Source organism: Actinokineospora lacus (genome assembly GCF_053813445.1).
Genome location: NZ_JBQERA010000003.1, coordinates 457,728 through 570,386, shown reverse-complemented (window position 1 = coordinate 570,386; position 112,659 = coordinate 457,728). Strand labels below are relative to the sequence as shown.

At 72.5% G+C, this 112,659-nt stretch carries 104 protein-coding genes and 3 pseudogenes (1 of these 107 cut by a window edge); 57 read left to right on the top strand and 50 right to left on the bottom strand.

Going from position 1 to position 112,659, the window contains the following annotated elements:
* Window positions 1-432, bottom strand: partial view of a molybdopterin molybdotransferase MoeA gene (gene moeA, locus ACTG9Q_RS10760; RefSeq protein WP_455572732.1) — the 5' portion only. 750 nt of this gene lie to the left of the window's left edge; the window shows 432 of its 1,182 coding nt (coding positions 1-432); the start codon lies at window positions 430-432; the stop codon falls past the left edge of the window.
* 72 nt (window positions 433-504) lie between these two features.
* Between moeA and ACTG9Q_RS10755 the strand changes: the two genes are divergently transcribed.
* The 5 genes from ACTG9Q_RS10755 to ACTG9Q_RS10735 all read left to right on the top strand — a co-directional run bounded on the left by ACTG9Q_RS10755 (window position 505) and on the right by ACTG9Q_RS10735 (window position 5,305).
* Complete coding sequence (locus ACTG9Q_RS10755) at window positions 505-1,119, top strand: AIM24 family protein (RefSeq protein WP_455572521.1); 615 nt, start codon at window positions 505-507, stop codon at window positions 1,117-1,119.
* A 17-nt stretch (window positions 1,120-1,136) separates the two neighbouring features.
* Window positions 1,137-2,375, top strand: coding sequence for a serine/threonine-protein kinase (locus ACTG9Q_RS10750; protein ID WP_455572520.1), 1,239 nt, complete (start codon window positions 1,137-1,139; stop codon window positions 2,373-2,375).
* Between the two features lie 167 nt (window positions 2,376-2,542).
* Window positions 2,543-4,168 carry a chaperonin GroEL gene (groL, locus tag ACTG9Q_RS10745; protein ID WP_455572519.1) on the top strand — a complete coding sequence of 542 codons (1,626 nt, stop codon included), beginning with the start codon at window positions 2,543-2,545 and terminating at the stop codon, window positions 4,166-4,168.
* Between the two features lie 76 nt (window positions 4,169-4,244).
* Window positions 4,245-4,445 (top strand): hypothetical protein, encoded by a 201-nt coding sequence (locus tag ACTG9Q_RS10740; protein ID WP_455572518.1) that lies wholly within the window; start codon window positions 4,245-4,247, stop codon window positions 4,443-4,445.
* A gap of 47 nt (window positions 4,446-4,492) precedes the next feature.
* On the top strand, window positions 4,493-5,305 hold the full coding sequence (locus tag ACTG9Q_RS10735) for a serine hydrolase domain-containing protein (RefSeq protein WP_455572517.1): 813 nt from the start codon (window positions 4,493-4,495) through the stop codon (window positions 5,303-5,305).
* Here the strand turns inward: ACTG9Q_RS10735 and ACTG9Q_RS10730 are convergent.
* A complete protein-coding gene (locus ACTG9Q_RS10730; protein WP_455572516.1) occupies window positions 5,288-6,946 on the bottom strand; it encodes a DNA repair helicase XPB in 1,659 nt (552 codons plus the stop codon). The genes ACTG9Q_RS10735 and ACTG9Q_RS10730 overlap by 18 nt on opposite strands.
* Window positions 6,947-7,011: 65 nt before the next feature.
* Here ACTG9Q_RS10730 and ACTG9Q_RS10725 point away from each other — a divergent pair, with 65 nt between their 5' ends.
* On the top strand, window positions 7,012-7,530 hold the full coding sequence (locus ACTG9Q_RS10725; protein WP_455572515.1) for an LppU/SCO3897 family protein: 519 nt from the start codon (window positions 7,012-7,014) through the stop codon (window positions 7,528-7,530).
* A gap of 111 nt (window positions 7,531-7,641) precedes the next feature.
* Window positions 7,642-8,583: an LppU/SCO3897 family protein gene (locus ACTG9Q_RS10720; RefSeq protein ID WP_455572514.1), complete on the top strand. Its 942-nt coding sequence runs from the start codon at window positions 7,642-7,644 to the stop codon at window positions 8,581-8,583.
* Window positions 8,584-8,662: 79 nt separating this feature from the next.
* On the opposite strand, the gene ACTG9Q_RS10715 is transcribed toward ACTG9Q_RS10720, so the two are convergent.
* The 4 genes from ACTG9Q_RS10715 to ACTG9Q_RS10700 all read right to left on the bottom strand — a co-directional run bounded on the left by ACTG9Q_RS10715 (window position 8,663) and on the right by ACTG9Q_RS10700 (window position 12,066).
* Window positions 8,663-9,439: an ABC transporter ATP-binding protein gene (locus ACTG9Q_RS10715; protein ID WP_455572513.1), complete on the bottom strand. Its 777-nt coding sequence runs from the start codon at window positions 9,437-9,439 to the stop codon at window positions 8,663-8,665.
* A gap of 1 nt (window position 9,440) precedes the next feature.
* Window positions 9,441-10,223: an ABC transporter permease gene (locus ACTG9Q_RS10710; RefSeq protein ID WP_455572512.1), complete on the bottom strand. Its 783-nt coding sequence runs from the start codon at window positions 10,221-10,223 to the stop codon at window positions 9,441-9,443.
* The gene (locus tag ACTG9Q_RS10705; RefSeq protein WP_455572511.1) at window positions 10,220-10,930 is read right to left on the bottom strand and encodes an ABC transporter permease; all 711 of its coding nucleotides are present in this window, start codon (window positions 10,928-10,930) and stop codon (window positions 10,220-10,222) included. The genes ACTG9Q_RS10710 and ACTG9Q_RS10705 overlap by 4 nt, the downstream gene beginning before the upstream one ends.
* A gap of 107 nt (window positions 10,931-11,037) precedes the next feature.
* Window positions 11,038-12,066: an ABC transporter substrate-binding protein gene (locus tag ACTG9Q_RS10700; protein WP_455572510.1), complete on the bottom strand. Its 1,029-nt coding sequence runs from the start codon at window positions 12,064-12,066 to the stop codon at window positions 11,038-11,040.
* A 635-nt stretch (window positions 12,067-12,701) separates the two neighbouring features.
* Here ACTG9Q_RS10700 and ACTG9Q_RS10695 point away from each other — a divergent pair.
* The 4 genes from ACTG9Q_RS10695 to ACTG9Q_RS10680 are packed head-to-tail and all read left to right on the top strand — an operon-like array spanning window position 12,702 to window position 17,396.
* Complete coding sequence (locus ACTG9Q_RS10695) at window positions 12,702-15,698, top strand: nitrate- and nitrite sensing domain-containing protein (protein ID WP_455572509.1); 2,997 nt, start codon at window positions 12,702-12,704, stop codon at window positions 15,696-15,698.
* The gene (locus ACTG9Q_RS10690; protein ID WP_455572508.1) at window positions 15,695-16,117 is read left to right on the top strand and encodes a roadblock/LC7 domain-containing protein; all 423 of its coding nucleotides are present in this window, start codon (window positions 15,695-15,697) and stop codon (window positions 16,115-16,117) included. Before ACTG9Q_RS10695 ends, ACTG9Q_RS10690 begins: the two co-directional genes overlap by 4 nt.
* A 15-nt stretch (window positions 16,118-16,132) precedes the next feature.
* Window positions 16,133-16,810, top strand: a complete 678-nt coding sequence (locus ACTG9Q_RS10685) for a DUF742 domain-containing protein (protein WP_455572507.1) — start codon at window positions 16,133-16,135, stop codon at window positions 16,808-16,810.
* The gene (locus tag ACTG9Q_RS10680; RefSeq protein WP_455572506.1) at window positions 16,791-17,396 is read left to right on the top strand and encodes a GTP-binding protein; all 606 of its coding nucleotides are present in this window, start codon (window positions 16,791-16,793) and stop codon (window positions 17,394-17,396) included. Before ACTG9Q_RS10685 ends, ACTG9Q_RS10680 begins: the two co-directional genes overlap by 20 nt.
* 46 nt (window positions 17,397-17,442) lie before the next feature.
* Here the strand turns inward: ACTG9Q_RS10680 and ACTG9Q_RS10675 are convergent, their stop codons facing one another.
* Window positions 17,443-19,659: a helicase-associated domain-containing protein gene (locus ACTG9Q_RS10675; RefSeq protein WP_455572505.1), complete on the bottom strand. Its 2,217-nt coding sequence runs from the start codon at window positions 19,657-19,659 to the stop codon at window positions 17,443-17,445.
* A 61-nt stretch (window positions 19,660-19,720) separates the two neighbouring features.
* Here ACTG9Q_RS10675 and ACTG9Q_RS10670 point away from each other — a divergent pair, with 61 nt between their 5' ends.
* Genes ACTG9Q_RS10670 through ACTG9Q_RS10655 form a run of 4 tightly spaced genes read left to right on the top strand, consistent with a single transcriptional unit; the run spans window position 19,721 to window position 22,759 of the window.
* The gene (locus ACTG9Q_RS10670) at window positions 19,721-19,903 is read left to right on the top strand and encodes a hypothetical protein (RefSeq protein WP_455572504.1); all 183 of its coding nucleotides are present in this window, start codon (window positions 19,721-19,723) and stop codon (window positions 19,901-19,903) included.
* Window positions 19,904-19,953: 50 nt separating this feature from the next.
* Window positions 19,954-21,339: a malic enzyme-like NAD(P)-binding protein gene (locus ACTG9Q_RS10665; protein ID WP_455572503.1), complete on the top strand. Its 1,386-nt coding sequence runs from the start codon at window positions 19,954-19,956 to the stop codon at window positions 21,337-21,339.
* Window positions 21,340-21,380: 41 nt separating this feature from the next.
* A complete protein-coding gene (moaC, locus tag ACTG9Q_RS10660) occupies window positions 21,381-21,848 on the top strand; it encodes a cyclic pyranopterin monophosphate synthase MoaC (RefSeq protein ID WP_455572502.1) in 468 nt (155 codons plus the stop codon).
* Entirely contained in the window at window positions 21,845-22,759 is a 915-nt protein-coding gene (locus ACTG9Q_RS10655; RefSeq protein WP_455572501.1) for a molybdenum cofactor biosynthesis protein MoaE, read from the top strand. Before moaC ends, ACTG9Q_RS10655 begins: the two co-directional genes overlap by 4 nt.
* Window positions 22,760-22,825: 66 nt before the next feature.
* On the opposite strand, the gene ACTG9Q_RS10650 is transcribed toward ACTG9Q_RS10655, so the two are convergent.
* From ACTG9Q_RS10650 to moaA, 3 genes are all read right to left on the bottom strand, one after another.
* A complete protein-coding gene (locus ACTG9Q_RS10650; protein WP_455572500.1) occupies window positions 22,826-23,491 on the bottom strand; it encodes a transglycosylase family protein in 666 nt (221 codons plus the stop codon).
* A 444-nt stretch (window positions 23,492-23,935) separates the two neighbouring features.
* Window positions 23,936-24,187, bottom strand: coding sequence for a MoaD/ThiS family protein (locus ACTG9Q_RS10645; RefSeq protein WP_455572731.1), 252 nt, complete (start codon window positions 24,185-24,187; stop codon window positions 23,936-23,938).
* Window positions 24,188-24,192: 5 nt separating this feature from the next.
* Entirely contained in the window at window positions 24,193-25,245 is a 1,053-nt protein-coding gene (gene moaA, locus ACTG9Q_RS10640) for a GTP 3',8-cyclase MoaA (RefSeq protein ID WP_455572499.1), read from the bottom strand.
* A gap of 117 nt (window positions 25,246-25,362) precedes the next feature.
* Here moaA and ACTG9Q_RS10635 point away from each other — a divergent pair, with 117 nt between their 5' ends.
* From ACTG9Q_RS10635 to ACTG9Q_RS10605, 7 genes and pseudogenes are all read left to right on the top strand, one after another.
* On the top strand, window positions 25,363-25,755 hold the full coding sequence (locus ACTG9Q_RS10635; protein ID WP_455572498.1) for a TOBE domain-containing protein: 393 nt from the start codon (window positions 25,363-25,365) through the stop codon (window positions 25,753-25,755).
* Between the two features lie 49 nt (window positions 25,756-25,804).
* Window positions 25,805-26,554 carry a molybdate ABC transporter substrate-binding protein gene (gene modA, locus ACTG9Q_RS10630; protein ID WP_455572730.1) on the top strand — a complete coding sequence of 250 codons (750 nt, stop codon included), beginning with the start codon at window positions 25,805-25,807 and terminating at the stop codon, window positions 26,552-26,554.
* Between the two features lie 292 nt (window positions 26,555-26,846).
* Window positions 26,847-27,620: an ABC transporter permease gene (locus ACTG9Q_RS10625; protein ID WP_455572729.1), complete on the top strand. Its 774-nt coding sequence runs from the start codon at window positions 26,847-26,849 to the stop codon at window positions 27,618-27,620.
* 65 nt (window positions 27,621-27,685) lie between these two features.
* A pseudogene (locus ACTG9Q_RS10620) lies at window positions 27,686-28,078 on the top strand (ATP-binding cassette domain-containing protein); the annotation flags it as partial.
* A gap of 129 nt (window positions 28,079-28,207) precedes the next feature.
* Window positions 28,208-28,648 (top strand): TOBE domain-containing protein, encoded by a 441-nt coding sequence (locus tag ACTG9Q_RS10615; RefSeq protein ID WP_455572728.1) that lies wholly within the window; start codon window positions 28,208-28,210, stop codon window positions 28,646-28,648.
* Window positions 28,649-28,657: 9 nt separating this feature from the next.
* Window positions 28,658-29,452: an HAD-IIA family hydrolase gene (locus ACTG9Q_RS10610; protein ID WP_455572497.1), complete on the top strand. Its 795-nt coding sequence runs from the start codon at window positions 28,658-28,660 to the stop codon at window positions 29,450-29,452.
* 26 nt (window positions 29,453-29,478) lie between these two features.
* Window positions 29,479-30,276 (top strand): annotated as a pseudogene (locus ACTG9Q_RS10605) (metallophosphoesterase); the annotation flags it as partial.
* On the opposite strand, the gene ACTG9Q_RS10600 reads toward ACTG9Q_RS10605, so the two are convergent.
* Window positions 30,271-30,642, bottom strand: a complete 372-nt coding sequence (locus ACTG9Q_RS10600; RefSeq protein ID WP_455572496.1) for a YccF domain-containing protein — start codon at window positions 30,640-30,642, stop codon at window positions 30,271-30,273. The pseudogene ACTG9Q_RS10605 and the gene ACTG9Q_RS10600 overlap by 6 nt on opposite strands.
* 84 nt (window positions 30,643-30,726) lie before the next feature.
* Between ACTG9Q_RS10600 and ACTG9Q_RS10595 the strand changes: the two genes are divergently transcribed.
* The gene (locus ACTG9Q_RS10595; RefSeq protein ID WP_455572495.1) at window positions 30,727-32,322 is read left to right on the top strand and encodes an AMP-binding protein; all 1,596 of its coding nucleotides are present in this window, start codon (window positions 30,727-30,729) and stop codon (window positions 32,320-32,322) included.
* 87 nt (window positions 32,323-32,409) lie between these two features.
* On the opposite strand, the gene ACTG9Q_RS10590 is transcribed toward ACTG9Q_RS10595, so the two are convergent.
* The 4 genes from ACTG9Q_RS10590 to ACTG9Q_RS10575 form a co-directional block, all read right to left on the bottom strand.
* Window positions 32,410-32,832, bottom strand: coding sequence for an Imm1 family immunity protein (locus tag ACTG9Q_RS10590; RefSeq protein ID WP_455572494.1), 423 nt, complete (start codon window positions 32,830-32,832; stop codon window positions 32,410-32,412).
* A complete protein-coding gene (locus ACTG9Q_RS10585) occupies window positions 32,829-34,016 on the bottom strand; it encodes a methyltransferase domain-containing protein (RefSeq protein WP_455572493.1) in 1,188 nt (395 codons plus the stop codon). Before ACTG9Q_RS10585 ends, ACTG9Q_RS10590 begins: the two co-directional genes overlap by 4 nt.
* A 149-nt stretch (window positions 34,017-34,165) precedes the next feature.
* Window positions 34,166-34,588: an Imm1 family immunity protein gene (locus tag ACTG9Q_RS10580; protein ID WP_455572492.1), complete on the bottom strand. Its 423-nt coding sequence runs from the start codon at window positions 34,586-34,588 to the stop codon at window positions 34,166-34,168.
* Window positions 34,585-34,944, bottom strand: a complete 360-nt coding sequence (locus ACTG9Q_RS10575) for a DddA-like double-stranded DNA deaminase toxin (RefSeq protein WP_455572491.1) — start codon at window positions 34,942-34,944, stop codon at window positions 34,585-34,587. Before ACTG9Q_RS10575 ends, ACTG9Q_RS10580 begins: the two co-directional genes overlap by 4 nt.
* 535 nt (window positions 34,945-35,479) lie before the next feature.
* Between ACTG9Q_RS10575 and ACTG9Q_RS10570 the strand changes: the two genes are divergently transcribed.
* Window positions 35,480-36,082: an HAD family hydrolase gene (locus tag ACTG9Q_RS10570; protein ID WP_455572490.1), complete on the top strand. Its 603-nt coding sequence runs from the start codon at window positions 35,480-35,482 to the stop codon at window positions 36,080-36,082.
* Here ACTG9Q_RS10570 and ACTG9Q_RS10565 read toward each other — a convergent pair.
* On the bottom strand, window positions 36,079-36,258 hold the full coding sequence (locus ACTG9Q_RS10565) for a hypothetical protein (protein WP_455572489.1): 180 nt from the start codon (window positions 36,256-36,258) through the stop codon (window positions 36,079-36,081). The two genes, ACTG9Q_RS10570 and ACTG9Q_RS10565, sit on opposite strands and share 4 nt — an antisense overlap.
* A 182-nt stretch (window positions 36,259-36,440) precedes the next feature.
* Between ACTG9Q_RS10565 and ACTG9Q_RS10560 the strand changes: the two genes are divergently transcribed.
* A complete protein-coding gene (locus tag ACTG9Q_RS10560) occupies window positions 36,441-36,827 on the top strand; it encodes a cold-shock protein (RefSeq protein ID WP_455572488.1) in 387 nt (128 codons plus the stop codon).
* Here the strand turns inward: ACTG9Q_RS10560 and ACTG9Q_RS10555 are convergent.
* From ACTG9Q_RS10555 to ACTG9Q_RS10545, 3 genes are read right to left on the bottom strand one after another with little or no spacing between them, the layout of a single operon-like run.
* A complete protein-coding gene (locus tag ACTG9Q_RS10555; RefSeq protein WP_455572487.1) occupies window positions 36,796-37,275 on the bottom strand; it encodes a DUF2771 family protein in 480 nt (159 codons plus the stop codon). The two genes, ACTG9Q_RS10560 and ACTG9Q_RS10555, sit on opposite strands and share 32 nt — an antisense overlap.
* Window positions 37,276-37,285: 10 nt before the next feature.
* On the bottom strand, window positions 37,286-39,655 hold the full coding sequence (locus ACTG9Q_RS10550) for an MFS transporter (RefSeq protein ID WP_455572486.1): 2,370 nt from the start codon (window positions 39,653-39,655) through the stop codon (window positions 37,286-37,288).
* Between the two features lie 57 nt (window positions 39,656-39,712).
* The gene (locus ACTG9Q_RS10545) at window positions 39,713-40,477 is read right to left on the bottom strand and encodes a glutaminyl-peptide cyclotransferase (RefSeq protein ID WP_455572485.1); all 765 of its coding nucleotides are present in this window, start codon (window positions 40,475-40,477) and stop codon (window positions 39,713-39,715) included.
* A 58-nt stretch (window positions 40,478-40,535) separates the two neighbouring features.
* Here ACTG9Q_RS10545 and ACTG9Q_RS10540 point away from each other — a divergent pair, with 58 nt between their 5' ends.
* Together ACTG9Q_RS10540 and ACTG9Q_RS10535 are read left to right on the top strand one after the other, a co-directional pair.
* Window positions 40,536-41,504, top strand: a complete 969-nt coding sequence (locus ACTG9Q_RS10540) for a DUF3027 domain-containing protein (RefSeq protein ID WP_455572484.1) — start codon at window positions 40,536-40,538, stop codon at window positions 41,502-41,504.
* Window positions 41,501-44,425 carry a sacsin N-terminal ATP-binding-like domain-containing protein gene (locus ACTG9Q_RS10535; RefSeq protein ID WP_455572483.1) on the top strand — a complete coding sequence of 975 codons (2,925 nt, stop codon included), beginning with the start codon at window positions 41,501-41,503 and terminating at the stop codon, window positions 44,423-44,425. The genes ACTG9Q_RS10540 and ACTG9Q_RS10535 overlap by 4 nt, the downstream gene beginning before the upstream one ends.
* A 769-nt stretch (window positions 44,426-45,194) precedes the next feature.
* Here ACTG9Q_RS10535 and ACTG9Q_RS10530 read toward each other — a convergent pair.
* Window positions 45,195-45,473, bottom strand: coding sequence for a DUF2530 domain-containing protein (locus tag ACTG9Q_RS10530; RefSeq protein WP_455572482.1), 279 nt, complete (start codon window positions 45,471-45,473; stop codon window positions 45,195-45,197).
* Window positions 45,474-45,491: 18 nt separating this feature from the next.
* On the opposite strand from ACTG9Q_RS10530, the gene ACTG9Q_RS10525 reads away from it, so the two are divergent.
* The 3 genes from ACTG9Q_RS10525 (at window position 45,492) to ACTG9Q_RS10515 (ending at window position 48,811) form a co-directional block, all read left to right on the top strand.
* Window positions 45,492-46,967 carry an NCS2 family permease gene (locus ACTG9Q_RS10525; RefSeq protein WP_455572481.1) on the top strand — a complete coding sequence of 492 codons (1,476 nt, stop codon included), beginning with the start codon at window positions 45,492-45,494 and terminating at the stop codon, window positions 46,965-46,967.
* Window positions 46,968-47,015: 48 nt separating this feature from the next.
* A complete protein-coding gene (locus tag ACTG9Q_RS10520; protein WP_455572480.1) occupies window positions 47,016-47,447 on the top strand; it encodes a MarR family winged helix-turn-helix transcriptional regulator in 432 nt (143 codons plus the stop codon).
* A gap of 95 nt (window positions 47,448-47,542) precedes the next feature.
* On the top strand, window positions 47,543-48,811 hold the full coding sequence (locus tag ACTG9Q_RS10515) for an MFS transporter (RefSeq protein ID WP_455572479.1): 1,269 nt from the start codon (window positions 47,543-47,545) through the stop codon (window positions 48,809-48,811).
* 160 nt (window positions 48,812-48,971) lie between these two features.
* On the opposite strand, the gene ACTG9Q_RS10510 is transcribed toward ACTG9Q_RS10515, so the two are convergent.
* Window positions 48,972-50,465 (bottom strand): glutamate--cysteine ligase, encoded by a 1,494-nt coding sequence (locus ACTG9Q_RS10510; RefSeq protein ID WP_455572478.1) that lies wholly within the window; start codon window positions 50,463-50,465, stop codon window positions 48,972-48,974.
* Window positions 50,466-50,618: 153 nt separating this feature from the next.
* Between ACTG9Q_RS10510 and ACTG9Q_RS10505 the strand changes: the two genes are divergently transcribed.
* The 4 genes from ACTG9Q_RS10505 (at window position 50,619) to ACTG9Q_RS10490 (ending at window position 55,801) form a co-directional block, all read left to right on the top strand.
* Complete coding sequence (locus tag ACTG9Q_RS10505) at window positions 50,619-51,470, top strand: TrmH family RNA methyltransferase (protein WP_455572477.1); 852 nt, start codon at window positions 50,619-50,621, stop codon at window positions 51,468-51,470.
* Window positions 51,448-52,113, top strand: coding sequence for a DUF2537 domain-containing protein (locus ACTG9Q_RS10500; RefSeq protein ID WP_455572476.1), 666 nt, complete (start codon window positions 51,448-51,450; stop codon window positions 52,111-52,113). Before ACTG9Q_RS10505 ends, ACTG9Q_RS10500 begins: the two co-directional genes overlap by 23 nt.
* Before the next feature lie 95 nt (window positions 52,114-52,208).
* Window positions 52,209-53,969 carry an ABC transporter ATP-binding protein gene (locus tag ACTG9Q_RS10495; RefSeq protein WP_455572475.1) on the top strand — a complete coding sequence of 587 codons (1,761 nt, stop codon included), beginning with the start codon at window positions 52,209-52,211 and terminating at the stop codon, window positions 53,967-53,969.
* The gene (locus ACTG9Q_RS10490) at window positions 53,966-55,801 is read left to right on the top strand and encodes an ABC transporter ATP-binding protein (protein ID WP_455572474.1); all 1,836 of its coding nucleotides are present in this window, start codon (window positions 53,966-53,968) and stop codon (window positions 55,799-55,801) included. The genes ACTG9Q_RS10495 and ACTG9Q_RS10490 overlap by 4 nt, the downstream gene beginning before the upstream one ends.
* Before the next feature lie 63 nt (window positions 55,802-55,864).
* Here ACTG9Q_RS10490 and ACTG9Q_RS10485 read toward each other — a convergent pair whose 3' ends face one another.
* Window positions 55,865-57,136: an MFS transporter gene (locus ACTG9Q_RS10485; RefSeq protein ID WP_455572473.1), complete on the bottom strand. Its 1,272-nt coding sequence runs from the start codon at window positions 57,134-57,136 to the stop codon at window positions 55,865-55,867.
* A gap of 57 nt (window positions 57,137-57,193) precedes the next feature.
* Window positions 57,194-57,856, bottom strand: a complete 663-nt coding sequence (gene pdxH / locus ACTG9Q_RS10480) for a pyridoxamine 5'-phosphate oxidase (RefSeq protein WP_455572472.1) — start codon at window positions 57,854-57,856, stop codon at window positions 57,194-57,196.
* Window positions 57,857-58,126: 270 nt separating this feature from the next.
* On the opposite strand from pdxH, the gene ACTG9Q_RS10475 reads away from it, so the two are divergent.
* The 5 genes from ACTG9Q_RS10475 (at window position 58,127) to sepH (ending at window position 63,969) form a co-directional block, all read left to right on the top strand.
* Window positions 58,127-59,263 (top strand): citrate synthase 2, encoded by a 1,137-nt coding sequence (locus ACTG9Q_RS10475; RefSeq protein ID WP_455572471.1) that lies wholly within the window; start codon window positions 58,127-58,129, stop codon window positions 59,261-59,263.
* 95 nt (window positions 59,264-59,358) lie between these two features.
* Entirely contained in the window at window positions 59,359-59,889 is a 531-nt protein-coding gene (locus ACTG9Q_RS10470; protein ID WP_455572470.1) for a hypothetical protein, read from the top strand.
* Between the two features lie 53 nt (window positions 59,890-59,942).
* Window positions 59,943-61,304: a serine hydrolase domain-containing protein gene (locus ACTG9Q_RS10465; RefSeq protein ID WP_455572469.1), complete on the top strand. Its 1,362-nt coding sequence runs from the start codon at window positions 59,943-59,945 to the stop codon at window positions 61,302-61,304.
* 73 nt (window positions 61,305-61,377) lie between these two features.
* On the top strand, window positions 61,378-62,514 hold the full coding sequence (gene serC / locus ACTG9Q_RS10460; RefSeq protein WP_455572468.1) for a phosphoserine transaminase: 1,137 nt from the start codon (window positions 61,378-61,380) through the stop codon (window positions 62,512-62,514).
* A 150-nt stretch (window positions 62,515-62,664) separates the two neighbouring features.
* Window positions 62,665-63,969 (top strand): septation protein SepH, encoded by a 1,305-nt coding sequence (gene sepH / locus ACTG9Q_RS10455; RefSeq protein WP_455572467.1) that lies wholly within the window; start codon window positions 62,665-62,667, stop codon window positions 63,967-63,969.
* Between the two features lie 22 nt (window positions 63,970-63,991).
* On the opposite strand, the gene ACTG9Q_RS10450 is transcribed toward sepH, so the two are convergent.
* Window positions 63,992-64,228, bottom strand: coding sequence for a hypothetical protein (locus tag ACTG9Q_RS10450; protein ID WP_455572466.1), 237 nt, complete (start codon window positions 64,226-64,228; stop codon window positions 63,992-63,994).
* A gap of 115 nt (window positions 64,229-64,343) precedes the next feature.
* Between ACTG9Q_RS10450 and ACTG9Q_RS10445 the strand changes: the two genes are divergently transcribed.
* The gene (locus ACTG9Q_RS10445; protein WP_455572465.1) at window positions 64,344-65,246 is read left to right on the top strand and encodes an aldose 1-epimerase family protein; all 903 of its coding nucleotides are present in this window, start codon (window positions 64,344-64,346) and stop codon (window positions 65,244-65,246) included.
* On the top strand, window positions 65,243-66,454 hold the full coding sequence (locus ACTG9Q_RS10440) for an amidohydrolase (protein ID WP_455572464.1): 1,212 nt from the start codon (window positions 65,243-65,245) through the stop codon (window positions 66,452-66,454). Before ACTG9Q_RS10445 ends, ACTG9Q_RS10440 begins: the two co-directional genes overlap by 4 nt.
* 4 nt (window positions 66,455-66,458) lie before the next feature.
* Here the strand turns inward: ACTG9Q_RS10440 and ACTG9Q_RS10435 are convergent, their stop codons facing one another.
* The 4 genes from ACTG9Q_RS10435 to ACTG9Q_RS10420 all read right to left on the bottom strand — a co-directional run bounded on the left by ACTG9Q_RS10435 (window position 66,459) and on the right by ACTG9Q_RS10420 (window position 68,923).
* Window positions 66,459-67,094: a cation diffusion facilitator family transporter gene (locus ACTG9Q_RS10435; RefSeq protein ID WP_455572463.1), complete on the bottom strand. Its 636-nt coding sequence runs from the start codon at window positions 67,092-67,094 to the stop codon at window positions 66,459-66,461.
* A complete protein-coding gene (gene cmtR / locus ACTG9Q_RS10430; protein ID WP_455572462.1) occupies window positions 67,091-67,399 on the bottom strand; it encodes a Cd(II)/Pb(II)-sensing metalloregulatory transcriptional regulator CmtR in 309 nt (102 codons plus the stop codon). The genes ACTG9Q_RS10435 and cmtR overlap by 4 nt, the downstream gene beginning before the upstream one ends.
* A gap of 286 nt (window positions 67,400-67,685) precedes the next feature.
* Entirely contained in the window at window positions 67,686-68,129 is a 444-nt protein-coding gene (locus ACTG9Q_RS10425; protein WP_455572461.1) for an Imm1 family immunity protein, read from the bottom strand.
* Window positions 68,129-68,923, bottom strand: a complete 795-nt coding sequence (locus tag ACTG9Q_RS10420; RefSeq protein ID WP_455572460.1) for a DddA-like double-stranded DNA deaminase toxin — start codon at window positions 68,921-68,923, stop codon at window positions 68,129-68,131. Before ACTG9Q_RS10420 ends, ACTG9Q_RS10425 begins: the two co-directional genes overlap by 1 nt.
* A 211-nt stretch (window positions 68,924-69,134) precedes the next feature.
* Between ACTG9Q_RS10420 and ACTG9Q_RS10415 the strand changes: the two genes are divergently transcribed.
* Complete coding sequence (locus ACTG9Q_RS10415) at window positions 69,135-69,392, top strand: hypothetical protein (RefSeq protein ID WP_455572459.1); 258 nt, start codon at window positions 69,135-69,137, stop codon at window positions 69,390-69,392.
* An 11-nt stretch (window positions 69,393-69,403) separates the two neighbouring features.
* Here the strand turns inward: ACTG9Q_RS10415 and ACTG9Q_RS10410 are convergent, their stop codons facing one another.
* Window positions 69,404-70,549, bottom strand: coding sequence for an acyl-CoA dehydrogenase family protein (locus ACTG9Q_RS10410; RefSeq protein WP_455572458.1), 1,146 nt, complete (start codon window positions 70,547-70,549; stop codon window positions 69,404-69,406).
* Between the two features lie 73 nt (window positions 70,550-70,622).
* Here ACTG9Q_RS10410 and ACTG9Q_RS10405 point away from each other — a divergent pair, with 73 nt between their 5' ends.
* The 3 genes from ACTG9Q_RS10405 to ACTG9Q_RS10395 all read left to right on the top strand — a co-directional run bounded on the left by ACTG9Q_RS10405 (window position 70,623) and on the right by ACTG9Q_RS10395 (window position 74,150).
* On the top strand, window positions 70,623-71,219 hold the full coding sequence (locus tag ACTG9Q_RS10405) for a TetR/AcrR family transcriptional regulator (RefSeq protein ID WP_455572457.1): 597 nt from the start codon (window positions 70,623-70,625) through the stop codon (window positions 71,217-71,219).
* Between the two features lie 206 nt (window positions 71,220-71,425).
* On the top strand, window positions 71,426-72,742 hold the full coding sequence (locus tag ACTG9Q_RS10400) for a citrate synthase (protein WP_455572456.1): 1,317 nt from the start codon (window positions 71,426-71,428) through the stop codon (window positions 72,740-72,742).
* A gap of 94 nt (window positions 72,743-72,836) precedes the next feature.
* Window positions 72,837-74,150, top strand: a complete 1,314-nt coding sequence (locus ACTG9Q_RS10395) for a cryptochrome/photolyase family protein (RefSeq protein WP_455572455.1) — start codon at window positions 72,837-72,839, stop codon at window positions 74,148-74,150.
* On the opposite strand, the gene ACTG9Q_RS10390 is transcribed toward ACTG9Q_RS10395, so the two are convergent.
* Window positions 74,140-75,330 carry an ABC transporter permease gene (locus ACTG9Q_RS10390; RefSeq protein WP_455572454.1) on the bottom strand — a complete coding sequence of 397 codons (1,191 nt, stop codon included), beginning with the start codon at window positions 75,328-75,330 and terminating at the stop codon, window positions 74,140-74,142. The genes ACTG9Q_RS10395 and ACTG9Q_RS10390 overlap by 11 nt on opposite strands.
* Window positions 75,331-75,506: 176 nt before the next feature.
* Between ACTG9Q_RS10390 and ACTG9Q_RS10385 the strand changes: the two genes are divergently transcribed.
* The 3 genes from ACTG9Q_RS10385 to ACTG9Q_RS10375 are packed head-to-tail and all read left to right on the top strand — an operon-like array spanning window position 75,507 to window position 77,632.
* Window positions 75,507-75,932: a YbaB/EbfC family nucleoid-associated protein gene (locus ACTG9Q_RS10385; protein ID WP_455572453.1), complete on the top strand. Its 426-nt coding sequence runs from the start codon at window positions 75,507-75,509 to the stop codon at window positions 75,930-75,932.
* Between the two features lie 15 nt (window positions 75,933-75,947).
* Window positions 75,948-76,247: a type VII secretion target gene (locus ACTG9Q_RS10380; RefSeq protein WP_455572452.1), complete on the top strand. Its 300-nt coding sequence runs from the start codon at window positions 75,948-75,950 to the stop codon at window positions 76,245-76,247.
* Complete coding sequence (locus tag ACTG9Q_RS10375; protein ID WP_455572451.1) at window positions 76,244-77,632, top strand: WXG100-like domain-containing protein; 1,389 nt, start codon at window positions 76,244-76,246, stop codon at window positions 77,630-77,632. Before ACTG9Q_RS10380 ends, ACTG9Q_RS10375 begins: the two co-directional genes overlap by 4 nt.
* Here ACTG9Q_RS10375 and ACTG9Q_RS10370 read toward each other — a convergent pair.
* Both ACTG9Q_RS10370 and ACTG9Q_RS10365 read right to left on the bottom strand, forming a co-directional pair.
* Window positions 77,621-79,144: a glycerol-3-phosphate dehydrogenase/oxidase gene (locus tag ACTG9Q_RS10370; RefSeq protein ID WP_455572450.1), complete on the bottom strand. Its 1,524-nt coding sequence runs from the start codon at window positions 79,142-79,144 to the stop codon at window positions 77,621-77,623. The genes ACTG9Q_RS10375 and ACTG9Q_RS10370 overlap by 12 nt on opposite strands.
* A complete protein-coding gene (locus ACTG9Q_RS10365; protein WP_455572449.1) occupies window positions 79,141-79,749 on the bottom strand; it encodes a TetR/AcrR family transcriptional regulator in 609 nt (202 codons plus the stop codon). The genes ACTG9Q_RS10370 and ACTG9Q_RS10365 overlap by 4 nt, the downstream gene beginning before the upstream one ends.
* 17 nt (window positions 79,750-79,766) lie before the next feature.
* Between ACTG9Q_RS10365 and ACTG9Q_RS10360 the strand changes: the two genes are divergently transcribed.
* Entirely contained in the window at window positions 79,767-81,407 is a 1,641-nt protein-coding gene (locus tag ACTG9Q_RS10360) for an FAD-binding oxidoreductase (protein ID WP_455572448.1), read from the top strand.
* Window positions 81,408-81,463: 56 nt separating this feature from the next.
* On the opposite strand, the gene ACTG9Q_RS10355 is transcribed toward ACTG9Q_RS10360, so the two are convergent.
* Window positions 81,464-82,024: a carboxymuconolactone decarboxylase family protein gene (locus ACTG9Q_RS10355; RefSeq protein WP_455572727.1), complete on the bottom strand. Its 561-nt coding sequence runs from the start codon at window positions 82,022-82,024 to the stop codon at window positions 81,464-81,466.
* A 104-nt stretch (window positions 82,025-82,128) separates the two neighbouring features.
* Between ACTG9Q_RS10355 and ACTG9Q_RS10350 the strand changes: the two genes are divergently transcribed.
* Window positions 82,129-82,569: a PRC-barrel domain-containing protein gene (locus tag ACTG9Q_RS10350; RefSeq protein ID WP_455572447.1), complete on the top strand. Its 441-nt coding sequence runs from the start codon at window positions 82,129-82,131 to the stop codon at window positions 82,567-82,569.
* Between the two features lie 184 nt (window positions 82,570-82,753).
* Here ACTG9Q_RS10350 and ACTG9Q_RS10345 read toward each other — a convergent pair whose 3' ends face one another.
* From ACTG9Q_RS10345 to ACTG9Q_RS10330, 4 genes are all read right to left on the bottom strand, one after another.
* A complete protein-coding gene (locus tag ACTG9Q_RS10345) occupies window positions 82,754-83,806 on the bottom strand; it encodes a gamma-glutamylcyclotransferase family protein (protein WP_455572446.1) in 1,053 nt (350 codons plus the stop codon).
* 17 nt (window positions 83,807-83,823) lie between these two features.
* Window positions 83,824-85,026 (bottom strand): C39 family peptidase, encoded by a 1,203-nt coding sequence (locus tag ACTG9Q_RS10340; protein WP_455572445.1) that lies wholly within the window; start codon window positions 85,024-85,026, stop codon window positions 83,824-83,826.
* A gap of 43 nt (window positions 85,027-85,069) precedes the next feature.
* Window positions 85,070-85,561 carry a PadR family transcriptional regulator gene (locus ACTG9Q_RS10335; protein ID WP_455572444.1) on the bottom strand — a complete coding sequence of 164 codons (492 nt, stop codon included), beginning with the start codon at window positions 85,559-85,561 and terminating at the stop codon, window positions 85,070-85,072.
* A gap of 158 nt (window positions 85,562-85,719) precedes the next feature.
* Entirely contained in the window at window positions 85,720-87,357 is a 1,638-nt protein-coding gene (locus tag ACTG9Q_RS10330) for a long-chain fatty acid--CoA ligase (RefSeq protein ID WP_455572443.1), read from the bottom strand.
* A gap of 347 nt (window positions 87,358-87,704) precedes the next feature.
* On the opposite strand from ACTG9Q_RS10330, the gene mihF reads away from it, so the two are divergent.
* The 3 genes from mihF to ACTG9Q_RS10315 all read left to right on the top strand — a co-directional run bounded on the left by mihF (window position 87,705) and on the right by ACTG9Q_RS10315 (window position 90,502).
* Window positions 87,705-88,016 carry an integration host factor, actinobacterial type gene (gene mihF, locus ACTG9Q_RS10325; protein ID WP_455572442.1) on the top strand — a complete coding sequence of 104 codons (312 nt, stop codon included), beginning with the start codon at window positions 87,705-87,707 and terminating at the stop codon, window positions 88,014-88,016.
* Window positions 88,017-88,138: 122 nt separating this feature from the next.
* Window positions 88,139-89,269 (top strand): isochorismate synthase, encoded by a 1,131-nt coding sequence (locus ACTG9Q_RS10320; protein ID WP_455572441.1) that lies wholly within the window; start codon window positions 88,139-88,141, stop codon window positions 89,267-89,269.
* A gap of 57 nt (window positions 89,270-89,326) precedes the next feature.
* Window positions 89,327-90,502: a PucR family transcriptional regulator gene (locus tag ACTG9Q_RS10315; protein ID WP_455572440.1), complete on the top strand. Its 1,176-nt coding sequence runs from the start codon at window positions 89,327-89,329 to the stop codon at window positions 90,500-90,502.
* On the opposite strand, the gene ACTG9Q_RS10310 is transcribed toward ACTG9Q_RS10315, so the two are convergent.
* Together ACTG9Q_RS10310 and ACTG9Q_RS10305 are read right to left on the bottom strand one after the other, a co-directional pair.
* Window positions 90,487-91,269 carry an FkbM family methyltransferase gene (locus ACTG9Q_RS10310; RefSeq protein ID WP_455572439.1) on the bottom strand — a complete coding sequence of 261 codons (783 nt, stop codon included), beginning with the start codon at window positions 91,267-91,269 and terminating at the stop codon, window positions 90,487-90,489. The genes ACTG9Q_RS10315 and ACTG9Q_RS10310 overlap by 16 nt on opposite strands.
* Window positions 91,270-91,288: 19 nt before the next feature.
* On the bottom strand, window positions 91,289-91,663 hold the full coding sequence (locus tag ACTG9Q_RS10305; protein ID WP_455572438.1) for a hypothetical protein: 375 nt from the start codon (window positions 91,661-91,663) through the stop codon (window positions 91,289-91,291).
* 247 nt (window positions 91,664-91,910) lie between these two features.
* Between ACTG9Q_RS10305 and ACTG9Q_RS10300 the strand changes: the two genes are divergently transcribed.
* Window positions 91,911-92,933: a DUF3068 domain-containing protein gene (locus ACTG9Q_RS10300; protein ID WP_455572437.1), complete on the top strand. Its 1,023-nt coding sequence runs from the start codon at window positions 91,911-91,913 to the stop codon at window positions 92,931-92,933.
* 8 nt (window positions 92,934-92,941) lie between these two features.
* Here the strand turns inward: ACTG9Q_RS10300 and ACTG9Q_RS10295 are convergent, their stop codons facing one another.
* A complete protein-coding gene (locus ACTG9Q_RS10295; RefSeq protein WP_455572436.1) occupies window positions 92,942-93,697 on the bottom strand; it encodes a methyltransferase domain-containing protein in 756 nt (251 codons plus the stop codon).
* A gap of 84 nt (window positions 93,698-93,781) precedes the next feature.
* On the opposite strand from ACTG9Q_RS10295, the gene ACTG9Q_RS10290 reads away from it, so the two are divergent.
* Entirely contained in the window at window positions 93,782-94,921 is a 1,140-nt protein-coding gene (locus ACTG9Q_RS10290; RefSeq protein WP_455572435.1) for a glycosyltransferase family 4 protein, read from the top strand.
* 6 nt (window positions 94,922-94,927) lie between these two features.
* Here the strand turns inward: ACTG9Q_RS10290 and ACTG9Q_RS10285 are convergent, their stop codons facing one another.
* Window positions 94,928-95,095, bottom strand: a complete 168-nt coding sequence (locus ACTG9Q_RS10285) for a hypothetical protein (protein ID WP_455572434.1) — start codon at window positions 95,093-95,095, stop codon at window positions 94,928-94,930.
* Window positions 95,096-95,098: 3 nt separating this feature from the next.
* The gene (locus tag ACTG9Q_RS10280; protein WP_455572433.1) at window positions 95,099-96,793 is read right to left on the bottom strand and encodes a hypothetical protein; all 1,695 of its coding nucleotides are present in this window, start codon (window positions 96,791-96,793) and stop codon (window positions 95,099-95,101) included.
* 87 nt (window positions 96,794-96,880) lie between these two features.
* Here ACTG9Q_RS10280 and ACTG9Q_RS10275 point away from each other — a divergent pair, with 87 nt between their 5' ends.
* Window positions 96,881-98,146 (top strand): polysaccharide biosynthesis protein, encoded by a 1,266-nt coding sequence (locus ACTG9Q_RS10275; RefSeq protein ID WP_455572432.1) that lies wholly within the window; start codon window positions 96,881-96,883, stop codon window positions 98,144-98,146.
* On the opposite strand, the gene ACTG9Q_RS10270 is transcribed toward ACTG9Q_RS10275, so the two are convergent.
* Complete coding sequence (locus tag ACTG9Q_RS10270) at window positions 98,132-102,118, bottom strand: alpha-(1->3)-arabinofuranosyltransferase domain-containing protein (protein WP_455572431.1); 3,987 nt, start codon at window positions 102,116-102,118, stop codon at window positions 98,132-98,134. The two genes, ACTG9Q_RS10275 and ACTG9Q_RS10270, sit on opposite strands and share 15 nt — an antisense overlap.
* Complete coding sequence (locus ACTG9Q_RS10265; RefSeq protein WP_455572430.1) at window positions 102,115-103,899, bottom strand: hypothetical protein; 1,785 nt, start codon at window positions 103,897-103,899, stop codon at window positions 102,115-102,117. Before ACTG9Q_RS10265 ends, ACTG9Q_RS10270 begins: the two co-directional genes overlap by 4 nt.
* A 94-nt stretch (window positions 103,900-103,993) precedes the next feature.
* Here ACTG9Q_RS10265 and ACTG9Q_RS10260 point away from each other — a divergent pair, with 94 nt between their 5' ends.
* The gene (locus ACTG9Q_RS10260; protein ID WP_455572429.1) at window positions 103,994-104,710 is read left to right on the top strand and encodes a class I SAM-dependent methyltransferase; all 717 of its coding nucleotides are present in this window, start codon (window positions 103,994-103,996) and stop codon (window positions 104,708-104,710) included.
* Between the two features lie 26 nt (window positions 104,711-104,736).
* Here ACTG9Q_RS10260 and ACTG9Q_RS10255 read toward each other — a convergent pair whose 3' ends face one another.
* The 6 genes and pseudogenes from ACTG9Q_RS10255 to ACTG9Q_RS10230 all read right to left on the bottom strand — a co-directional run bounded on the left by ACTG9Q_RS10255 (window position 104,737) and on the right by ACTG9Q_RS10230 (window position 112,147).
* Window positions 104,737-105,468 carry a class I SAM-dependent methyltransferase gene (locus ACTG9Q_RS10255; RefSeq protein WP_455572428.1) on the bottom strand — a complete coding sequence of 244 codons (732 nt, stop codon included), beginning with the start codon at window positions 105,466-105,468 and terminating at the stop codon, window positions 104,737-104,739.
* A gap of 70 nt (window positions 105,469-105,538) precedes the next feature.
* Window positions 105,539-107,173 (bottom strand): substrate-binding and VWA domain-containing protein, encoded by a 1,635-nt coding sequence (locus tag ACTG9Q_RS10250; protein ID WP_455572427.1) that lies wholly within the window; start codon window positions 107,171-107,173, stop codon window positions 105,539-105,541.
* On the bottom strand, window positions 107,174-108,967 hold the full coding sequence (locus ACTG9Q_RS10245) for an AMP-dependent synthetase/ligase (protein ID WP_455572426.1): 1,794 nt from the start codon (window positions 108,965-108,967) through the stop codon (window positions 107,174-107,176).
* A 204-nt stretch (window positions 108,968-109,171) separates the two neighbouring features.
* Window positions 109,172-109,465, bottom strand: coding sequence for a proprotein convertase P-domain-containing protein (locus ACTG9Q_RS10240; RefSeq protein WP_455572726.1), 294 nt, complete (start codon window positions 109,463-109,465; stop codon window positions 109,172-109,174).
* 90 nt (window positions 109,466-109,555) lie between these two features.
* Window positions 109,556-110,362, bottom strand: a pseudogene (locus ACTG9Q_RS10235) (S1 family peptidase); the annotation flags it as partial.
* 117 nt (window positions 110,363-110,479) lie between these two features.
* On the bottom strand, window positions 110,480-112,147 hold the full coding sequence (locus tag ACTG9Q_RS10230) for a M14 family zinc carboxypeptidase (RefSeq protein WP_455572425.1): 1,668 nt from the start codon (window positions 112,145-112,147) through the stop codon (window positions 110,480-110,482).
* Window positions 112,148-112,659 lie beyond the last annotated feature (512 nt).

Below are 112,659 nucleotides of genomic sequence, written 5' to 3'. Positions count from 1 at the left end.
CAGCACCACCGTGCCCGCCACCACGTCCTCACCGGCGCGCCGCACGTGCTTGCCCACCGGCGGCCGGGCGGTCAGCGTGACCGACTCCATCCCCCCGTCGGTCAGCTCCACCGGCACCACCGCGTCGGCCCCCGGCGGCATCGGCGCGCCGGTCATGATCCGGTGGGTCGTCCCCGGCACGAGCGGCTGCACGTCAGTGCGGCCCGCCGGGATGTCGTCGGCCACGGGCAGCACGGTCGACTCCCCGGCCAGGTCGGCGGCCCGCACGGCGTAGCCGTCCATCGCCGAGTTGTCGAACGGCGGCAGCGACACCCCGGCCACGACGTCCTCGGCCAGCACCAGCCCGAGGCACTCGGCCAGCGGCAGGGACAGCACCGGCATGGTCGGCACCAGCGCGGCCACCTGCGCGCGGTACTCGTCGGCTCGCAGCATCGGCTTGGTCACGGACCCATCCTGCCCCCGTGGAAGACTGCGCGGCGGATTCGGTGGGGAAGGGACGAGGCTGTGCAGGTCCGCACGCGGCACACACCCACGTTCGCCGTGGCGCGCCTGGTGCTCGCCCCGGGCGAGGCGGTTCAGGCCGAGTACACCGCGATGATCGCCACCAGCTACGGCGTCCTGGTCGACTCCGGCCGCGGGCGGGGGCGGAGCCGCCCCGCGGTGTTCACCGCGCCCGCCGAGGGCGGCTGGGTCGACATCGCCCCGGCGCTGCCCGGCGAGACCCACGTGCTCGAACTCGACGCCGCCACCGCGTGGTGCGTCGCCCGCGGCGCGCGCCTGGCCCTGCCCGCCACGCTGCGCGTCGACGCGGGCTGGGTGGGCTTCCACCCGCTGTTCGGCGTGGAGCACGGCTTCCTGGAGCACATCTCCGGCGTCGGCGTGACCGTGCTGGCCTGCAGCGGAGCGCTGGACACGACCACGCTGGAGCCTGGCGAGGCGATCACCGTCGAGCCCGCGCACCTGCTGGCCTACACCGACACCACCCAGGTCCGGCTGCGCGCGGTCGACCCGTCCGGACCGCAGTCGCTGCGCACGGGCGCCGGGCTGCTGTTGGACCTGGCGGGACCAGGGCAGGTATTGGTGCAAACCCGCAGGCCGCGCCCAGCCACCGGCCATTGAACGTTACGCTGCCGAGCGTGTCGGAGGATCTCACCGGGCGGCGTCTAGGCCACTACCGCATCGACGGCGTGCTCGGTAAGGGCGGGATGAGCGTCATGTACCGCGCCACCGACGTCCGCCTCGGCCGCAAAGTGGCGCTCAAAGTCATCGCCGAGCACCTGACCGCCGACCCGGAGTTCCGCGAGCGCTTCGTCGACGAGGCCCGCAACACCTCCGCCATCGACCACGCCAACGTGGTGCCGCTCTACGACTTCGGCGAGGTCGACGGCCTGCTCTACATCGCCATGCGGCTGGTCGACGGCCAGGACATGGCCGGGCACATCGCCGACGGCCCGATGTCGCCGAAGCGGACCCTGGCCCTGCTCGCCCAGGTCGCCGAGGCCCTGGACAACCTGCACGAGCGCGGCCTGGTCCACCTCGACGTCAAGCCGGCCAACGTGCTGGTCACCGCGCGCGAGTCCACCGCCGAGCACGTCTACCTCGCCGACTTCGGCCTGACCCGCCGCGGCGCCACCGGCCACCGCACCCGGGGCGGGGACTTCCTCGGCTCCCCGACCTACGCCGCCCCCGAGCACCTGCGCGGCGAGCCGGTCGACGGCCGCACCGACGCGTACTCGCTGGCCTGCGTGCTCTTCGCCTGCCTGACCGGGCGCCCGCCGTTCACCGGGCAGGTCTCCGACGTCATCCAGGGCCACCTGCACCGCGAGGTGCCGCCGGTGACCGACCAGGTCGTGCTGCCCCCGTCCATCGACGACGTGGTGCGCCGCGGCATGGCGAAGAACCCCGGCCAGCGCTTCGGCAACTGCCGCGAGCTGGTCGCGGTGGCCCGCCAGGCCCTCGGCGGCGCGGCGCAGTCGCCGGTGCCGCCCTCGCGCCGCCCGGCCGGTCCGCGCCCGCAGCAGGCGCGCCCGCCCCAGCAGCCGCAGCGCCACCCCCAGCCCCTGCCGCCGCCGCGCCAGAGCGACCCGGTGCGACTGCGCCCGCCGACGCCGATCGGCGCATCGGCGTTCCGGGAGGAGCGCAACCGCCCCCGCTGGCTGGCCCCGGTGGCCGTCGGCACGGTCGCGATCGGCGTGATCGTCGCCGTCGTGCTGGTCCTGAACTCCACCGGCGACAGCGGTGGGGAGACCCCGGGTCCGGCGCCGACGACAGCGCCGTCCATCCAGGTGGGACCGGGTGGCGGGTCGGTGGCGCCGACCACCCCGACCACCCGCAGGACACTGCCGTCCATCTCGATCGTGTCACCGCCGCCCTGACCTGTTTTCTTGCACTCGCGTGCCGAGAGTGCTAAACAGATATTGGCACTCGGGTCTGCCGAGTGCCAATGAGGTCGGGACGGTGAGGTCGGCGTAATGCCGGTCGTCCGTCGCGGGCACCGCCTGGCCACGCTTAGTGTTTCCACCCGACGGAGGACTACACCGCAATGGCCAAGTTGATCGCGTTTGACGAGGAAGCTCGCCGCGGCCTCGAGCGCGGCTTGAACGTTCTCGCCGACGCCGTCAAGGTGACGCTGGGCCCGCGTGGCCGCAACGTCGTGCTCGAGAAGAAGTGGGGCGCGCCGACCATCACCAATGATGGCGTGTCGATCGCCAAGGAGATCGAGCTCGAGGACCCGTGGGAGAAGATCGGGGCCGAGCTGGTCAAAGAGGTCGCCAAGAAGACCGATGACGTCGCTGGTGACGGCACCACCACCGCCACCGTGCTGGCCCAGGCGCTGGTCCGCGAGGGCCTGCGCAACGTGGCCGCCGGTGCCGACCCGCTGTCGCTGAAGCGCGGCATCGAGCAGGCCGTCGAGGCCGTGATCGAGCAGCTGCACAAGAACGCCAGCGAGGTCGAGACCAAGGAGCAGATCGCGGCCACCGCGTCCATCTCCGCGGGCGACACCACCATCGGCGAGCTGATCGCCGAGGCGCTGGACAAGGTGGGCAAGGAAGGCGTCATCACCGTCGAGGAGAGCAACGCCCTCGGCATGGAGCTCGAGCTCACCGAGGGCATGCGCTTCGACAAGGGGTACATCTCCGGTTACTTCGTGACCGACCCCGAGCGCCAGGAAGCGGTCCTGGAGGACCCCTACATCCTGCTGTTCGGCGGCAAGATCTCCTCGGTCAAGGACCTGCTCCCGCTGCTGGAGAAGGTCATGCAGTCCGGCAAGCCGCTGCTGATCATCTCCGAGGACGTCGAGGGCGAGGCCCTGGCGACCCTGGTGGTCAACAAGATCCGCGGGACCTTCAAGTCCGTCGCCGTCAAGGCGCCCGGCTTCGGCGACCGCCGCAAGGCGATGCTGCAGGACATGGCGATCCTCACCGGTGGCCAGGTCATCAGCGAGGACGTGGGCCTCAAGCTGGACAACGCCGACATCTCCCTGCTGGGCAAGGCCCGCAAGGTCGTCGTGACCAAGGACGAGACCACCATCGTCGAGGGCTCCGGCGACGCCGAGCAGATCGAGGGCCGGGTCAACCAGATCCGCGCCGAGATCGACAAGTCGGACTCCGACTACGACCGTGAGAAGCTGCAGGAGCGCCTGGCCAAGCTGGCCGGTGGCGTCGCGGTGATCAAGGCCGGTGCGGCGACCGAGGTCGAGCTCAAGGAGCGCAAGCACCGCATCGAGGACGCGGTGCGCAACGCCAAGGCCGCCGTCGAGGAGGGCATCGTCGCCGGTGGTGGCGTCGCGCTGCTGCAGGCGTCGAAGACCGCCTTCGAGGGCCTGAAGCTGACCGGCGACGAGGCCACTGGCGCCAACATCGTCCGGGTCGCCGTCGAGGCCCCGCTCAAGCAGATCGCCATCAACAGCGGTCTCGAGGGCGGCGTCGTGGTGGAGAAGGTCAAGGGCCTGCCCCCGGGCCACGGCCTCAACGCCGCCACCGGCGAGTACGAGGACCTGGTGAAGGCCGGCGTCCTCGACCCGACCAAGGTGACCCGCTCGGCGCTGCAGAACGCCGCCTCGATCGCGGCGCTGTTCCTCACCACCGAGGCCGTCGTCGCCGAGAAGCCGGAGAAGGGCTCGTCCGCTGCCGGCGGTGGCGACCCGACCGGCGGCATGGACTTCTGATCCACGCCTCCTGGCTGCCCGCGAAGGCCCGGTCCCTGGTGGACCGGGCCTTCGCCCTGCCGTTGCCGAGGACCAGATGACCGACCCCGTTCCCGACGAGGTCGGCGGCATCCCGCCGACCCTGCAGACCATCTGCCACCACTGCGGGGGCTCCGGCACCGTCGCCGACCCCCTGCTCGCCGTCATCGGCGGCGTCCCCCGCCTGGTCGACAACGGCGTCCCCTGCGCGTTGTGCGACAAGGAAGGCCACTTCTCCGGCATCCACCCGCCGGTCTGAGCCTCGCGGGCGCGGGGCGGGCCGCCGCGAGGTCGTAGGGTTCACCCATGCAGAGTCTGCGCCTTCTGGGCGAGTGGCCCGTCGACAACGCCGCTGCCGCGGTGGTCGCCGCGGACGGGACCGTCCTCGGCACCCACGGGGAGACCGGGCGGGAGTTCCTGCTCGCCTCGGTGACCAAGCCGCTCACGGCCTACGGCGTGCTGCTCGCCGTCGAGGAGGGCGCGGTCGACTGGGACGAGCCCGCCGGGCCGCCCGGGGCGACGGTGCGGCACCTGATCGCCCACACCGCCGGGCTGGCGTTCGACTCCGACGCGGTGCAGGCGGAGCCGGGGACGCGGCGGATCTACTCCAACACCGGGTTCTCGGTGCTCGCCGACCACATCCACAAGGCGACCGGGATCTCCTTCGCCGAGTACCTCGCCGAAGGGGTGTTCGCCCCGCTGGGCATGACCTCCACCCGGCTGGCAGGCCCCGCGGGGTCCGGCGCTTTGTCTACAGTGGATGACCTGGCCAGGTTCGCCGCCGAGTTGCAGAAACCCACCCTGATCGCGCCGGAGTCGCTGGCGCAGGCCACGGCGACGGTGTTCCCCGGGCTCAACGGCGTGGTTCCCGGCTACGGGATGCAGAAGCCCAACGACTGGGGGCTCGGGTTCGAGATCCGCGCGGGCAAGAGCCCGCACTGGACCGGCCAGGCGAACTCACCCAGGACCTACGGCCACTTCGGACAGTCCGGCACCTTCATCTGGGTGGACCCGGACGCCGGGGTCGCCTGCGTCGCGCTGGCGGACCGGGTGTTCGGGCGGTGGGCGGTCAGCGCCTGGCCGAAGTTCGCCGACGCCGTGCTAGCCGACCTCCGGTAGCGGCCCCAGCAGGTCGTCGGCGTCGCAGATCCGGTACGCGTAGCCCTGTTCGGCGAGGAACCGCTGGCGGTGGGCGGCGTAGTCGGTGTCCAAGGTGTCCCGCGAGACCACCGAGTAGAAGTGCGCCTGGCGGCCGTCGCCCTTGGGGCGCAGCAGGCGGCCGAGGCGCTGGGCTTCCTCCTGGCGGGACCCGAAGGTCCCCGACACCTGGATGGCCACCGACGCCTCGGGCAGGTCGATCGAGAAGTTGGCCACTTTGGACACCACGAGCCTGCCGACGGCCCCGGTGCGGAAGGCCTCGAACAGCTTCTCGCGCTCGGCGTTGCGGGTCGAGCCCTGGATGACCGGGCAGTCCAGGGCCAGGCCCAGCTCCTCGAGCTGGTCGAGGTAGGCCCCGATCACCAGGGTCGGCTCGTCGGGGTGGCGGTCCAGGATGGACTGCACGACCGGGATCTTGGTGCGCGCGGTGGCGCACAGCTTGTAGCGCTCCTCCGGCTCGGCGGTGGCGTACTGCAGGCGCTCGTTGTCCGTCAGGGTCACCCGGACCTCGGTGCACTCCGCGGGCGCGATCCAGCCCTGGTTCTCGATGTCGCGCCACGGCACGTCGTAGCGCTTGGGGCCGATCAGGGAGAACACGTCGCCCTCGCGGCCGTCCTCGCGCACCAGGGTGGCGGTCAGGCCGAGGCGCCTGCGCGACTGCAGGTCCGCGGTCATCCGGAAGACCGGCGCGGGCAGCAGGTGCACCTCGTCGTAGATCACCAGGCCCCAGTCGCGGGAGTCGAACAGCTCGAGGTGGCGGTACTCGCCCTTGGACTTGCGGGTGATCACCTGGTACGTGGCGATGGTGACCGGGCGGATCTCCTTGCGCTCGCCGGAGTACTCCCCGATCTCGTCCTCGGTCAGCGACGTGCGCGCCACCAGCTCGCGCTTCCACTGCCTGCCCGCCACGGTGTTGGTGACCAGGATCAGGGTCGTCGCCTGGGCGTGGGCCATGGCCGCGGCGCCCACCAGCGTCTTGCCCGCCCCGCACGGCAGCACCACCACGCCGGAGCCGCCCGCCCAGAACGCCGCGGCGGCGTGCCGCTGGTAGTCGCGCAGTGACCAGCCGTCCTCGGCCAGGTCGATCTGGTGCGCCTCGCCGTCGACGTAGCCCGCCTGGTCCTCCGCGGGCCAGCCCACTTTCAGCAGCACCTGCTTGAGCCGACCGCGCTCGCTGGGGTGCACGACGACGGTGTCGGGGTCGATCCTGGCGCCCATCATCGGCGAGATCTTCTTGTGCCGCAGCACCTCCTCCAGCACCGCGCGGTCGGTGCTGGACATCACCAGGCCGTGCGCGGGGTGGTTGTGCAGCGTCAGCCTGCCGAAGCGGGCCATCGTGTCGACGACGTCGATGAGCAGCGGCTGCGGCACCGGGTAGCGCGAGTACGTGGTCAGCGCGTGCACCACCTGCTCGGCGTCGTGCCCGGCCGCCCTGGCGTTCCACAGGGCCAGCGGGGTCACCCGGTAGGTGTGCACGTGCTCGGGCGCGCGCTCCAACTCGGCGAACGGCGCGATGGCCGTGCGCGCGTCGTCGGCGCTGGCGTGCCCGACCTCCAGCAGCAGCGTCTTGTCCGACTGCACGATCAGCGGTCCGTCGGTCATATCAGACAGTGTCCCAGACCTCGGGTACCGTCCCACCCGGTCCGTACCACCCCCGCGGAGGCGACATGAGTGAGCAGGAGACAGAAGGCACGCCCAGGCGGCTTTTGGGGATGCCGGTGTGGGCCGTGGCGGTGCTCGCGGCGGTGCTGGTCGCCGGGGTCGGGTTCGGCGCCTACCAGCTCCTCACACCCGCGCGGACCAGCGCCTCGGGCGAGTGCGTCGCGGTGACCGGCGCCGACGACGCCGCCGAGGTGCGGACCGTCGACTGCGCCGACGACGCCGCCGCCTTCAAGCTCGCCTCCACCCGCGGCCTCGACGACCTCGGCTGCCCGGAAGGGGCCTACCGGGAGGTGCGCACCGGCTCGGACCTGCTGTGCCTGATGCCCAACTTCGTGGCCGACACCTGCTACGAGGCCGACGACGCCAACAACGGCTTCAAGGTCGCCGACTGCTCCTCCCAAGAGGCCATCCGCGTCTCCGAGGTCATCGAGGGGACCACCGACCCCTCCGGCTGCCCCGACGGCAGCGGCCTCGGCTACCCGGAGCCGTCCGTCGTCTTCTGCATCGAGACGCCCGGGGTGTGATCCGCGAGGGGTTTGTCCAAACGCCACTTCCCTGTGCGCTGGTGTGCGTTAGATTGCACCGCCGCCCACGCCGATGGTGAGCGTTCGCCCCGGGATTCCACAGAGGTGCACATGTCCAGCCCCCAGCCGCCATACGGCCAGCAGCCGCCGCCACAGGGCCAGCCCTACGGCCAGCCCCAGGGCCAGCCGTACCCCCAGCAGGGCCAGCCCTACGGCCAGGGCGGCGGTCCCCAGCAGCCGGGCCACCCCCAGGACCCGTACGGCCAGCCCGGCCAGCCCCACGGCCAGCAGGGCGACCCGTACGGCCAGCCCGGACAGCCCGGTCAGCAGGCCGGCCAGCAGGGCCAGCCGTACGGCCAGCCCGGTCAGCAGGGCCAGCCGGGCGACCCGTATGCCCAGCAGGGCCAGCAGCCGCCGTTCGGTCAGCCAGGCCAGCCAGGGCAGCCCGGCCAACCCGGCCAGCAGCCCCCGTTCGGGCAGCCGGGCCAGCAGCCGCCGCCGCCGTTCGGCCAGCAGCCCTACCCGGCCGACGGCACGCCGCCGAAGAAGTCCAACTCCAAGATCATCCGGGCGGTCGCGGCGATCGTCGCGCTGATCGTCGTCGGCGGCGTCGGCTTCTACTTCTTCAACCAGTCCGCGGCCAGCGCCGAGGTGGGCGACTGCATCAAGGTCAAGAGCGCCAGCGCCACCGACGCCGACGTGGAGAAGATCGGCTGCGAGAGCCCGGAGGCGGTGTTCAAGGTCGCCTCGAAGCTCGACAGCACCACCGCCGACTGCCCGACCGAGGACTACCTGCAGTACACCCAGTCCGGCCGCGGCTCGGACTTCTCGCTGTGCCTGATCCTCAACGCGAAGACCGGTGAGTGCTTCTCCGGCATCGACAGCCCCGACACCGCCAAGAAGGTCGCCTGCGGCGGCGGCGACGTCGACCTCGAGGTGCTGCAGGTCATCGACGGCAAGACCGACGGCCAGGAGTGCGCCGACGTGGAGAACGCCACCATGGGCATCGGCTACACCGAGCCCGCAATGATCATCTGTGGCAAGACTTCCTGAAGGATTTCCCGGGAAACTTCCTGAAGAATTTCCTGGGGACGCATGAAGAAGGGGGCCCGGTGGAGACCGGGCCCCCTTCTCATGCGTCCACCGGTTCCTTGGCCTGCAGGAGCCCGGCCACCCGGGAGCGCAGCTCCACGAACTCCTCCGAGGCCCGCGTGGTGATCTGGTTCCGCACCGGGCCCAGCGGCACGTCCAGCGCCGCCACGACCGTCGCGGGCGACTTCGACAGCACCAGCACCCGGTCGCCCAGGTAGACGCTCTCGTCGATGTCGTGGGTGACCAGCAGGACCGTCGTCTCCAGCTCGCGGCGCACCCGCAGCAGCAGGTCCTCCAGCTCGAAGCGGGTCTGCGCGTCCACCGAGGCGAACGGCTCGTCCATCAGCAGCAGGGCGGGCTGGTAGGCCAGCGCGCGGGCGATGGCCACCCGCTGCTGCATGCCGCCGGAGAGCTCCCACGGGTGCTTGCGGGCCGCGGCGGCCAGCCCGACCGCCTCCAGCGCGTCCGCCGCCCGCCGGGTCCGCTCGACGCGCCCCAGCGCCCGCAGCGGGAACTCGACGTTGCGCTGCACCGACAGCCACGGGAACAGCGAGCGGCTGTAGTCCTGGAAGACCACGGCCAGGTCGGACGGCACGCCGTCGACCCGGGTGCCGTGCAGGCTGACCGTGCCCTCCGTGGGCCGGATCAGCCCGGAGATCGTCCGCAGCAGCGTGGACTTGCCGCAGCCGGAGGGGCCCACGACACAGACCAGCTCCCCGGCCTCGACGGTGAACGACAGGCCGGCGATGGCGGCGTGCGCGCCGTCCTTGGCCGGGTAGGTGTGGCCGAGGTCGGTGACATCGAGCATCGAGCTCATATCATCCTCCGGTTGCCAGCGTGTGGGCTTCAAGGGAGTGCCGCGGCTGCCAGGCCAGGGCCCGGCGCTCTGCGGCGAGCAGCGCGGTGTTGAACAGGTAGCCGAGTACTCCGAGGGTGACGATCCACGCCCACATCGCGGGCAGGTCGTAGTCGCGCTGGGCGGCGATGAGCTGGTTGCCGATGCCGTTGACCGAGCCGACCAGCTCGGAGATGACCATGAGGATCAGGGCGATCGACAGGCTCAGCCGCAGCCCGGCGAACACCTTCGGCAGCGCCGCGGGAAGCACGACGCCCAGCGTCCACTGGGTGTGGGAGAGCCGGAACACCCTGGCGGTCTCCACCTTGGTGGCGTCGACGCCGCGGGCGCCGTCGACGGTGTTGAGCAGCACCGGCCACAGCGCGCCGAAGACGATGGTGGGCAGCTGCATGCTGGTGACGCCGATGGTGGCGACGAAGAACGGCACCAGCAGCGGCGGCGGGACCGAGCGCAGGAACGTGAACAGCGGCCCGAGGTAGGCCATCGCCGTGCCGGAGCGCCCGAGCAGGATGCCCAGCGCCACGCCGACGGCCGCGGCCAGCGCCCAGCCCAGCAGCATCCGCCCGACGCCGGGCACCATGTGGTCGGCGAAGGCGTCGGAGAACCACAGGCCGAGCATGGTGGGGCCGATCTCCGACGGCGGCGGGAAGAACGGGTCGCCCGCCAGCCGGGTCGCCAGCTCCCAGAACGCCACGGCCGCCAGGAACACCGCCCAGCGCTGGGTCAGCCGGGTGAGCAGGCTCACTGGTCGGCTCCCTTCGGCGCGCTCCAGAAGAACAGCCGCCGGTGCAGCCGCTCCAGGCCCGCGTTGGCGGCGTACCCGATCAGGCCCGCGAGGACGGTCCCGGCCAGCACCTGGTCCATGTTGGTGCCGCCGCTGCCCGCAATCATGATGAATTGCCCGATGCCGGGTGTGCCACCTGCGAACAGCTCGGCGCTGATGACCACGGCCAGCGCCATCGCCACCGACAGCCGCAGCCCGGTGAGCACGAACGGCGCGGCGCTCGGCAGCGCCACCCTGGTCAGCACCCCGAGCCTGCCCGTCCCGAAGGCGCGCGCGGTGTCCACGTGCAGCGGGTCGAGCTCGTCGAGGGCGTAGATGGTGTTGAACAGGATCGGCCAGAGCGCCCCGTAGACCGCCAGGGTGATCTTGGTGTCCGGGCCGGTGCCGATGGTCAGCAGGGCGAGGGGGATCAGCGCGACCGAGGGGATCGGCCGCAGGAACTCCACCAGGGTCATGGCTGCCCGGCGCACGGTCGCGACGCTGCCCAGCACCAGCCCGGCGGGCACGGCGATGAACAGCGCGATCCCGACCGCGATGAGGGTGGCGAGCACGGTGGCGATCACCGCGCGCAGGAACTCCTCGTCCCCCAGCAGGAAGACCATGGTGGGCAGGACGGTGCTCGGTGGCACCAGGTAGTCGCTCGACACGAGCTCGGTCTGGCTGGCCACTTCCCAGATGGCGAAGAGGCCGGCCAGACCGACGAGGCTCGCGGGAACGCGGGGGTTTCCGCTCACGATGCGTGGCCCCGGGCTGGCCCGGGGCCCACCTCCAGACCTCAGCCGCTCGACCCGGTGTTGACGAGCATCGGCTGCACGTCCAGGTGTCCCTTGATGGCGCCGAACTCCTCGAGCAGGTTGGCCACCCGCTGGATTCGGTTGGCTTCCAGGGAGGTCGAGTAGGTCGAGATCGTGACCAGCTTCGCGGTCTCTTCGTCGATCTTGGCGTACTTGACGAACATCGGCTCCATCTTGGACCGGTCGGTGGACTCGGCCGCGGCCCGTGCGAGGGCCCGCTGGAAGGCGGCGATGGTGTTGGGGCTGCTGGTGGCGAACTTGCCCTCGCCGCCGACGGCCATGTAGCCCGACATCGGCAGCTCGGCGGTGGGGCCGGAGGCGGCGTCGAGCACCGGTACCGCGCCGATCTTCTTCATGGAGTTGGTGACGAACGGCTCGACGAGCACGGCGGCGTCGACGGTGCCCTTCTCCATGGACTCGATCATCTGCGGCAGCGGCATCTCGATCCACTCGACGGTCGAGTAATCGATGCCCTGGACCTTCATCACCGCCATCGGGGCGAGGTCGGTGAAGGTGTTCTTCGCGGTGATCGCGATCTTCTTGCCGGAGAGGTCGGCGGCCTTCTTGACCGAGGAGTTCGGCGCGGCCATGACCATCAGGTGGTTGGCCTTGGCGGCCAGCCCGTCGGCGACGATGCGGAAATCACCGACCCTGCGGCTCTGGGCGATGAAGGTCGCCGCGTAGGTGGAGAAGGTGATGTCCAGGCTGCCGTTCATGATGCCGTTGATGGCGGCTTGGCCGTTGGGCACGGCGACGGCCTCGACCTCCAGGCCCTCGTCCTTGAAGTAGCCCTTCTCGATGGCGTAGTGCAGCGGGGCCACGTCGACGACGGGGATGGTGCCGACCTTGATCTTGGGCTTCTCCACCCCTCCAGCGCCGGTGGAGCCGCTGGGCGACTCGTCTTCGCCGCCGAGCAGGCCGCAGCCGCTCAGTGTCGCGGCGAGGGCAACGGCCAGGGCCGCGATCGGCAGACGGACGCGGGCAGTCCGTCCGGTAACGCTTCGGAGCATGAAGCTCTCCTCGTAGGAGGTTGATATTTGTCGAGGTTGTGGGCCCCCCTGGCACCAGGTGGCACTCTAGAGACTCAGTACTGCTTGTCACAATGAGTGCGCACCACTCTCCACGCGGTGAACTCTCTCACTGAATCGGGCGACGTCATTGCCCCACTTGGCGCAATTACGGCGAGCGGCTGACCAGCGTTTACGTACCGTCACCGATTCGGTGAACAGCTGTTCACATTGATCATCATTTGGCGTAACCTGACCCCTGAATATCGTAATTGGGTCACGCACGGGCATTGTTGCGGACGCTAACTACCTGGAACGGCATGTGACGATGCCCTGGAAGGGTTACATCGTGGCGTAGAGTTCGCTACCTTCTGTGCCCACAGGCCCGGTGCAGACCCCGTCTGCGGCGGTAGGGAGCGGTATCAGGATGCGCGTGAGCACGGGGGGCCCGAGCGGGTCCCGGCCATGCGGCATCATGGACCGCCGGGGGCGTCCGTCGGTAACGACTGGGATTGTTGTCCGTTCGAGCTGGACACCGAGAAACGGGCACTGGCTCAGATGCAGGGAGTAGTGCGCATGCAGTGCCCGACCACCCCGGTGGGGTCGACGCAGGCCAAGGGAAAGTCGGTGGTGCCGCCGTGTCCGAGGTAGAGACGGGCGCTTCGCCGCCCCGGTCGCCCGCCCGCAAGACGGTCGAGGGCGGTTCGCGCTGGCGGCTGCGCAACTGGCGTCTGCGGACCAAGCTGATCGGCGTCCTGATGGTCCCGGTCATCACCGCGATCGCCCTGGGCGTGCTCCGCGCGTCCAACGAGCTCGACCGCGCCCAGACCTTCGACGACGCCGCCATCAGCGTCACCGCCACGCTCGACGTCGTCGCCCTCGTGCACGACCTGCAGAGCGAGCGGAACCTGGTGGTGGCCTACGTCGCGGGCGGTCGGTCCGGTGACACCGGCCCCATGCAGGGCCAGATCCAGCGGACCAACGCCGCCCTGGCCCGGCTCAACCAGGCCGTGGAGAACGTCCGGACCACGCGCGGGGACCTGCTCGTCAGCCTGCGCGACCGCCTCGGCGCGATCGAGTCGGTGCGCAACGCCGCGCAGACCAGCCGCTACCCCGACGTCGGCGTCTACCGCTCCTACACCGGTCTGCTGGAGACGGTGCTCTCCGCCGGTGCGGAATTCACGTCCTCGCTGGTGCAGTCGGAGATCTCCCGCCTTGGCGCGGCCTCGCTGGCCATCGTCGAGGCCAAGGAGTTCCTGGGCAGGCAGAACGCGACCCTGACCGTCGCCGCGCAGCGCGACGCGTTCCCGCCGGGCTTCCTCGACCAGACCCGCGCCGCCGACGCCAGCTTCAGCGCCTCGGTCGCCAACTTCCGGGCCAACGCCTCCAGCGCCGAGGCGCAGTTCTTCTCCGACACCTACACCGGCGCCGAGGTCGACTCCCGTGAGCGGCTCAAGCTGACCGCGATCAGCAGGGCCGAGCGGGGCCTGCCCCTCGGCGTGAACATCAACGAGCTCAACGCCAGCGCCCGCGCCGCGAGCGAGGCGATGCGCAAGGTCGAGATCAGCCTGCTGGAGAAGCTGCGCGGCCGGGCGAGCGACGCGGCCGACCAGGCGCTGGCCAACGCCTGGCGCGACGCGGCGATCGTGCTGCTGGCCATCCTGGCCGCGATGATCGTGACCTTCGTCGTGGCCCGCTCGCTGCTGGTGCCGCTGCGCGTGCTGCGCCGCGACGCCCTGGACGTGGCCAACCGGCGGCTGCCGGAGACGGTGCAGCGCATCCTCGCCGACCCGGACCCGGTGGAGGCGGCGAAGAACGCCGTCGAACCGGTGCCGGTGTTCACCCGCGAGGAGACCGGCCAGCTGGCCCGCTCCTTCGACGCCGTGCACGACCAGGCGGTCCGGATGGCGACCGAGCAGGCGCTGCTGCGCGACAACATCAACTCGATCTTCGTCAACCTCTCCCGCCGCTCGCAGACCCTCGTCGAGCGCCAGCTGGCCCTCATCGACCGCCTCGAGCAGGACGAGCAGGACCCCGACCAGCTGGCCAGCCTGTTCGAGCTCGACCACCTCGCCACCCGGATGCGGCGCAACTCCGAGTCGCTGCTGGTGCTCTCCGGCTCCGGCCTGTCCCGCCAGCTCTCCCGCCCGGTGCCCGCCGTCGAGGTCGTCGGCGCCGCGGTCTCCGAGGTCGAGCAGTACGCCCGCATCGAGGTGCTCTCCGCCCCGGAGATCGCCGTGCAGGGCCGCGCGGTCTCCGACCTGGTGCACCTGATCGCCGAGCTGCTGGACAACGCCACGTCGTTCTCCGAGCCGGACAAGAACGTCTACGTGCGCATGGCCATCACCCGCAAGAAGGAGTTGGCGATCCAGATCACCGACTCCGGTGTCGGCATGTCCGCCGACGAGATCGACTCGGCCAACACCCGCCTCGCCGACCCGCCGGACCTCGACGTCGCGGTGACGCGGCGGATGGGCCTCTACGTGGTCGCCCGGCTGGCCAAGCGCCACGACATCAAGGTCCGGCTGCGGGAGAACGAGGACATCGAGGGCGGCCTGATCGCCCGGATCACCGTCCCCGCCGCGCTGGTCCACACCACCCCCGGCGCGTCCGCGCAGCCGACCATGACCTCGCTGTCGATGCCGTCGCTGCCCGCACTGCCCTCAGCGCCCGCCACCCCCTCGGGCGGCATGTCGATGCGCGGCGAGGCGGGCGACACCGCGGTGAAGGCCAGCGGCATCGCGGGCGCGTTCACCAGCAGCATGCCCCGCGTGCGGACCGAGGGCGGCTTCCTCAGCGAGTCCCAGGTCGACCGCCCCGCCGAGGAGGTGGCGGGCTTCCCGCCGTTCCGCCTCGGCCACGACGACCCCGAGGACACCGGCGGCTGGGGCCCGCCCGCCTCCCCCGAGGAGATCCGGGCCCGCCTCAACGGCCACCTGGTCGACGACGAGGGCGTCAACGCCCTGTTCGGCGCCCCGATGTCCGGCGACTCCCCGGAACCGGAGCCGGAGCCGCTGCCCGAGCCGCAGGCCCCGCCCAACGGCCTGGCCACCGCGTTCATGCAGCGGCCCGCCCAGGACCGGGCCATCGACCCGCCGACCGAGCGGCTGCCCATCTACGAGGCCGTGCTGTCGCAGTGGTTCGAGGCGGGCGACACCGGGGCGGGCGCGCAGGCGCCGGTCACCGGGAACGAGCCCCCCGCCAAGGAGCCGGTCGCCCCCAGCGCCCCCACCGCGGCGGAGACGACCCAGGCCGCGGAGACCCAGGCCGCCGAGATCCAGGCCGAGGACGACCGCGCCGCGGCGTGGACCTCGCCGGGTGACGACGGCTGGCGCAGGGCGCGGGCGCTGCTGGACACCCCGCCGGAGAACACCAGCACCACCGCGGGCCTGCCCAAGCGCGTGCCCAAGCAGCACCTGGTGCCCGGCTCGGCGGCGCCGAGGGAGTCGACGGCGTCCAGCACCGACGAGCACCCGCTGATCCCCGCCCTGCCGCCACGCACGGCCGATGCGATCCGCGGCCGCATGTCCAGCTTCCAGCAGGGGGTGCGCCGGGGTCGACACGCCCTCATCGACGCCTACGCTGGTGATCAGAACGGTTCCGACGAGAGCCGCCGAGACGAGGAGCAGGAGTGACCGCGTCCGCACAGCAGCCCGGTAGTTTCGGGTGGCTCATTACCGATTTCGTCCGCCAGGTGCCTGGCGTGGCCCACGCAGTGGTGGTTTCCGCGGACGGGTTGCTCTTGGCCAGCTCGCAGGGCCTGCCACGGGACCGCGCCGAGCAGCTCTCCGCCGTGGCCTCCGGGCTGGTCAGCCTCACCCAGGGCGCGGCGCGCTGCTTCGAGGCGGGCGGGGTCAACCAGACCGTGGTCGAGATGGACCGCGGCTACCTGTTCCTGATGTCCATCTCCGACGGCTCGTGCCTGGCGGTGCTGGCCGCGCCGAACTGTGACATCGGCCTGGTCGCTTACGAGATGACACTGCTCGTCGAGCGGGTCGGCCAGCAGATGACGCCGGAGCTGCGCGCGCAGCTCCAGGGCGCCCAGCGCAGGTAGACGGCGGAGGAAGCGATGAGCACCGGCCGCAGAGCCACTGGCAGGCGAGCTGAGGAGGACTATCCCTATCGGGACCTGTTCGACTCCAACAGCGCCTTCCGCGGCATGGACGACGACGTCGAGCGGAGGCAGACGGACATGTCGGAGCGGGGTTGGGAGGACTTGCCCGAGCACGGCGAGCCGCCGAACAGGTTCGACATCAACGGCTTCCAGGCGCGTCTGTTCGGCGGACCGGGCGCCACGCTGTACGGCGACTCGGGCATCCCGGCGCAGTCGGACTGGGACTCCAAGGAGATCCCCGCCGTCAGCGAGCCCGACCCCGTCCCCGACCCGGTCGAGCCCGCCCCGCACGAGACCGGCTCGCTGGTCCGCCCGTACACCAAGACCGGTGGCCGCACGCGCTCGGACTACGACCTCGCCATCGAGGCGCTGGTCTCGACCAGCGACCGGGGCAAGTTCCCCGACCCGACGGTGCGCGCGGAGCACCGGACGATCTGCGGCCTGTGCCTGGACACCCGCTCGGTCGCCGAGGTCGCCGCCCACCTGCGCCTGCCGCTGGGGGTGGCCAAGGTGCTCATCGGCGACATGGCGGGCCTGGGTCTGGTCTCCATCCACCAGAGCGGCATGGTCGTTGGTGACCGGCCTTCGATCGAATTCATGGAAAGGGTGCTCAGTGGGCTCCGCAGGCTCTAGTCCCCTCAGCGCGCGCGGCGCGACGCCGCAGCCCACCACCTCGGCCAAGATCGTGGTAGCAGGCGGGTTCCGCGTCGGGAAGACGACACTGGTCGGCTCGGTCTCCGAGATCGTCCCGCTGACCACCGAGGCCGTCATGACCGAGGCCAGCGTGGACGTCGACGACCTGTCGTCGACCCCGAACAAGGTCACCACGACCGTGGCCATGGACTTCGGCCGCGTGTCCCTGGACTCGGACCTGATCCTCTACCTGTTCGGCACCCCGGGCCAGCACCGCTTCTGGTTCATGTGGGACGACCTGGTGCGCGGCGCGATCGGCGCGGTCGTGCTGGTCGACACCCGCCGCCTGGCGGACGCCTTCGCCTCGATCGACTTCTTCGAGGACCGCGGGCTGCCGTACATCATCGCCCTGAACTGCTTCGACCGCGTGCTGCACCACCGGATCGACGACGTGCGGGAAGCCCTGACCATCGACGTCGGCGTGCCGATCGTGACCACCGACGCGCGGGACCGCGAGTCGACCAAGGAAGTCCTGATCACCTTGGTGGAGCACGCCATGCAGCAGCGGATGTCGCGCGCGGTGTGAGCCGCGGGAGGCCATCGGCAGCGGTGGCCTCCGCCAGGGGCGTGGTTCAGTCCTCCACGAGCGCGACGCCCGCGATGCGGTGCAGCGGCAGCCGGTGGGTCTGCTCGCCCGCGGTTCCCTCCACCACGCCCGCGCCCACCCGCACGGGCGTGATCACGTGCCTGCTCGCCACCCCGTTGCCGTCCACGAGCGAGACCACGACCCGTCGCCGCTCGCGCAGGGCCGCGCTCAGCACCGCCACCGTTTCCGCGGAGTTGCCGCCGAGGCCCGCGCCCGGGGTGACGGTGCGGCCGTGGCGGGTGGCGGCGGCCTGGTCGCCCAGCCGCATGCCGCTCACCAGTTCCCGCAGGGTGTCCGGGTCGACCCGGCGCGGGGCGGCCGGGCGGCGCGGTGAGCGGGCGGGTGCGGCGATGCGCCGTCCGGGCGGACGCAGGTCCACGACCTGCCCGTCGACGCCCTCGGCCGCGGGGGCGAACCCGGCGGCGCGCAGTTCCTCCAGCACCTCCAGCAGCGGCACCGGGCTGACCAGCACGGTCGGGGCGATCCGGCGCAGCCGCAGACCTGCCGCGAGCGAACTGGCGGCGACCTCGGCCACCAGCGCCGGGTCGTCGCAGCGCAGGAAGCACGCCGCCGAGCCGCCGCGCAGGCGCCCGTGCCTGCGGGCCACGTCATCGATGAGGTACGTCAGCCCTTGGGGCACCGGCGTGCGGGAGTGCCGGGTGAACAGCTCGTGCAGGTCCTCGGCGGTGCGCCCGGCGTCGAGGGCGCGGCGCAGCGAGGACTCGGTGACCCGGTAGACGGTGGCGCCGCCCGCGGACTCCAGGTCGGCGGCCTCGGCCACCCGCGCCGCCAGGTGCGGCTCCAGCGGGCCGGGCGCGACGACGGTCAGGTCGGCCTGCACCAGCACGTGGTCGACCGGCTCGGGCATCGCCGCGGCCATCCGCTTGCCCGCGGCGGAGGCGTCCTCGTCCAGCAGCGCGCGGCCGGGGCCGCTCAGCGCGCCGAGGGCGACCACGCCCAGCGCGGTGGCCTCGGCGAGCGTCCAGCGGACGACCTCGTCGCGCAGCCTGCCGCCGCGGCGGGGCGCCCGCCAGGCCAGCACCGCGGCCAGCTCGTCGGCGGACACGACGCCCGCGCCGTCGGGCAGCTCGGCCAGCGCGCGCAGCACCCGGGTGCGCTCCAGCGGCGCGGTGGGGCGGCGCAGGTCCTCCGACAGCGGGGCGAGCAGCTTGTCGCGGGCGTCCTTGCGGCCCGCGAGACCGGGCAGGCGGGGCAGGTCGACCCAGCCGGTGGCCAGCGCGGCCCAGCGGTGCGCCGGTCCGGCGGCCAGCCAGGCGTCGGCCAGGGTGGTCGGGGCCCACTCCGGATCGGTCTCGCCGCTGTCGGCGACCAGGCCGGCCCCCGCGGCGATCTCCACCAGCAGGCTCGCCCGCGCCTCGGTGACGTCGACGGCCTTGGCCAGCCTGCGCAGCTCCCGCACGCCCAGCCCGCCCGCCTTGCGGACCGGGGCGGGCTCGGCCGACCACAGCCGCAGCAGTGATTCGAGGTGCCGCACCAGTTCCATCGCCTCGCCCGCGGCCGTGCCGTCGACGGTGGCGCGCTGGTGCGGGGTCGTGCGCAGGGAGGGCTCGGTGAGCGCGGTCGGGGCGCCGCGCAGGACGGCGGCGACCTGGCCGGGCAGCATCACCGTCTCCGCGTCGCGGCGCACGAGCAGGCCGCGGGCGAGCAGGCGCTGGATCGGCGTGACGGACTGCGCGAGGGTGGCGGTGGACCCGGCGTCCTTGGTCTGGCCGACGCCGGTGCCGGTGGCCAGGGCGTGCAGCACCTGCCGCTCGTCGCCGTCGAGCTGGGCGAGCAGGCCGGGGACCTCGGCGGGGGCGGGCGCGGGCGTCGACGGGGGCAGGTTGCCGACCTCGCGGGCGGCGGGCACCAGGGCGACGGCGTCGTCGCCGCCCCAGGCCAGGGCCAGCTCGCGCAGGACCGACACCGCGGCGCGGACGCGGGTCTTCGCCAGCCCGATGTCGACGGCGGAGACCGGGACCGGCGCGCTGTCGGCCCCGGCCACCAGCAGCGCGTCCAGGACGGCCAGCGTGGCGGTGTCCAGGCTCTCCGCCGCGCGGGCCACCGAGGCGCGGCTGGCGGCCCTGGCGGCGAGCACGCCGGTGTCCGGCGGGCGCGGGGTGGCGAGGTCGGGCCGGGCGGCCAGCAGGGCGACCACCGCGGCCTCGTCCGCGTCGCGCAGCCAATCGGTGAGCGTGGACACCCCGACCACGGTATACGGCGTCCGGTAACCTCACCTTCGCCGGATCAGTCGAGGAGGAGCCGTGGGCAAGGTTGCCAAGTCCGATCGCGTCGACCCGCACTGGAAGGTTGACGACGAGACCGGCGCGCACCCGGTCTCGGAGCTGACCGCCGACCGCCAGGGGGCCCTGTCGCCGTACGGGGACATCACGTTCCCGCTGGAGGCCGTGCCGTACGTCCACCCGGTGACGAAGATCAACAAGTAGGGCTAGGCTCGGCTGCCTCATTTCCGTCCACTTCGGAAAGGCCAGCAGCCATGCCCGTGCCCGGTCCCGGTTACTCCATCACGATCCGCGTCGAGGCTCCGCCGTCGACCGGAGTGGCCGGGGACCTGACCAGCGCCGTCGGCCGGGCGGGCGGGGTGATCACCGCCTTCGACGTCGTCGACTCGCACAGCGACAGCGTGGTCATCGACATCACCTGCAACGCCCTGTCCGCCGACCACGCCCGCGACATCACCGAGGCGCTGCGCGCGCTGCCCGGGGTGGATGTCCGCAAGGTCTCCGACCGCACCTTCCTGGTCCACCTCGGCGGCAAGATCGAGGTCACCGCCAAGGTCGCCCTGCGCAACCGCGACGACCTCTCCCGCGCCTACACCCCGGGGGTGGCCCGCATCTGCCAGGCCATCGCCGAGAACCCCGACGACGCGCGGGCGCTGACCATCAAGCGCAACACCGTCGCCGTGGTCACCGACGGCTCCGCGGTGCTCGGCCTGGGCAACCTCGGGCCCGCCGCGGCGCTGCCGGTGATGGAGGGCAAGGCGGCGCTGTTCAAGAAGTTCGCGGGCGTCGACGCCTGGCCGGTGTGCCTGGACACCCAGGACACCGAGGAGATCATCCGGACCGTCGAGCTGATCGCCCCGGTCTACGGGGGCATCAACCTGGAGGACATCGCCGCGCCGCGCTGCTTCGAGATCGAGCGCAGGCTGCGCGACAAGCTCGACATCCCGGTCTTCCACGACGACCAGCACGGCACCGCGATCGTCGTCGTCGCCGCCCTGCGCAACGCGCTGCGCTGCGTCGGCAAGGACATCACCGACACCAAGATCGTGGTGTGCGGGGTCGGCGCGGCGGGCTCGGCGATCATCCGCCTGCTGCTGCGCCGGAGCCCGGCCGACATCATCGCCGTCGACGTCGACGGCATCGTCCACCGCGAGCGCGGCGACACCGACGCCAACCTGTGCTGGGTCGCCTCGAACACCAACCGCGAGGGCATGACCGGCCGCCTGCACGACGCCCTGGTCGGCGCGGACGTCTTCATCGGCGTCTCGGCCCCGAACCTGTTCGGCGCCGACCAGGTGGCGACGATGGCGAAGGACCCGGTGGTGTTCGCCCTGGCCAACCCGGACCCGGAGATCGACCCGCTGGAGGCGCAGAAGCACGCCGCCGTGGTCGCCACCGGCCGCTCGGACTACCCGAACCAGATCAACAACGTGCTGGCCTTCCCCGGGGTGTTCCGGGGGCTGCTGGACGCCCAGGCCCGCGGGATCACCGACACGATGCTGATGGCCGCCGCCGACGCCATCGCCGACGTGGTCGACGGCGAGAGCCTCAACGCCTCGTTCATCGTGCCCTCGGTGTTCGACGCGGCCGTGGCGCCCGCCGTCGCCGAGGCGGTCCGCAAGGCGGCCGGGGGCCACTAGTGGCTCGTTAGTGGTCGCGGGCGCGGCACTAGCATTGGTTCGTGGGAGAACTCAGTCATGTCGACGCCTCCGGCGCGGCCCGGATGGTCGACGTCTCCGGCAAGTCCGTGACCGCGCGCTCGGCGGTGGCCACCGGGGTCGTCCGCACGACCGCCGAGGTCGTCGCCCTGCTCCGCCGGGACGGCCTGCCCAAGGGCGACGCCGTGGCCACCGCCCGCATCGCCGGGATCATGGCGGCGAAGCGGACGCCGGACCTGGTGCCGCTGTGCCACCCGATCGCGCTGTCCGGGGTGCGGGTGGAGCTGGAGCTGGCGGAGACCGAGGTGCGGATCACCGCCGAGGTGCGCACCAACGACCGCACGGGCGTGGAGATGGAGGCCCTGACGGCCGTCGCCGTCTGCGGGCTGACCCTGCACGACATGATCAAGGCCGTCGACCCGAGGGCGGTGCTGGACGCGGTGCGCGTCGAGCACAAGGACGGCGGCAAGAGCGGGACGTGGGACCGGTGAGCCGCACGGCGCGGGTGGTGACGGCGTCCAACCGGGCGGCGTCGGGGGTGTACGCGGACAAGACCGGGCCGGTGATCGTGGCCTGGCTGCGCGGGCGCGGGTACGCGGTGCCCGACGCGGCCGTGGTCCCGGACGGCGCGCCGGTCGAGGCGGCGCTGCGCGCGGCGGTGGCCGCCGGGGTGGACGTCGTGGTGACCACGGGCGGCACCGGCGTCACGCCGACCGACCGCACCCCGGAGGCGACGCGCGCGGTGCTGGACTACGAGGTCCCCGGCCTGGCCGACGCCATCCGGGCCGCTGGGCTGCCCGCCGTGCCCACCGCGGTGCTCTCGCGCGGGCTGGCAGGCGTGGCCGGGCGGACGCTGGTGGTGAACCTGCCGGGGTCCGGCGGGGGCGTGAAGGACGGGCTGGCGGTGTTGGAGCCGGTGCTCGACCACGCCGTCGACCAGCTGCGCGGCGGCGACCACGGGCCCGCCGCCGAGTCGGGCGCGCGGGTGCTGCGCGCGGAGGTCGCCGACTCCCCGATCGATGTGGCCTCGCACGCCTCGCTGGTGGAGGACGCCGCGGCCGGGGCCGTGGTGACCTTCGCCGGGGTCGTGCGCGACCACGACAACGGTCGCGGGGTGCGCAACCTGGACTACGAAGGCCACCCGTCGGCCAAGGACGTCATGACCGAGGTGGCCGCCGACGTCGCCGCCCGGCACCCCGGCGTGCACGCGCTGGCCGTCTCCCACCGCGTCGGCGCGCTGGTGATCGGCGACGTCGCCCTGGCCTGCGCCGTCTCGGCGGCCCACCGCCGCGCGGCCTTCGCCGCGTGCGCCGACCTGGTGGACGAGGTCAAGGCCCGCCTGCCCATCTGGAAGCACCAGGTCTTCACCGACGGCGCCGACGAGTGGGTCAACTGCCCGTAGGACAAGCCGGACCCCACCCGCCGGGGGAACGCGGGTGGGGTCGGGGGCCTGCCTGATGCCGGGTGACTACTTGGTGGCGATCTTCTGACCCACCAGGATCAGGTTCGGGTCGCCGATGTAGCTCTTGTTCTTCTCGTGCAGGCCCTGCCAGCCGCCCTCCACCTTCATGGTGTCGGCGATCTTGGACAGCGTGTCGCCCGCGACGACGGTGTAGTCGCCCTTGGGGTTGCTCTTGGCCAGCACGGGCACGGTCACCCGCACGGGGGCAGGGGCGGGCGCCGACTGCTGCGCGTACTTCTTGGTGGCCTTGGGGGTGGCCTTCGCCTTCTTGCCGGTCGGCTGGGTGTTCGTGGCCTTGTAGCTCTTGGCCGGGGCGGCCGAGCCGCCGCGCTTGCCGCAGGTCGGCCACGCGCCGATGCCCTGGCTGCGCAGCACGTTCTCGGCGACGCGGATCTGCTCTGACCGGGATGCCTGGTGCGGCATCCCTGAGCCGCCGTTGGCCCGCCAGGTGCTCGGGAGGAACTGCAGTCCGCCGTAGTAGCCGTTGCCGGTGTTGATGCTCCAGTTACCGCCGCTCTCACACTGCGCGACGGCGTCCCAGTTGACGCTGTCGGCGGAAGCGGGGGTGGCCGCCATGGCGACCGGTCCCGCCACCGCGACGCCCGCCACGACGACGCGAGCGAGGGTGCGCTTGGCGATGGACGACTTGCGGTGCTTGCCTCGATAACCCATTGCCATCTCTCCTTCCGCGCCTGCGAGCTGGCGGGCGGGCCCACACTCCTGGCCCGTCCGGGACCGCCGTCCCGGCTGCCACTCCGCGCGGCCGGATCGGCCCGCTCGTCGTGGTCCCTCGTCACCCTGTCCGGAAGTTCGCTTTCGCTCGGGGTTGGTTCCCGGGAGGCCGCCGGACAGGGGCTCGGCGCTACGGACTCCCGGGTGGTGCGCGGCTGGTTCGGGGCCAGCCATGGGCGACGGTACGTAACCGGGAACCGATACGGAAACGGAAGTAGATGTGACCGTAGTCACGGTAACGGGGGACAGCTTGCCGCGATCTTCGCTGAATCCGCAGGTCAAGCGTCTGAACCTGGCCGTAATCTGGCCGTGTCCGGGCCGAGATAATTCACTCTAAGTGAGGTCTGAGTCACGTCGGCCGAGCCCGTTAGGCCAATTCAGCGTTTAACCGCCCGCGAAGGGTGGTAGGACATCGAGGCCATCGCCCTCACCCAGCGGGGTCGACTTGTCGCGCACGGCGACGGAATTGAGGAGGAAGCTCGACGCCGCCAGCACGCGGTTCAGGTCCGTGCCGTGGAGGTCGGACACCGCCGTGATGGCCTGCTCGACGGTCGCCGACGGTGGCAGCGCCACGTCCTCTTCCGCGACGCCCGCGGCCGCGCGCGCACCCGCGAAATACCGCACCCGCACCGTGATCAAAATCAGCCCCCGATCGCGCTCATCGGCCGGATCGGCTGGGCGAAGCCCTCGTCGTTGATCCGGTGGCCCGCCAGTTTGGCCCACATCGCCGCCCGCCACGTCCCGGCCAGCTCGTCGTCGGAGGCGCCCGCGCGCAGCGGGCCGCGCAGGTCGGTCTCGCGCTCGCTGAACAGGCATGAGCGCAGGGCGCCGTCGGCGGTGAGCCGGGTGCGGTCGCAGTCGGCGCAGAACGGCCGGGTGACCGAGGCGATGACGCCCACCTCGGCCGGGCCGCCGTCGACCTGCCAGCGCTCGGCGGGCGCGCCGCCGCGCGGGCTCGGGCTCTCGGTCAGGGTGAACTCCGAGCGCAGCGTGTCCAGGATGTCCGCGGCGGTGACCATGTTCGCCCGGTCCCAGCCGTGCTGGGGGTCCAGCGGCATCTGCTCGATGAACCGCAGGTGGTAGCCGTGCTCCAGGCAGTACCTCAGCAGCGGCACGGCCTCGTCGTCGTTGATCCCGGGCAGCAGCACGGCGTTGACCTTCACCGGCGTCAGCCCGGCGTCGCGGGCCGCGGCCATGCCCTCGAGCACGTCGGCGAGCCGGTCGCGGCGGGTGATGCTGGTGAACCGCGCGGGGTCGAGGGTGTCGAGGGAGACGTTGACCCGGTCCAGGCCGGCCCCGGCCAGCGCGGCGGCCCTGCGGGTCAGCCCGATCCCGTTGGTGGTCATGGAGATCCTCGGCCGCGGGCGCAGCGCGGCGGTCGCGGCGACGACGTCGGCGATGCCCTTGCGCAGGGTCGGCTCCCCGCCGGTGAACCGGACGTTGGTGACGCCCAGCAGCTCGACGGCGACCCGGATGAGCCTGCCGAGCTCGGCGTCGGTGAGCAGGTCGCCGCCGGGCAGCCAGTCCAGGCCCTCGGCGGGCATGCAGTAGGTGCAGCGCAGGTTGCACCGGTCGGTCAGCGAGACCCGCAGGTCGGTGGCCACCCTGCCGAAGGAGTCCACCAGCCCGGGGGTGTCCGGCCGGGCTGGGCTCCGCCCGGCCACGCCGGGAAACCCGAGGTCAACGGGGGTCACCCGATCAAGCGTAGACCGCGTTCCCCCCGCCGAGTCCGGTGTGGAAACCGCTTTGGGCCGGATCTGAGGAGATAAATGCAGCTTTGTTACCGCAGGCGCGGACGTAGAGTGGGTTTCATGCCGCAATATCGGTTCGCCGAGGTCGCCCGCCTGCTGGGCGTGAGTGACGACACAGTGCGCCGATGGGCGGACGCGGGCCACCTGCCCGCCGAGACCGACCACGCGGGCCGCAAGGTCGTCGACGGCGCGGTCCTCGCCGACTTCGCCCGCGACGCCGCCGCGCAGGTGCCGGACCCGACCGCGGTGGGCCGCTCGGCGCGCAACCGGTTCGTCGGGCTGGTCACGCGGGTGATCACCGACACCGTGATGGCGCAGGTGGAGATGCAGTGCGGCCCGCACAGGGTGGTCTCGCTGATGAGCGCGGAGGCGGTGGTCGAGATGGGCCTGGAACCCGGGGTGCTCGCGGTGGCCCTGGTCAAGGCGACCCAGGTCGTGGTGGAGACCCCATGAGGGCGGAGGCGCCCCGAGTGGGGGTGACCGCGTGCGGGTGAGGGCTTTGATGAAGGCGGCCCGGGTCGCGGTGAAGGCCGCGGCGCTGGTGCTCGCCCTCTTGGCCGCGGGGTGCGCGGGCGCGCCGGGCAAGACCGTGGTGACCGTCTTCGCCGCCGCGTCGCTGACCGAGACCTTCTCCGCGATGGAGAAGGTGTTCGAGGCCCGCCACCCCGACGTCGACCTCCGGCTGAACTTCGCGGCGTCCTCCGCGCTGGCCCAGCAGATCGCCAACGGCGCGCGGGCTGACGTCTTCGCCTCCGCCGACGAGGCCACCATGGCCAGGGTCGAGGCCGACCTCGCCGAGCCCGCCCGGGTCTTCGCCACCAACCGGCTCACCATCGCCGTGCCCTCGGGCAACCCGGCGGCCGTCACCGGCTTGGCGGACCTGGCCCGCGACGGCGTCGTCACGGTCGTGTGCGCCCCCCAAGTGCCGTGCGGGCGGGCGACCGCCACCGTGCTGTCCGCCGCCGGGGTCCGCCTCTCACCCGCCAGCGAGGAACAAGACGTCAAGGCCGTCCTCACCAAAGTCGCCGCCAACGAGGCCGACGCGGGCCTGGTCTACGTCACCGACATCCCGTCGGCCGCAGGGAAGGCGGTCGCGGTCGACTTCCCCGAATCCACCCGCGCCGTCAACCGATACCCCATCGCCCTGCTGACCGACGCCTCCCAGCCCACCGCGGCCCGCCAGTTCATCGACCTGGTGCTCACCGAGCCCGGCCAGGCCGAACTGGTCCGAGCAGGCTTCGGCACCCCATGACCAGGCGGCTTACCGGCCCACCGGGGCATGGAGGATTCAGGCTGCGACAGCCCACGGACAGGTTGGGGAGTCGGGCTGTGGAGGTCCGTGGGCAGGCGGTCCAGCGGTTTGGTCGGGCATGGCGGGCTGCGGCAGCCTGCGGGCGGGTGGTTCGGCGGTTTGGTGGGTACCGAGGAGTCAGGCCGCGGCGGTCATGAGTGGGCGAGCTGACGGCACGGTCGGGCGGGGGCGCCTGCGTCGGGCGGCCGGAGGCGGGCGGGTCGACGATGTCGCGGGCAGGCAGGCGGTGGCGTTGCCCGTGCTGCTGTGGGTGCCTGCCGTGTTCGGGCTCGCGCTGGTGGTGCTTCCGCTCGCCGGACTGGTCGTGCGGACCGATCTGGCCGACTTCCCGGCCCAGGTGAGCAGTCCGAGTGCGCTCGCCGCGCTGTCGCTGTCGCTGCGGACGGCCGCGGTGTCCACGTTCTTGTGCCTGCTGCTCGGCGGGCCCCTTGCCGTCGTCCTCGCCCGCGCCCGCGTTCCCGGCCTGCGAGTGGTGCGGGCGCTGGTGTTGCTGCCGCTGGTCCTGCCCCCGGTCGTCGGCGGCCTGGCGCTGCTCTACCTGCTCGGCCGCACCGGGTTGGCCGGGCAGGCGCTGGACACGGTCTTCGGTGTCCGCGTGCCCTACACGACCGCCGCCGTTGTCCTCGCGCAGACCTTCGTCGCCATGCCGTTCCTCGTGGTCGGTCTCGAAGGCGCGCTCCGCACCGCCGGGCAGCGCTACGAGGTCGTCGCGGCGACCCTGGGGGCCCGGCCGTGGACGGTGTTCCGCCGGGTCACCGTGCCCCTGGTGCTGCCCGCTCTCGGCTCCGGCCTGGTGCTCTGCTTCGCCCGCGCGCTCGGCGAGTTCGGCGCCACCATCACCTTCGCGGGCAGCCTGGAAGGCGTCACCCGAACCCTGCCCCTGCAGGTCTACCTCCTCGGCGAGACCGATGTGGACGGTGCGGTCGCGGTGTCGCTGCTGCTGGTCGTCGTCGCCGTCGCGGTCGTCGCCCTGGCGCGCCCGCGGGGCATGGAGCGGACCCCGTGACCCTGGACGCCGACGTCGTCGCCACCCGGGGCGCGTTCCGCCTCGCCGCCGCCCTCCGCGCCGCGCCCGGCGAGGTGGTGGCCGTGCTCGGCCCCAACGGGTCGGGCAAGTCGACGCTGCTCGACGTCCTCGCCGGGCTGCTCAAGCCGAGCAGCGGGCGGATCACCCTGGCCGGGCGCGACGTCACGGCGCTGCCCCCGCACCAGCGCCGGATCGGCCTGCTCGCCCAAGAATCCCTGCTGTTCCCGCACCTCACCGCCCTGGCCAATGTCGCGTTCGGACCCCGCTCCGCGGGCCGCCCCCGCGCCGAGGCGGCCGCAACCGCCCGCCGCTGGCTGGCCGAAGTGGACGCCACCGACCTCGCCGACCGCAGACCCCGCGCCCTGTCCGGCGGGCAGGCCCAGCGCGTCGCCGTCGCCAGGGCGCTGGCCGCCGAACCCGACCTGCTCCTGCTCGACGAGCCCTTCGCCGCCCTCGACGTCGACGCCGCCCCCGCCCTGCGCGGCCTGCTGCGCCGGGTCCTGCGCGAGCGCGCCGCCGTCCTGGTCACCCACGACCCCCTCGACGCCCTCGCCCTCGCCGACCGCGTGATCGTCCTGGACCGGGGCGCCGTCGTGGAGCAGGGCGAGACCCGCACCGTCCTCAGCCGACCCCGCACCGCGTTCACCGCCCGCGTCGCCGGTCTGAACCTCATCACGGGCACCGCCACCCCCACCGGGCTGCGCACCGAGGACGGCGCCGCCATCGCGGGCCGCGTCGACGCCCCGCCCGGCGACCCCGCCGTCGCCGTCTTCCGCCCCGCCGACGTCGCCGTCTACACCGAGCGCGTCCACGGCAGCCCGCGCAACGTCTTCCCCGGCACGGTCGCGGGCCTGGAACCGCACGGCGACGTGATCCGCGTGCGGGTCGGCGCGCTGGCCGCCGACCTCACCCCCGCCGCCGTCGCCGACCTGCGCCTGGAGCCCGGCAGCGGGGTGTTCCTCAGCGTGAAGGCGACAGAAATCACCGTGCACCCCGCCACTGGGTAGCCTGCGCACATGAGCGGCCCCTGGGCGTACCTGATGGACATGGACGGCGTGCTCGTGCACGAGGAGCACCTCGTCCCGGGCGCGGACACGCTGATCGCCGAGCTGACCGCGAACGGCACGCCGTTCCTGGTGCTCACCAACAACTCGATCTACACCCAGCGCGACCTGCGGGCCAGACTCCTGCGCACCGGCCTCGACGTGCCGGAGAAGTCCATTTGGACCTCGGCGCTGGCCACCGCCCGGTTCCTGGACACCCAGCGCCCCGGCGGGTCGGCGTTCGTCATCGGCGAGGCCGGGCTGACCACCGCGCTGCACGAGATCGGCTACGTCCTCACCGACCGCGACCCGGACTACGTCGTCCTCGGCGAGACCCGCACCTACAGCTTCACCGCGATCACCCGGGCGATCCGGCTGGTCGAGGAGGGCGCCCGGTTCATCGCCACCAACCCCGACGCCACCGGTCCCAGCCGGGAGGGCTCGCTGCCCGCCACCGGCTCGGTCGCCGCGCTGATCGAGCGGGCCACCGGCCGCGCGCCGTACTTCGTCGGCAAGCCCAACCCGCTGATGATGCGCTCGGGCCTGAACTCCCTCGGCGCGCACTCGGAGAACACGCTGATGATCGGCGACCGGATGGACACCGACGTGCGCAGCGGCCTGGAGGCGGGCCTGCAGACGATCCTGGTGCTGACCGGCATCTCCACCCGCGAGACCGCCGAGCTCTACCCGTACCGCCCGACGCGGGTCATCGACTCGGTGGCCGACCTGGTGGGCCGCAGCCACGACCCGTTCGGCGAGCGCGGGTGAGCCCCGGCTCGCCTATCGTCGACGGCGTGGACGCACCGGTGACGTACGTGGTCGGCGACGTGCACGGCCACCGCGCCGAGCTCGCCGCGGCCCTGCGCGCCGCCGGTCTGCTCGACGCCGACGACGCCTGGGCGGGCGGCACGGCGCACCTGTGGTTCCTCGGCGACTTCGTCGACCGCGGCCCCGACGGCATCGGCGTGATCGACCTCGTGCGCGAGCTGGCGGCCCAGGCGCGGGAGGCGGGCGGGTGCGTGGAGACCCTGCTGGGCAACCACGAGATCCTGCTGCTGGGGATGCACCGCTTCGGCGAGACCGAGGTGCCCTCGGACTTCGGCCCGCGCAGCTTCGCCCGCAGCTGGGAGATGAACGGCGGGCTGGTCTCCGACCAGCAGGGCCTGACCGAGGCCCACGTCGCCTGGCTGGTCGAGCGCCCGGTGCTGGCGCTGGTCGGCGAGCACCTGCTGATGCACTCCGACACCCGCGAGTACCTGGGCTGGGGCGCGGACATCGAGGAGATCAACGCCGCGGTGCGGGCGGTGCTGCGCTCCTCGGACATCGTCGAGTGGTGGGAGGTCTGGCGGCGGATGACCACCCGCTACGCCTTCCGCGGCCCCGACGGCGAGGCCGCGGCCGCCGAACTGCTGGCCGCGCTGGGCGGCGCGCGGGTCGTGCACGGCCACAGCGTCATCGCCGACCAGCTCGGCGTCCTGCCCGCGGACATCGACGGCCCGCACGAGTACGCGGGCGGCAAGGCGCTGGGCATCGACGCGGGCCTGTTCGTCGGCGGCCCGTGCCTGGTCGTGCGCCTGCCGTGGAACTCAGACGTCCACGATCCGGGAGCCGAGGGGGACGAGGGAGACCGGGACCATCTTGAAGTTCGCGATCCCCAAGGGAATGCCGATGATGGTGACGCAGAGCAGGAACCCGGTGACGACGTGCCCGACCGCCAGCCACCACCCGGCGACGACGATCCAGATCACGTTCCCGACCAGTGACGCCGCCCCGGCCTCCCGCCGGGTCTCGATCGTCCGCCCAAAAGGCCACAACGCATAGTTCGCGATCCGGAACGACGCCAACCCGAACGGGATGGTGATGATCAGCACGCAGCAGATCACCCCGGCGATGACGTAGCCCACCGCCAGCCAGAACCCCGACAGGAACAGCCAGATCACGTTCAGCAGCAGGCGCATGCCCCCATTGTCCCGTACAGCCCCTATGCCGGTGCGGGCGCGCCGGGTGAGGATGATCTCCAGCCCGTCGGACAGGAGACCCCGATGACCAGCTACGCCTGCGGCACCTCCACCGTCCCCCTGCTCGGCGACACCATCGGCGCGAACCTCGCCGCCACCGCGGCCCGCTTCGGCGACCGCGACGCCTTGGTCGACCGCGCCTCGGGCAGGCGGTGGACCTACGCCGAACTCACCACCGACGTCGACCGCGTCGCCCACGGCCTGCGCGCGCTGGGCGTCGCCAAAGGCGACCGAGTCGGCATCTGGTCCCCTAATTGTCCTGAGTGGACACTCGTGCAGTACGCCACCGCGCGCATCGGCGCGATCCTGGTCACCATCAACCCCGCCTACCGCCTCAGCGAGCTGCGCCACGTCCTCGCCCAGGCGGGCATCCGCACCCTCGTCGCCGCCGAGTCCTTCAGGACCTCCGACTACGCCGCCATGATCACCGAAGCCCGCCCCGACTGCCCCGACCTGCGCGACGTCATCCTCATCGGCACGGACTCGTGGGACGCACTGCCCACTGACGGAGACCCTGCGGCACTGGACGCGATCGAGCTGTCCGCCGACGACCCCATCAACATCCAGTACACCTCCGGCACCACCGGGTTCCCCAAGGGCGCGACCCTGTCGCACCACAACATCCTCAACAACGGTTTCTTCGTCGGCGAACTCTGCGACTACACCGAGGCCGACCGGATCTGCGTCCCGGTGCCGTTTTATCACTGCTTCGGCATGGTCATGGGCAACCTCGCGGCCACCACCCACGGCGCCTGCGTGGTCATCCCCTCACCCGCCTTCGACCCCGCCGCCAGCCTCGCGGCGTGCGCGGAGGAGAGGTGCACGTCCCTCTACGGCGTCCCGACCATGTTCATCGCCATGCTCGCCGACCCTTCGCTGGACGGCTTGGACCTGTCGTCCCTGCGCACCGGCATCATGGCGGGCTCGCCGTGTCCCGCGGAGGTCATGAAGCAGGTGATCGAGCGGCTGGGGATGACCGAGGTGACCATCTGCTACGGCATGACCGAGACCTCCCCGGTCTCCACCCAGACCCGCGCCGACGACTCGATCGACCGCCGCGTCGGCACCGTCGGCCGCGTCCACCCGCACCTGGAAGTCAAGGTCGTCAACCCCGAGGGCAACACCGTCCCGCGCGGCGAGCCCGGCGAGTTCTGCACCCGCGGCTATTCGGTCATGCTCGGCTACTGGGACCAGCCCGACAAGACCGCCGAGGCCATCGACGGCGCCCGCTGGATGCACACCGGCGACCTGGCCGTGATGGACGAGGACGGCTACGTCCAGATCACCGGCCGCATCAAGGACATGGTCATCCGCGGCGGCGAGAACGTCTCCCCCCGCGAAATCGAGGAATTCCTCCACACCCACCCCGACGTCCTGGATGCCCAGGTCATCGGCGTCCCCGACGCCCACTACGGCGAAGAACTCATGGCCTGGCTCCGCATGCGTCCCGGCACAACCCCCCTAACCCCCGAAACACTCCGCGAGTTCTGCGCGGGAAAACTCGCCCACTACAAAATCCCCCGCTACGTCCACATCGTCGACGAATACCCCATGACCGTCACCGGCAAAGTCCGAAAAACAGAAATGCGCGCCGCCGCCGCCAAAATCCTGGGCCTCTGACCGCTCCGGTCAGGGCGGTCCACTGCCAAATCTGGCCGGACGGTCGCGACAGCTTCACCCCGAGGCGGGGTCGTCGTGGGCGAGGCGTCAGGCATTGTCCGACTCGCGCGGTGGTGTCCAGTCTTGCCACTGGATACTGGTTGGTCGGGTGCCTGTGCGGAAGTACTCGTGTACGGCGGCCCTGACGTCGGCGATGGGGATTTCCGCGTCGGGCGGGAATTGCATGACGTTCCATTGGTGGTCGTATGAGAGTGCGTCGGCGTCGGCGGTCTTGGTGCCCTGGCTGTAGGTGCTGGCTCCGTTGCCGACGTAGTGGAGGGTTCCGACGTTGCCGTTGAATCCCGCGTAGAGGCCATCCGTTTCGACGTCTTGGCGCGTGATCTCGGCGATGACTGGGACGTTGGGGGTGAGGTTGGCTACGTGGTCCAAGGTCGCGTCGATCTCGACGGAGGTCGAAGCTACGTGGTCGCCTCCCTGGTCGGGTGAGTACCAGACGATCAGGGGTGTCACTTCGGCTCTCCGGTGAAGGTGACGTCCGAAGAAATGCGCGCCGACGTGGACTGAGCGCTGCGGTCAGGAAACCGCCATTGCGGTCCGTCTGCCGGGTCGTCCAGCCACACTCGCTGGCCGCCTTCGGCTGTGACGGTCATGCCGAAGCGGTCCCAGGCTGGTTTGCCGAGAGCGTCCCACGCCTGGTGGGCGGCTTCGAAGGCGTCCCAGATCCTGGTCGGCCCGTGTTGGCGCACCTCGCGTTCGCCAGGTCCGGTCTGGACGGCTGCCCGGGAACCGTCGTGGGCGGTGAATACCGCTGAGGTGCCGTGGTAGCCGAAAGCGAGGTCGCCGGGCAGGTGGGCGTGGGCGAGGAACCAGGGGATCTGCGCCGACCACGGCAGGGGGTCGAGCTGCGTCACCGACCGTTCCCCGCTTGCCACCTCGGCGACCGCGACCCCAGACTCGGGTGCCTGGTCTACGTCACGCATCGCCATGAAACCGGCCCACCGCGCCAGGAACCGGCCTTCGAGCCGGTCGGGGTGACGCCTCAGCAGGACGAGGTTGCCCGCGTGCCCGCTCCGTTTGACGTCGACCAGCACCAGTCCGCCCTCGCGCACCTGCTCAGCCCATGCCCACGGCACCGAAGGCACCGAGCAGGTCGCGATGATCCGGTCGAACGGCGCGTGCCCAGGCATCCCGTCCGCGCCATGGGCGGCGGACAGCACTGGCGTGAACCCCAACCCGGCCAGCCTGCCGCGCGCCGCCGCGACCAACCCCGCCCCGATGTCGACCGAGAACACCCGGTCATCGCCGAGCCGGTGCGACAGCAGCCCGGCGTTGTACCCGGTGCCCGTGCCGATCTCGAGCACCCGCTGCCCGTCGCGCACGTCGAGCGCCTCCAGCGTCCGCACCATCAAGCCAGGCTTGGTCGACGAGGAAACCGTGACCCGGTTACCGCGCGAATCCACCGCGAGATCGGTGACCAAGGGCTGATTCCGGTACACCGCCGGAAGCCACCCGGGATCGTCGGCGCCCGTCTCCACCCACTCGCCATCCGGTTGCTGCGTATAGAACCTCGACACGAAGACGTGCCGGGGAACTGCCTCAACAGCCTCCCGCCACGCGTCGCTCCGCAACACACCCTCGTCAGCGAGTTCACCGGCGAGCCCACGCGCCAGCACAGACCAGTTGGCTGTGTTCACGCGGCGACTCCATCCACCAGGAGATCGGCGATCGTGGCGGTGATCGGCGCCCCGATCGCGTCCTCGATCCAGCCATACTGACTTAGTCGACCGTGTTGGCCGGACGGCGCGACAATTTCATGCCGAGGCGGGTCGTCGTGGGCGAGGTGTCAGGCGTTGTCCGACTCGCGCGGTGGTGTCCAGTCTTGCCACTGGACACCGGTTGGTCGGGTGCCTGTGCGGAAGTACTCGTGTACGGCGGCCCTGACGTCGGCGATGGGGATTTCCGCGTCGGGCGAGAACTGCATGACGTTCCATTGGTGGTCGTACGAGAGTGCGTCGGCGTCGGCGATCGTGGTGCCCTGGCTGTAGGTGCCGGTTCCGTTGCCGACGTAGTGGAGGGTTCCGACGTTGCCGTTGAATCCCGCGTAGAGGCCATCCGTTTCGACGTCTTGGCGCGTGATCTCGGCGACGGTTGAGACGTTGGGGGCGAGGTTGGCTACGTGGTCCAGGGCCGCGTCGATCTCGTCGGAAGTTGTGGCCACGTGGTCGTCTTCCTGGTCGGGCGAGTACCAGAAGATCAGGGGTGTCACTTCGTTTCTCCGGTGAAGGTGTGACGGGTCTTCGGTGTGACCACGGTAATGGAACATCCGGGTGGGAGTAGGCGGGGCAGGTACGTACGACAGGACATGCGGCCGGGGCATATCTCGTGGTTGATCACGATGGTTGCGCTGGAGGTCTCGCCGGTTGTCTGCCAGTGGTGCCGGATGAGCGCGGCGAGCTTCGCCTCGGCGTGGGTGCGGATCGTGGGGATGCGCGGGCCGAGCATGGCGAGGTAACGCCCAGCAAGGTCGGCATCCTCGTCTTCGCCGCTGACGATCGGTTGTGCGGGCTGGTCGCCGCTGAACCACCGGCCGTGTGTCTTACGACCGGTGCCTGGCCCTTCCAATGGTGGGGGCAGTTCCTGTCGTAGCCGTTCGACGCGCTCGGACGTCGGGGGTTGGTTGAACGGGGATACCGAGGGCGTTTGGCGCGGTGTAGGCGATGGCAGTGCTGGTGTCGTTGACGGCCGGCAACGTCGGCGAGGTACTTCTCCACCAGGTTTGTTGCTCCGTCCTGCTGGTTGAGGACGTCGCCAAGTTGTATTAGTGCCGCGCTGAGCAGTGCGATTGCTTGAGCGGCTTCGGGCCTCGCGGTGCCGCTACTGACGTTGTGGATGATCGTCCGCGCCTCATCGAGGGCAGTCGCCGCGCCGAGCAGCGCCGTCCGCTCGCGGGAGAGCTTGCCCAACCCCGCTCGCATGCTCGCCGCTGCCTTTTCGATCGACACGGCTCATCTTCCGCCAGCAGGGGCGACGTTCAGAGCGGTTCGTCGGCCCCTGATCGTCGGACCACCCGATCGGATGAGGATCCATGTCGCGGTACAGGGACCTTGACCCTCCGCACGCCCATGTTCGAGGGTCTGAAGCCAGTACCGTCGGGTTGGTGCGCGATGACCTGGTGGTCGGCTTCGACCTGGACATGACCCTGATCGACCCGAGGCCGGGGATGGTCTTGGCCATGAACGCCCTGGCCGCCGAGAGTGGGCTGGCGTTGGACGGGGAGCGGTTCGCGGCCAGTCTTGGGCCGCCGTTGGAGGCCGTCCTGCGGGGGTTCGAGGCGCCCGAGGAGCGGATTCCCGGGTTGGTCGCCCGCTTCCGCGCCCTTTACCCCGACGTCGTCGTCCCCGCCACCGTCCCGATGCCGGGGGCGGCGGAGGCCCTCCAGGCGGTACGGGACCTCGGGGGGCGGACGCTGGTCGTGACCGGCAAGTTCGAGCCCAACGCGCGGCTGCACGTCGAGGCGTTCGGGTGGGAGGTGGACGTCGTCGCGGGTGGGCTCTGGGCCGAGGCCAAGGGGGTCGTGCTGGCCGAGGAGGGGGCCCAGATCTTCGTCGGCGACCACGAGGGCGACATCGCGGGGGCCAGGGCGGGCAACGCCACCGCCGTGGCCGTCCCCACCGGGCCCTGCACCAAGGAGATGCTGCGCGAAGCCGACGTCGTGCTCAACGACCTGACCGAGTTCCCCGCCTGGCTGGCCGGCTACTAGCGCCGCCGGACCGCGTGGGCGACGGCCACCCCGAGGCCCACCGGCAGCCCCATCGCGACCGCCCACAGCCAACTGGCTTGCCGGTCGAGCGCGCCGAGCACGAAGATGGTGATCACCGCGAGGAGGCCGACGCTGAACAGCGCCACGGCGGCGATCATGGTCCGGGGGACGGTCATACGGGCAGGATACGTTCGCCGCGGGCGTAGTCCTTCCTTCGGTGACACCCGGAGGGGGACGAGCCGAGGCGACCTCCGCCGGCCTAGGCTGGACAGACGCGTCCAGGGTGGTGCCCCAGGGCGCGTTCGTCTTGCGGAGTCCGCGCAATGGCGGCAGAGACGACGAGGGAATGGTGAGTGCGGTGCCGACCGGCAAGGTCAAGTGGTACGACACGGCGAAGGGTTTCGGGTTCGTCACCCAGGAGGACGGTGAGGACGTCTACGTCCGCGCCTCCGCCCTCCCCGCGGGGGTGCCCGGCCTCAAAGCCGGGCAGCGCATCGAGTTCGGGGTGGCCGACGGGCGCCGCGGGCCGCAGGCGCTCTCGGTGCGGCTGATCGACGCGCCGCCGTCGGTGGTCGAGGCGCGGCGTCGGCCTGCAGAGGAGCTGCACGGCCTGGTCGAGGACATGATCAAGATGCTGGAGTCGACCATCCAGCCCGACCTGGCGCGCGGGCGCTACCCGGACCGCAAGGTGGTCAAGCGGGTCGCCGAGGTGGTCAGGGCTGTCGCTCGGGAGCTGGACCCGTAGCCTCCAGGACCCAGTAGCCGGTGGGCACCGGCGTCTCGCCCTGCACGATGGCCAGGCGCTGCACGGCGGCGAACAGCAGGCGGTCCTGCGGCGTGGGCAGCTCCAGCGTGTACGCGTGCCGCTTCTCGGCGGTGGGCACGAAGATCCGGCTGCTGCCGTCCACCCGCTTGCCGTCGCCGTCGAGGTAGGAGAACACCACCCCCCACGGCTCGCGGGCCAGGGCGGCGGGCACCGAGATCTGCACCGGCATGCCGCGGCGCATCGACAGGGTGACCACGGCGTCCTCGTCCTGCGCGCAGGTCAGCGACGCCAGGTCGCACAGGATCTGCGGCGCGGCGGCCACCGCGTTCCCGTCGGCGTAGAACGTCACCTCTGGCGGCGGGGGCGCCCCGCAGCCCACGGCGGCGAGGGCTGCGGCGATGACGGCGGCGGTCTTGGCTGGTCGCACGCGCCCGACCCTACGGGGAGCCGGGCGGCGGGCCTTCGTGCAGGGTCGCGGGCCGCCACCCTCGCGGGTCGGGCAGGGGGTGGTCGGCGGTCGGGTCCGGCCTTATCGGCCGGTCCCCGCCCAGCCCGGGGATGAGCGACCCCCCGCGCCGGGTCATCAGCGTCTGGGCGAGGCCGACGGCCAGCACGACCGAGACCACCAGGAAACCGATCCACCAGGTCGGCGGCAGTAAGACACCCATGGCGCCGCCGAACACCCAGGCCAGCTGCAGCACCGTCTCCGAGCGGCCGAACGCCGAGGCGCGCGACTGCTCGGGCAGGTCGTCCTGGATCACCGCGTCGAGGCTGTTCTTGGCCAGCGCGCTGGACACCGCGCCCACCAGCCCGACGATCGCCGCGGTGGTGATCCCGGCGGCGAAGGTGGCCACGACCGTCGAGACCAGCGCCCCGGTCGCGCACCCGATCACCACCTGCTCGGGCTTGCCGACGTGCACCCGCGCGCCGATGGCGTTGCCCGCGAAGCTGCCGATCCCGGCCGCCGCCGCGATCACGCCCAGCAGCAGGATCTGCTGGAACGCGTCGGTCTCGTACTCCGCGCGCACGGCGAACGCGGCGAACATCATCAGGAACCCGGTCAGCACCCGGATGGTGCCGTTGCCCCACAGCGCGACCACTATCTGCCTGCCGACCGGCTGTCTGTGCGCCTTGCCGGGGTGCGCCTTGATCGAGGCGGGCACCTCGCCCTCGGTGACCTCGACCCGCGCCGGGATGCGCAGCGCCTGCACCGCCCCGGCCAGGGAGATCACCACGGTGAACCACAGCGCGCCCGCCGAGCCGAACACGTTGGCGAACCCGACCGCCACCCCGCCCAGCACCGCGCCCGCGGCCAGCCCGAACACCGTCAGCCGGGCGTTGGTCTTGGCCAGCGTGATCTCCGGTGGCAGCACCCTCGGGGTGACCGCCGCCTTGAGCACGGTGAACGACTTGGACAGCACCATCTTGCCCAGCGCCGCCGGGTACAGCATCCAGTTGTCGAAGTTCAGCGCCATGATCACGCACATCAGCGCCTGACCGGCCGAGACAGCGCACATGGCCAGCCGCCTGCCGCGCTGGATGCGGTCGAGCGCGGGCCCGATCACCGGGGCCAGCAGCGCGAACGGGGCCACGGTGATCAGCAGGTACAGCGCGACCTTGCCCTTGCTCTCCCCGGCCGCCGCGGAGAAGAACAGCGTGTTGGCGAGGGCGACGGCCATCGCCGCGTCACTGGCGTAGTTGAACATCGTGGCGTAGGTGAGCGCGGTCAGGCCGGACTTCTCCGCGCCGTCGGCGCCCGCGGCCCTGCGGAAGGCGGACACCGCCCGCGTGGTCAGCTGCCTGCTGCGCAGCGCGGCCACCCGGGTGACGGTGAGCTTCTTGGGGAAGCGGGGGGAGCCGGGCACCTCGTCGGTGGCGCGCTCGGACGGGTCGCCGTCGGTGCCCCCGCGGTGAGGGCCGTCGCCGCGGGGATTGTCGCGGTAAGGGCCGTCGCGGAACCGGTCGTCGCGGTCGCGCGTGCCGTCCCGGTACCCGTCGTCGCGGTACCCGTCGTCCGGGTGGCGGCCGTCGGCGTATCGCTCGTCGGTATGACGGCCGTCCCCGTATCGCTCGTCAGGATGACGCCTGTCCGCGTACCGCTCGTCCGAACGACGGCTGTCCGGGTGACGGCCGCTGGTTTGACGGCTGTCGGGATGACGGCTGTCGGGGTACCGGTCGCTCGGGTGGCGGCTGCCGGCGTCGCGGCCGTCTGCGTGGCGCTCGTCCGGGCGGCTGCCTGAGTACCGGTCGTCCGGATGGCGGCTGTCTGGGTGGCGGCTGTCCGGGTGACCGCCTGGGTAGCGGTCGTCGGGGTGGCGGTCGTCCGGGTACCGGTCGTCCGGATGGCGGCTGTCTGGGTGGCGGCTGTCCGGGTGACCGCCTGGGTAGCGGTCGTCGGGGTGGCGGTCGTCCGGGTGGCGGTCGTCCGGGTGGCGCGGGCGCGGCTCGGACGGGTGGCCCGGGTGGCGGTCGTCGTGGCGGGGCGCGGCGCCCCAGCGCCGGGTGTCGCGCGGCGCGGGTCCGCGGTCGTAGCGGTCGGCGAAGTCGTCGTCGCGCCAGGGTGGGCGAGGCCGCTGCGACCCGCCCGCGGACGGCTCGCCGTGGGGACCACCCTGCGGGTAGTCGTGCGGGTAGCGGTCCCCGAAGGTCTCCAGGTCCGGCTCGTCCGGGCGCTCGTAGGGGCGGGTCGGACGCCTGCGCGGCGGGGGCTCCGCCGCCCGCCAGTCCGGCTGCGGCGCGTCGGTCCAGCCCTTGCGGCCGCGCTTGGGGCGCCGCTCGGGCTGGTCGGGCGAACCGGAGCGAATCACGTCCCCCATCCTGCCGCATTCGGCGGCTTGACACCGACGGCGCGTGTGCGGGATGGGTCAGGCCGGCGCGAACCTGACCCGGAACATCGTCGGCCACAGCTTCCCGGTGATCAGGAACTCGTCGGTCCCGGGCACGTGGGCGATGCCGTTGAGGACGTCGGTGGCCGCGCGCTCCTCCGCCGACAGCAGCCCGGAGAGGTCGGCGACCCCGGTCACCGCGCCGGACCCCGGGTCGATGCGCACGATGCGGTCGGTCTGCCAGACGTTGGCGTACACCGCCCCGTCCACGCACTCCAGCTCGTTGAGCCGCAGCACCGGCTCGCCCCCCTCGCGCACGTCGACCTCGCCGACCGGGTCGAAGGTCGTCGGGTCGCGGAAGGTGAGGGTGTCGGTGCCGTCGCTCATCACGAGCCGCCCGCCGTCGTGGCACAGGCCCCAGCCTTCACCCGAGTAGGTGACCCTGCGCAGCTCGGCCAGGCTCTCCCGGTCGCGCTCGATGGCCACCTCGTGCTGCCAGGTGAGCTGCCAGATCCGGTCGCCGACGACGGTGATGCCCTCGCCGAAGAGGTCGCCGGGCAGCGTCGTGCGCGCTTGGACCTCGCCGGTGGCCGGGTCGGTTATCCGCAGCTCGGAGCGCCCGACGAGGCCGGTGCCCTCGTAGAGGACGCCGTCGACCAGCTCCAGGCCCTGGGTGAAGGCGGTGGGGTCGTGGGGCACTTCGGCCAGCACGTCGACCCGCAGACGGGCGGGTTCGGCGGCCGGTGTTTCGGCTGCGCAGCTCACGGTGAGTAGCGCGGACAGGAGCAGGGAGAGCGCGCGCACGGGCCAAGCCTGGCACGGCTGCGCGGGCGGGCACAGGCGTGCGGCACAATCAGGCGTGATGACCTCGACGCCCGCACCCCAGGATGTGACCGACCCCGCGCTGCTCGCGGCGGTCGACATCGCCCGTTCCGCCGCTCAGACCGAGGCGGGGGACGAGGTCGGCGCGCACGTCGCCGTCACCGCCGAAGACGAGCACGCCGCCACCCACCTCTTCGAGGCCGACAAGGTCGGCTACCGCGGCTGGCGCTGGGCGGTGACCGTCGCGCGGGTGGAAGGCCACGATGTCACCGTCAGCGAGGTCGTGCTGCTGCCCGGCCCGGACGCCATGGTCGCCCCGCCGTGGGTGCCCTGGCAGGACCGGGTCCGCGCGGGCGACCTCGGCGTCGGCGACCTGCTGCCCACCGACCCGGACGACTTCCGCCTCGTGCCCGGGTACGCCGCCAGCGAGGACCCGGCGGTGGAGGACCTGGCCATGGAGGTCGGCCTCGGCCGCCCCAGGGTGATGTCCCGCGAGGGCAGGCTCGACGCCGCCGACCGCTGGCAGTCCGGCGAGTTCGGCCCTGGCTCGGACATGGCCCGCGGCGCCCCGGCCCACTGCGGCACCTGCGGCTTCTACCTGCCCGTCGCGGGCCTGCTCGGCGCGGCCTTCGGGGTCTGCGGCAACGAGATCGCCCCGGCGGACGCCCGCGTCGTCCACGCCGAGTACGGCTGCGGCGCCCACTCCGAAGCCGAGGTCGAGCAGATCTCCCCGGTCCTCGTCGCCGACCTGATCTACGACGACGCCCTGTTGGAAGTGGAAGCGGCGGTAGCCGCTTCCAAGCCCCATACCCACGCACCGCACCCCGAGGACCCCAACCCGGCTGACGCGGTCCTGAAGCCCGAACCCATCCCCCAGGCAGTCGAGGCCGCCACCCCGGACACCGCTCCTGATGGTGAAACGGCCCCACCGCCCCAAACCACCGTCTCCGCCTCCAATGAGGCCACCCCCAGCACCGCTGCTGACCGCGAGCCCGGCGACGAAGGGTGAGCGCCGACAACTTCGGCACGGCCGCCTTACGCGCGTCCGTGCTCGGCGCGTGGACGTCCTCGCCGACCCGCTTCCGCGAGGACGCCAACGCCGAGGAGGACCTCTACCTCGGCGGCTACCGCGACCGCCTGCTCGTTGAGCTCGCCCAGAACGCCGCCGACGCCGCGGGCGCCAACGGCACCCTGCGCGTGGACGTCGTCGACGGTGAACTGCGCGCCGCCAACACCGGCAGGCCCCTGGACGCCGCGGGCGTCGCGGCCCTGTCGTCGCTGCGCGCCTCGGCCAAGCAGCGCGGCGTCGGCCAGTTCGGCCTCGGCTTCTCCGCCGTGCTCGCCGTCACCGACGCCCCGCGCGTGGTCTCCGTCGACGGCGGCGTGGCCTTCTCCGCGGCCAAGACGACCGACGCGATCGCCGAGCACCCCGAGCTGGCCGCCCGCGCCGCCGAGCGCGACGGCCGGGTGCCGGTGCTGCGCCTGGTCTGGCCGACCGACGAGGCGCCGCCGCCCGCGGGCTTCGTCACCGAGGTCCGGCTGCCGCTGCGCGCCGACGTCGACGGCCACGCGCTGATCTCCGCGCTCGCCGCCGAGGCCGCCGACCTCCTGCTGGCCCTGCCCGCCCTGACCCGCCTGGAGATCGGCGGCACCACCTGGACCCGCACCGACGAGGACGACCGCCTCACCATCCACGGCCCTGGCGACCCGCTGTCCTGGCTGGTGCACCGGGTGACCGGCGAGCTGTCCGCCGACGTCCTCGCCACCCTGGGCGTCGAGGCCCGTGAGCGTCCCCAGTGGACGGTGACGTGGGCGCTGCGCCTGGACCCGGACGGCGCCCCGCACCCGCTCGCCGAAGACGTCCTGCACGCCCCGACGCCGACCGACGAGCGGCTCTCGCTGCCCGCCCGCCTGGTCGCGACGGTTCCGATCGAGCCGAGCCGCCGCCGCGCCCGCCCCGGGCCCGCCGCCGACGAGGTCTTGGCCGCAGCCGCTCGGGCCTACCCCGGCCTGGTCGCCAAGCTGCCCGCCAAGCGCCGCACGGGACTGGTGCCCCGCACCGGTTTCCCGCTGTCCGAAGTGGACGACCGGCTGCGCGAGCTGATCCGCGCCGCGCTGCGCAGGGCCGAGTGGCTGCCCGCCGCGGGCACCGCCGAGCCGCGCTGGCTGACCCCGGTGCGCGCCCGCGTCATCGACGCCGCGGCCCCCGGCCTCGCCGACCTGCTCTCCGAGGTCATCCCCGACCTGGTCGACGGCGCGCTGTCCGAGCCCGCCCACACCGGCGCGCTGAACGCCCTCGAGGTGCCCAGGATGCGCCTGGCCGAGGTGGTCGCCGCGATCACCGGCGCGGCCAAGCCGATCGACTGGTGGCACCGGCTGTACACCGCGCTGGCCCCGGTCGTGGAGACCGACTCCACCGCCCGCGGCGAGCTGGGCGGCCTGCCCGTCCCGCTGGCCGACGGCCGCACCCTGCCCGGCCCGCGCGGCGCGCTGCGCTACGACGGCGACCCCGACCTGCTCGACCTGCTCACCCACACCGACGTCGGCGCCCTGCGCGTGGTGCACCCCGGCGCCGCCCACCCGATCCTGGACCGCCTCGGCGCCGACCACGGCACCGCCGCTGACCTGCTGGAGAGCCTGCGCGACGCCGTCGAGCGGAGCATGGACGAGGCCGAGTCCGGCGTCGACACCACGGCCCTCGCCGCGGTCGTGCTGCGCCTGGTCCGCGAGGCCGGCGCCGTCTCGGCGCCGTGGCTGGGCGCGCTGGCCCTGCCCGACTCGGTGGGCGACTGGCGCCGCGCCGACGAGCTGGCCCTGCCCGGCTCGCCGCTGCTCGACGTGCTGGACCCGGACTCCCCGATCGGCGTGCTGTCGTCCACGCTGGCCGAGGAGTGGCCCGCCCACGTCCTCACCGCCGTCGGCGTCCTCGACGCCTTCGCCCTGGTGGTCGACGACTCCCCGACCGGCCCCGACCACGACCTGGCCGACGAGGCGCGCTGGTGGGACTCCCTGCCGGTGCCGCCGTCGCGCGTCGTCGGCGTGCGCGACCTCGACCTCGTCGCCCCCGACGCCTGGCCCCGCGCCCTGCGCCTGCTCGCCGCGTCCCCGGAGACCTGGCGCGCCCTGATCGACCCCGACGGCTACCCGGCCTGGTGGATCGGCAGGCACGCGTCCCTGGCGGGCGCCTCGCCGACGTCGTGGCGCATGCCCGGCGCCGCGGCGCTGACCGGCCTCTACGACCCGCTGCCCGACGTGGACGTCGACCCCCGCGTCCTCGCCGCGGTCGGCGTCCGCACCGAGCTGGCCGTGCACACCGCCGACGACGCCGAGGACCTGCTCACCCGCCTCGCCGACGCCGACCGCGAGATCCCGCCCGGCATCGTCCTGCGCGCCCACACCGCGCTGGCCGAGGCCGTGCACGACGAGGACATCGACCCCGAGGACATCACCCCGCCCGAGGACGCCCGCACCCTGGCGGGCACGGTCTCCGACGACTGCGCGGTCCTCGACGGCCCCTGGCTGCTGGCCGTCCTCCCGGAATCCGCGGTGGTCTCCGCGGGCCCCGACTTCGCCCTCGCCGAACCCCTGGCCGACCTGCTCGACCTCCCACTGGCAGGCGAAGACGTCGACGGCACCCCGGTCTCGACCGGCGAGTACGTCCCCTGGTCCGACCTCGGCGCCGTCGCCGCCGCCTGCGACCTCCTCGGCGAACCCGTCCCCCTGGGCGGCCCGGTCGTCCACGACAAACTCACCGTCCGCACGAACGACGGCGAACACCTGGTCTCGTGGTGGGTCACCCAGGACGGCACCGCCCACTGCGAAGACACCCCGGAAGCCCTGGCCCGCACCCTGGCCTGGACGACCGACCGCTGGCCAGAACGCCACACCTTCACCGCCTTGATCGAAGACCCCACCCTCTACTTGAGCTGACACCACCCCAACACCAACGCAACGCCAACGCCAACAATGGCGACGCAACGCTGACGCCAACGCAAACGCCGCCGCGCCCTTCCCCAAATCCACACTATTCAGCCGGACCACAGCGGAACGCAACGCGCGCGCCTGAATGTCCGATGGGGTGGATTTGTTTTTGTGGGGAGGAATGCGGTGCTAAACTTTATGGTCGTGGACGGCTCCGCCGCTCCACGCTTTTCCACGACCGCGCCGCATTCCTTAGGGGCCCCGCGAAAACGAATCCACCCCATCGGACACCTCTTAGCAAGTCGCGTACCTGCATCCGGTCCCAACCGCCGGCCGCCAACGTGAAGTGACCCGCACTGGTCATACGCGAAGAGGAGCACCCGCACTGGTCGGCCGCACGGGGGTCAAGCGGCGTGCACCCGCGCGAGTCCCGAGTCGGACTGCTGGTCCGTCAGCGATCTCGTCCGCCGTCGACATGGCAACGCGACTTTTCAGGCTGTCCGATGGGGTGGATCTGTTTTCGCGGGGCCCCTAAGGAATGCGGCGCGGTCGTGAAAAGCGTGGAGCGGCGGAGCCGTCCACGACCCGCAAGGTTCGCACCGCATTCCTCCCCACGAAAACAAATCCACCCCATCGGACATTCGGGCGCGCGTGTTGCGTTCCGTTGTGGTCGGCTGAATAGTGTGGAAATGGAATGGGGGGTGCGTGAGGGTGCGTGCGGTGGTCGATGCTTTTTTTGGTGCGAATAGTTGACTGTGGGTGTGTGTGGTGTGGTGGGTCAGTCGACCTTTTGGGCGCCGCGTCTGCCGGACTTCGCGGCGCGGCGCTGCCAGGTCATGAGGGCCGCGCCTAGGATGCCCAGGGCTGTGCCCGCGAGGGCTGTCCACAGCCAGATCGGCGGCGTTCGGTCGAAGCCCAGGCGGGCCACGGCAAGGGCGAGCGCTGTCACCAGCCACAGGCCGGTGCCGATGTACACGATGGGCCCCAAGTCCAGCAGCCGCTGAGGAAGCGGCGGCGGGGGGCGTAGCGGGGCGTCCGCCGGTCGAGGTCCAGCCACACCCGGGAGGCTACGGCAATGGCAAGCGAGGCAACGGCACCGTCGGCCGAGGAGGCGAAGCCTTCCGGCGTCGACCGGTTCTTCAAGATCAGCGAGCGGGGGTCGACGGTTTCCCGCGAGGTGCGGGGCGGGCTGGTCACCTTCGTGACGATGGCCTACATCGTCGTCCTCAACCCGCTGATCATCGGCAGTTTCGCCGCTGACGACGCGGGCGCGCACCGGGACGTCCTCGGCGGCATCCTGCCGGTGGACCAGGTCGCCGCGGTCACCGCGCTGGTGGCGGGGGTCATCACCATCCTCTTCGGCCTCGTCGCCAACTACCCGTTCGCCCTGGCGACGGGGCTGGGCATCAACACCCTCGTCGCGGTGACGATCGCCCCGCAGATGACCTGGCCCGAGGCGATGGGCCTGGTGGTCGTCAACGGCCTGGTGGTCATGCTGCTGGTCGTCACCGGCGTGCGCACGGCGGTGTTCAACGCCGTCCCCGGTCCGCTCAAGTCCGCGATCGCGGTCGGGATCGGGCTGTTCATCGCGCTGATCGGCCTGGTGGACGCCGGGTTCGTGCGTAGGCTGCCGGACGCGGCGGGCACGACCGTGCCGGTGGGCTTGGGCATCAACGGCTCGATCGCCTCCTGGCCGACGCTGGTGTTCGTCGTCGGCCTGGTCCTCACCGCGATCCTGGTGGCGAAGCGGGTCAAGGGGGCCATCCTGATCGGGGTGCTCGCCGGGACCGTGCTGGCCATCGTGATCGAGGCGGTCGTGGACGCCGGGCCGTCGATGGGCACCAACCCGAAGGGCTGGAACCTGGGCTACCCAGCGCTTCCCGAGCAGGTCTTCGGCATCCCCGACCTGTCCCTGCTCGGCGAGGTCTCCTTCGGCGCGTGGTGGCGGGTGCCCGCGCTGACCGCGGCCCTGCTCGTGTTCACCCTGGTGCTGACCGACTTCTTCGACACCATCGGCACGATGACCGGCCTGGGCAAGGAAGCCGGGCTCATCGACGAGGACGGCAAGCTGCCCGATACCGGCAAGGCGCTGTTCGTCGACAGCCTCGGCGCGGTCGCGGGCGGTGCGGCGTCGACGAGCTCCAACACCGTCTACATCGAGTCGGCGGCCGGGGTCGCCGAGGGCGCGCGGACCGGGCTGGCCAACATCGTGACCGGGCTGCTGTTCCTGGCCGCGATGTTCCTGACGCCGCTGTACCAGGTCGTGCCGATCGAGGCGGCGGCCCCGGCGCTGGTGATCGTCGGCGCGCTGATGATGGCCCAGATCACCCAGATCGACTTCACCGACTTCACCGTCGCGCTGCCCGCGTTCCTGACCATCGTGGTGATGCCGTTCACCTACTCCATCGCCAACGGCATCGGCGCGGGCTTCGTCAGTTACGTGGTGCTGCGCCTGGTGACCGGGCGGGCGCGGGGCGTGCACCCGCTGATGTGGGTCGTGGCCGCGGCGTTCGTCGTCTACTTCGCGATGGGGCCGATTCAGGCGCTGTGACGCAGACGACCGTGGTCTCGGCGCGGATAGTAAGGTATGCTAACGATCGTGTCCCCGGAGCACGCGACCCTGACGAGCAGGCTGCGCCTTGCCGTCGTTCGGCTCAACCGCAGGCTTCGGGCCCAGCGCACCACGGCCGCGGTCACCCTGACCCAGATCTCGGCGCTGTCCTGCCTGCACAAGTGCGGACCGCTGACCCCGGGCGAGCTGGCGGGCAAGGAGGGCGTGCAGCCCCCCTCGATGACCAGGGTGATCGCCGCGCTGGAGGACATGGGCTACGTCAGCCGCCGTCCGCACCCCAGCGACGGCAGGCAGGCGATCGTCGCCCTCACCGAGACCGGACTGGTCTACATCAAGGGCGAGATCACCGCGCGCGAGGCGTGGCTGGACGAACGGCTGGCAGAGCTCGACGACGAGGAACGGGTGATCCTGGACCGCGCCGCCGAGATCATCGACAGGATGGCAGGTAAAGCGGACTAGTGCGGACACAGGCGGAGACCCCAGGGCAACTGGACAGGACTTCCGCATCGCCGCACAGCCCGCCACCTCCGGCACCCCGGTCCACTTCGGACGGGATGTTCTCCTCCCTGCGCATCCGCAACTACCGCCTGTTCGCGGGCGGTGCGCTGCTGTCCAACACCGGCACGTGGATGCAGCGCATCGCCCAGGACTGGCTCGTGCTGGTGCTGACCGACAACAGCCCGGTCGCCCTGGGCATCGCCGCGGCCCTGCAGTTCCTGCCGACGCTGGTGCTCTCGCTGTGGGCGGGCGTGCTCGCCGACCGCATGGACAAGCGCAAGCTGCTGATCGCGCTGCAGATGGGCATGGCGCTGAGCGCGGTCGTGCTCGGCGTGCTGGACGTGACCGGCGTGGTGCAGGTGTGGCACGTGTACGTGCTGTGCGTGGTCCTGGGGGCGTTCTCCGCCGTCGAGGTGCCGGTGCGCCAGTCCTTCGTCGCCGAGATCGTCGGGCGCGACCAGCTGGCCAACGCCGTCGCCCTGAACTCCACGAACTTCAACCTGGCCAGGATCGTCGGCCCGGCCATCGCGGGCGTGCTGATCACGCTGATCGGCACCGGCTGGCTGTTCCTGGCCAACGCCGTGCTGACCGGCGCGGTGGTCGGCGGCCTGCTGCTGATGCGCGTCGGCGAGCTGCGCCCGTCGCCGCGGATGAAGGCGCGGCGGGGGCAGCTGGTCGAGGGCCTGCGGTACGTGCGGGGCAGGCCGGACATCCTGACCGTGATGGTGATGGTGTTCTTCGTCAGCACCTTCGGCATGACGTTCTTCGTGACCCTCGCGGTGGCGGCCGCAAACGTTTTCCACCAGGACGCGGCCGGGTACGGGCTGCTCTCGACGATGCTCGCGGCAGGCACTCTCGGCGGCGCCCTGCTGGCGGCGCGGCGCAGCTCGCGCGGCAGGCCGAGGACCCGGCTGCTGCTCGGGGCGGCGTTCGTGTTCGGGGTCTCGCAGGTGGGCCTCGGGCTGATGCCGACCTACGGGCTGTTCGCCGTCGCCTTGGTCCCCGTCGGGCTCGCCCTGATGACCTTCATGACCGCGGCGAACTCGACGGTGCAGCTGGCCGCGGTCCCGGAGATGCGCGGCCGGGTGATGGGCCTGTACATGCTGGTCTTCGTGGGCGGCAACCCCATCGGCGCGCCGATGACCGGCTGGCTGGCCGATCAGTTCGGCGGGCGCTCGCCGTTCCTGGTCGGCGGCGCCGTGGCCGCGCTGACCGCCGTCGTCTGCGGCCTGGTCCTGCTGCGCCGCGGCGGCGTCCGCGTCTCCCCGGCTCACTGGACCCGCCTGCGCGTCCTGCGCCGCGACCGCCCCCGCCGGGTCCGCTGACCCCATAAGCCACGTCACTCGGATGAGGGTTGCGGCTCTTCTCAAGTAAGGCTAACCTAAGTCTTGTCCGCTTCGTGGTGGGAGCGGTAGTCAGTTCGGGAACTGAGTGGGCCCCCGCTTCCAAGCGTCCGGAAGCGGGGGCCCACTCGCGTCGGTGGCGCTACACCGAGGGCCAGGTGTGGACCGGGTCACCGGCCTCGCTGAGCTCGATGTAGCGCCGCAGCATCGCCGCCAGCGCCGCCTCCCGGTCCAGCCCGCGCGCCTCCAGGGTCGACACCGTCTCCCGCTGCCAGCTCGACCCGGTCCGCCGCGCCAGGCAGCGCGCCTCGATGACGCCCAGGAACCGCTCGCGCGCGGTGTCGGCGACCCCGCAGTCGGCCAAGCCCTCGTGCGCCATCGGCAGCAGCTTGCGCAGCACCAGCTCGTCCGGCGGCACCCAGCCGATCCCCGGCCAGTACAGCTGGCTGCCGAACGCGTGCCGCGCGCCCGCGTGCAGGTTCTCCTCGGCGGCCTGGAACGACATCTGAGTCCACAGCGGACGGTCCTGTGTGGCCAGTGCCCGCTGTGCGCCGTAGAAGAACGCGGCGTTGGCCACCATGTCGATCACGGTCGGCCCGGCGGGCAGCACCCGGTTCTCCACCCGCAGGTGCGGCACGTCGTCGCTGATGTCGTACACCGGGCGGTTCCACCGCCAGATCGTGCCGTTGTGCAGGCGCAGCTCGCTCAGGCGGGGCGGGTGGCCGCGGTCGAGCGCCTCCAGCGGGTCCTCGTCGTCCAGCTCCGGCAGCAAACCGGGGAAGTAGCGCACGTTCTCCTCGAACAGGTCGAAGATCGAGGTGATCCACCGCTCGCCGAACCACACCCTCGGGCGCACGCCCTGGTTCTTCAGCTCCTCCGGGCGGGTGTCGGTGGCCTGCAGGAACAGCGGGATGCGCGTCTCGTGCCAGAGCGCCTTGCGCAGCAGGAAGGGCGAGTTGGCCGCGATGGCGACCTGCACGCCGGCCAGGCACTGCGCGGCGTTCCAGTTGGCGGCGAACTGCTCGGGCGGCACCTGCAGGTGCAGCTGGGTGGAGGTGCACGCGGCCTCGGCCAGGATCGAGTCCTGCATCTTTCGCAACTTCTCGGCCCGGCGCCCCGGCATCGGGGTGCCCTCCATGTTCAGCACCATCTCCTCGCCGCGCGCGGCGAAGATCTGCTCGTTGAGCCTGTGGTAGCGGCCTTTCTGGGTCAGCCAGCGCGCTTCCAGGTGCTCGGCGCGCAGCGTGGGCAGGGTGCCGATGACCACGAGGCGCGCGCCCGCGTCCTGGGCCTTGAGCGAGGCCCCGGCCAGCGACTGGCGCAGCTCGGACTCCAGCTCCAGCGACTGCGTGCCGCTCAGCGGTCTCGGCGGCACGTTGAGTTCGAGGTTGTGCTGGGCGAGTTCGAGGGTGTAGCAGGGATCGCCGATCTTCTCCAGCACGGTGGTGTTGAGCATCGCGGGCCGCAGGTCGTCGTCGACCAGGTTCAGCTCGATCTCCATGCCCATCTGCGGTGGCGCGGCGTCGAAACCGCCCTCGGTCAGCATCCGCCCCAGCGCGTCCAGACAGCGCCGCATCTTCGCCCGATAGCGCTGTCGGTCGAGCCCGCCCGCTTCGGTCGCTACGTCCTGGCCCATGCCGCCCTCCCGTCTGCCCGGCTCGTCAGCCGGAACCTGCGCGGGAGGCCAACGTTCGCATAGGGCGGACTTGCTTGCTAGCGGCCAAATTGGTGCAGTGCGTTATCTCGATGTCACGCTGCGCGAACGAAGGCGCGCCTGGGCCCGTCGGCTATGGCGTGCGACACTTCGCGGGTGGCGCAGGTGATCGAGGTGGCGGACCCCGCCGACCCGCGGCTTGACGACTTCCGCGACCTCACCACGGCCGACCGCAGGCCGGACCGCCCAGGCGGGCGCGGCCTGGTGATCGCCGAGGGCGTCGTCGTCGTGCAGCGCCTGCTCGCCTCCCGCTACCCCGTGCGCGCGCTGCTGGGCGTGTCCCGGCGCATCGAGGCGCTGGCCGGTGACCTGGCGGGCCACGACGTCCCGGCGTACGCGACCACCGCCGAGGTGATGGCCGAGGCCGTCGGCTTCCACCTCAACCGCGGCGTGCTCGCCGCCGCCGACCGCGCGACGCCGGTCCCGGTGCCCGACCTGATCGCCACCGCGCGCACCGTCACGGTGCTGGAGGGCGTCGGCGACCACGAGAACCTGGGCGCGCTGTTCCGCAACGCCGCCGCCCTCGGCGTCGACGCCGTGCTGCTCGCCCCCGGCTGCAGCGACCCGCTCTACCGCCGCAGCGTGCGCGTGTCGATGGGGCACGTGCTCGCGGTGCCCTTCGCCCAGCTGGAGCCGTGGCCCAATGGGCTGGAGCTGCTGCGGGACAACGGTTTCCGGGTCCTGGCCCTGACCCCGCGCGCCGACGCCGTCCCGCTGTCCACCGCTGTGCGGCCGGGGGAGCGGGTGGCGCTGCTGCTCGGCTCGGAAGGCCCCGGGCTCAGCGAGGCGGCGCTGGCCGCCGCCGACGCCACCGTGCGCATCCCGATGTCGCGCGCCGTCGACTCGCTCAACGTCGCGACCGCGGGCGCGGTCGCGTTCTACGCACTCACCGAAGGAGCAGCGGGTGGAACTGCGCGCCAGGGATGAGCGGGCCGTGCTCGTCGGTCGGGACGCCGCCGGTCAGAACAGCGCCAGCCATGACAGCGTCAGTCAGGGCAGCGCCGGTCAGAGCAGCGCCGGTCATGAGAAGGCCGGTCATGAGAGGGAGATCGACCTCGACACCCTGTCGCTGGACGCGGACCTGGTCGCCGACCTGCACGAGTGGGCGAAGGTCGCCGCCGCGGTCGGCGACGCCGACCCGGACTCGGCCGGGTCGGTGGTCTCCCGCCGCGGCCTGCGGCTGGTGGGCCAGGTCGCCGACGCGCTGGGCACGCCGGTCGGCTACGTCGACCCGGTGACCGGGGAGGTCTCGGTGGTGGACCCGGGGGCGACCGTGCCGGCCCCGCCCGCCCCGGTGAGCGCGGAGCCGACGCCGTGGGGGACCGGGCTGCTGGTCTCGGCGTTCGCGCTGGTGCTGGTGGTGTTCGCCGTGGTGACCCTGGCGTCCACGCTGAACGAGACCTCGCCGCTGCTGGCCCTGGGCGCCAACGTCGTGGTGACCGCCGGGCTGCTGCCCTCGGTCTGGCTGACCCGCGCGGTGCCGGTCTGGCGGTGGGTCGCCTTCGGTGTCGTGGCCGGGATCTTCGCGGGGTGGGTGGCGCTGCCGTTCATCATCTTCGGCGGGCCTTGACCTCCACCGCGGACGAGGTCGCACGATCGAAACTCGGATGACGGGCCTGCCGGGTCCGGCGTACGGTCGAGCGTCGACCTGCCTTGGGGGAGTGCGTGGAGAGCGAACCGAAACGCGGCGGCCTGGCCGCGATCGCGCGGCTGGGCCCGTACCTGCGGCCCGTTCGCGGCAGGCTCATCGGCTCGGGTTCGGCGGTGCTGGTCTCGATGGTGTGCGGCCTGGCCATCCCGCTGGTCATCCAGCGCATCCTCGACGGCCCGGTCGCCCAGGGCGACACCGGCGACCTGCTGTGGATGGTGGCCGTGGTCGCGCTGCTGGGCGCCACCGAGGCGGTGCTGTTCTTCACCCGCCGCAAGCTCATCGCCGGGCCGAGCACCAGGGTCGAGGCCGAGCTGCGCGCCGACCTGTACTCGCACCTGCACCGGCTGCCCATCTCCTTCCACGACCAGTGGCAGTCCGGGCAGCTGCTCTCCCGGGCGGTGTCGGACCTCTCGACCATCCGCCGGTTCATCGCCTTCGCCGGGATCTTCCTGGTGGTCAACACCCTGACCATGGTCATCGGCCTGGGCGTGCTGTTCTACCTGCACCCGCTGCTGGGCCTGATCACCCTGGTCTGCTCGGCGCCGCTGGTCCTCATCTCCACGCTGTTCGAGTCGAAGTACGCGGTGCTCTCGCGGCGGTCCCAGGACCAGGAGGGCGACCTGGCCACCACGGTCGAGGAGTCCGTGCTGGGCATCCGGGTGCTCAAGGCGTTCGGCCGCGGCCCCGAGCTGGCCAAGCGCTTCGCCGCGCAGGCCCGTGAGCTGCGCGGCACCGAGCTGGCCAAGATGAGGGTGCTGGCGCTGCTGTGGGCGTCGATCATCGTGCTGCCCGAGCTGGGGATCGCCGCGCAGCTGCTGGTGGGCTCGCTGGGCATCGCCAACGGCTCGATGACCGTGGGCACGCTGATCGCGGGCATCACCGTGGCCGTGTACCTGCGCTGGCCGGTGGACTCGATCGGCTGGCTGCTGGCCGAGACCAACCAGACCGCCACCGCGGCCGAGCGGTACTGGGAGGTCCGCGACGCCGAGGTCACCATCACCGACCCGGCCGAGCCCAGGCACCTGCCCGCCGACGGCGCGGGCACGCTGCGCTTCGAGGACGTCCACTTCGCCTACGCGGGCGCCGACGTGCTCGCCGGGGTGAACCTGGAGGTCCGGCCCGGCGAGACCGTCGCCCTGGTCGGGCCGACCGGGTCGGGCAAGACGACGCTGACCGCGCTGGTCGCCCGGCTGGCCGACGTCACCGGCGGGCGGGTCACCGTCGACGGGGTCGACGTGCGCGACGTGCCGCTGGAGGAGCTGCGCACCGCCGTGGCCACCGCGTTCGAGGAGGCCGTGCTGTTCTCGGCCAGCGTCGCGGAGAACGTGCGCCTCGGGGCGCCGGGCGCCTGCGACGACGACGTGCGCACCGCGCTGCGGGTCGCGCAGGCGGAGAAGTTCGTCGGCGAGCTGCCCTGGGGCCTGGACACCCGCATCGGCGAGCAGGGCCTGTCGCTGTCCGGCGGGCAGCGACAGCGCCTCGCCCTGGCCCGCGCCGTGGTGGGCAGGCCCAGGGTGCTGGTGCTCGACGACCCGCTCTCCGCGCTGGACGTGCAGACCGAGGCCGAGGTCGAGCACGCCCTGCGCACCGTGCTCAGCGGGGTCACCGCGCTGGTCGTGGCCCACCGGCCGAGCACCGTGCAGCTGGCCGACCGGGTCGCGCTGCTCGACGGGGGCCGGATCACCGCCGTCGGCACCCACACCGAGCTGCTGGCGACCAACGCCGCCTACCGCAGCCTGCTGTCCACAATGGACAACGAACGGACGACAGTATGAGCGCCGACGAGGAGTCCTGGCGCGGCGTGGCCGCCGAGGACACCGAGAACCCGACCCAGCGCACGACGCTGCGCCTGCAGGCGCGCTCGCGGGCCCTGCTGGGCACCCTGCTGCGCCCGCACCTGGCCGCCGCCCTGCTGGCGCTGCTGCTCATCATCATCGACAACGCCCTCGCCCTGGCCGGTCCGCTGCTCATCGCCGTGGCCATCGACTCGGGCATCCCGCAGGCCGTCGGCGGTGACACCACCGTGCTGGCGTGGTGCGTCGGCGGCTACCTCGTCACCGGCGTCGGCTCGGCGGGGGCGCGCTACACGTTCCTGCGGCTGTCCGGGCGCATCGGCCAGGACCTGCTGCTCGACCTGCGCAAGCGGATCTTCCGGCACGCCCAGCGGCTGTCGCTGTCCTTCCACGAGTCCTACACCTCCGGCAAGGTCATCTCCCGGCTGACCAGCGATGTCGACACCCTCGACGAGCTGCTGGAGAACGGCATCGACGGCCTGCTGTCGGCGGGACTGTCCATCGTGGGCATCGCGGTGCTGCTGCTGGTGCTCGACGTGCCGCTGGCGCTGTTCGTCCTGGCCGGGTTCATCCCGCTGCTGCTGGCCGCGCGCTGGTTCTTCCGCAACTCCAACGCCGCGTACCGGCACACCCGCGGCGCCATCGCCAAGATCATCGTCCAGTTCGTGGAGACGATGAACGGGATGCGCGCGGTCCAGGCGTTCCGCAGGGCCGAGCGCAACGAGTCGATCATGGGCGTGCTCAACGGCAGCTTCCGCGACGCCAACCGCGAGGCCCTCGGCGTGGTCGCGTGGTTCACCATGAGCGTGCGGCTGGTCGGCAACCTCAGCCTGGCGGTGGTGCTGGCCTTCGGCGCGTGGCGGGTGGTCGGCGGCGGCCTGGAGCTGGGCGTGCTCACGGCGTTCCTGCTGTACCTGCGCCGCTTCTACGACCCGCTCGACGAGATGGCGATGTTCGCCAACGCCTACTCCGCGGCCACCGCCGCGCTGGAGAAGATCTCCGGCCTGCTGCAGGAGGAGCCCGACGTCCGCGAGCCCGCCGACCCGCGCCCGCTGCCCGAGCGCCCCGGCACCCCCGGGCGCGCCGTCGCCTTCGAGCGCACGGCGTTCCGGTACTCGGCGGAGGGCCCGGTCGTGCTGCCGGAGTTCGACCTGGCGATCCCGGCGGGGCAGACCGTGGCGCTGGTCGGCCCGACCGGCGCGGGCAAGTCGACGCTGGCCAAGCTCATGGCCCGCTTCTACGACCCGACCTCGGGCGCGGTGCGCCTGGACGGCGTGCCCCTCGCCGAGCTGGCCGACGCCGAGCTGCGCGCCGCGGTGGTCATGGTGACCCAGGAGAACTTCCTGTTCGCGGGCTCGGTCGCCGACAACATCGCCCTGGGTCGGCCGGGCGCGACCCGCGCGCAGATCGAGTCGGCGGCGGGCGCGGTGGGCGCCCACGCGTTCATCTCCCGCCTGCCCGAGGGCTACGACACCGACGTCCGCAAGCGCGGCGGGCGGCTGTCCGCGGGCCAGCGCCAGCTGGTCGCCTTCGCCCGCGCGTTCCTGGCCGACCCCGCGGTGCTGGTGCTGGACGAGGCCACCTCCAGCCTGGACATCCCGACCGAGCGGGCGGTGCAGGCGGCCCTGGAGTCGGTGCTGGCCGAGCGCACCGCGCTGATCATCGCCCACCGCCTGTCGACGGTCCTGATCGCCGACCGGGTGCTGGTCATCGATGACGGCCGGGTGGTCGAGGACGGCACACCGGCGGACCTGATCGCCGACTCGGGCCGCTTCGCCGCCCTGCACTCCCGCTGGCGCGAATCCCTCGTCTAGGCCGTGCTCCACATCTGAAACACGGCCTGGCGCGGCCTGACCGGCGTGGGCAGGCCGCGCCGGTCAGTGCTCTTTCGGGGCGAACCGGAAGCGCCAGAACGCCGGGACCGCGGCGACGGTCACCAGGGTCAGCACCACGACCAGCAGCCCGCCCACCGTGGCGGCCATCGCCGGGCCGATCGCCGCGCCGCCCCAGCCGTGCAGGATGTCGGCGACGCGCGGCCCGCCCGCGACCACGACGGTGAACACGCCCTGCATCCGGCCGCGCATCTCGTCGGTGGCCTCGGTCTGCAGCATCGAGCTGCGGTGCACGGCGCTCACCAGGTCGGCGCCGCCGCCGATGGCCAGGAAGACCGCGGCCAGCCACAGCGAGGACGTCAGGCCGAACGCGGCCATCGCCAGCCCCCACACGATGACCGACACGGTGATCACCGCGCCCTGCCGCGTCATCCTGGCGAACCAGCCGGAGAACACCCCGAACAGCGCCGAGCCGATCGGGATGGCGGCGAACAGCCAGCCCAGGGCGATGCCGCCGCCGGGCGGGTCGCCGAAGGTGCGCTCGGCCATCTCCGGGAACAGCGCGCGCGGCATCCCCGCGACCATCGCGATGATGTCGACCAGGAAGCTGACCAGCAGCAGCTTGCGGGCGCTGAGGTAGCGGAACCCGTCGACGATGTCGCGCAGCCCGGCCCGGCTCGTCGCGTTCGCCCCCGGCCGGATCGGCGGGAGCAGGAACACCAGGCCCAGCGCCAGGACCAGGGCGACGGTGTCGATCAAGTACAAAGTGGACAGGCCGAGGACGGGGATCAGCGCGCCCGCGGCCAGCGGCCCGAAGACCATGCCGAAGGTGAAGGTGGTGAAGTTGAGCGCGTTCGCCGGTGGCAGCAGCTCCAGGGGCACCAGCCGGGCCACCGCGGCGCTGCGGGTGGGCATGTTGACCGCGACGAAGGCCTGTTGCAGCCCCAGGAGCACGAGGACGACCCAGACCGAGTCGACGGCCGCGAACGCCTGCAGCCACAGCAGCCCCGAGGTCACCGCGACCCCGGTGTTGCTGATGATGAGCACCACGCGCCGGTCGAACGCGTCGGCGATGGCCCCGCCCCAGAGCCCGAAGACCAGCAGCGGCACCAGCCCGACCGCGCCGGTCAGCCCGACCCACGCCGACGAGCCGGTGAGGTCGTAGACCTGCTTGGGCACGGCGACGGCGGTGAGCTGGCTGCCCACGGCGGTGATCGCCGTGGACAGCCAAAGCCTGCGGTAGTCCCGGATCTTGAGCGGGCGGATATCGATCAGCGCCCGGCTCAGCAGTCCGCGCGGGCGCTCCTCAACGGTCACGGCTCATGAGCTTAGGACAGCTAACGAATCGGCACCCGGTGATTTTCGCGGTGGCCGTCACGGCCCGAGGCGCTCGACCTTCCAGCCGTCGCGGGAGAGCTTGAAGCGCAGCCGGTCGTGCATCCGGTCGCGGCGGCCCTGCCAGAACTCGACCACCTCGGGCTGGATGCGCCAGCCGCCCCAGTGCGGCGGCACCGGCACGGCCCGGCCGTCGGCGAAGCGGCGCTCCACATTGGCCAGCGCGGATTCCAGCGATCCTCGACCGCTGACCACCATCGACTGCGGGGACGCCCAGGCGCCCAGCTGCGAGCCGCGGGGGCGCTTGGCCCAGTACGCGGCCGTCTCGGCGGGGCTGACCTTCTCCACGGTCCCGCGCACGGTCGCCTGGCGGTGCAGGCCGTACCAGGGGAAGGTCGCCGACGCGTAGCGGGCGGCCATCAGGTCGTGGCTCTTGGCGGAGGTGTAGTTGGTGAAGAACACCAGGCCGCGGGCGTCGAGGCCCTTGGCGAGCACGGTGCGGGAGGAGGGCATGCCGTCGGCGCCCGCGGTCGCCAGCACCATGGCGTTCGGCTCGGCCAGCCCGGCGTTGCGGGCGTCGTCGAGCCAGTTCTGCAGCTGGGTGTGCCACGTGTCGGCCAACTCCGCCTCGCTGAGGGCGCCTGTCTCATAGGAGACCCGCATGCTCGGCAGTTCCAGCGTGATGTCAGGGCCGTCCGCCATCGGGCTCTCCATCCAGGTGGGGGTCACCGCACGTGTCAGCGACGGTACGGGTATTCCAGATGAACGGGAACCGCCCAGACGGTGACACCAGCCACCCCACCCCGCTCAGGGGTCGCTGGATCGTTCCACTGGATCGTGACCGAAGACACCGGCGTGAACGATTGCTAACCTCGCGCGCGGGGAGCATGGTTGTCATCCGGCCGCGCGGAACCGCCTCGGTGACCTCGGATTGGTGGCGCCGCGCGTGGGCATGGCGGGAAAGGCGGACCGATGCACAACGCGGTGCAGGAACTCACCACCGACGACGGCTTCCGTCCCGGGCTGGAGGGCGTCGTCGCCTTCCGCACCGAGATCGCCGAGCCCGACCGCGACGGCGGCGCGCTGCGCTACCGGGGTGTGGACATCGAGGACCTGGCGGGCCGGGTCACCTTCGGCGATGTGTGGGCCCTGCTCGTCGACGGCCGCTTCGGCTCCGGCCTGCCGCCCGCCGAGCCCTTCCCGATCCCGGTCCACTCCGGCGATGTGCGCGTGGACGTGCAGGCGGGCCTGGCGATGCTCGCCCCGATCTGGGGCTACGAGCCGCTGCTGGACATCACCGACGACGACGCCCGCGACCAGCTCGCCCGCGCCTCGGTCATGGCGCTGTCCTATGTGGCGCAGTCCGCGCGCGGCATCCACCAGCCCGCGGTCTCCCAGCGCCGGGTCGACCTGTGCACCACCATCACCGAGCGCTTCATGACCCGCTGGCGCGGCGAGCCCGACCCGGCCCACGTGAAGGCCGTCGACGCCTACTGGGTCTCCGCCGCCGAGCACGGCCTCAACGCCTCCACCTTCACCGCCCGCGTCATCGCCTCCACCGGGGCCGACGTGGCCGCGGCGATGTCCGGCGCCATCGGCGCCATGTCCGGCCCGCTGCACGGCGGCGCCCCTGCCCGCGTCCTGCCGATGATCGCCGAGGCCGAGCGCACCGGCGACGCCCGCGCCGTGGTCCGCGGCATCCTCGACCGCCGCGAGCGCCTGATGGGCTTCGGCCACCGCGTGTACCGCGCCGAGGACCCCCGCGCCCGCGTGCTCCGCCGCACCTGCCAGGAACTGGGCGCCGAGCGCTACGAGGTCGCCGCCGCCCTGGAGCAGGCCGCCCTGGCCGAACTCCGCGAGCGCCGCCCCGACCGCGCCATCGAGACCAACGTCGAGTTCTGGGCCGCGGTCATCCTCGACTTCGCCGAGGTCCCCCCGCACATGATGCCCGCCATGTTCACCTGCGCCCGCACCGCGGGCTGGTGCGCGCACATCATGGAGCAGAAGCGCACCGGCCGCCTCGTCCGCCCCGCCGCCTCCTACATCGGCCCCGCCCCCCGCACCCCGGACGAGGTCGAGGGCTGGTCCACGGTCACCCCGCTGCGCTAGGAGTTGCCTGAAACAGCTTGTTGCCTGGTTCGGTAAAACCCGGGATTCAGGCAAAAATCTTAACGCACTGTACTTGATAGTGACAGTGTGTAGCGGTGGATGATGGCTGGTCGTCTCAGGAGCGGTTGGTTGACGCTGGTGTCAGCCAACTGACCCGACTGCTCGGAGCCGACTGGGAGATCACTGCGGACGACGGTGTTCTCACCCTGCGACCGTCGCACGGCGAACCGGCGAGGCGGCTTCTCACGGCACTCGACGTGGAGGACCAGCGGGCCGTCGACGTCAACGTGGCAGGCCCCTCCGCGCTGCTGACGGCCAAGAGCTTCAAGATCCACGAACGGCTCGGGAGCCCGGAGCGGCTTTCCGGCAAGGACGCGGGCGACGTGCTCCGGCTGATGATGACGTCGACCCCGACTGCGGTGGCGGGTGTGTTCGAGGCGCTGCTGTCCCATGAGCGGGTGGGCGAAGTCGCATCGCAAGGGCTCGCTTATCTCCGCGACCTCTTCGGCGGGGCCAGGACGCCCGGTGTGGAGATGGCGGTTCGTGCGCTCGCTGGAAGCGTCCCGGAGCAGCGGGTGCGGGCCTTGGCGCCCGCGTTCGTGGGCCGGCTGCCGCGACCTCGATGACGCTCGTGGGGGCTGGGGCTTATGCGGTTGTTTTATGACCGACAATTCTCCCCATGCTGCAGACCACTGAACTCGCCCTGCTGCGTCGCGTCGCCGCGGAGCAGGCTGACAGTCGTGCTCCCTCGGTGACCGCGGGTGTGGTGCGCGACGGCGACCTGGCCTGGTTCGGCGCGCGGGGGACGGTGGGCGGGCGGGCGCCGACGGTGGACACCCAGTACCGGATCGGGTCGATCACCAAGACGTTCGTGGCGGTGCTGGTCATGCGGCTGCGGGATGAGGGCAGGCTCGACCTCAACGACCCGCTGGACGCCCACGTGCCGGGGACGTCCTTCGGCGGGGTCACCATCGCCCAGCTGCTCGCGCACACCGGCGGGCTCACCAGCGAGTCCCCCGGCGACTGGTGGGAGCGCGCGCCCGGCGGGGACTGGGCGGCGCTGGAGAAGAGCCTCGCCGAGAACGCGCTCAGGCACCGCAGCGGCGCGCGGTTCCACTACACGAACGTGGGGTACGGCGTGCTCGGCGAGCTGGTCGCCCGCCAGCGGGGGATGTCCTGGCTCGACGCGCTCAACGCCGAGGTCCTCCAGCCCCTCGGCATGACCCGCACGACCCCGCACCCGCAGGCGCCCGCCGCCGACGGCTGGGCAGTGCACCCCTTCGCCGACGTGCTGCTGCCCGAGCCCGCCCCGGACGCGGGCGCGATGGCCCCGGCGGGCCAGCTCTGGTCGACGCCCACCGACCTGGCCAGGTGGACCCGGCTGATCGCGGGCGACACCGGCGGGGTGCTGCACCCGGACACCGTCGCGGAGATGCGCGAGCCCGCCCACGTCGACGACGCCGACGAGTGGACCGCGGGCTACGGCCTGGGCCTGCAGACCATGCGGGTCGGCGGGCGGCGCCTGGCCGGGCACGGCGGGTCGATGCCCGGCTTCCTGGCCATGGTGCTGGTCGACGAGCGCACCGGCACCGGCGCGTTCGTCGCCACGAACACCACCTCCGGGGTCGCCGCCGGCGGGATGGCCGCCGAGCTGATCAACCTCGTCGAGCAGCACGAGCCCGCGCTGCCCCGGGAGTGGGCGCCGCTGGCCGAGCACGACCCGGCCCTGCTGGAGCTGACCGGGCTGTGGCACTGGGGCCCGACTCCATACCTGCTCAAGCTGCTCCCCGACCGCTGGCTCAACCTCGCCCCGGTCGCCGGGCGCGGTCGCGCCTCGCGCTTCCGCCCGGCCGGTCCCGACAGGTGGACCGGGCTGGACGGCTACTACGCAGGGGAGACGCTGGAACTGCGCCGCGACGCCGAGGGCCGCCCGAGCCACTTCGACCTGGCGACCTTCGTCTTCACCAGGCAGCCGTACGGCACTCCGGAGGCCGTTCCCGGCGGCGTGGACGCGCAGGGGTGGCGTTCCGGTATCAGCTAGAGGTGTAAGACTGGGCGGGCCACGCCAACGCAGTCGGGGCTCGCCCAGTACACGCACGCGAAAGGCGCCATCGATGACCCAGACCGTCGACCCGAGCACCCTGGAGCTGCCCGCCGACCTGCGGCCCTCCGACGGCCGTTTCGGCTGCGGGCCGTCGAAGGTCCGGCCGGAGCAGCTGGCCGCGCTGGCCGCCCAGGGCGCGGCGCTGATGGGCACCTCGCACCGCCAGAAGCCGGTGAAGTCCCTGGTCGGGCGCGTGCGCTCGGGTCTGCGCGAGCTGTTCGGGCTGCCCGAGGGCTACGAGGTCGTGCTGGGCAACGGCGGCACCACGGCGTTCTGGGACGCCGCCGCATTCGGCCTGGTGCGCGAGCGCTCGCAGCACTTCACCTACGGCGAGTTCTCCTCGAAGTTCGCCAAGGTCACCAAGGGCGCGCCGTTCCTGGCCGACCCGATCGTGGTCTCCGCCGACCCCGGCGGCGCGCCCGCGATCACCTACGCCGAGGGCGCCGACCTCGTCGGCTGGGCGCACAACGAGACCTCCACCGGTGTCGCGGTGCCGGTGTCGCGGCCCACGGGGTCCGAGGGCGCGCTGGTCGCCATCGACGCCACCTCCGGCGCGGGCGGCCTGCCGGTCAACGCCGCCGACTTCGACGTCTACTACTTCGCCCCGCAGAAGTCCTTCGCCTCCGACGGCGGCCTGTGGCTGGCGCTGATGAGCCCGGCCGCGCTGGAGCGGGTCGCCGAGATCGGCGCGTCGGACCGCTGGGTGCCGGAGTTCCTGTCGCTGCCGGTGGCGCTGGAGAACTCGCTGAAGGACCAGACCTACAACACCCCGGCCGTCGCCACGCTGTTCCTGCTGGCCGAGCAGATCGACTGGATGCTGGCCAACGGCGGGCTCGACTGGACCGTCGCGCGCACCAAGGACTCCTCCGACCGCCTCTACGGCTGGGCCGAGAAGACCGGCTACACCTCGCCGTACGTGGCCGACCCGGCGCACCGCTCCCAGGTCGTGGGCACCATCGACTTCGCCGACTCGGTCGACGCGGCGGTCGTGGCCAAGGTCCTCAGGGCCAACGGCATCGTGGACGTGGAGCCGTACCGCAAGCTGGGCCGCAACCAGCTGCGGGTGGCGATGTTCCCGGCCATCGAGCCCGCGGATGTGACCACCCTCACTCGCGCGGTCGACTGGGTGGTCGAGCGCCTGGCCTGACTTTGGGGATGCGGGCAGGGGTACGGATACGGCAAGATCACGAGAGGATGTCACGGGGATCGCGGCGCGCCTAGCGCGTCAAGGCTAATCGCCGATTTACCGTGGGACGCTGGCGAGTGATGTCTGCTCACGTCGTACGGGAGGGTCGCGATGCGCGCGCTGCGGGTCGTCGGACTCGCTGATGGCGGCAAGACCGTCATCTGCGAGGACCCGGCGCGCGGTGAGCGCTTCTCGCTCCCGGCCGATGAGCGACTGAGGGCTGCCGCCCGCGGGGACGTCACCCGACTCGGCCAGATCGAGATTGAGCTGGAGAGCCAGATGCGTCCTCGTGAGATCCAGGCCCGCATCCGTGCGGGTGAATCCGTCGATCAGGTCGCCGAGGTCGCGGGCATCCCCAGCGCCAAGGTGGAGCGCTTCGCGTACCCGGTCCTGCTGGAGCGCGCGCGCACGGCCGACCTGGCCCAGCGCGCCCACCCCGTCCGCGAGGACGGCCCCGACCTGCAGACCCTGGGCGAGGTCTGCCTGCACGCGTTCACCCTGCGCGGGCAGGACTATACCGCCGCGACCTGGGACTCCTGGCGCGGTGACGACGGCAAGTGGATCGTCGAGCTGTGCTGGCAGGCGGGCCGCTCGGTCAACCGCGCGCACTGGGGCTTCCACCCCGGCGCCCACGGCGGCACCGTGAGCCCGCTGGACGATCACGCCCATGACCTGCTCGACCCGCAGCCGACCCGTCAGCTGCGCACCGTGCGCCCGGTGACCGAGCTGGCCCAGGCGGCGCTGAACCTGGACCCCACGCTGCTGCCGTCGCGCCCCGAGCCCGCGGCGCTGGAGGCGTCGTCGCTGGAGGTTAGCGCCGTCGACGTCGCCGTGCCCGACGAGCGCCCGGTCTACGAGCCGCCCGCGGAGCGCCCGGTCGCCTACCAGACCGCGCCGGTGGTGTACCAGCCCGTGTCCGTGGAGCCGTCGACCGCCCACGAGCCGCCGCCGGTCCACGAGCCCGCCGAGCCCTTCGAACTCGCCGAGCCCGCCGCCGTGCCGGTCGCCGAGTCCGCGTCAACCGAGTCCGCACCGGGCGAGTCCGCACCGGGCGAGCCCGCGCCCATCGAGTCCGGGCCAGTCGAGCCTGCACAAATCGAGCCTGCACAAATCGAGCCCGCGCAGCCCGTGCCCGCCCCGGTGTACGAGCACGCCCCGGCCCGGGAGCCTGCCCCCATCTCGGCCTCGATCTCGGCATCGGGCGAGCCGGACCCGACCGAGGCCACGGCGCGCTCCCAGCAGGACTTCGTCGAGGACTTCGAGCTGGCCCCGCCGACCGAGCCCGACCAGGAAGCCCTGATCGAGGAGCCCGCCCGCAAGGCCGAACCGCCGCGCCGGGCCAAGTCCAAGAAGAACCGCCCGATCGTGCCGTCCTGGGAGGACGTCCTGCTGGGCACCCGCTCCAACCGCGGCTAGCGCCCCACATCCGAAACGCGGCCTAGTCGCCGGGAACGGCGTCGAGGAGTGCGGGGTCCCACCCTTCGCGCTCCAGCCAGTCCTCGGCTTCCTCGCGGCTGACCCACCGCGCCCCCGCGGGCCGCCCCCGGCCCAGCCGGTCCCAGCCGTCGGGCGCCAGCACGTGCAGCCGCGCCTCGCGCAGCGCGAGCAGCCGCCCCTCGGGGAACGCCATCGTGGCCTCGGTGCGCAAAAACCGCACCGCATCCGGTCGGCTCATCCATCCATGATGCCCGATCCGCGCGCGCCGAAACACTTGCGGATTCGTCCGCGGAAATGGGATTCCCCGGTGCGCCCGGTGCCCGCGCGCGGTGATCACCGTAGGCTTTGGGCACATGAGCGCACCATCGGGCGAGCACCTCGAGATCACCCTCGGCGACGCGCGGGCCGTCGTCACGACGAACGGGGCGACGCTGCGGGAATTCTCCGTCGCGGGCACCCACTACACCGAGACGTTTCCCGAGGACGAGGCGCCGCCCATGGGGTCGGGGTCGGTCCTGGTGCCCTGGCCCAACCGGGTCGCGGGCGCGGTGTGGCCCGGCGGCGAGCTGGAGATGACCGAGCCCGCCCGCGGCAACGCCATCCACGGGCTGGTGCGCACCGAGCTGTGGACCGTCGCCGAGCACGCCCCCGCGACGCTGCGCCTGGAGGTCTCCGTCGGTGAGCGCCCCGGCTGGCCGCACCCGTTCCGCACCGCCATCACCTACGCCCTCGACGGCCGCGGCCTGACCGTCACCCACGAGGTGGCCAACGAGGGGTCGCGGACCATGCCCTTCGGGGTCGGCACGCACCCGTACCCGCGCGCGGGCAAGGCCGACGCCGACGAGTGCCGCCTGCGCCTGGCCGCCACCACCCACCTGCCCCTCGACCCCGAGCGCATGGTCCCGACCAACGGCCAGGTGGCCATCGACCCGGCCTTCAACACCGGCGCCCCGGTGCGCCCGCTCAAGCTCGACGACGCCTTCGGCGGCTGCGTCCCCGACGCCGACGGCCTCATCCGGCACTGGCTGCGCGGCGACGGCGGCGGCGTCGAGGTGTGGGCCGAGCCGGACTTCCGCTGGGTGCAGGTCTTCACCCCGCCGTCCTGGCCCGGACGCTCCGAGGGGCGCGCGATGGCCATCGAGCCGATGACCTGCCCGCCGGACGCGCTCAACTCCGGTGTGGACCTGCTCCACCTCGAGCCCGGCGCGGTGTGGAGCGGCTCGTGGGGGATCGCCCCACTAGTGTCGGACGCGTGACTCTTGCTGTAACTGGTGGATATGTGGTCCCCGTCATCGGAAAGCCGGTGCACGGGGGGACGGTGCTCATCGAGGGCGACAAGATCGTCGCCGTCGGCACGGCGGAGGACGTCGAGATCCCCGACGGCGCCGAGATCGTCGACGCCTCCGGCTCGTGGGTGCTGCCCGGCTTCGTCGAGGCGCACGCGCACCTCGGCGTGCACGAGGAGGCCGAGGGCTGGGCGGGGCAGGACACCAACGAGATGACCGACCCGGTCACCGCGAAGGTGCGGGCCCTGGACGCGGTCAACCCCGCCGACGAGGGCTTCCGCGACGCGCTCGCGGGCGGGGTGACCACCGTCGTCGTCAAGCCCGGCTCGGGCAACGTCATCGGCGGGCACACCGTCGCCCTCAAGACCTGGGGCCGCACGGTCGACGAGATGCTGATTCGCGACGCGGTCAGCATGAAGAGCGCCCTCGGGGAGAACCCCAAGCGCGTGTACGGCGAGAAGAAGACCATGCCGTCCACGCGCCTCGGCGTCGCCGCGGTGATCCGCGAGCAGCTGACGAAGGCCCAGGACTACGTCGCCCGGCGCGCGCACGCCGCCGAGGAGGGCAAGCCCTTCGACCGCGACCTCACCCTGGAGGCCCTGGCGGGCGTCCTGGACGGGACGACCCCGTGGTGCCAGCACGCGCACCGCGCCGACGACATCGCCACCGCGATGCGCCTGGCCGCGGAGTTCGGCTACCGCCTGGTCCTCAACCACGGCACCGAGGCCCACCTGATCGCCGACACCATCGCCGAGCGCGACATCCCGGTGATCATCGGCCCGCTGTTCACCACGCGGTCCAAAGTAGAGCTGCGCAACCGGCACCTGCGCAACCCCGGCATCCTGGCCCGCGCGGGCATCCGCGTGGCGATCACGACCGACGCCCCGGTGGTGCCGATCGACTTCCTGGTCCACCAGGTGACCCTGGCGGTCAAGGAGGGCCTCGACCCGGCCGAGGGCCTGCGCACGATCACCAGCAACCCCGCGGAGATCCTGGGCCTCGACGACCGGGTGGGCTCGCTGACCCCGGGCCTCGACGCCGACCTGGTCCTGTGGTCCGGCGACCCGCTGGACGTGATGAGCCGCGCCATGCGCGTCTTCGTCTCCGGCCGCGAGGTCTACCACTACGACGAGACCGCGGGCCGCGGCGTCACCGCGGACCCCTACTACCGGCCCTGACCGCTCAGCAGCAGTGCTCGCCTCGCCACGCAAGCCACCCTTCCCGGGCGGCGACCGCGGCGATGGCGAGCGCCGCGAGCGGGTCGACCCAGTGCCAGCCGTAGAGGCTGGTGAGCACGAGGCCGACCAGCAGGACCGCGGACAGGTACGTGCACAGCAGCGTCTGCTTGGAGTCGGCCACCGCGCTGGCCGACCCGAGTTCGCGGCCCGCCCGCCGCTGGGCGTAGGACAGCACCGGCATGACGACCAGCGACACCGCCGCGAGCCCGATCCCCACCGAGGAGTGCCGCGCCACCTCGCCGGTCACCAGCGCCCGCACGGACTCCACGCCCACGAAGGCGGCCAGCGCGAAGAACGACACCGCGATCACCTTGAGCGCGGCCCGCTCGCGCTTCTCCGGCTCCGCGCTGGAGAACTGCCACGCCACCGCCACCGCGGACGCGACCTCGATCACCGAGTCCAGCCCGAACCCGACCAGCGCCGTCGAGTTCGCCACCGTCCCCGCCGCGATCGCGATGACGGCCTCGACGACGTTGTAGGCGATCGTCGCCCCCACCAGCAGCCGAACCCGCCGGGTGAGCACCACCCGCCGGGCGTCGACGAGCACCGGCCCCGAACAGCACGAGCACCCGGCGCTCATGACGCGCACTCCGGGTCGACCGCGAGGACCACCCGGACCAGTTCGCGCAGCGCCAGGGCGAGGTGTGGGTCGGCGATGGCGTACCGCACCTGCCTGCCCTCATAGGTCGCCACGACGAGCCCGCACCCGCGCAGGCACGACAGGTGGTTGGACACGTTGGACCGAGTGAGCCCCAGGCAGGCGGCCAGCTTGCCGGGGTAGCTCACACCGTCGAGCAGCGCGACGAGAATCCGGCAGCGCGTCGGGTCGGCCAGCGCCCGCCCGAGTCGGGCGAGCGCGGCCTCCCGGGTCTCACAGGTCAGCACACGTCGAACAGTACAGTGAAGGCTGACGCTTTGTCGGCCGGTCTTGAACGCTCTGGCGATGACCACCCGCGTGCAGAGCCTCTAGCAGGGCGGCTTGCGTCCTGGTCGAGCTTGACCAGGACAAACTCCGCTGGGCACGGATTGGTCAGGGTTGGGCGCTGATTGGCCCACGAGCCCTAACAGCCACGACAGTCGAACCACCCTGGCTTGGAACACGGCCAAGGACCTCAGCGAAGGGGCCGCTCGTGGACCTCGACGACTCCAGCATCGGTCGGCGCGTGCGCTCCTACGGCGCGTCGCTTTCGGAGGCCGAGCGCAGAGAGGTGATGTCCGCGCTGTCGGTCCATTCGATGCAGGTTGGCCGGGACCGGGTTCGGAGAAACTCGGCGAGCACGGCGTAAACGGTGTCGGCGGGAACTTCCGCATGGGGCGGGATCGGTGCGTCGTGCATCCCGGCAAGGTGGTAGACGGTCCACTCGGTGTTCGTGCCGTCTCGGGGGACAAGCCGAGTGTCTCCTTCGGCCCAGTCGAGAGCGCCGATGGTGTTGTTGATCCCGAAGCCGAGTGCTTTCTGGTCAGGTGATCTCGGGGCGGTCGACCCCGTCGCGATCGCCCACAGCCACGGTATCTCGACTCCTTGATCGTTCAGTGCTTTGACTTCGGCGACGAGATCGAGGTCGTCGGGAAGTTCGTCAACATGCAGAAACGCGTTCTCCAGTATCTCGTGCATTACTCGCTGGCCTTCCCTGTGTAGTCGCGACGGAATGGATTGCCGTTGCGGTCTGTGCCCAGAACGGTCAGAGTGCTTCCGGCGGGAATGAATTCGGGCAGGTAGGCATCACAGCCTTTTCCGGCCCTGGGTTCGGACCCACATGGCGCGTGGTTGATCACGATGCGGGCATGAGTTGCCCCGGATCGGATCATCATTGCGACGGTTTTCATCTCGACGTGATTGTAGAGTACGCGGACGGTCGGATCGGTGAGGCCGAGCCTTTGGGTGCGGCGAGCGACCTCTTCGGTCCAAATGTCGGTGGTGGTGGCCGAGATTTCACCCAAGAAGCGTCCGCCGACCTCGACAATTCCGGTCATCGGCGAGTTGCGCTGACCTCGCCGCACCCGCGCCGGTAGGTCATCGCTATAGGGAAGCGCGTCCTCGGGGTACCGGTCGCCGTGGCGGTTGACCACTGTTGGTGAAGGCACAGGATTTAGTGGTGGCGTGGAAGTCGTGGGTGGCGTCATTGCCGCTGTAGACGGTGAGCCGCCTCCTGCCAGGTGTACGCGGTAGGCGTGGGCGCTGTCTTTCGCCGATCGCGCCGTTTGCAGGATGCTCGCCAGGTTTTGTCGGGCTTGGGTCAACAGGGCCAGTGCTTGGACGATTTCCGGCTGGGAGCTGCCTGCGGTGGCGGCAGCGGCCACGGAGATCGCTTCGTCCCAGGCCGCGACCACGCGCGACAAGATCGCTGTGCCTGCGTCAATCATGTCGGCCGCCGCGTCGAGGTCGGCGGCGACATCGCTGATCGACATGGCGTCATCGTAGGTTCGCGGTCGGCTTTGGCGGTGTGCGTGACCCCCTTTGCCTCGGGGTTCTTCCGCGGTCGCCGACACGATCGAGGCGGACGTCAGCCCGTGGCCCGCTGGGCTCATGCCGGCCGGGCGGGCCAACGTCGCCATCTGGCGCGTGGCCATCGGGGTCGAGACCGGCCAATGCGCGTAGGTCCACGACACCGCCAAGTCCGTGCACCTCGACGACATGCCCGCCACCCGCCGCGGCGCGTTCTGGGCCGACTACAGCCGGGCGCTGCTCGTCGAACGCGGGACACGACAGCAGGGCATCGCCGCCCTCGTTCGCGCCGAGCAGGTCGCGCCTCAGCAGCTCCGCGCCACCGTCTACGCCCGTGAGGCGGTGGCGGGCGTCCTCGCATCCGCCCGCCGGGACGCCGGGGGCCGGGAGCTGCGCGGGCTCGCGTGGCGCTTGGGGATTGCCCCGCTCTGAGGTGGCTGGGGCTAGCCGTTCTTCAGGGCTCGGGCGATGACCACGCGCTGGATCTGGTTGGTGCCCTCGAAGATCTGGGGGACCTTGGCCTCGCGCATGTACCGCTCCACCGGGAAGTCGCGGGTGTACCCGGCCCCGCCCAGGACCTGGACCGCGTCGGTGGTGACCTTCATGGCGGCGTCGGTGGCCACCAGTTTGGCGATGGACGCCTGGCGGACGAAGGGCAGCCCGCGGTCCCGCCGCCGGGCCGCCTCCAGGTACGTGGCCCGCGCCGACTCGACCGCGGCTGCCATGTCGGCCAGCAGGAACTCCATCCCCTGGAAGTCGATGACCCGCTGCCCGAACTGCTGCCGCCCGGACGCGTAGGCCACCGCCTCGTCCAGGGCCGCCTGGGCCAGGCCCACCGCGCACGCCGCGATGCCCAGCCTGCCCGAGTTCAGCGCCGTCAGCGCGATCTTGAACCCGGAGCCCTCCTCGCCCAGCAGCCGGTCGGCGGGCACCCGGGCCCCGTCGAAGATCATCTGGGTGGTGGTGGAGCCGGTCAGGCCCATCTTGCGCTCCGGGGCGGCCGCCGTGAGCCCGGGAGTGGCGGCGTCCACCAGCAGGCAGCTGATGCCCTTGCCGCCGGTGTCGGCCGTGCGGACCATCGTCGTGTAGAAGTCCGCCTGGCCGCCGTGGGTGATCCACGCCTTGGTCCCGGTCACCACGTACGCGTCCCCGTCGCGCACCGCCCGGGTCGACAGGGCCGACGCGTCGGAGCCCGCGTGGGACTCCGAGAGCGCGTACGCCCCCAGCAGGTCGCCGTCCAGCATGTCCGGCAGGAACCGGTCGCGCTGCTCGTCGGTGCCGTGGTCGGCCAGGGCGTAGCAGGACATAGTGTGCACCGACAGGCCGACGCCCACCGACATCCACGCCGCCGCGATCTCCTCCAGCACCTGCAGGTAGACCTCGTAGGACAGCGCCGCCCCACCCCAGCGCTCGGCGTAGGGCAGGCCCAGCAGACCGCTGCGCCCCAGGAGCCGGAACTGCTCCCGGGGGAACCGCCCCTCCTCCTCGTACGACGAGGCCAGCGGGGCCAGCTCGTCGCGGGCGATCTCACGGGTCAGCTTGAGCAGGTCCTCGGCCTCGGTGCTGGGCAGGAGACGCTCGGCAGGCACGGCATGACTCCATTCGGCGATACGGCGCGCAGTACTGCAGGACACTTCACAGTACTGCAATACGCTGGCGGAGATGCCGAACCAGCGCGCGCTCACCGCCCGCCAGGCCACCGTCCTGGCGGAGCTGCACGCGCTGTTCCTCCGCGAGGGCTTCGCCCAGTTCACCCTCGACGACCTCGCCGCCCGCCTGCGCTGCTCCAAGTCCACCCTCTACGCCCTCGCGCCCAGCAAGGAGCAGTTGGCCCTGCGCGTGGTCAGCCGCTTCTTCCGCACCGCGACCGAGCGGGTGGAGAAGCGCGTCGCCGACGCCGGGGACGCGCGCGGCCGGATCGCCGGGTACCTGCACGGCGCCGCCGAGGAGCTGGCCGCGGCGTCGGCGCGCTTCGTCGCCGACGTCGCCGCCTTCGCCCCCACCCAGGCCGTCTACGAGCGCAACGCCCAGGCCGCCGCGGCCCGCATCCGGACGTTCATCCAGGAGGGCGTCGCCGACGGCCTGTTCCGCGACGTGCACGCCCGGCTGGTCGGGGAGATGGCGGGCTGGCTGATCGAGGGCATCCAGACCGGGGTGCTCGGGCGCCGCGCCGAGGTGTCCGACGCCGAGGCCTTCGCCGCCCTCTCCGACCTCCTGCTGGGTGGCCTGGCGCTCACCGGCGACCCGGATGTGCCGTGAGGGCCTGTGATGCGTGTCCCAACAGTGCCTGTCCCATGGGTTCACGGCTGTCCGGATTGTGCGCGGCGCACTAGCGTAGGGGGCTCAGGACCCCAACGGGGCGGTGCTGCACCACGGCGATGATCCTGCCGCGGATCGCACCCGACCAGGCCCGCACCGGCTCGGCCGACACCACACCGCCCTGTCCGAGTGTGAGAGGTACTTGCATGCCCGACGGGACCGCTGTGCCCACCGGCACCGAGCAGACCACCATCCTGCGCCACCCCGGCGGGGAGCACGAGATGAAGGTGGTCCCGGCCACCGATGGCACCTCGGGCATCGATGTGGGCAAGCTGCTGGCCAAGACCAGCCTGGTGACCCTCGACCCCGGCTTCGTCAACACCGCCGCCTGCTCGTCGGCGATCTGCTACATCGACGGCGACGCGGGCATCCTGCGCTACCGGGGCTACCCGATCGAGCAGCTGGCCGAGCACTCCAGCTTCCTGGAGGTCAGCTACCTGCTGATCTACGGCGAGCTGCCCTCGCGCACCGAGCTCGAGGAGTTCACCCACAAGGTGAGCAGGCACACCCTGCTGCACGAGGACCTGAAGCGGTTCTTCGACGGCTTCCCCCGCGACGCGCACCCCATGCCGGTGCTGTCCTCGGCGGTGTCGGCGCTGTCGACCTTCTACCAGGACAGCCTCAAGCCCTTCGACTCCAACCACGTCGAGATCTCCACGATCCGGCTGCTGGCCAAGCTGCCCACCATCGCGGCCTACGCCTACAAGAAGTCCGTCGGGCAGCCGTTCCTCTACCCGGACAACTCCCTCGGGCTGGTGGAGAACTTCCTGCGCATGACCTTCGGCTTCCCCGCCGAGAACTACGAGCTGGACCCGGCCCTGGTCAAGGCGCTCGACCTGCTGTTCATCCTGCACGCCGACCACGAGCAGAACTGCTCGACCTCCACCGTGCGGCTGGTCGGCTCGTCGGAGGCCAACCTGTTCGCCTCCATCTCCGCGGGCATCAACGCCCTGTTCGGCCCGCTGCACGGCGGCGCCAACAGCGCGGTGCTGGAGATGCTGGAGGGCATCCGCAACACCGGCGGCGACGTCGAGAGCTTCGTGCGGCGGGTGAAGAACAAGGAGGACGGCGTCAAGCTGATGGGCTTCGGCCACCGGGTCTACAAGAACTACGACCCGCGCGCCGCCATCATCAAGCGCACCGCCGACGACATCCTCGGCAAGCTCGGCGGCGACGACTCGCTGCTCGACATCGCCAAGCAGCTCGAGGAGCACGCGCTGGCCGACGACTACTTCGTCGAGCGCAAGCTGTACCCGAACGTGGACTTCTACACCGGCCTGATCTACCGCGCGATGGGCTTCCCGACGAAGTTCTTCACCGTGCTGTTCGCCCTGGGCCGCCTCCCCGGCTGGATCGCCCACTGGCGCGAGATGATGAACGACCCGGCCACCAAGATCGGCCGCCCGCGGCAGGTCTACACCGGCCACACCGTGCGCGACTACAAGTCACTCGCCGAGCGCTGATAAACGAGCGCTGAGTAAACGAACACTCAGAACCACCCGTCGAGGGGGCCGTCCCGAGTGGGGGCGGCCCCTCGTCGTGGGTAGCGTTGTCGGCATGGCTCCCTCGATCGTCTGGTTCCGCCGCGATCTGCGCCTCGGTGACCATCCCGCGCTGCTGGCCGCCGCCGAGCGCGGTCGCGACGCGCTGGCCCTGTTCGTCCTGGACGACGCCCTGCGCGGCCCATCCGGCGCGCCCCGGCTGGCCTTCCTCTACCGCTGCCTGCGCGCGCTCGACGAGCAGCTCGGCGGGCGGCTGGTGGTGCTCCACGGCGATCCGGTCGACGTGGTCCCGCGCCTGGCGAAGGAGATCGGCGCGGGTTCCGTGCACGTCTCGGCCGACACCGGGCCGTACGGGCGGAAGCGGGACGCCGCTGTCGAGAAAGCACTGTCCGGTGTGGAGTTCGTGCGCACCGGGTCGCCCTACGCGGTCGCCCCCGGTCGGGTGCACAAGGCCGACGGGGAGCCGTTCAAGGTCTTCACCCCCTTCAGCCGCGCGTGGCTGGAACACGGCTGGCGAGCCCCCGCCGACACCTCCGCGTCCACACTGGACTGGATGACCGGCGACGGCGTTCCCATCCCCGATGACCCCGCCCTCGACGCCGACCTCCCGCCCGCGGGGGAGGCCGCCGCCCTGGCCGCCTGGGAGGTCTTCCGCGACGAGCGCCTGCCCGACTACGCCCGCGACCGCGACCGCCCCGGCGTCAACGGGACCAGCCGCCTGTCGGTCTACCTGCGCTGGGGCTGCGTGCACCCGCGCACCCTGCTCGCCGACCTCGGTCCCGCCGACACCGTCTACCGCACCGAGCTGGCTTGGCGCGAGTTCTACGCCGACGTCCTCTGGCACCGCCCGGAGACCGCCCGCGAGAACTACAACCCCCGCTTCGACAGGTTCGAGTACGACAGCGCCGACGACCGCTTCGACGCCTGGCGCCGCGGCCGGACCGGCTACCCGATCGTCGACGCCGGGATGCGCCAGCTGCTCGCCGAGGGCTGGATGCACAACCGGGTCCGCATGATCACCGCGAGCTTCCTGGTCAAGGACCTGCACGTGCCGTGGTGGCTGGGCGCGCGGCACTTCATGGCCTGCCTGGTCGACGGCGACCTCGCCTCCAACCAGCACGGCTGGCAGTGGACCGCGGGCTCGGGCACCGACGCCGCCCCGTACTTCCGCGTCTTCAACCCCACCACCCAGGGCGAGAAGTTCGACCCCGAGGGCGACTACATCCGCCGCTACGTCCCGGAACTGCGGTCCCTGCACGGAAAAGCGGCGCACCACCCCCGGGACGTCCCCGGCTACCCCGCCCCGATCGTGGACCACGCCGAGGAGCGGCTGGTCGCGCTGGAGCGCTACGGCGCGATCAGGGATTAGCGCGCAGCGCCTCGCCGAGGGGGAGCCGGGACCCGGTGCGCAGCGCCGCGCGGGCGTAGACCCGGGCGCCGAGCCAGGCCAGCCCGGCCACCGCGGCCAGCGTGAGCGCGATCGCCAGCGCGGTCTGCCACAGCGGCACGGCGCCGAGCGCGATCCGCCCGGGCATCATGACCGGGGCCAGCGGCGGCAGCATGGACGCCACCACCGTCGCCGTGCCCGTCGGCGCGCGGGTGAGCAGCCCGAAGCCCAGCACGAAGGCGACCACCAGCACCATCGTGACCGGCAGCAGCACCGCCTGGGTCTCCTCCTGCCGCGAGACCAGCGACCCGGCCGCGGCGAACACCGTGGCGTAGAACAGGAACCCCAGCAGGTACCAGACGATCCCCCAGGCGAGGGTGCCCACGGCGGCGCCGGTGATGGTCAGCACGTCGGTGCTCAGCGCCAGCGCCAGCCCCAGGACGCTGATGGCGGTGAACTGGGCCAGCCCCACCAGCCCGAGGCCGATCACCTTGCCCAGCAGCAGCTGCCACGGCCGCACGGTGGCCAGCAGCAGCTCCACCACCCGGCTGGACTTCTCCTCCACCACGCCCTGGGCGACCATCGTCCCGTAGAACAGCAGGGCCAGGTACAGCAGCGCGACCACGATGAGCGCGACGGCCGTCCGCTGCCCCCTGGCCGGGTCGGGGACGGTGAGGGCGTGCACGTCGATGGTGGCGTCGGCGGCGGTCGACAGCACGCGGTCGGGGTCGAGGTCCTCCACCGCGGCCAGCTCGGCGCGCAGCACCTGCTCCTGCACCAGGTTGTTGAGCACCTTGCGCAGGTCCTCGTCGAGCGCCTCGCGCACGACCACCCGCAGCGCGGCCGGGGCCCCGCTGACCAGCACGTCCAGCTCGCCGTCGGAGACCAGCGCCTCGCCGTCGGCGACGTCGCGCACGGTCGTGGTCTCGACCTCGACCCCCCGCGCCCGCGCCTGGGCGACCAGCGGCTCGGCGATGGCGCTCGCCTGGCCCGAGAGCCCGACCCTGCTCGACTGCGCGCTCGCGAACAGGGTGCTCTCCATCAGCACGACGCCGATGAGGAAGGCCGCGGCGACGGCGGTGCTGATCAGGAACGCCTTGGTGCGCAGCCGGGTGTCGATCTCGCGGCGGGCGATCAGCCACACCGTGTTCGCCGGGCCCACCCGCACTCCCCCTCGCGTCGCATCCGCCGTGCCATTATCGCCTGACGGACCCCGGTCGCGGGTGGCGGCCGGGTGCGCCTGCAAACGAGTTGGCCGAATCACTCCCGCCGGGGAACCGGGCAGGACATCCTCCGTCAAAGAGCAATGATCCGGGTTGGACCATGGGAGGGCCGGGGATGAAGCCCGAGCAGTGGCTCGCGCAGTACGACGAGAAGCTCCAGGCCGCGGCCAAGAACGCGCAGAAGGCGGACAAGGCCCTGCGCGAGGTCGGCGGCACGGCCACCTCGCCCGACGGTGAGGTCACCGTGCGGGTCAGCGCCAACGGCGCGACCACCGGCCTGGTCCTGCGCCCCGGCGTGCGCGACATGGAGCCGGAGCACCTGGCCAGGGTGGTCATGGACGTGACCCGCGCCGCCCAGCGCGACGCCGCGGCCAAGGTCGTGGACGCCATGCGCGAGCTGGTCGGGGAGGGGCCCGCGCTGGAGGTCGTCAAGTCCCACCTGCCCGAGGGCTTCGCCGGGGACGGCGCCGAGGAGCCGGTGAGCCCGGACAAGCGCTCCGACGACGAGTACTTCGACAACCCGCCCGAAGTGGTGAACTGAAAGGCAGGGATCGGCATGGGCACCGGATTCACCGTCAACGTGGCCGAGGTGCGCGGGCACGCGCGCACGGTCGCGGACTGCTCAGGACAGGTCCAGGGCGCCCGGGACCTGGCGCAGCTCGTCTCGGACAACGCCTACGGGGTGATCGGCGGCTTCTTCGCCTCGGCGATCCTCTCCGCGTGCGGGGACGTGCTGGAGGGCATCCAGAAGGTCGCCGCCGCCGTCGACGACGTGCGGCAGGGCCTGGAGGCCGTGGCGGCGGACTACGAGATGATCGACCAGGGCAACGCGGTGACCTTCGGCGGTGGGCGATGACGGTCAGCTTCACCCCGCAGGGCAGCGGCGAGCAGGCCGTGACCACCATCTCCGACAACGTCCGCTCCGCGCGGGCGGCCATCGAGGGCGGCGACTGGCTCGACGCGGGCATGGCGGTCAGCAACGTCGCCATGGACGTCATCAACATCGCGGGCGACCCGCTGGGCGCCGCGGCGGGCGCCGGGTTCGGCTGGATCATCGAGCACATCTCGTTCCTGCGCGAGCCCTTCGACGCCCTCCTCGGCGACGCGAACTCGATCATCAACAGCGCCCAGGGCTGGACCCGCACCGCCGAGCAGCTCACCGCGACCGCGGCCCGCTACCGCCAGGCCGCCAGCGAGGAGACCTGCAACTGGCACGGCTCCGCGGGTGAGTCCTACCGCTCGGCCAGCGCGACGCAGGCCGACGGCCTGGAGGCGCTGGCGCAGGTCAGCAAGGGCGTCGGGCAGGCGGTCAACGGCGCGGGGCAGTTGCTGGCCGAGGTGCGCAAGACCGTGCTCGACCTGATCAACCAGTGCGTGCAGCGGGTCATCCAGATCATCATCGAGGCGCTGGCCGCGTCCTGGCTCAGCTTCGGCGCGAGCATCGCCAAGGGGATCGCGCAGTCGGTCGCCCAGGCCGTGCAGACCGCGCAGAAGATCGTGACCAAGGTCCAGAAGTTCATCTCCTCGCTGCAGAAGATCCTCTCGACGGTCCAGAAGATCGTGAACCTCGCCAAGTCGGTCAAGCAGTTGCTGGCGACCATCGGCGGGCGGGCCAACACCGCCCCGCGCGCCCAGGGCAGGCACGGCGCGCCGGTGAACACCTCGGGGATCGACGCGGCGGCGAACGCGCACTACGTCAACCCGGCGGGACCCGCGGGCGGGCCGACGTACGCGCAGAACGCGCCGCGCGACTACAGCTACAACCAGTTCCAGCCGACCACCCCGACCGGGCGGCCGGTGTACTCCCCGACCACCCCGCCGTCGTACTCCGGCTACCAGCCACTGCCCGCGGGTCCGTCCACCGGGTACGGACCAAGTGGACCGCCGCCGAGCCCCGGCGCGCCCGCCTCCCGGGTGGACCGGGCCCGCTGGATCGGCAGCGCGGTGGAAATCCTGATCAACCACGGCGTCGACCCGGCCCGCATCGACGCGGGCCAGATCGCCCAGGTCGTCGACCGGGTCTCCGGGGGCAACCCGCACGCGATGGACCTGCGCCACCCGGCCGCGGCCGAGGGCACCCCGCCCAAGGGCCTCACGCAGATCACCGACCCGCAGTTCCAGCAGCACCAGGTGAGCGGGCACGGCAACATCTGGGAGCCGGTGGACAACCTGCTGGCGGGCGTGCTGTTCATGCTGGCGCAGTGGGGGACGCTGATGAACGCCCTGGAGTCACCCGCGTAGCTGAGCCCTGTCCACAATGGACAGCACGGCGTCCTCGGCTTCCTTGCGCTCACCGGGCACCAGCCCGATGCGCGTGCGGCGGTCGAGGACGTCGTCGGCGCTCAGCGCCCCCTCGTTGCGGACCGCCCAGACCACCTCGGCCGCGGTGACCGGGCTGCCGGGGGCGACCGGCTTGGCGAGGTCGGGGTCGAGCTGGGCCATGGCGTGGATCGTGGCGGCCTCGGTGCCATGACGGGAGACGAGCCACTCGGGCGCGTCCACTGTGGAGAGCTTGTCCCTGGGCGCGGCGCCGACGAGCGGGATGTCACGCGTGCGGGAGGGGCCCGCGGCGAGGCCGGTGGCGTCGATGGCGTCGGCGGCCATCCTGCGGTAGGTGGTGAGCTTCCCGCCGACGACGGTGATGACGCCGCTCGCGGAGGTCAGGATCGCGTGGTGGCGGGAGAGGTCGGCCGAGCGGGCGCCCGCGCCCGCGAGCAGGGGCCGCAGCCCGGCGAAGGAGCCCAGCACGTCGAGCCTGCTGAGCGGGCGGGCGATGACCGTGCTCGCCATGTCGAGCAGGAAGTCGACGTCGACCTCGGGCACCGCGGGCACGTCCGGGATCGGGCCGTCCACCGCGACGTCGGTCAGCCCCAGGTAGACGCGGCCGTCGGGCTGGGGGAGCAGCAGCGCGAAGCTGCCGAACCGGCCGGGCACCGGGATCGTCAGCGCGGTGCCCCCGATGCCGAGGTTCGCGCCGTCGAGCACCAGGTGCGAGCCCCGCGATGGCCGCAGCCGCACCTCCTCGACCAGCTCGCCCGCCCAGACCCCGGTGGCGTTGACCACCGCGCGGGCCTTGATCCGGATGTCGTGCCCGGTCACCTCGTCGAGCACGTGCGCGCCGCGCCCGTCGAGGGTGAGCGCCTTGGCCCGCGTCACGATCCGCGCCCCGAACCCGGCGGCCGTGCGCGCCAGCGCGACCACCAGCCGCGCGTCGTCGACGACCTGCCCGTCGAAGGACAGCAGCCCGCCGCGCAGGCCCTGGCGCCGCAACCCGGGCGCCAGCGCGAGCGCTTCAGGCGCGGAGACCCTGCGCGGCCGGGGAAGTACGCTCGCGGGCGTCCTGGCGAGCCTGCGCAGCCCGTCCCCGGCGACGAGCCCGGCGAAGGTCAGCCCGGCGGCCCGCTGGGAGACCCCGGGCAGCAGCGGCACGAGCTGCGGCAGGGCCCGCGTCAGGTGCGGGGCGGTGCGCGTCAGCAGGATGCCGCGCTCGACGGCGCTCTCGCGGGCCAGCCCGACATCGCCCTTGGCCAGGTAGCGCAGCCCGCCGTGGATCAGCTTGCTCGACCACCGCGACGTGCCGAAGGCCAGGTCCCGCGCCTCCACCAGCGCCACCGACAGCCCCCGCGACGCCGCGTCCAGCGCGGCGCCCGCGCCGGTCACCCCGCCGCCGACGATCAGCACGTCCACGGTCTCCTCGGTCAGCGCGGCCAGGTCGGCGCCGCGCCGGGCGGCGTTGAGGGCGGTGCTCTTCACGGTGTCTCCGGTCGCAGTGCGGCGTCGAGCAGGTGGGTCAGTTCGGCGAGCAGGCTGTCGGAGGGGACGTCGGCGGTGGCCGGGGTGTGCGACAGGACGAACGACTGGACGGTCAGCAGGATCGCCCGGGACTGGGCGGCGGTGTCGGCCTTGCGGATGGAGCCGTCGGCGTGGCCCGCGGTGAGCTGCCCGACCAGGAACGCCTCGGCGATCTTCTGCGTGCTGCCCAGGCGCTCCACGATGTAGGGCAGGACCAGGGCGCCGTCGCGGTCGAGGACGATGCGCATCAGCGGGTCGGCGGTGATCGCGCGCAGGCCCGCCACGGCGCCGCGGACCAGGCGGTCACGGGCGGAGGGGGCCTCGGCGACCGTCGCGGTGGCGCGGGTGAGGAGGTGGCCGAACTCCCGGGTCATCAAAGCGGCGAGCAGCGAGCGCACATCGGGGTAGCGTCGGTACAGGGTCATGCGGCTGACCTTGGCCCGGCGGGCCACGTCGGTCAGCGTGGTGCGGCGGACGCCCTGGTCGAGGACGCAGTCCCGGGCGGCGTCGAGCAGGACCCGGTCGTCCACCCTGGTGCTCGGTGGGGTGTGACGTTTTGCCGTCATGTGTCACACTCTAGCGCGTGACCCACTCCCCGGACCACCTCGACCCGCACGTCCGTGCCACGTGGACGCCCGCGGGCGCCGCCGACGCCCACCTGCCCGCCCACGCGGCGCGCTGGCTGCGGGACCGGACCGGGCTCGGCGAGGTCAGCACGCCGGTCACGGCGGTGACCGCGCCCGCGTCGACCCTGCCCGACGCCGCGCGGGCGGCGCTCGCCGAGATCGTGGGTCCCGAGCACGTCCTGGTCGACGACGAGGCCCGGCTCGGGCGCGCGGGCGGGCTGTCCTACCTGGACCTCATGGCCCACCGCGGCGGGGCGCCCGCCGTTCCCGACGCCGTGGTCGTGCCCGGTGACGCCGAGCAGGTGCTGCGGGTCGTCGAGTCCTGTGTGGAGCTGGACATCGGCGTGATCCCCTTCGGCGGTGGCACTTCCGTCGTCGGCGGGGTCAAGGCGTTGCGCGGGGACAAGGCCGCCGTCGTGGTGCTCGACCTCGCCCGCCTCGACCGGCTCGTCTCCGTCGACCCGGTCTCGCGGATCGCGGTGTTCCAGGCCGGAGTCGTCGCCCCGGAAGCCGAGCGGATGCTCGGGGAGCACGGCCTGACCCTGGGCCACTTCCCCCAGTCCTACGAGCGCGCCACCATCGGCGGGTTCGCGGCCACCCGCTCCTCCGGGCAGGCCAGCGCGGGCTACGGCCGGTTCGAGACCATGGTCGAGGGGGTCCGGCTGGCCACCCCGCGCGGGGACTGGCGTCTCGGCGTGGCGCCCGCGTCGGCGGCCGGGCCGGACCTGCGCCAGCTCGTCGTCGGCAGCGAGGGCGCCCTCGGCGTCATCACCGAGGTCGCGCTGCGGGTGCGGGCCAAGCCGGGGGCGCGGCGCTACGAGGGCTTCGTCTTCGACGGCTGGACTGCGGGCGCCGCGGCCGTGCGCGCGCTGGCCCAGGACGGCGGCCAGGCCACCGTGGTGCGGCTCTCCGACCCCCAGGAGACCGAGGTCGGGTTCGCCCTCAAGGGCGGCTGGAAGATCGCCGCGGTCCGCCGGTACCTGCGGCTGCGCGGCATCGCCGAGCCGTGCCTGCTCATCCTCGGCTGGGAGGGCCGCACCGCCGCCGAGCTCGCCGCCCGCCGCCGGGCCACCCTGCGGCTGCTGCCCCGCAACGTCGCCCTCGGCACCGCGGCGGGCGAGGCGTGGCGGCACGGCCGCTTCGCGGGCCCCCGCCAGCGCGACGCCCTGCTGGACGCGGGCGTGTGCGTGGAGACCCTGGAGACCGCCGCCCACTGGACCAGGCTCGACACCCTGCGCGCCGCGGTCCGCGCCGCGCTGCTGGACACCCTGAGCACCGACGCGCACAAGCCGGTCGTCGCCTGCCACATCTCGCACAGCTACGAAACCGGCGCCTCGCTCTACTTCACGGTCCTGGTGCCCCGCGATCGCGTCGACCCGGTCGGCCAGTGGACCGCCGCCAAGCGCGCCGCCTGCGAGGCGATCACCGACCTCGGCACGATCACCCACCACCACGCCGTCGGCGTCGACCACGCGCCCTACCTGGCCCACGAGATCGGCGGCCTGGGCGTGGACGTGCTGCGCGCGGTCAAGCGGGAGCTGGACCCGACGGGGGTGCTGAACCCCGGGAAGCTGGTCGGACCGCCCCCGGCGCGGTGATCCGCCCGAAAGGCGGCTTCGCCCCGCGATGTGGCTCAGGGGCGCCGATGGGCCGTTCACCCCAGGTCGTCGGCCGATCCGGGCAGACCGCCCAGTGCCCGCTCGGCCCCCAAGGTGACCGCGGCGGCGTGCACCACCGCGGCGATGCGCAGGGCCTCGTGCACGGTCTCGCGGGACACCCCCGCCCCGCGCAGCCGCTTCTCGTGGGTCTCCAGGCACACCCCGCAGCCGATGACCGCCGAGACGGCCAGCTCCCACAGCTCGAAGTCCACCTTGTCGACCCCCGGCCGGGCGACGACGCGCATCCGCAGCCGGGCGGGCATCGCGGCGTACTCCGGGTCGCCGATGAGGTGCTTGGCCCGGTAGTACACGTTGTTCATCGCCATGATCGAGGCGGCGGCCTTCGCGGCGGTGAACGCCTCGGCGCTCAGGTGCGTCCTGGCCTCGGCGGCGATGGCCGTCAGCACCCCGCCGTCGCGGGCGGCCACCGCGCAGGCCAGGGCCGTGCCCCACGCCTGCTGCCCGGGCAGGGGTGAGCGGCCGAGCACCGAGCCCAGGTTCAGCTCGGTGTCCTTGGCGTACTCCGGAAGCGCGGCCATGAGCGCGTCGAGCGACATCACCCCGCCATTGTCCCGCGCCCCGCGTCCCTTACTCGGGTGAACCGTCCCACGATCGAGTGACCGCGGTTGCCCACAGGGTCCCGTACCGCGATTTTGGTCACATGAAGCCGCAGGACCTCATCGGGCGCGACGTGTACGACCCCGAAGGTGAACGCATCGGCCGCGTCGGGATGGTCTACGTCGACGGGGCCACCCGCCAACCCCAGTGGGTGACGGTGCGAACCGGCCTCTTCGGACAGCGCGAGTCGTTCGTCCCGCTGCGGGACGCGCGCAGCGACCCCGATGGCCTGCGGGTGGGCGTCCTCCTCGCGGTGGTGAAGGACGCCCCCCAGGTCGACGGCCCCCCAACCGACGGCTCCCCAGTCGGTGGCTCCCCAGTCGACGGCTTTCCCGTCAACGGCCTCCAAGTCGGTGGCCTGCTGTCGGGGGACGTCGCGGCGGAGCTGTTCCGCTACTACGGCCTGCCCGACGCCTCACCCCTGGCGCCGCCGGTGCGGAGCGGGCCCAAGCCCTCGGACATGCCCCGCAAGCGGGTGCACTAGGCCCCACATCGGGAACGCGGCCTGGACGCGGTGGGCGCGAGCCACGGCCAGTCGTCGGATTCGGGCATCTCACACGACGTCCCGGGCCAGTGGCGGCATGGTGGTGTGGATCATGGTCCCCCCTTGATCGGTCGCGCCATGACAGCAGGACCAGCCGTACGGGGGTCGGTGAATTGAGAATTGTTCACCTGATTGGGTCGGTCGTGGGCCACGGGCCGGTGAGGACGGGCAGGCCGTCGAGGGGGCTCCGCCAGACGTAGGTCCAGGCCACGGAGCCGTCGGTCAAGGTGACGCGGACGCGGGCGTACTCGGGGCCCTCGTACTCGTCGAGGGAGTCCAGCGACGCGCCCGAGCGCAGCGGGACCGCCCAGCCGGTGACGCCGGGCCCCGCGCCCAGGGCGGGCGTACTCGGGGCGGGCAGGCCCAGGGCGGGGTAGCCCTGCCCGGTGTCGTGGAGGGTGCCGGGCAGCCGGGCCGGGCGACCGGGGCCCGCGGCGTGGGGAGCGAGCAGGTGCCACGCGGTCGCGCCGGGCTGGAGGGTTCCGTAGACGAACAGCCTGCCGGGGTAGTCGCGCGGATCGGGCGCGCCGGGCACGGCGGTGGCGTCCAACCCGTCGGACTCCGCGGGCGTGCCGACGAGGTGGACGGCGTCCACTTGGGACACAGCGGAACACGCGACGAACTTCCCGTCGACCACCAGCGGGCGCCGGGTCTCCCGTGCCCCGACGTAGGCGAGGACGGTGTCCCACCGCGCACCGTCCTCAGTGGTCACCGGGCAGCGGACATCGGCCAGCAGGTACCGGTCCCCGCGTCCCTCGCACGTGTCGAAGGCCCGCAGCTGCTCGACCGACGCCATGATCAGCGCGTGGTCCTCGACCACCCCGGGCGCGGACGCCAGCACGGCGGGCCGCTGGTCGTCCGCCACCCGAAGGCCGGCGGCCCACACCGCGGACACCCCGACCGACCGCGCCCGCAGGACCACCACCGGCCCCGCCAGGCCGTGCGCGGCCCGCAGCCACGTCAGCTTCGACGGGCACGCGTTCGACCCGTAGGACAGCAACGGCACCCGGGCGGCCAGCGGCGGGGACGACCGCGCGGCCAGCCACGCGTCCACCTCCCGCGACCCCACCCGCCACGGCGACGGTCGCACCGCGTGCCCGCCGCCCTCGTCGTGCGCGAACGAGAACGCGGGCCGCGCGCCCGGGTAGGGCGACGCGGGGTAGTCGGCATCGTCCACCCGGCCGGGCATGGGGCTCAGCGGTCGGCGGGCTTGATCACGTAGGCGATCCCGCCGGACCCGCTCGCCACCGACCCCGACGCGGTGTGCCGCTTGGTGCGCAGCCAGATCGTCTCGAACTGGGCGCGGTCGTACACCCGCCGCACCGCCGGGTTCGACGGCGACGCCGGGTCGTTGGCGATGACGTCGCCGGACTCGGTGAACCCGATGACCACCATCAGGTGCCCCGCGGTCCCGTACCCGGCCCCGGTCAGCTCGTCGGCCCGGAACGACTGCGAGGTCACCACCGGGATGCCCGCCGCGATCAGCCGCTCCACATCGGACAGTGATTGCAACCGCGTCACGTAGCCGGTCAGCCCGAACGTGGCCGCGTACGCGGTGTTGAACGGCCAGTTCCCCGTCCCGTCGTAGTCCAGGTCATAGGTGTGCCGCGCCGCGTGGTCGACGCTGGGGTCGGCGAAGGACGGGTCCACCCACGCCAGGTCCGCCGCCGAGGGCCCGCGCCCCCAGTACTCCACCACCATCTCCGTCGAGGTCGGGCTGCACCACGCCTCCCCGCCGCCGCCGTACTCCGGGTACTGCCCGATGTGGGTGTTCTGCGAGTACCGCGGCACCGCCAGCTCGATCCCCCGCCCGACCCCCGGCGTGCTCGCCTGCACCGTGAACCGGTCCGGCACCGCCGAGGCCATCGCCCCCAGCAGCCGCACGGTCGGGCCGGTCGTCGTCCCCACCGCCCGGTACAGCGTGACCCGCAGCTGGTACGACGACACCGGCCGCGCCGCGACGAAGGTGTCCACGTCGACGTACCCCGAGGCGTCGGACTGGCCGGGCACGCTGGTGCGGCGGATGTCGCCGTCGCCGTGCGCCCACTTGCCGAGGGTGAACCAGCGCGGTCCGTCCACGCGCAGCTCCACGCTCAGCCAGGTGCCGGGCGGGGTGGCCGCGTTCCACGAGGCCACGAGCTGCGTCGCGCCGAGCCCCGGCCGGTGCGCGGGCGAGGTCCAGCGCGCGTACTCGTACTCCCGGCCCGCCTCGGTGACCGTGCCCGCGGGCCGGTGCAGCCGCAGGCCGCCCGACCCGGGCCGCACCCCCTCGGCCGTCCCGGCGCCCGCGTCGGCCGGGAAGCGCCACAGCTGGAGCGCGACGGTGGCGCCCGCCGCCGAGGCGGGGGCGGTGGACACCACGAACAGCGCCACCACGAGCGCGCAGAGCAACCTCATGGGAAGGATTTTCCACCCATGACGGCTACCGTGTAAACCACCGTCAGAGTTCGGCGTCCAGCTCCGCGATGAAGTCCGCCCAGAACTCCTCGACGCAGCGCTCGAAGCGGATGCCCAGCTCCAGCGTCTTGACCTGCCAGCGGTCGGCGTGGTCGACGATCTGCTCGTGCTGGGCGAGGTAGTTGTCCGCGCGCGCCTTGTGCGACTCGAACCGGTCCAGGGCCAGCTTGCGCAGGTCCTCGGGCTTGCCCGAGGTGGAGAAGAACAGCTTGAGCAGGCCGATGTCGCGCACCTCGGTCTGCTCGCGGCTCTCGGTGGCCAGCCACCGGGTCAGCGCGGCGTGCCCGGCCGCGGTGATGGAGTAGGTGCGCTTGCGCCGCCCGCCGTCCTCGACGGCCGAGGTGACCAGCCCGTCCTCGGCCAGCCGCGCGGGCTCGTCGTAGAGCTGGGAGTGGGCGAAGGCCCAGAAGTTGCCGATGGTCATCCCGACCCGCTGCTTGAGCTCGTAGCTGGTCGCGGGGGCATAGGACAGCATCCCGAGCACCACGTAGGACGTGGCGTTCAGCTTGCGGGCGCGCTTGCCAGGTTCGCTCGGCAGGCCCCGTCACCTCCTCGCTCGGCAGGGCTCCCCGACCCTACCGAGCCAGCGGGTTGGCGGGGGCCGAATGGCGCACCCCCGCCACGCCTGGGACGTCAGTCGAGCCGGGTGACGTCCAGTCTGCCCTCGGCGTGCTGGGCCCGCAGAACCTTCTTGTCGAACTTGCCGACGCTGGTCTTGGGCACCTCGGGGATGAACGCCCAGTTCTCCGGCAGCTGCCACCTGGCGACCTTGTCGGCGAGGAACCCGCGCAGCTCGTCCGGGGTGGCGCTGGCGCCTTCGCGCAGCACGACGGTGACCAGCGGGCGCTCGTCCCACTTCTCGTCGGGCACGCCGATGACCGCGGCCTCGGCGACGGCCGGGTGGGCCATCATGTGGTTCTCCAGCTCCACCGAGGAGATCCACTCGCCGCCGGACTTGATGATGTCCTTGGAGCGGTCGGTCAGGGTGAGGAAGCCGTCCGGGGTGAGCGTGCCGACGTCACCGGTGCGCAGCCAGCCGCCGTCGAACTTCTCCGCGCCGTCGCCGTCCTCCTCGAGCCGGTAGTACGAGCCGGTGATCCACGGCCCGCGCACCTCCAGCTCGCCCACGCTGACGCCGTCCCGCGGCACCTCGGCGCCGTCGTCGCCGATCAGCCGCGCCCGCACGCTCGCGGGCAGCCTGCCCTGGGTGTAGCGGTACTTCCAGGTCTCCTCATCGGACAGACCCGCGGGCGGGCGGCACACCGTGCCCAGCGGGGAGGTCTCGGTCATGCCCCAGGCGTGCACGATGGACACGCCGTACTTGTCCTGGAAGGTGTGCATCATCGACGGAGGGCAGGCGGCGCCGCCGACGACGACCTCGCGCAGGCACGAGATGTCGCGCGGGTTCTGCTCCAGCGCGGCCAGCACGCCCTGCCAGATCGTCGGCACGGCCGCGGAGTGCGTCGGCCGCAGCGTCTCGATCATGGTCAGCAGCGGCTCCGGCTGCAGGAACCGGTCGGGCATGATCAGCGAGGCGCCGCACATGAACGCCGCGTACGGCATGCCCCAGGACATGGCGTGGAACTGCGGGACGATCACCAGCGAGGTGTCCGACGGGGACACTCCCAGGCCGTCGGCCATGCACACCTGCATGGAGTGCAGCCAGATCGAGCGGTGGCTGTAGACGACGCCCTTGGGGTTGCCCGTGGTGCCGGAGGTGTAGCACATGGCGGCGGCCAGGCGCTCGTCCACGTCCGGCCAGTCGAACTCGGCGGACTGCGCGCCCAGCAGCTCGTCGTAGGAGTGCACCTGGACGCCATCGGGCGCCTGCAGCGCCGCGGCCGGGCCGTTGGCGACGATGACGTGCTCGACGGTGGTGAAGGTGGGCAGCACCTTGGCCAGCAGCGGGGCCACGGTCGCGTCGACGATGACGACCTTGTCCTCGGCGTGGTTGGCGATGTAGGTCAGCTGGTCGGGGAACAGGCGCAGGTTGAGCGTGTGCAGCACCGCGCCCATGGCGGGGATGGCCAGGTACGCGGTCTGGTGCTCGGCGTTGTTCCACATGAAGGTGGCCACCCGCTGGTCGCCGGTGACGCCGAGGCCGCGCAGCGCGTTGGCCAGCCGGGCGGCGTCGGCGCCGATCTCGGCGAAGGTCGTGACGCGCCCGCCCTCGCCGGTCCAGGTGGTGACGGTGCTGCCCGCGTGAACGGTGGAGCCGTGCCGCAGCAGCGTTCCGATGGACAGGTTGCCGTCCTGCATGGTGCTCAACATCGTCGATCAAGCTCCCTGGGCGTCGGTCCCCGACTTACTGGCGAGTAGTGCCCGACTCTAGCGCCGGAATGTGGCGCGGGGCACGGTCCCCGCCGTAGTTGATCATGCTGTCACGCTCCGTCGTCACCCGTTGACGCCACACTCCACAGGAGATTTCCGCGTGTCGGGGGTATGTTGCGTTCCGAGGTGTCGTTTACTGGCGAAAGGCACCCGGGTACCCCGGGCAGCACCGCTTGGCCACGGGGTGGACACGACAACTCTCGCGGTGACTGTCTGTAGTTGCGGTGCCGCACACAACTGTGACCCAGCCGCTGCGAGGCGGCGGGTGGAACGAAAGGATTACTACGTTGGCTCTGCCCACGTTGACCCCCGAGCAGCGCGCCGACGCGCTCGCCAAGGCAGCCGAGGCGCGCAAGGCGCGTTCGGAGCTGCTCGCGTCGATCAAGGCAGGCGAGCAGACCATCGCCGCCGTGCTCGGCAAGGCCAAGGACGACAAGACCGTCGGCAAGACCAAGGTCGCCGCGCTCCTCAAGGCCGTCCCCGGACTCGGCCAGGTGAAGGTCGCCGCCCTGCTGGAGCAGGCGGGCATCGACCCCGACCGGCGCGCGGCCGGTCTCGGCGAGCGCCAGCGCGCCGCCCTGATCGAGGCCCTCGGCTGAATCGGGACCTAGGTCCTTTTCGCAGGTGGGCACCCGCACGGGTGCCCACCTGCGGCTTTGGGTGGGCAAGGACACGCGGAGCCCGATCCGTGGGACGCCTGGCGCCTGGGCATGATGGGGGCGTGGACGACGCGGCCGAATCGGCCCGGCTGGTGGCCGACTACCAGCCGGGGGACTTCCTGCTCGCCGGCCCGACGGCCACCGTGCACGCCCGCGGCGCGCAGGCCGTGCTCGCCGAGACCGACCCCGACGAACTCGCCGGGCGGGTCACCAAGCTGCTGCTCGACACCGGCGCGCCGGTCGCCGTCGGGGCCCTGCCGTTCCTGCCGGGAGCCGCCCCGCACGTGGTCATCCCGGCCTCGGCGCGGCGCGCGGGCCGGGCCGAGGCGCCCTCGGGCTCACCGCGCAGGCCGGTCGCCGTCGGTCGCCGGTCGGTGCCGTCCGGGCCCGCGTACGAGGCCGCCGTGGCCGCCGCGGTGCGTACGCTGCGTAACGGTTCCGACCTGCGCAAAGTGGTGCTGGCCAGGACCCTGGAGCTCGACCTCGCCGAACCGCTCGACCTGCCCGCGCTGCTGCCGGGCCTGGTCAGGGCCAACCCGCGGGGGTACACCTTCGCCGTCGACCTGCCCGAGACCACGCTGGTGGGGGCGACCCCGGAGCTGCTGCTCTCGCGCACCGGCCTGACCGTCACCGCGAACCCGCTGGCCGGGACGCTGCCGAGGGGGGCGGACGCGGCCACCGACCGGGCCAACGCCGCGGCGCTGCTGGCCAGCGCGAAGAACCAGGACGAGCACCGGGTCGTGGTGGACGCGGTGGTCGACACCCTGCGCCCGTTCTGCACCAGGATCACCGTCTCGGACACCCCGGAGCTGGTGGAGACCCCGACGGTCTGGCACCTCTCGACCCGGGTCGTCGGCAGGCTCGCCGACCCGGACGTCTCCGCGCTGCGCCTGGCCGCGGCCCTGCACCCGACCCCGGCGATCTGCGGCACGCCCACCGCCCTGGCCCGCGAGGCGATCGCGTCGCTGGAGCCCTTCGACCGCGGCTTCTACAGCGGCGTGGTCGGCTGGTGCGACGCGGCGGGCGACGGCGAGTGGGTGGTGGCGATCCGCTGCGCCGAGGTCGCGGGCGCGCGGGTGCGGCTGTTCGCGGGCGCCGGGATCATGCCCGCGTCCGACCCGGCGGCGGAGCTGGCCGAGACATCGGCGAAATTCGCCACCTTGCTCGGCGCCTTCGGAATCGATCCGGTCTGACAACGAATTCGCTACCGGACGGTACGGAAATGATGAAAAGCGCGTTACAGTCGTGCGATGGGCGCTCCGACCATCACGTCGCCGCTGCCTCCCGAGCTGGCCGACGTCGCCAGGGCGCAACTCGGGCGGCTGCCTGAGCTGGCCGCTGAACTCTCCGCGCTGCTGCGGGAGAAGGAGGAGTTCTACCGCCGGGTGCACGAGAGCGCCCCCGCGGAGCTGCGCAAGGTGTGCGAGGTCAACCTGCGCCACGCGCTGAACGCGTTCATCGAGTCCCGCGACGTCGACCTCGAATGCGCCCGCAAGACCGCCCGCGCCCAAGCCCGCCTCGGTATCCCATTGCCCGCCGTGCTCCGCGCGTTCCGTATCGCCGGGACGTTCTCCTATGAGGCGATTGTCGAGCGCGCGATCCCGCCCGGTGTGATCACCCCGGAGCAGCTGCTCCCGGTCAGCAACACCATTTGGCGGATCATCGACGCCTATTCGGAGGCCATCGCCTCGGCGTACACCGAGGTCGCCGCCGATAACGCCGGCTATGACGAGAAGGCCCGCGCCGAGCTGGTCGACGCCCTGCTGGAGGGCCGCTTCACCCGGCGGGCCGAGTTCGACGACGCCGCCAGGGGCCTCGGGCTGCCGCCCGCCGGTCCCTTCGTGGTCCTCTACGCCGACGCCGGTGACCTGGCCCCCTCCTCCGCCATCGACCCCAGCCGCTGGCGCGCGGTCTGGCGCCGCGGCCACGACGCCGAGGTCGGCGTGGTCGTCGTCGCCCGCACCGTCGACCTGCGCGGGCTGCGCCAGTCCCTGGACCGCCTGGGCGGCGCGGTCGGCATGAGCCCGCCGGTCTCCGGCCTCAACCTGCTCCCCGCGGCCCTTCGCCGCGCCCGGATAGCCCGCCGCTGCCTGGCCCCCGGCGAGACCGGCGCCGTCGCCTTCGCCGACCGCCCACTGACCACTTTGGTCGCGGGCGCCCCGCAACTGGCCCGCGAGCTCACCCGCGACATCCTCGCCGACCTGCTCACCCTCCCCGTGGCCGAGCGCGACGTGCTGCTGAAGACCCTGCAGGTGTGGTTCACCGAGCACGGCTCGGCCAAGGACGCCGCGGAGCGCCTTTTCGTCCACCCCAACACAGTCCGCTACCGCATCCGCCGCATCCAGGAACTGACCAGACGCGACCTGGCCGACCCGCGCGGCGCCGCGGAGCTGTACCTGGCGATCGAGACTCACCGCCTGAGCTGAGCCTTCCGGAACAGGACGTTGTTGATGTAGTGCGGTCCGCCGCGCAGGACCTTCTCCAGGTATCCGCGGCTGGTCACCAGCGGGAGCATCCGCTCCTGGTGGGCGGCGAGGTCGAAACCGGCCAGCGGCCGCCAGGCGCCCCCCGCCAGGATCTCGGCGCGATAGCCGAAGCCCGCCAGGTGCTCGACGATCTCGTCCACGGGACCGTGCCGGTACTCCAGCTCGATCAGCAACACCGGCGAGTGTTCGGTGAGGACGGTCGCGGCCCCGCGCAGGGCGGTGGTCTCCATGCCCTCGACGTCGAGCTTGATGATGGAGACGTCAGGCGGGGCAAGGTGATCGATGGTCGTGGTGGTCACCGGGACCGCCGGGCCGACGGCGGAGGCCATCGACGCGGTGGCCTCGGTGCCGCGGCCGGTGTCGGGGACGTAGAGCACCCCGGCGCCCGGGGTGTCGGTGATCGCGGCGCGGACGACGTCGACGTTGGGCGGGGCGGTGCGGGCCAGCACCCGGGCCACGGCGGGGTTCGGCTCCACGGCGACGACCCGGTCGAGGCGGCGGGCGAGGGCGCGGGACCAGGGGCCGTACCAGGCGCCGATGTCCAGCGCGGTGCCGCTGGTCGGGCAGAAGTCGCCCAGCCGGGCGAGTTCGGGCTCGAAGCGCGGGTACGTCGCCGCGAGCGCCGCGGTGACCAGGCGGTCGGGCACGCGCGCGGACAGCGCCGAGACCGCCGCGGTGACCCACGGGGTGGACAGGCCCAACGGCATGGTCGCCGTCCTTCCGGGGTCAGGCGACGGTCGCCGTGGTGAGCGCGGGCTGGTCGAGCAGGACGAGCCGCGCCAGCCCGCGGACCTGGCCCGCGAGGCCGGGTCGGGCGGAGATGGCGATGCCCACCGGCTCGGCTCCCGGCCCTCGACCGACAGTGACCGTTGCCGTGCAAGGGAAGCGTTCGCCGAGGACCAGGCCGGGCAGGTGCACGAGCACCTCGACGGAGTCGAGGGCGGCCCGGTCGCGCAGGCGGTCGAGCAGCGAGCGCCCCGCGGCCAGGTCGAGGACGCGGTGCCCGTGCATCGACAGCAGCGCGGCGGTGTCCTCGACCGCGGTGCGCGTGCGCGGGGGCGCGTGGGCGACGTGGTGGTGCACTCCGATGCGCAAGGGCACGGCCGCTTCCCTCCGAGGTCGGTGGCAGGGCCACATCTTCACCCCTGCCCGGTTGTTCGCGGGGACAGATCCCGTTGTCGCGCTGCGGCGAAAGACGCAATTCGCGGGGCCGATTGCCACGTCGCCGAGCACGGGGAGGACCGAACCGGCAGTGCGTGATCTGAGTCACTCTGTCTGCCGTCGGCGCTGGTGACTACGGTTGGACGCCTTCGGGTCGTTGTGACCTGCGTCTCGTGTTGGAGGACCGTTGCGTCGCATCGTGGGCTTCACCCTGTTGGGACTCGGGGTGTTCGCGGTCGTGCTCGGGGTGCTGCTGCGGGCCTGGGCGTACCCGAGCCTGGCCAAGGCGCCGGTGGACATCGACACCACCTCCGTCGCGGTCGGCCGCAACGTGACCGCGCTGCTGATCAGCGAGGGGCCGGGCGGCGTCCCGAACCCGGAGATCCGCTCCGGGCTCAACCTCACCTCCACCCGGCACGTGACCGGGGACCTGCTGGCGCCCGAGGTGGTCGACGGCGGTGAGGTCGCGGCCTGGGTCGAGGCCACCCGGGTCACCGAGGACGCCACGGGGACGGTCGTCTCCGCCAGCGTCCGCGAGGTCTGCCTCGACCGGGCCACCAACCTCGCCGTCGCCCCGTGCGAGAACCAGTACATCGAGGACAAGGAGCGGGGCGCGCGGGAGACCGCGCCGCGCGGCGACGTCCAGCAGCCCGGGCTGAGCCTGAAGTTCCCCTTCGGCACCGAGCGGCGCGACTACCCGATGTACGACATTGCCGTGCGCGGTTCCCTCGACGCGCGGTTCGAGGCGGAGGAGGAGATCGACGGCTTGGCCGTCTACCGCTTCGTCCAGGTGGTCCCGCGCACCAAGATCGGCGAGCGGGACGTGCCCGGCGCGCTGCTGGGCAAGGCCGAGCCCGCCGTGCGCGCCGACCTGTACTACGAGAACCGGCGCACGATGTGGGTCGAGCCGGTCTCCGGCGCGATCATCGACGGCCAGGAGGAGCGCAAGCAGGAGCTGCGCGCCCCGGGCGACATGCCCGGCGAGGGCACGCTCGTCTTCGACGGCACGCTGGAGTTCGACGACAAGACCGTGTTCGCGAACGTCGCGACGGCCGAGGGCAACATGTCGAAGCTGTGGCTGATCACCACGTTCCCGCTGATCCTCTGGATCGCGGGCGGCGTGCTGGCCGCGGTCGGGCTGGCGCTGCTCGTGCTGCTCTGGCACGGCAAGCCCGGCGGCGCCCGCAGCCGGGACGCCCGCCACGCCTGAAACACGGACTAGTGCTTGCGCAGCACCAGCACCAGGTTCCACGAGACGACTTCGCGCAGCCCGGGAATGCGGACGACCCACTGGGCCCACCACGGGTGGTATCGCGGAAACGCGCGGACCAGCGTCGCCGTCTCGCATTGCCTGGCCCACCGCAGGGCGGCGCCAATGGAGATCCGGAACAGGCTCTCGCCGAATTTGTTCTTCGGTTCCCTGCCGTGCTCGCGGCGATACCGAGAGCGCGCGTACCGGCCGCCCAGGTAATGCCACGGCGCGGTCTCGTGCCCGCCCCACGGGGAATACCACGGGGTGAACGAGACGAACACCGTGCCGCCCGCCGCGGTCACCCTGACCATCTCATCGAGCATTCTCCCCGGGTCGGAAACGTGTTCGAGGACGTTGGAGGAATAGCAGACCGCGACCGCGCCGGTGCGGACCGGCAGCGCCGTCCCGCTGGCCCTGACCATGCCCTCGGCGGGCGCCCCCCGGGCGGAGAGCTCGCCGACATCGGGGTCCAGGCCCAGGTAGCGGGCCCCGGCGGCGCGGAACGCCTCGGCGAAGTAGCCGGGACCGCCGCCCACGTCGAGCACCGTGGCGCCGTCCAGCCCGGTGTGCTCGGCGAGCTGGCGCACGGAGTCGGCGGCGAGGACCTGGTAGAAGTGATCGGGGTCGGACTGCTCGCGCAGGAATGCCCGGAACAGCAGGACCGACCGGCGCAGGGTGGCGTCCCTCCTGGCTGAATCGGTTCTCGTCGGGATCGGCGGCATCGCGGATTCCCTTTCGCAGGCGGGCGTTCTAGGCTGTACCGGTTGGTAACCTAGCACTTTCCGCCGAGGGCATGGAGCGCGCGTTTGCGTCGGGAATCGGACAATCGCCCGCGGGTCCTGCTGCTGAACTGGCGCGACACCGGCCACCCCGAGGGCGGCGGGTCGGAGCGCTATGTCGAGCGGGTCGCCGAGGGATTGGCCGCGCTCGGATATCGGGTCACCATCCAGTGTTCGGCGTATTCCGGCGCGGCGGTCGGCGAGTGGGTCCGCGGCGTGCGGGTCCGCAGGCGCGGGCGCAGGCTCTCGGTGTACCCGCTGGCCCTGCTCTCGGTGCTGCGCCACCGCGCCGACGTGATCGTGGACGTGCAAAACGGGATGCCGTTCTTCGCCCGCCTCGTGGCCCGCTGCCCGGTCCTCGTGCTGGTGCACCACGTCCACCGCGAGCAGTGGCGCTCCGCCGTCGGCCCGGTGGCCGGGCGCCTCGGCTGGTGGATCGAGTCGTGGCTGGCCCCTCGGGTGAATCGCAAGTGCCGCTATATCGCCGTTTCCGAGGTGACGCGCCGAGAGCTGGTCGAGTTGGGGGTGGCCGAGGAGCGGACCTCGGTGGTGCCCAACGGGCTCGACGCCGTCCCCGCCACCCGGGCCCGGCAGCGCCGGGAGCCGACCCTGGTCGCGGTGAGCAGGCTGGTGCCGCACAAGCGGATCGAGCACGCCATCGACGTGCTCGCCCGCCTCGGCCCCCGGTGGCCGACGCTGCGGCTGGAGGTGGTCGGGACCGGCTGGTGGCTGGAGAACCTGCGCGAGCACGCCCGGCTGCGCGGCGTGGCCGACCGGGTCGTCCTGCACGGCTGGGTGGACGAGCAGCGCAAGCACGAGATCCTGGCGGGCGCCTGGGTGCACCTGTGCCCGTCGGTGAAGGAGGGTTGGGGCATCGCCATCATGGAAGCCGCGGCGCACGGCGTGCCCTCGGTGGCCTACCGGGCCGCGGGCGGCGTCGCTGAGTCTATTGTGGACGCCGAGACCGGGTTGCTCGCCGAGGACTTCGAGCAGTTCGCCGCGCACGTGGAGCGGCTGCTCGACGCGCGGGCCGAGCGCGCCGAACTCGGCCGGGCGGGCAGGCGCCGCGCCCGGGGGCTGCACTGGGACAACACCGTCACGGGCTTCGAATCGGCGCTGCGGCTGGCCGCCGCGATGCCGACGCCGCGCAGGCGGGAACTCGGCTAGTTCAGGTCAGGGAGTGCCGTAGTCGACGGCGCCGGAGTTGTTGACCGGCGCGATCGGGCTGAACTGCACCTTGTCGTCCGGCGCGCTGGAGGCGATCACCGCGAAGGTCGCGCCGGTGGCCAGGGCCGCGCCGACCAGGACTGACGCCAACGCGCCGACAACCAGCTTGCCCACAGGTCACTCCTCGGATCGGCCCCGACGTCGATGTCGACTCGGCCACAATCTACCGTTCGGTAACCACCGCCACAATAGCGCGGCCGCGACGAGCCCGAGGGCGGCGAGATCGGCCGCCAGCACCGGAAACGGGTGCGGACCCGCCCGCGTGGCCGGGGCCTGGTGGTCCGGCACCCGGTACAGCGACAGCCACGGGCCGGTGTGCACCTTCTCCAGGCGCGCCAGGAGCCCGGCGTCGACGCTGCCGGGAGTGCCGTGCTCGACCAGCACCCAGCCGATCCCGTGGCGCCCGGGGGACTGCGGCAGCGTCCGGCGGATGGCCGCGACCCTGCGGTCCTCGCCCGCGATCGCCCGCCCGCCGACGTAGAGGGTGTCGTCGATGACGGTGGGCCGGGGCAGCACCCGGGGCGCGGGGTCGAGCTGGGTCCGCCCGTCGTTCCAGGCGAACCGGCGGAAGGCCGAGAGCGGGAGCGCGAGCACGTCGCCGGGGCGGGGGTCCGCGGCGAGCAGCGCGGCCACCCGGTGCCAGTCGTCCGGATAGGACACCGCGTGCAGCCGCCCCGCGCCGCCCCAGGCCAGGTCCGGCAGGACGGCGATCGGGAACAGCGCGGCCCCGGCCAGCAGCGCGGCCCGGCCCCGGCCCCGGAAGTACGCCGCGGCGCGCTCGACGCCCAAGGCGGCCCCCACCGCCATGGGCAGCGCCCACCAGGCCACCCACTTCTGCGAGTCGCGCAGCAGCCCGGCGCCGGGCACGGTGTCGAGCAGCACCCGCAGGGCCTCGGCGCCCAGTGGCAGGGTGCTCGCCGTGGCCACGAGAACGCCGAGCGCGCCCAGGAGGACCAGCGACCGCGCGGGCGCCACACCCCAGCGGACGGCCAGCGTCCGCGCCCCGAGCAGCGCGACACCGACCACGGCGACGGTCAGCACCGGCAGCACCGGGTTGCCGCGGCTGGCCGGGACCACCTCGGCGTTCCAGATCCCGCCCAGTCCCAGCACGCTGAGCACCGGACCGGCCCAGTTCTCCGCGCGGGCCCCGAACAGCGCGACCGCGGCCCCGTCGGACAGCCCGCCGCCCGGGTGCAGCACCGAGGGCACCCACCACGGCGCGTTGAGCACCACCGCCACGAGCGCGGCCCACCCGGACTTGGCGCGCCCGGCGCACGCGAAGGCGACCCCGGCGGCGAGGATGCCGCCGGTCGGGGTGAGCGCGGCGGGCGCGCTCGCCAGGACCAGGCGCGCGACACCGCCGCCGTGCCGCAGCCGCAGGGCGGCCATCGCCACCCAGGGCAGGGACGCGTACGCCAGCAACAGTGCCCAGTGCCCCAGGAACAGCCGCTCGGCGACGTAGGCCGACCAGCCGTAGCCGACGCCCGCGACGATCCGCACCCCGGTCGAGTCGCTCGGCACGAGCCTGCCCGCGCCCAGCGTCGCGGCGAACAGCGCCAGCGCCAGCGCCGCCTGCTGCGCCAGGTCGCCCGGGACCACCGTGGTGACGAGCGCGACGACGGCGTCGACCGGGACCGCCCGCGGCAGCGCCGACCCGAGCCCGACCGCGTCGGGCACCAGCCAGTGCCGGGGCGCGAACACCATGTCGTACACCAGGACGAAGCCGCGCCCGAGCACCGGCGCCAGCACGGCGACGGCGAGCGCCGCCGCCACCGCGGGCAGCGCCCACGCCGTTCGCCCGCGGATCGCCATTGGTTCCTTCCCGGCCGGTGAAACGCTACAGTCCCGACAAGTTACCGCCTGGTAATGCAAGTCAGGTCCCCGAAATCCGGAGCCACCGTGCCGCCCCTGGCCACCACGCCGCTCGCCGCCCGGCAGGCGCTGCTCGTCTCGGTCGCGTTGGCGGCCAACAACGGCGCCAGCTACCTGATGACGGTGATCGCCGCGCGGCTGCTCTCCCCGGCGCTGTTCGGTGAACTCGCCGCGCTGCTCGCGCTCTTGGTGGTCGGCGTGGTCCCCGCGATGGGCCTGCAGACCGTGGTCGCCCTGCGGGTGGCCGGCCAGCGGATGGCCAGTCAGAGGGTGGCCAGCCAGCAGGTTGCCGGGCAGCGGGTCGACCGCGAGCCGACGCCGCTGGGTCACGCCGAAGGCGGGCAGGTCCTGGCGCTCGGCCTGCGCACCACCGCCGCGGTCACCGCCATCGCCCTGGCGGCCTCGCCGCTGGTGATGGCGCTGCTGCACCTCGACGGCCTGTGGCAGGCGCTGTGGCTGGCGCTCTCGCTCGCGCCGCTGTCCCTGCTCGGCCTGTTCCACGGCATCCTGCAGGGCACCGGCCGCTTCCACCGGCTCGCGGTGATGATCGGCCTCGAGGCACTGGGCAAGGCGGGCGGCGCGCTGGCCGGGCTGCTGCTGTTCGGCACCACCGCCGCCACCCTCGCCGGGGTCGCGATCGGCTCGACGGCGGTGGCCGCGGTCGCCTGGGCCGTGTGCGGCGCGCCGAGGCCGACCGGCCGCGGGCGCGCGGAGTCCGCCGCGGTGGCGCACGCCGCTCAGGCGATGCTCGCGCTGGTGCTGCTGGTGAACCTCGACCTGGTGCTGGCCAGGTACTTCCTGTCCGCGTCCGAGGCGGGCGAGTACGCCATCGGCGCGGTGCTGACCAAGATCGCCTACTGGCTGCCCTCCGCTGTCGGCGTGCTCGTGCTGCCCCGGCTCGCCGACCCGGCCAACCGCGCCCGCGCGGTGCCGGTCGCGCTGGCGGTCTGCGCGGGCCTCGACGCGCTGGTCGTGCTGGTCGCGGCGGTGTTCGGCCGGGAGGTGGCCGCCCTGATCGGCGGCGGGCAGTACACCGCCTCCGCGCTGCCCATGTGGCAGTTCGCGCTGGTCGGCAGCCTGCTCGCGCTCGTGCAGATCCTGCTGTTCTCCCGCATCGCCCACGGCGACCGCCGCTCGTCGGCGCTCATCTGGCTCGCGGTGGCCGCCGAGGTCGTCCTCGTCGCCACCGTGCTGCGGTCCGGGGTGGGCGAGGTGGTCACCGCGGCCGTCCTGGCGACCGGGCTGCTCGTCTGCGCCGGGGCGGTGGCCGAGGCCAGGTCACTGCGGCGCTGACTCCGGCCAGTCGAGGCAGGCGGCGATGACGGCGGCGAGCGCGACCAGCAGCGCGGCCTGCACGGGCAGGCCGTAGACCCAGTCCTGGCCGTGGCCCGCCACCCGTCCCGCCACCGCCGTCACCGCGGCGGTGACCCCGCCCGCGAGGACCAGCAGACGCGGGGCGGGCGCCCAGACCGCGCGCAGGAACAGGCACGCCAGCAGGGCCACCACCGCGGGCATCCCGCCGAGCACGGCGATCAGCCCCACCAGCGCCGCCTGCGTGACCCGGCGGCCACCCGGCGCGGTGCCGACCGGCGTACGCCCGCGGACCGGCAGCGCGGCCACCACGAGCGCGGCGAGCACGGCCAGCGCGCCGGTCAGCAGGGCGAGCCGGTAGTCGCGGTCCGGCGTGAACTCCAGGCGCACCACCGCTTCCCCGACCGCGGGCAGCCGCCACGCCTGCTGCCAGCCGTCCACCCTGGTCCTCGGCAGCGGCAGCCCGTCCACCGTGGCCACCCAGCCGGGGTTGGCGTTCTCCGGCACGCTCAGCAGCGCCGCCGGGCCGGGGCCCACGGTGAGCACCCGCTCCGTGGCGCCCCACCGCTCGACCCGCACCTCCCGCGTCCGCGGCGCTTCGGCGGGCAGGGCGCCCCGCAGGGAGATGTCCTGGACGACGAAACCGGCCGACGGCGCGGTGCGCAGCTCGTGGCCCCGCGCCGGGAGGTCGATCCCGCCCTCGCTGTCCGGGCACATCCGCAGGGGCAGCGGGCGGTGCCCGGTGTAGTCGCCGTAGGTGCCGGTGACCGCGGTGTCGTAGGCGGTCCCGTCGACCGTGACGGCAGGCCCCTGTCCACAGGGGACCTCGAACACCGTCTCCGGCGTCACCGACGGCCGGGACGCGCCCTCGACGACGAGGTCGCTGACGCCGACCGGCGCGCTGTTCCCCGGCGGCGCGAACGCCAGCTCCAACCACCGCGTGCGCACCGTCAGGTCCGCGGCGCCCGAGCGGTCCAGCGCCACCTGGCGCACGCCCGCGTCGGTGCGGACCTCCACTTCGGACGGCCGGACGGCGCCGGTCCTCGGGTCGGTCATGATCCGCAGCCCGGTGACGTTCTGCGGCGTCGGCCAGGTCATCCGCAGGGCCGGGTCCTTGTCGCCCGCGGCGGCGATCCAGGTCGTGATCCGGTCGCCGTCCACCGCGGCCACCGGCCCCACCGCCGGGTCCCCGCCCAGCGACGACGACGCCGTCACGGTGCCACCCACTGGACCCCCGACCGGGCTCGTGCCGCCGAAGCGGGGCAGGACCGTGCCGGAGAGGGTGTAGTTCGCGGGCGCGGTCGTGCTGAACAGCCGGTGGACGCCGCCGGGCTCCTCACCGGCGCGGGCCAGCGCGCCGTCGCAGCGCGGCACCCCGTCCTCGACCACGCACGGATAGCGCGGCAGCGGACCCCGGGTGAAGGCGAGCGCCGCGGGGGAGCCCGCGGCGGGCACCCGCAGCGCGCGCTCGGCGGTGACCCCGGGGATGGCCAGCTCGGCGATCCCCACGTTGCCCGCCGTCCGGCCCGCCGCCACCGACAGCACCGTGACCTGGACGGTGCTGGTCAGCCCGCCCGCCGTGGTCAGGGCGCGCGGCTGCCTGCCCCGGGGGATCTCGCGGTCGACCGAGCCGCCGTCGGTGGTGATCCGCACCGCGGTGACCGGCCAGCCCAGCGCCAGGTCGTCCACCAGGGTGAGGGTGACCTCCTCGACCACCCGCGGGGTGTCCAGCTCGACGCGCAGCCACTGGCCCGCCGGGCCGGTGTAGGTCGAGGAGTGCCACGCCGTGCCCTGGTCCCCGTCCACCGCGGCGAACGGCTGCCGGGACGGGTCGGTGGCGCCCACGGCGTCGGCGAACCCGGCCGAGGTCGACGCGGTCACCGCGCGCACGCCGCGCAGCACGGCCGCGGTCTGGGTCCGCGCGTCCTGGAACGGGAGCAGGTCGAGCGACTGCCTGCCGAAGCGGCCGGGCTCGCCCGCGGTCAGCGTGTGGCCGAGGTTGTCGTGCACGGAGCCGACGTCGCGCTCGCGCCTGCGCAGCCCGTCGGTGGCCATGACCGGCCCGCCCGCGCCGCCGTCCCCGGCCAGCACCGTCGGCGCGGCCGGGTCCAGGATTCCCGCGTCCAGCAGGGTGAGCAGCGACTCCGGCCCGCCCGCCACGGTCGGCACGTCCTCGTCGACGACCACGCCGACCCGCGGCACCGGCGCCCGCACCTCGTACACCTCGATCGAGGGCACCGGGCTCTCGTCCACCACCGAGGTCCCCGGCACGGCGCGCGGGTCGACGCCGGGGCCGAACTCGGCCACCCTGGCCAGCCCGGGGGAGGCGGCCAGGCCCGCGCGCAGCAGGGTCATCGGCGGCGTGCCCGGCGCCGAGCGGTCGAGGTCGTTGCGCAGCAGCACGAACCGGTGCCCGGAGCGGGCCAGGAACGCCGCCAGCCCGGGGGAGCCGCGCCCGGAGCCGACCGCGTCGGCCACCGCGTCCATCAGCCGGGTGTTGCCCTCCGACCCGAGCGGAACCTGCCCGCGCACCGCCCACGGCGCCTCGGCGAGCGCCTGCGCGGGCTCGTCGACCGTGCGGCCCCAGGTGTACTCGCCGAACGAGGACGCGGGCAGCATCAGCGTGCGGGCGTGCGGGTCCTGCTCGGCCAGCCAGGACATCGCCGCGGGCCAGTGCTCGGGGACCTCCTCCCAGCCGGGGCCGGGGCGCAGGGTGAACAGCCAGGCCGGGGCCGCGACCACCAGCACGAGCGCGGCCCCCAACCCGGCGCGGGCCCGGCGGTCGAGGCCGGGGGCGGGCGTGGACACCGCGTGCGCGAACGCCAGCATCAGCGGCAGGCGCAGCACCGGCTCGAACTTGTGGACGTTGCGCAGTGGCGCCAGCGGCCCGTCGAGCAGGGCGCGCGCGGACTCGGCCAGCGGGCTGCCGAGCGCGCCGACGTGGCCGACGCAGAGCAGCGTCACCGCGACGACGACGCCGAGCACGAGGAAGCGCCGCTCCGGCAGCCGCGGCAGGACCAGCCCGACCAGCCCCACCGCGGCGAGGAGGCCGGTGGCCAGCATCAGGACCGGGTTGTCCACCAGCAGGAAGCCCGACGGCCACCACGGCTCGCCCTGGGCGACGTAGGCGACCCACTGGTTCGTGCCGCGCAGCGCCTGGAACAGCGAGACCGGCGCGGTGGTGTTGGCCGAGGACTCGATGTAGTCGAGGAACGGCAGGCTGTACTGGCCGAGCAGCAGCAGCGGGAGAATCCACCACAGGCACACCGCGATGACGAACCCGCACCACCACAGCACGAGCCGCACGTGCTGCCGGGTCCACGTCCTGGTCAGCAGCCACAGCCCCGGCAGCACCAGCGCCATGACGACCATCGCGCCGTTCACCCCGCCGACGCACAGCACCGCCAGCGCGGAGAGCCCGGCGGCGCGCCGCGGCGAGCCGATCCGGTCGGCGCGCACCAGCGGCAGGAGAATCCACGGCAGCGCGACCGCGGGCAGCATCTCCGCCGAGACCGGGCCGATCTCGGTGAGCATCCGCGGCGCGAGGGCGTAGCCGAACGCGCCGATGTGCCGGGCGGCGGGCCCGCCGATCCGCAGCGCGCGGGCCAGGGCGAGCATCCCGGCGTACGCCAGGCACAGCAGCAGCGCGCACCACAGCCGCTGCGCGACCCACGGCGGCAGCCCGAGTCCCTGGCACACCGTGAAGAACGGCCCCATCGGGAACAGGTACCCGTAGGCCTGGTTCTGGATCTCGCCCGCCGTGGACTCCGGGTTCCACAGGTGCAGGGCGCGCGCGAGGAACCCCGAGGGGTCGACGGTCAGGTCGAGCTTGGTGTCGAACGTGGTCCGGCCCGGCCGCTGGAGGAACGAGACCAGGACGAGGACCAGCATCCCGATCACGGTGGGGTTCCGGGGCAGCGCGGCGACCCGGTTTCCCGCCCGCAGGTGGCTCACGGGGCGGGCTCCACCCAGGGGTGTCCCACTTGGACGGTGTCGACGCAGACCGCGGCCGCCGGTGTCGTGCGCCGCAGGTCGATCCGGCTGAACGCGCCGTCGACGACCAGGCTCAGCCGGTGCACGCCCGCCTCGACGCGCACCAGCTGCTCCGCGCCCGCCACCGACACCGAGACCTCGCCCGCGTCGGCGGTGTAGTAGCCGATCAGGACGACGAGCTTGCCCGAGACCGCCTCGGTGAGCGGGACCGCGGTCAGCTCCCCGGTCACCGCCCAGCCGCAGCCCGCCACCGGCCCCGGCTCGGCGGCGACGGGGGCCAGGACGCCCTCGACCGGCCGGGGCGTGCCGGTGGTGTCGAACATGTGCAGGGTCTCGGCGGGCTGGTCGAACCGGGCCCGCACCGGCAGGAGCGCGGTCAGCCGCGACACCCGGGCGTCGTGGCCGAACCCCCAGGTCACCATCATGTCGTTGGGCACGTGGGAGTCGAAGACCGGCAGGTCGGGGCGGGCCTGCAGCGCCGAGCGCACGTTCGCCACGTAGTCACGGGCCGCGGTGAAGGGCACCGCGGTGGCCAGGGACAGGGCGGCGACGGTCGCGCTCACCGCGAACAGCGCGGTCAGCGCGGTGAGCGCGGCGGCCGGGACCACCGCGCGGCGGCCGCGCTCGGCGCGCTCCCCGGGCGGGAGGTACGCGAAGGCGCCCATCAGGACCGCCACCGGCACCGCGTCGGCCAGGAACCGCGGGTCGCTGCCGATGAGCACGCCGAACTGCGGCAGCCGGGCGGTGGCGACCAGGACCAGGTCGACGGCGAGGTAGCCGCCCAGCGCGGCCCACGCCAGCACGGCCCGCCGACGCGACCGCGCGATCCCGCCTGCGACCACGGCGACGGCGGCCAGCCCGACGGCGACCCGCACGGCCGCCGCCGGGTCGGCCCAGGTCATCCCCACCGCGTCGCCCGGCCACGGGCCGCCGAACAGGCCGGGCAGCAGGGTGTCGACGACCGCGCGCCGGACGAACTCGGCGGTGTCCATGGTGGGGGTCCCCAGGGCGGGCGGCACGGAGACGAGGATCAGGTAGACCAAGGCGTAGCAGGCGATGAGGGCTCCGTAGCCGAACCACAGCTTGCGGTGCTCCCGCCAGGCCCAGGACAGCGCCTCGGCGCCCGAGGGGGCGAGCAGCGCCGTCACCGCGAACAGCAACGCCGGGACCAGGATCGCCTTCTCATAGAACGCGAGGCCCGCCACCAGCCACAGCACGGCGCCGATCGCATAACCCCGGCGGCCCGTGCGCAGGTGGCGGACGTGGCAGTCCAGGGCGGCGGCCATGGTGAGCAGCACCGGCACCATCTGCACGGCGAAGGCCCACCACAGCGTGCTGAACAGCACGATCGGCGAGAACGCGAAGGCGGCGAACGGGACCAGCACCGCGCGGCGCGCGCCGAAGCAGACCACCAGCAGCCGCCAGAACGCGAGCAGCGCGCCCGCGTGCATGGCCAGCACGGGCAGGACGGCGACGGTGTGGTTCAGCGGGCTGATGGCGGTGGCCAGCCAGGCCAGCAGGAACACGCCGGGGGCGAGGTGGCCGTTGTAGTCCTGGAACAGGTAGGCGGGGTCATAGGGCACCGCCGCCGCGGCGCGCTGGATGATGGCGAAGTCGTCCTGCCAGAAGTATCCGCTCAGGACCGTCGTCGCGTGCAGCGCGAACGGGACCAGCCCGATCAGCAGCGCCGCGGCGCCGAGCAGCCGCCCGCGCCCGCCGACGGCAGGACTGTCCAGCCGCACAGATCACCTCCGCCTTGGTTGTGCGCATCTTGCCAAACACGGTTACCAATGGGTAGATATGCGGGCTGACCCGATTCCCAGGCAGGTGCAGGCAATGCCCCGATCGCGCGACGACGCCTTTGAGCGCGTCTGGTCCACTGCCGACGCCGTGCCCGGCTGGACGACCCGCGACCAGGGCCGGGCCCTGTGGGACGCGGTGCGCAGGCTCGCGCCCGGGTCGGTGGTGGTGGAGATCGGCAGCCACCAGGGCCGCTCGACCGTCGTTCTCGGCCACGCCGCGGCGTCGGTGGGCGCGCGGGTCGTGGCCATCGACCCGTTCCTGGAGGGGCCGCCCTTCGGCGGGCGCAGGACCAGGGACGCGTTCGAGGCCAACATCGCCGCGTCCGGCCTGACGGGGACCGTCGAGCTGGTCGTCGGCTACAGCACCCGGCTGCGGCCCGGCTGGGACCGGCCCGCCGACCTGCTGTTCATCGACGGCAAGCACGATTACTGGACCTACACCGACGACCTGCGCTGGTCCGCCTTCCTGCCCGCGGGCGCGGAGGTCCTGGTGCACGACTGCTTCTCGTCGGTCGGGGTGACCAGCGGGACGGTGGCGAAGGTGCTCACGGGCTCGCGCCTGACCTACCACGACCGGGTGGGCTCGCTTGCGCGGTTCACCGTCGCGCGGCCGTCGTGGCGGGACCGGCTGCGCCTGGCGGGGGAGCTGCCGTGGTTCGTCCGCAACGTGCTGCTGAAGGTGTTGCTGCGCCTGCGTTTGCGGCCGGTGGCGCGGATGCTGGGGCACCACAGCCCGGTGGACCCGTACTAGATCGTGCTCCACGCCTGAAACACGGCCTAGGTCTTGGTGATGACGTAGCGGGTGAGGCGCCAGTGGGTTGAGCGGTCGTCCTCGGTCAGGGTGTCGACGACGGTGCCGCCCGCGGCGGTGATGATCGCGGTGAACCGCTTGTCCGACAACGCCGTCATGCGCATCGGAGCGGGGTAGCCGAGCAGCTTCCGCTGGCCGAAGGCGATGAGCCGGTGGGGGACGAGCCGCCACAGGACGCCCTTGAAAGTCCACAGTGGAGTGGTTGAGCAGTGCAGGACGGCGGTCCCGCCCGGGGCGAGCACGCGGACGAACTCCGGCAGGTAGCCCTCGATCACCTCGCGGGGGAGGTGCTGCAGGACCAGCGCGGTGTAGACGAGGTCGAACTCGTTGTCGCCGAACAGTTCCAGGTCCGGGGCGTCGTTGAGGACGAACTCGCACCGGCCGGTCGCGTCGATCGCGCGGGCGGTCTCCAGCATCGGCAGGGACACGTCGACGCCGGTCACCGCCTCGGCGTGGTCGGCGAGGGCGGTGGTCAGCCTGCCCGCCCCGCAGCCGAAGTCCAGCGCCCGCCGCCAGCGCGTCGGGCGGCCCAGCCGGGCGAGCCAGGCCCGGGTGTCGGCGACGTCGTCGCGGCCCAGGGCGAGGAACTCCTCGACGTCCCACCGGCCGCCGCGCTTGCCGGGGCTGACGTAGACGGCCCAGAGCGGGTCGCACTCGCCGAGCCGGGTCCAGTCCCGGCGCACTTCGTCGAAGCTCATCAGGGGCGAACCTACTCCGTGGGGACGGTGGCGCGCGGACAAAGCCGGTTGTCCCGCCGGACAAGCGGGCTCAGGAACCCGAGAGCTTGCTCAGGGCCGCGTAGAAGATGTCGCCGATCTTGGTCGGGTCGGGGGTGGTGAACGCCTGGCCGCCGGTGGCCTTGGTGATGGCGTCGAGCTCGGCGGTGTCGATGTCCGGGCCGATGCCGATGCCGATGATCTGCAGGGGGCGGCGGGGGTCCTGGAGCTTGGCCAGCTCGGCGAGCAGGGTCTTCCGCGAGATGCCGTCGGCGTCCTCGTTCCTGCCGTCGGTCATCACGATGACCAGGTTGATGCGGCCCGGCTCCCAGCTCTGCCGCGAGGACTTGTAGGCGGCGAGCACGCTGTCGTACAGGCCGGTGGCGCCGCCCTCGATCGCCCGGACGCCGCGCAGTGCCGCCACGGCGTCGCCGTCGAGGTGCTCGGAGACCGCGGCGACGGGCAGGAGCTGGCGGTAGTCCTTGTCGCCGTCCAGGCGGGTGGAGAACAGCCACATGCCGTAGCGGGTGGTCGGCTTGAACAGGCCCAGGCCCAGCTCGGCGGCCTTGAGGGTGACGCCCATGCGGTCGGTGCCGGTCCCGGGGACCGGCTCGGCCATCGAGCCGGAGACGTCGAGCAGCACCTGGACGCGGCCGCTGCGGTTGACCCCGGCCCAGCGGTTGAGGACCTGGTCGAGGGTGTCGGCGTCGGGCAGGGGGACCCGCTCGGCCGGGGTGGCCGAGGTGCGCTTGTCCTGGGAGCGGTCGCGCAGGGCGGCGCCGTCGGGGGAGCGGAAGCCCGCGTCGGCGAAGGCGGTCTCCTCGGCCATCAGGGTGGCCAGCAGCCGCTGGGCGAGGTCGCGCTCCACGGTGCGCGGCAGCACCGCGTACGGGTAGTCCAGCGCGGGTACCTCGGCATACGCGGCGACCAGGGGGGCGCCGGTGTCGCGGACGTTGTGCTTGAGGACCGACAGCTCCGAGGCCGGGAACGCCGTCAGCGCCCGGCCCTCGCTCCCGCCGCCGGGCAGGCGGGTGAACAGGTCGCCCACCTGGGGCAGGGTGTTCGGCGAGAGGGTGCGCATCAGCGCGGTCGCGGCCGCGCCCGGGTCGGGGGCCGCCGCCGTCACCTCCCGCACGCCCAGCAGGGTCGCCACGCCGATGGGGTCGCGGGAGGGGTCGGGCAGGCCGACCGAGCCCGCCTCGGCCGCCAGCACCGCCGACCAGGTCAGCGGTTCAGCGGGCCAGCCCAGCTCGCGCGCGGTGTCCTCGGCCACGGCCAGCACCACCGGCGACGACGCCACCGACGTCCCGGTCACCGGGACGTCCCACGCGCCGGTGGACTGGGCGTGCTGGAGCCAGCGGGTGGACTCCGGTATCCAGACGTCGGGGTACTCCCCGCCCTCGGAGACCACCAGGTCCTCGGCGACCACCCCGGACGCGCGGCTGGCCACCAGGACCTTGGCGCACGGGTCGGCCGCGGCCAGGCGGCGGGCGGCGGCGTCGACGACCGGGGCGATCTCGGGGGCCGCGGTCACCGACAGCGGCGCCCCCGCGCACTCCGGGCCGCCCACCCGCTCGGCCACGAAGCGGTAGCCGAACCAGGCGAGCAGGGCCAGCACCAGCAGTCCGGCGCTCAGCGCGACGGGTTTGCCGACGCCGCGGCGGTGGGCGGCGGAGTGTCGTCCCATCTACCGGAACAGACTGTCTACTTCGGCCTGGAAGTCCTTCATGACGACCCGGCGCTTGAGCTTCAGCGACGGGGTCAGGTGGCCGGTCTCCGGGCTGAACTCGGTGGCCAGGATGCGGAACCTGCGCACGGACTCCGCGGTGGAGACCGCCGCGTTGCCGTCGTCGACGGCCTTCTGAACCTCGGCGAGCAGATCGGGGTCGTCCACAAGGGAGGCCACGGTGGCCTCGGCGGCCTTGCCCGCGGTGGTCTTCCAGTAAGCGAAGTACTCCGGGTCCACGGTGATCAGCGCGGCGACGTACTTCTGGCCGTCGCCGACCACCATCGCCTGGGCCACCAGCGGGTGCGCGGCGATCCGGTCCTCGATGACGGCCGGGGCGACGTTCTTGCCGCCGGAGGTCACCAGGATCTCCTTCTTGCGCCCGGTGATCGACAGGTATCCGTCGGAGTCCAGCGACCCGAGGTCGCCGGTGGCGAACCAGCCGTCGGCGTCGATGGCCTCGGCGGTGGCGGCCTCGTTGTTCCAGTACCCGGAGAACACCACCTCGCCCTTGATCAGCACCTCGCCGTCCTCGGCGATGCGGACCGCCGTGCCGGGCAGCGGGCGCCCGACCGTGCCGGGCTTGAAGCCGTCGATGCTGTTCACAGTGGACGCCGCGGTGGTCTCGGTGAGGCCGTAGCCCTCCAGGACGGTCAGGCCGACGCCGCGGAAGAAGTGGGTCAGCCGCAGGCCGAGCGCCGCGCCGCCGGAGATCGCGTACTTCGCCTTGCCGCCGAGGGCCGCGCGCAGCTTGCCGTAGACCAGCTTGTCGAACAGCGCGTGCTTGAGCTTGAGGCCCAGGCCCGCCTTGCCCTCGGCCTCGCTGTAGGCGATCGCGGTGGCCGCGGCGGCGTCGAAGATCTTGCCCTTGCCCGCCGCGTGCGCCTTCTGCCGCGCCCCGTTGTAGACCTTCTCCAGCACGTAGGGCACCGACAGGATGAACGTCGGCTGGAAGGTGGCCAGGTCCTCCATCACCTTCTTGACGTCCGGGCCGTGGCCCATCGTCGCGCGGGTGTAGACGCAGCCGATCTGCACCATCCGGCCGAACACGTGGGCCACCGGCAGGAACAGCAGCGTCGTGGGGGCCTCGGAGCTGCCGGTGCCGCGGAACAGCGGGGCCAGCACCGTGGTGCCGTAGCCGCACTCGGCGAAGAAGTTGTCGTGGGTGAGCACGCAGCCCTTGGGCTGGCCGGTGGTGCCGGAGGTGTAGATCAGGGTGGCGACGTCGGCGCCGGTCACCGCCGTGCGGCGGGCCTCGACCTCGGCGTCGTCGATCCCGGCGCCCGCGGCCACGATCTGGTCGACGTCGTCGATGCGCCAGACGTTCCGCAGGTTCGGCACCGTGGCCCTGACCTGCTCGACGCGGGCGAGGTGCTCGTCGGTCTCGGCGATGATCGCCACCGCGCCGGAGTCCGACAGGATCCACTGGATCTGCTCGGTCGCCGAGGTCACGTAGATCGGCACCGGCACCGCGCCCGCCGACCAGATCGCGAAGTCGAGCAGCGTCCACTCGTACCGGGTCGCGGCCAGGATGGCCACCCGGTCGCCGGGGCCCACGCCCGAGGCGATGAGGCCCTTGGCCGCGGCCACGACCTCGTCTCGGAACCGCGCCGCGGTCACGTCGGACCAGCCCGCGCCCACGCGCCGCCGGAAGGAGACGTGGGTGGGCGCCTCGGCGGCGTTGGTGAAGACCAGGTCCGCCAAGCCCCCCGCCTCGGTGCGCTTCTCGACGGCGGGAACGGCGAATTCGCGCATGTATTTGCTCCTCGAACGACACACATGGGCAGCACTCGTGCCCAGAGCGCTACCTATCGGTAACTTTCCCGCGTATCTTGCCCGCCGTTGTCCGGTTGGGCCAGAGGGTGTGCGCAAAAGATACCTGCCCCGTTCGGGGGAAATGCCAAGAAAACGGCCCCGACCAGGCAGGACTCGCCTGGTCGGGGCCGGTGGGGGCGCAGGTCAGAACACGAGCTTCCAGGAGTCGATGTAGCCGGTGTCGCTCTGGTAGACGTCGCGGACCTGGAGGCGCCAGGTGCCGTTGGCGACCTCAGAGGACGCGTTGACCGTGTACGTGGCGATCACGTTGTCGGCGCTGTCGGAGCTGCTGGAGTTCTTCAGCCGGTAGGCGGTGCCGTCGGGGGCGACCAGGTCGATGACGAGGTCGCCGCGGTAGGTGTGCTTGATGTCCACGCCGACCGACAGGGTCGACGGGGCGTTGCCCGCCTGGCCGGTGACCGCGACGCTGCTGGACACCGCCGCGCCCGCGTCCGTGATGGTCACGTCGTTGGCGTTCTCGAAGGTGTCGCCCGGGTTCGGGTCCGGGTCGGGGTCGGGGCTGCCGCCCAGGTTGCGGGCAGCGGTCTGGATCGCCGTCGCCAGCGCGCTGACCTCGGCGTAGACGCCCGGGTAGTTCGGGCGGGCGCAGCCGCGGCCGTAGGAGACGATGCCGACCTGGATCCACCGGCCCGCGCCGTCCCGGCGGAACATCGGGCCGCCGGAGTCACCCTGGCAGGTGTCGACGCCGCCGTTGGGGAAGCCCGCGCAGATCTCCACCGCGGTCTTCATGCTCGGGTAGGCCTGGCGGCAGGTCGTGTCGCTGACGAAGGGGACATCGGCCTTGAGCAGGTAGCGCTGCTGCGCGCCGCCCTCGGTCGCCGCGCCCCAGCCCGCGATGGTGAACGTGCCGCTGTCGTACGCCGTGGTGGTGGCGATCGGCAGCAGCGCGGCGCCGCTGATCGGCTCGGACAGCCGGATCAGCGCCCAGTCCCCGCCCGCGGAGGTGTTGTAACCGGGGTTGCGGTGGACGTAGTTGGACCTGCGGGTGACCCGGCTGGTGCTCTGCAGGTCGACCACGCCGTAGGTGGCGGTGATGCTGGTGTTGTTGCCGGTGCTGCTGACGCAGTGCGCCGCGGTCAGCACCAGCGACTCGGTGTACATCGCCCCGCCGCAGCCCATCGACAGCCGCACCATCCAGGGGAACTCGCCCTGGGCGGCGCGGGTGCCGCCGACGACCTGCGGGGTGACGTCGCCGGGGTCCGACGACGGCGGCGCGGCGGTGGCGTGGCCCGCGGCGGCGGCCAGCGCGACCGCGACCCCCGTGGCCGCCAGCGCCGCGCGCCGGAATCTGGTGAACCAGATGCCCTCAGTCATGGTTCGTTTCCTTTCGCACATCGGCCACGGATGCAGGGTGGGTGGCCGAAATCCGGGTGTGGCGACGCCCCGGGCCTCGCGAGGCTGAGTCAGCGGGCCCGGGGCATCAAGATCGAGCTAGAACACGAGCTTCCAGGAGTCGATGTAGCCGGTGTCGCTCTGGTAGACGTCGCGGACCTGGAGGCGCCAGGTGCCGTTGGCCACCTCGGTGGACGCGTTCACCGTGTAGGTGGCGATCACATTGTCGGCGGAGTCGCTGGAGCTGGAGTTCTTCAGCCGGTAGGCGGTGCCGTCCGGCGCGACCAGGTCGATGACGAGGTCGCCGCGGTAGGTGTGCTTGATGTCCACGCCGACCTGCAGGGTCGCGGGCGCGTTGCCGGTCCGCCCGGTGACCGCGATGCTGCTGGACACCGCCGCGCCCGCGTCCGTGATGGTCACGTCGTTGGTGTTCTCGAAGGTGTCACCCGTGGGCGGCGGCTCGGTGCCGCCGCAGGTCAGGCTGATCGCGCGCTTGGGGCAGTCGGCGTAGGCGACCAGGCGGAGCACGGCTTCCTTGTTGCGCGCGGTCTCCCTCGGGATGATCTCGTCGCCGGGGTAGAAGCCGCCGAGGCCGCCGCCGCCGCTCGGGAACATCTCGAAGGTGTAGCCGTAGATCTTCTGGTTGCCCCACAGCCAGTCGTCGATCGACCCGTCGGTGACGTAGAGGTCGGAGGACTGCTGCGGCGTGTAGCCGTTGGTCTGGGCCATCTCACGGCCGATGGTGGAGAAGACCCGCTGGTCCTCGGTTGTCAGACCGGGCGCGGTGTCGTTGTAGGTGTAGCCGTAGGGCCAGAGCACCAGCTCGCTGTAGGTGTGGAAGTCGATGCCCACGGTGATCTGCTGCTTGCCGCCGATGTTGCGGCTGCGCACGAAGTCGGCCATGGCCTTGACCTCGGGCGAGGACTCCGCCCGGGGGCCGCGGTAGGTCTCGGAGCTGGTGCTGCCCGAGGAGCCGCCACAGCAGCCCCACTGGTAGTTCCAGTTGCGGTTCATGTCCGTGCCGATGGCCGTGGAACCGGTGTTGGGCTGGCGGTTCTTGCGCCACCCGGCGTAGGAGCCGGTGGAGATGTCGAACTCGCCGCCGTCGGGGTTGACGTCCGGGAGAATCCAGATCTCGCGGGAGTCCACCAGGCCCTTGACGCGGCTGTCGCTGGCATAGCTGTCGGTGAAGAGGTTGATCAGGTAGATCGCCATCTCCACGGTCAGGTGCTCACGCGCGTGCTGGTGGTGGGTGAACAGCACCTCGGGCTCGTTCTCGTCGGTGCCCGCGTTGTCGGAGATCTTGATCGCGAAGATGTCGCGGTTCTGGTACGACTTTCCGATCACCTGCTTGGTGATCAGGCCGGGGTGGTCGGCCACCGCGCGGTTGATGACCGCGGTCATCTCCGCGTAGTTGTGGTAGTTCGAGTCGGCGCCCGGGAAGTCCATCGGGGTGATGTCACCGTGGGAGTGCGCCGCGGGCGCGGCCTCGGCCTCGACGCGGAACCCGAGCTTGCGGATCTTCTCCACCTCGGCCGGGGTGGCCGTGATCATCGTCCGGCTGTCCTCGACCCCGTTGATGGCCGCGCCGGTCCTGGAGATGGCGGTGCGCTGCTGGGCGGTGTTCACCCCGATGACGTGGTATTCGGCAGATGCCCGGGGGGCGGATGCCGCGGCGTCGCCACCTGCCGCGCTCTGGTTCGTTGTCATGATCAAGGCGACGGCCGTCGCCGCGCCGACCAATACGGACAGGCGTTTGCGTTTCACACGTGCCTCCTGCAGGGAGCGTCCGGGGACGCTGGAGGTTCAGTTGTGCCTGCTCGCGTGTCGAACCCCGAAGGGCGCCCTCACGACCCGTTTGCCGGCTCTGGCAGGTCGAATAGTGACGTGCGCACACGACCCCCACAAGGCTGCGTACGTAGGGCGTCCTTCCCGTTCTTTTCACACTTGCTTCACAGAGCCGTCGCTGGTCAGACATCGAGTGTGAACTGCCGTGCACGTGTTCGCCACGCGGATGGCCTGCACACCAACGGATCGGGCGACGCGGGCCGGGCAAATCTCGACGCCGCCGGGCCGCCGCGGTCGCGGGTGGCGTTGGCCCTTTCGCGGCAAGGGCAATAAACACGTAGCCCTACCTAGTGTTCCCGTGATTGTTTCGCGCACGCGAGGTTGGCATCGTCTGCCTCGCGAAGCACCGCCGTCCGAACCCTGCCGGACGGCTTCGTCGGATAACTCGGGGGAGAGGCGCCAACGCCCTCGCCTCTCCCCCGCCGACCACT

Coding starts and splice junctions, on each gene's coding strand:
- groL (WP_455572519.1), top strand. CDS start 2,543: ATGGCCAAGTTGATCGCGTTTGACGAGGAAGCTCGCCGCGGCCTCGAG.
- ACTG9Q_RS10740 (WP_455572518.1), top strand. CDS start 4,245: ATGACCGACCCCGTTCCCGACGAGGTCGGCGGCATCCCGCCGACCCTG.
- ACTG9Q_RS10735 (WP_455572517.1), top strand. CDS start 4,493: ATGCAGAGTCTGCGCCTTCTGGGCGAGTGGCCCGTCGACAACGCCGCT.
- ACTG9Q_RS10730 (WP_455572516.1), bottom strand. CDS start 6,946: ATGACCGACGGACCGCTGATCGTGCAGTCGGACAAGACGCTGCTGCTG.
- ACTG9Q_RS10725 (WP_455572515.1), top strand. CDS start 7,012: ATGAGTGAGCAGGAGACAGAAGGCACGCCCAGGCGGCTTTTGGGGATG.
- ACTG9Q_RS10720 (WP_455572514.1), top strand. CDS start 7,642: ATGTCCAGCCCCCAGCCGCCATACGGCCAGCAGCCGCCGCCACAGGGC.
- ACTG9Q_RS10715 (WP_455572513.1), bottom strand. CDS start 9,439: ATGAGCTCGATGCTCGATGTCACCGACCTCGGCCACACCTACCCGGCC.
- ACTG9Q_RS10700 (WP_455572510.1), bottom strand. CDS start 12,066: ATGCTCCGAAGCGTTACCGGACGGACTGCCCGCGTCCGTCTGCCGATC.
- ACTG9Q_RS10685 (WP_455572507.1), top strand. CDS start 16,133: ATGAGCACCGGCCGCAGAGCCACTGGCAGGCGAGCTGAGGAGGACTAT.
- ACTG9Q_RS10665 (WP_455572503.1), top strand. CDS start 19,954: ATGCCCGTGCCCGGTCCCGGTTACTCCATCACGATCCGCGTCGAGGCT.
- ACTG9Q_RS10650 (WP_455572500.1), bottom strand. CDS start 23,491: ATGGGTTATCGAGGCAAGCACCGCAAGTCGTCCATCGCCAAGCGCACC.
- ACTG9Q_RS10635 (WP_455572498.1), top strand. CDS start 25,363: ATGCCGCAATATCGGTTCGCCGAGGTCGCCCGCCTGCTGGGCGTGAGT.
- modA (WP_455572730.1), top strand. CDS start 25,805: ATGAAGGCGGCCCGGGTCGCGGTGAAGGCCGCGGCGCTGGTGCTCGCC.
- ACTG9Q_RS10610 (WP_455572497.1), top strand. CDS start 28,658: ATGAGCGGCCCCTGGGCGTACCTGATGGACATGGACGGCGTGCTCGTG.
- ACTG9Q_RS10600 (WP_455572496.1), bottom strand. CDS start 30,642: ATGCGCCTGCTGCTGAACGTGATCTGGCTGTTCCTGTCGGGGTTCTGG.
- ACTG9Q_RS10595 (WP_455572495.1), top strand. CDS start 30,727: ATGACCAGCTACGCCTGCGGCACCTCCACCGTCCCCCTGCTCGGCGAC.
- ACTG9Q_RS10565 (WP_455572489.1), bottom strand. CDS start 36,258: ATGACCGTCCCCCGGACCATGATCGCCGCCGTGGCGCTGTTCAGCGTC.
- ACTG9Q_RS10540 (WP_455572484.1), top strand. CDS start 40,536: ATGACCTCGACGCCCGCACCCCAGGATGTGACCGACCCCGCGCTGCTC.
- ACTG9Q_RS10525 (WP_455572481.1), top strand. CDS start 45,492: ATGGCAAGCGAGGCAACGGCACCGTCGGCCGAGGAGGCGAAGCCTTCC.
- ACTG9Q_RS10515 (WP_455572479.1), top strand. CDS start 47,543: ATGTTCTCCTCCCTGCGCATCCGCAACTACCGCCTGTTCGCGGGCGGT.
- ACTG9Q_RS10510 (WP_455572478.1), bottom strand. CDS start 50,465: ATGGGCCAGGACGTAGCGACCGAAGCGGGCGGGCTCGACCGACAGCGC.
- ACTG9Q_RS10505 (WP_455572477.1), top strand. CDS start 50,619: ATGGCGTGCGACACTTCGCGGGTGGCGCAGGTGATCGAGGTGGCGGAC.
- ACTG9Q_RS10490 (WP_455572474.1), top strand. CDS start 53,966: ATGAGCGCCGACGAGGAGTCCTGGCGCGGCGTGGCCGCCGAGGACACC.
- pdxH (WP_455572472.1), bottom strand. CDS start 57,856: ATGGCGGACGGCCCTGACATCACGCTGGAACTGCCGAGCATGCGGGTC.
- ACTG9Q_RS10475 (WP_455572471.1), top strand. CDS start 58,127: ATGCACAACGCGGTGCAGGAACTCACCACCGACGACGGCTTCCGTCCC.
- ACTG9Q_RS10465 (WP_455572469.1), top strand. CDS start 59,943: ATGCTGCAGACCACTGAACTCGCCCTGCTGCGTCGCGTCGCCGCGGAG.
- serC (WP_455572468.1), top strand. CDS start 61,378: ATGACCCAGACCGTCGACCCGAGCACCCTGGAGCTGCCCGCCGACCTG.
- sepH (WP_455572467.1), top strand. CDS start 62,665: ATGCGCGCGCTGCGGGTCGTCGGACTCGCTGATGGCGGCAAGACCGTC.
- ACTG9Q_RS10450 (WP_455572466.1), bottom strand. CDS start 64,228: ATGAGCCGACCGGATGCGGTGCGGTTTTTGCGCACCGAGGCCACGATG.
- ACTG9Q_RS10445 (WP_455572465.1), top strand. CDS start 64,344: ATGAGCGCACCATCGGGCGAGCACCTCGAGATCACCCTCGGCGACGCG.
- ACTG9Q_RS10435 (WP_455572463.1), bottom strand. CDS start 67,094: ATGAGCGCCGGGTGCTCGTGCTGTTCGGGGCCGGTGCTCGTCGACGCC.
- ACTG9Q_RS10425 (WP_455572461.1), bottom strand. CDS start 68,129: ATGCACGAGATACTGGAGAACGCGTTTCTGCATGTTGACGAACTTCCC.
- ACTG9Q_RS10420 (WP_455572460.1), bottom strand. CDS start 68,923: ATGTCGATCAGCGATGTCGCCGCCGACCTCGACGCGGCGGCCGACATG.
- ACTG9Q_RS10405 (WP_455572457.1), top strand. CDS start 70,623: ATGCCGAACCAGCGCGCGCTCACCGCCCGCCAGGCCACCGTCCTGGCG.
- ACTG9Q_RS10400 (WP_455572456.1), top strand. CDS start 71,426: ATGCCCGACGGGACCGCTGTGCCCACCGGCACCGAGCAGACCACCATC.
- ACTG9Q_RS10395 (WP_455572455.1), top strand. CDS start 72,837: ATGGCTCCCTCGATCGTCTGGTTCCGCCGCGATCTGCGCCTCGGTGAC.
- ACTG9Q_RS10385 (WP_455572453.1), top strand. CDS start 75,507: ATGAAGCCCGAGCAGTGGCTCGCGCAGTACGACGAGAAGCTCCAGGCC.
- ACTG9Q_RS10380 (WP_455572452.1), top strand. CDS start 75,948: ATGGGCACCGGATTCACCGTCAACGTGGCCGAGGTGCGCGGGCACGCG.
- ACTG9Q_RS10375 (WP_455572451.1), top strand. CDS start 76,244: ATGACGGTCAGCTTCACCCCGCAGGGCAGCGGCGAGCAGGCCGTGACC.
- ACTG9Q_RS10365 (WP_455572449.1), bottom strand. CDS start 79,749: ATGACGGCAAAACGTCACACCCCACCGAGCACCAGGGTGGACGACCGG.
- ACTG9Q_RS10355 (WP_455572727.1), bottom strand. CDS start 82,024: ATGTCGCTCGACGCGCTCATGGCCGCGCTTCCGGAGTACGCCAAGGAC.
- ACTG9Q_RS10350 (WP_455572447.1), top strand. CDS start 82,129: ATGAAGCCGCAGGACCTCATCGGGCGCGACGTGTACGACCCCGAAGGT.
- ACTG9Q_RS10340 (WP_455572445.1), bottom strand. CDS start 85,026: ATGAGGTTGCTCTGCGCGCTCGTGGTGGCGCTGTTCGTGGTGTCCACC.
- ACTG9Q_RS10335 (WP_455572444.1), bottom strand. CDS start 85,561: ATGCTGTCCTATGCCCCCGCGACCAGCTACGAGCTCAAGCAGCGGGTC.
- ACTG9Q_RS10330 (WP_455572443.1), bottom strand. CDS start 87,357: ATGTTGAGCACCATGCAGGACGGCAACCTGTCCATCGGAACGCTGCTG.
- ACTG9Q_RS10315 (WP_455572440.1), top strand. CDS start 89,327: ATGGGCGCTCCGACCATCACGTCGCCGCTGCCTCCCGAGCTGGCCGAC.
- ACTG9Q_RS10310 (WP_455572439.1), bottom strand. CDS start 91,269: ATGCCGTTGGGCCTGTCCACCCCGTGGGTCACCGCGGCGGTCTCGGCG.
- ACTG9Q_RS10295 (WP_455572436.1), bottom strand. CDS start 93,697: ATGCCGCCGATCCCGACGAGAACCGATTCAGCCAGGAGGGACGCCACC.
- ACTG9Q_RS10280 (WP_455572433.1), bottom strand. CDS start 96,793: ATGGCGATCCGCGGGCGAACGGCGTGGGCGCTGCCCGCGGTGGCGGCG.
- ACTG9Q_RS10260 (WP_455572429.1), top strand. CDS start 103,994: ATGCCCCGATCGCGCGACGACGCCTTTGAGCGCGTCTGGTCCACTGCC.
- ACTG9Q_RS10255 (WP_455572428.1), bottom strand. CDS start 105,468: ATGAGCTTCGACGAAGTGCGCCGGGACTGGACCCGGCTCGGCGAGTGC.
- ACTG9Q_RS10250 (WP_455572427.1), bottom strand. CDS start 107,173: ATGGGACGACACTCCGCCGCCCACCGCCGCGGCGTCGGCAAACCCGTC.
- ACTG9Q_RS10245 (WP_455572426.1), bottom strand. CDS start 108,967: ATGCGCGAATTCGCCGTTCCCGCCGTCGAGAAGCGCACCGAGGCGGGG.